The sequence below is a fragment of the Xanthomonas sp. WHRI 1810A genome, from assembly GCF_040202885.1.
Classification (GTDB): Bacteria; Pseudomonadota; Gammaproteobacteria; order Pseudomonadales; family Pseudomonadaceae; genus Aquipseudomonas.
Window position 1 is genome coordinate 113,066 of the sequence record NZ_JBEGED010000007.1, and the last position, 115,343, is coordinate 228,408.

General features: G+C 59.9%; 99 protein-coding genes and 1 tRNA gene (1 of these 100 cut by a window edge). 50 read left to right on the forward strand and 50 right to left on the reverse strand.

Annotated features, from left to right (window positions below; genetic code table 11):
• Window positions 1–30: 30 nt before the first annotated feature.
• Both metK and ABQX22_RS12450 read right to left on the reverse strand, forming a co-directional pair.
• The gene (gene metK, locus ABQX22_RS12445) at window positions 31–1,221 is read right to left on the reverse strand and encodes a methionine adenosyltransferase (protein ID WP_349799879.1); all 1,191 of its coding nucleotides are present in this window, start codon (window positions 1,219–1,221) and stop codon (window positions 31–33) included.
• On the reverse strand, window positions 1,218–2,237 hold the full coding sequence (locus ABQX22_RS12450; protein ID WP_349799881.1) for an ArsR/SmtB family transcription factor: 1,020 nt from the start codon (window positions 2,235–2,237) through the stop codon (window positions 1,218–1,220). The genes metK and ABQX22_RS12450 overlap by 4 nt, the downstream gene beginning before the upstream one ends.
• 259 nt (window positions 2,238–2,496) lie before the next feature.
• On the opposite strand from ABQX22_RS12450, the gene tkt reads away from it, so the two are divergent.
• From tkt to fba, 6 genes are all read left to right on the forward strand, one after another.
• The gene (tkt, locus tag ABQX22_RS12455) at window positions 2,497–4,494 is read left to right on the forward strand and encodes a transketolase (protein WP_349799883.1); all 1,998 of its coding nucleotides are present in this window, start codon (window positions 2,497–2,499) and stop codon (window positions 4,492–4,494) included.
• Between the two features lie 134 nt (window positions 4,495–4,628).
• On the forward strand, window positions 4,629–5,678 hold the full coding sequence (gene epd, locus ABQX22_RS12460) for an erythrose-4-phosphate dehydrogenase (protein ID WP_349799884.1): 1,050 nt from the start codon (window positions 4,629–4,631) through the stop codon (window positions 5,676–5,678).
• A 16-nt stretch (window positions 5,679–5,694) separates the two neighbouring features.
• The gene (locus tag ABQX22_RS12465; protein ID WP_349799886.1) at window positions 5,695–6,858 is read left to right on the forward strand and encodes a phosphoglycerate kinase; all 1,164 of its coding nucleotides are present in this window, start codon (window positions 5,695–5,697) and stop codon (window positions 6,856–6,858) included.
• A gap of 27 nt (window positions 6,859–6,885) precedes the next feature.
• Complete coding sequence (locus tag ABQX22_RS12470; protein ID WP_349799888.1) at window positions 6,886–7,113, forward strand: hypothetical protein; 228 nt, start codon at window positions 6,886–6,888, stop codon at window positions 7,111–7,113.
• Window positions 7,114–7,165: 52 nt separating this feature from the next.
• Complete coding sequence (locus tag ABQX22_RS12475; RefSeq protein WP_349799890.1) at window positions 7,166–7,489, forward strand: MliC family protein; 324 nt, start codon at window positions 7,166–7,168, stop codon at window positions 7,487–7,489.
• Between the two features lie 130 nt (window positions 7,490–7,619).
• Window positions 7,620–8,684, forward strand: a complete 1,065-nt coding sequence (fba, locus tag ABQX22_RS12480; RefSeq protein WP_349799892.1) for a class II fructose-bisphosphate aldolase — start codon at window positions 7,620–7,622, stop codon at window positions 8,682–8,684.
• Window positions 8,685–8,849: 165 nt separating this feature from the next.
• On the opposite strand, the gene ABQX22_RS12485 is transcribed toward fba, so the two are convergent.
• From ABQX22_RS12485 to ABQX22_RS12495, 3 genes are all read right to left on the reverse strand, one after another.
• Window positions 8,850–9,332: a thioesterase family protein gene (locus ABQX22_RS12485; RefSeq protein ID WP_349799894.1), complete on the reverse strand. Its 483-nt coding sequence runs from the start codon at window positions 9,330–9,332 to the stop codon at window positions 8,850–8,852.
• A gap of 129 nt (window positions 9,333–9,461) precedes the next feature.
• A complete protein-coding gene (locus ABQX22_RS12490) occupies window positions 9,462–10,427 on the reverse strand; it encodes an L-carnitine dehydrogenase (RefSeq protein WP_349799896.1) in 966 nt (321 codons plus the stop codon).
• Window positions 10,428–10,561: 134 nt separating this feature from the next.
• Window positions 10,562–11,449, reverse strand: a complete 888-nt coding sequence (locus ABQX22_RS12495; protein WP_349799898.1) for a 3-keto-5-aminohexanoate cleavage protein — start codon at window positions 11,447–11,449, stop codon at window positions 10,562–10,564.
• Window positions 11,450–11,764: 315 nt separating this feature from the next.
• Between ABQX22_RS12495 and ABQX22_RS12500 the strand changes: the two genes are divergently transcribed.
• Complete coding sequence (locus ABQX22_RS12500) at window positions 11,765–12,718, forward strand: GlxA family transcriptional regulator (RefSeq protein WP_349799900.1); 954 nt, start codon at window positions 11,765–11,767, stop codon at window positions 12,716–12,718.
• Between the two features lie 106 nt (window positions 12,719–12,824).
• Here ABQX22_RS12500 and ABQX22_RS12505 read toward each other — a convergent pair whose 3' ends face one another.
• Together ABQX22_RS12505 and ABQX22_RS12510 are read right to left on the reverse strand one after the other, a co-directional pair.
• Window positions 12,825–13,247, reverse strand: coding sequence for a DUF3010 family protein (locus tag ABQX22_RS12505; protein ID WP_349799902.1), 423 nt, complete (start codon window positions 13,245–13,247; stop codon window positions 12,825–12,827).
• A 48-nt stretch (window positions 13,248–13,295) separates the two neighbouring features.
• On the reverse strand, window positions 13,296–13,700 hold the full coding sequence (locus tag ABQX22_RS12510) for a lysozyme inhibitor LprI family protein (RefSeq protein WP_349799904.1): 405 nt from the start codon (window positions 13,698–13,700) through the stop codon (window positions 13,296–13,298).
• 228 nt (window positions 13,701–13,928) lie between these two features.
• Here ABQX22_RS12510 and ABQX22_RS12515 point away from each other — a divergent pair, with 228 nt between their 5' ends.
• From ABQX22_RS12515 to etfB, 6 genes are all read left to right on the forward strand, one after another.
• Window positions 13,929–14,906 (forward strand): dipeptidase, encoded by a 978-nt coding sequence (locus tag ABQX22_RS12515; protein WP_349799906.1) that lies wholly within the window; start codon window positions 13,929–13,931, stop codon window positions 14,904–14,906.
• A 78-nt stretch (window positions 14,907–14,984) separates the two neighbouring features.
• The gene (locus ABQX22_RS12520; RefSeq protein ID WP_349799908.1) at window positions 14,985–15,515 is read left to right on the forward strand and encodes a DUF5943 domain-containing protein; all 531 of its coding nucleotides are present in this window, start codon (window positions 14,985–14,987) and stop codon (window positions 15,513–15,515) included.
• A gap of 15 nt (window positions 15,516–15,530) precedes the next feature.
• Window positions 15,531–17,591 (forward strand): dimethylglycine demethylation protein DgcA, encoded by a 2,061-nt coding sequence (gene dgcA, locus ABQX22_RS12525; RefSeq protein ID WP_349799909.1) that lies wholly within the window; start codon window positions 15,531–15,533, stop codon window positions 17,589–17,591.
• Between the two features lie 147 nt (window positions 17,592–17,738).
• Window positions 17,739–19,700, forward strand: coding sequence for a dimethylglycine demethylation protein DgcB (dgcB, locus tag ABQX22_RS12530; RefSeq protein WP_349799911.1), 1,962 nt, complete (start codon window positions 17,739–17,741; stop codon window positions 19,698–19,700).
• A complete protein-coding gene (gene etfA / locus ABQX22_RS12535) occupies window positions 19,700–20,920 on the forward strand; it encodes an electron transfer flavoprotein subunit alpha (RefSeq protein ID WP_349799913.1) in 1,221 nt (406 codons plus the stop codon). The genes dgcB and etfA overlap by 1 nt, the downstream gene beginning before the upstream one ends.
• Before the next feature lie 13 nt (window positions 20,921–20,933).
• Entirely contained in the window at window positions 20,934–21,713 is a 780-nt protein-coding gene (etfB, locus tag ABQX22_RS12540; protein ID WP_349799915.1) for an electron transfer flavoprotein subunit beta, read from the forward strand.
• A 488-nt stretch (window positions 21,714–22,201) separates the two neighbouring features.
• Here etfB and ABQX22_RS12545 read toward each other — a convergent pair whose 3' ends face one another.
• From ABQX22_RS12545 to ABQX22_RS12555, 3 genes are read right to left on the reverse strand one after another with little or no spacing between them, the layout of a single operon-like run.
• Window positions 22,202–24,280, reverse strand: coding sequence for a peptidase domain-containing ABC transporter (locus tag ABQX22_RS12545; RefSeq protein ID WP_349799917.1), 2,079 nt, complete (start codon window positions 24,278–24,280; stop codon window positions 22,202–22,204).
• Between the two features lies 1 nt (window position 24,281).
• Window positions 24,282–25,448: a JmjC domain-containing protein gene (locus ABQX22_RS12550; protein ID WP_349799918.1), complete on the reverse strand. Its 1,167-nt coding sequence runs from the start codon at window positions 25,446–25,448 to the stop codon at window positions 24,282–24,284.
• A gap of 11 nt (window positions 25,449–25,459) precedes the next feature.
• Window positions 25,460–26,758, reverse strand: coding sequence for an HlyD family efflux transporter periplasmic adaptor subunit (locus tag ABQX22_RS12555; protein ID WP_349799919.1), 1,299 nt, complete (start codon window positions 26,756–26,758; stop codon window positions 25,460–25,462).
• 963 nt (window positions 26,759–27,721) lie between these two features.
• Here ABQX22_RS12555 and ABQX22_RS12560 point away from each other — a divergent pair.
• Window positions 27,722–28,051 carry a hypothetical protein gene (locus tag ABQX22_RS12560; RefSeq protein WP_349799920.1) on the forward strand — a complete coding sequence of 110 codons (330 nt, stop codon included), beginning with the start codon at window positions 27,722–27,724 and terminating at the stop codon, window positions 28,049–28,051.
• 88 nt (window positions 28,052–28,139) lie between these two features.
• Here the strand turns inward: ABQX22_RS12560 and ABQX22_RS12565 are convergent, their stop codons facing one another.
• On the reverse strand, window positions 28,140–28,691 hold the full coding sequence (locus tag ABQX22_RS12565) for a hypothetical protein (protein ID WP_349799921.1): 552 nt from the start codon (window positions 28,689–28,691) through the stop codon (window positions 28,140–28,142).
• A gap of 1,026 nt (window positions 28,692–29,717) precedes the next feature.
• On the reverse strand, window positions 29,718–31,016 hold the full coding sequence (gbcA, locus tag ABQX22_RS12570) for a glycine-betaine demethylase subunit GbcA (protein WP_349799922.1): 1,299 nt from the start codon (window positions 31,014–31,016) through the stop codon (window positions 29,718–29,720).
• A 330-nt stretch (window positions 31,017–31,346) separates the two neighbouring features.
• Between gbcA and gbcB the strand changes: the two genes are divergently transcribed.
• Window positions 31,347–32,447 carry a glycine-betaine demethylase subunit GbcB gene (gene gbcB, locus ABQX22_RS12575; protein ID WP_349799923.1) on the forward strand — a complete coding sequence of 367 codons (1,101 nt, stop codon included), beginning with the start codon at window positions 31,347–31,349 and terminating at the stop codon, window positions 32,445–32,447.
• Window positions 32,448–32,516: 69 nt separating this feature from the next.
• Here the strand turns inward: gbcB and serA are convergent, their stop codons facing one another.
• Complete coding sequence (serA, locus tag ABQX22_RS12580) at window positions 32,517–33,746, reverse strand: phosphoglycerate dehydrogenase (RefSeq protein WP_349799924.1); 1,230 nt, start codon at window positions 33,744–33,746, stop codon at window positions 32,517–32,519.
• Window positions 33,747–33,914: 168 nt separating this feature from the next.
• Between serA and ABQX22_RS12585 the strand changes: the two genes are divergently transcribed.
• The 4 genes from ABQX22_RS12585 (at window position 33,915) to ABQX22_RS12600 (ending at window position 38,020) form a co-directional block, all read left to right on the forward strand.
• Window positions 33,915–35,309: an FAD-binding oxidoreductase gene (locus ABQX22_RS12585; protein ID WP_349799925.1), complete on the forward strand. Its 1,395-nt coding sequence runs from the start codon at window positions 33,915–33,917 to the stop codon at window positions 35,307–35,309.
• 61 nt (window positions 35,310–35,370) lie between these two features.
• Complete coding sequence (locus ABQX22_RS12590) at window positions 35,371–36,036, forward strand: fumarylacetoacetate hydrolase family protein (RefSeq protein ID WP_349799927.1); 666 nt, start codon at window positions 35,371–35,373, stop codon at window positions 36,034–36,036.
• A 167-nt stretch (window positions 36,037–36,203) separates the two neighbouring features.
• Window positions 36,204–37,127 (forward strand): SdiA-regulated domain-containing protein, encoded by a 924-nt coding sequence (locus ABQX22_RS12595; protein ID WP_349799929.1) that lies wholly within the window; start codon window positions 36,204–36,206, stop codon window positions 37,125–37,127.
• Window positions 37,127–38,020 carry an SdiA-regulated domain-containing protein gene (locus ABQX22_RS12600; RefSeq protein WP_349799931.1) on the forward strand — a complete coding sequence of 298 codons (894 nt, stop codon included), beginning with the start codon at window positions 37,127–37,129 and terminating at the stop codon, window positions 38,018–38,020. Before ABQX22_RS12595 ends, ABQX22_RS12600 begins: the two co-directional genes overlap by 1 nt.
• A gap of 110 nt (window positions 38,021–38,130) precedes the next feature.
• On the opposite strand, the gene rpiA is transcribed toward ABQX22_RS12600, so the two are convergent.
• Entirely contained in the window at window positions 38,131–38,802 is a 672-nt protein-coding gene (gene rpiA / locus ABQX22_RS12605; protein WP_349799933.1) for a ribose-5-phosphate isomerase RpiA, read from the reverse strand.
• Window positions 38,803–39,053: 251 nt separating this feature from the next.
• On the opposite strand from rpiA, the gene ilvA reads away from it, so the two are divergent.
• Both ilvA and ABQX22_RS12615 read left to right on the forward strand, forming a co-directional pair.
• A complete protein-coding gene (gene ilvA / locus ABQX22_RS12610) occupies window positions 39,054–40,568 on the forward strand; it encodes a threonine ammonia-lyase, biosynthetic (protein WP_349799935.1) in 1,515 nt (504 codons plus the stop codon).
• Between the two features lie 115 nt (window positions 40,569–40,683).
• Complete coding sequence (locus tag ABQX22_RS12615; RefSeq protein ID WP_349799937.1) at window positions 40,684–41,112, forward strand: DUF2269 family protein; 429 nt, start codon at window positions 40,684–40,686, stop codon at window positions 41,110–41,112.
• 96 nt (window positions 41,113–41,208) lie between these two features.
• Here the strand turns inward: ABQX22_RS12615 and ABQX22_RS12620 are convergent, their stop codons facing one another.
• Complete coding sequence (locus ABQX22_RS12620) at window positions 41,209–41,865, reverse strand: HAD family hydrolase (protein ID WP_349799939.1); 657 nt, start codon at window positions 41,863–41,865, stop codon at window positions 41,209–41,211.
• Between the two features lie 165 nt (window positions 41,866–42,030).
• Between ABQX22_RS12620 and ABQX22_RS12625 the strand changes: the two genes are divergently transcribed.
• Both ABQX22_RS12625 and ptsP read left to right on the forward strand, forming a co-directional pair.
• The gene (locus ABQX22_RS12625; protein ID WP_268799145.1) at window positions 42,031–42,510 is read left to right on the forward strand and encodes an RNA pyrophosphohydrolase; all 480 of its coding nucleotides are present in this window, start codon (window positions 42,031–42,033) and stop codon (window positions 42,508–42,510) included.
• Between the two features lie 21 nt (window positions 42,511–42,531).
• Window positions 42,532–44,811 carry a phosphoenolpyruvate--protein phosphotransferase gene (ptsP, locus tag ABQX22_RS12630; RefSeq protein WP_349799941.1) on the forward strand — a complete coding sequence of 760 codons (2,280 nt, stop codon included), beginning with the start codon at window positions 42,532–42,534 and terminating at the stop codon, window positions 44,809–44,811.
• 139 nt (window positions 44,812–44,950) lie between these two features.
• Here ptsP and ABQX22_RS12635 read toward each other — a convergent pair whose 3' ends face one another.
• Window positions 44,951–45,697 (reverse strand): NRDE family protein, encoded by a 747-nt coding sequence (locus tag ABQX22_RS12635; protein WP_349799942.1) that lies wholly within the window; start codon window positions 45,695–45,697, stop codon window positions 44,951–44,953.
• Between the two features lie 223 nt (window positions 45,698–45,920).
• Here ABQX22_RS12635 and lgt point away from each other — a divergent pair, with 223 nt between their 5' ends.
• The 3 genes from lgt to ABQX22_RS12650 all read left to right on the forward strand — a co-directional run bounded on the left by lgt (window position 45,921) and on the right by ABQX22_RS12650 (window position 49,300).
• Window positions 45,921–46,733: a prolipoprotein diacylglyceryl transferase gene (gene lgt, locus ABQX22_RS12640; RefSeq protein WP_349799944.1), complete on the forward strand. Its 813-nt coding sequence runs from the start codon at window positions 45,921–45,923 to the stop codon at window positions 46,731–46,733.
• A 58-nt stretch (window positions 46,734–46,791) separates the two neighbouring features.
• Window positions 46,792–47,625, forward strand: coding sequence for a thymidylate synthase (locus ABQX22_RS12645; protein ID WP_349799946.1), 834 nt, complete (start codon window positions 46,792–46,794; stop codon window positions 47,623–47,625).
• A gap of 229 nt (window positions 47,626–47,854) precedes the next feature.
• Complete coding sequence (locus ABQX22_RS12650; RefSeq protein WP_349799948.1) at window positions 47,855–49,300, forward strand: catalase; 1,446 nt, start codon at window positions 47,855–47,857, stop codon at window positions 49,298–49,300.
• 62 nt (window positions 49,301–49,362) lie between these two features.
• On the opposite strand, the gene ABQX22_RS12655 is transcribed toward ABQX22_RS12650, so the two are convergent.
• On the reverse strand, window positions 49,363–50,244 hold the full coding sequence (locus ABQX22_RS12655; protein WP_349799950.1) for an acyltransferase: 882 nt from the start codon (window positions 50,242–50,244) through the stop codon (window positions 49,363–49,365).
• A gap of 192 nt (window positions 50,245–50,436) precedes the next feature.
• Between ABQX22_RS12655 and rloA2 the strand changes: the two genes are divergently transcribed.
• The gene (gene rloA2, locus ABQX22_RS12660) at window positions 50,437–50,937 is read left to right on the forward strand and encodes a retropepsin-like aspartic peptidase RloA2 (protein WP_349799952.1); all 501 of its coding nucleotides are present in this window, start codon (window positions 50,437–50,439) and stop codon (window positions 50,935–50,937) included.
• A 135-nt stretch (window positions 50,938–51,072) separates the two neighbouring features.
• Here rloA2 and ABQX22_RS12665 read toward each other — a convergent pair whose 3' ends face one another.
• The 5 genes from ABQX22_RS12665 to ABQX22_RS12685 form a co-directional block, all read right to left on the reverse strand.
• Window positions 51,073–52,386: an MFS transporter gene (locus ABQX22_RS12665; RefSeq protein ID WP_349799954.1), complete on the reverse strand. Its 1,314-nt coding sequence runs from the start codon at window positions 52,384–52,386 to the stop codon at window positions 51,073–51,075.
• Between the two features lie 257 nt (window positions 52,387–52,643).
• Window positions 52,644–52,823: a hypothetical protein gene (locus ABQX22_RS12670; protein ID WP_349799955.1), complete on the reverse strand. Its 180-nt coding sequence runs from the start codon at window positions 52,821–52,823 to the stop codon at window positions 52,644–52,646.
• Window positions 52,820–53,953 carry a PepSY-associated TM helix domain-containing protein gene (locus tag ABQX22_RS12675; RefSeq protein ID WP_349799957.1) on the reverse strand — a complete coding sequence of 378 codons (1,134 nt, stop codon included), beginning with the start codon at window positions 53,951–53,953 and terminating at the stop codon, window positions 52,820–52,822. Before ABQX22_RS12675 ends, ABQX22_RS12670 begins: the two co-directional genes overlap by 4 nt.
• Before the next feature lie 133 nt (window positions 53,954–54,086).
• Complete coding sequence (locus ABQX22_RS12680; protein ID WP_349799958.1) at window positions 54,087–54,806, reverse strand: 3'-5' exonuclease; 720 nt, start codon at window positions 54,804–54,806, stop codon at window positions 54,087–54,089.
• Between the two features lie 13 nt (window positions 54,807–54,819).
• Window positions 54,820–56,754 (reverse strand): putative nucleotidyltransferase substrate binding domain-containing protein, encoded by a 1,935-nt coding sequence (locus ABQX22_RS12685; protein ID WP_349799960.1) that lies wholly within the window; start codon window positions 56,752–56,754, stop codon window positions 54,820–54,822.
• Between the two features lie 222 nt (window positions 56,755–56,976).
• Between ABQX22_RS12685 and ABQX22_RS12690 the strand changes: the two genes are divergently transcribed.
• Window positions 56,977–57,423 carry a response regulator gene (locus ABQX22_RS12690; protein ID WP_349799962.1) on the forward strand — a complete coding sequence of 149 codons (447 nt, stop codon included), beginning with the start codon at window positions 56,977–56,979 and terminating at the stop codon, window positions 57,421–57,423.
• Window positions 57,424–57,604: 181 nt separating this feature from the next.
• Here the strand turns inward: ABQX22_RS12690 and ABQX22_RS12695 are convergent, their stop codons facing one another.
• Complete coding sequence (locus tag ABQX22_RS12695) at window positions 57,605–59,782, reverse strand: malate synthase G (RefSeq protein ID WP_349799963.1); 2,178 nt, start codon at window positions 59,780–59,782, stop codon at window positions 57,605–57,607.
• 197 nt (window positions 59,783–59,979) lie between these two features.
• On the opposite strand from ABQX22_RS12695, the gene ABQX22_RS12700 reads away from it, so the two are divergent.
• Window positions 59,980–60,498 carry a glycine cleavage system protein R gene (locus ABQX22_RS12700; RefSeq protein WP_349799965.1) on the forward strand — a complete coding sequence of 173 codons (519 nt, stop codon included), beginning with the start codon at window positions 59,980–59,982 and terminating at the stop codon, window positions 60,496–60,498.
• A 127-nt stretch (window positions 60,499–60,625) separates the two neighbouring features.
• Here the strand turns inward: ABQX22_RS12700 and rarD are convergent, their stop codons facing one another.
• The 5 genes from rarD to ABQX22_RS12725 form a co-directional block, all read right to left on the reverse strand.
• Window positions 60,626–61,513: an EamA family transporter RarD gene (rarD, locus tag ABQX22_RS12705; RefSeq protein WP_349799967.1), complete on the reverse strand. Its 888-nt coding sequence runs from the start codon at window positions 61,511–61,513 to the stop codon at window positions 60,626–60,628.
• A 222-nt stretch (window positions 61,514–61,735) separates the two neighbouring features.
• Window positions 61,736–62,710 (reverse strand): serine/threonine protein kinase, encoded by a 975-nt coding sequence (locus ABQX22_RS12710; RefSeq protein ID WP_349799969.1) that lies wholly within the window; start codon window positions 62,708–62,710, stop codon window positions 61,736–61,738.
• 227 nt (window positions 62,711–62,937) lie between these two features.
• A complete protein-coding gene (locus tag ABQX22_RS12715; protein ID WP_349799971.1) occupies window positions 62,938–64,848 on the reverse strand; it encodes a PhoX family protein in 1,911 nt (636 codons plus the stop codon).
• 104 nt (window positions 64,849–64,952) lie between these two features.
• The gene (locus tag ABQX22_RS12720) at window positions 64,953–65,717 is read right to left on the reverse strand and encodes a TOBE domain-containing protein (RefSeq protein ID WP_349799973.1); all 765 of its coding nucleotides are present in this window, start codon (window positions 65,715–65,717) and stop codon (window positions 64,953–64,955) included.
• Between the two features lie 101 nt (window positions 65,718–65,818).
• Window positions 65,819–66,559, reverse strand: coding sequence for a ComF family protein (locus ABQX22_RS12725; RefSeq protein ID WP_349799975.1), 741 nt, complete (start codon window positions 66,557–66,559; stop codon window positions 65,819–65,821).
• A gap of 121 nt (window positions 66,560–66,680) precedes the next feature.
• On the opposite strand from ABQX22_RS12725, the gene bioB reads away from it, so the two are divergent.
• The 5 genes from bioB to bioD all read left to right on the forward strand — a co-directional run bounded on the left by bioB (window position 66,681) and on the right by bioD (window position 71,420).
• Window positions 66,681–67,724 carry a biotin synthase BioB gene (bioB, locus tag ABQX22_RS12730; protein WP_349800148.1) on the forward strand — a complete coding sequence of 348 codons (1,044 nt, stop codon included), beginning with the start codon at window positions 66,681–66,683 and terminating at the stop codon, window positions 67,722–67,724.
• Window positions 67,725–67,909: 185 nt separating this feature from the next.
• Window positions 67,910–69,100, forward strand: coding sequence for an 8-amino-7-oxononanoate synthase (gene bioF / locus ABQX22_RS12735; RefSeq protein ID WP_349799976.1), 1,191 nt, complete (start codon window positions 67,910–67,912; stop codon window positions 69,098–69,100).
• Window positions 69,093–69,824 carry an alpha/beta fold hydrolase gene (locus tag ABQX22_RS12740; protein WP_349799978.1) on the forward strand — a complete coding sequence of 244 codons (732 nt, stop codon included), beginning with the start codon at window positions 69,093–69,095 and terminating at the stop codon, window positions 69,822–69,824. The genes bioF and ABQX22_RS12740 overlap by 8 nt, the downstream gene beginning before the upstream one ends.
• The gene (gene bioC, locus ABQX22_RS12745) at window positions 69,817–70,686 is read left to right on the forward strand and encodes a malonyl-ACP O-methyltransferase BioC (RefSeq protein ID WP_349799980.1); all 870 of its coding nucleotides are present in this window, start codon (window positions 69,817–69,819) and stop codon (window positions 70,684–70,686) included. Before ABQX22_RS12740 ends, bioC begins: the two co-directional genes overlap by 8 nt.
• Before the next feature lie 53 nt (window positions 70,687–70,739).
• Window positions 70,740–71,420 carry a dethiobiotin synthase gene (bioD, locus tag ABQX22_RS12750; RefSeq protein ID WP_349799982.1) on the forward strand — a complete coding sequence of 227 codons (681 nt, stop codon included), beginning with the start codon at window positions 70,740–70,742 and terminating at the stop codon, window positions 71,418–71,420.
• Window positions 71,421–71,508: 88 nt separating this feature from the next.
• Here the strand turns inward: bioD and ABQX22_RS12755 are convergent, their stop codons facing one another.
• From ABQX22_RS12755 to ABQX22_RS12780, 6 genes are all read right to left on the reverse strand, one after another.
• A complete protein-coding gene (locus ABQX22_RS12755; RefSeq protein WP_349799984.1) occupies window positions 71,509–72,981 on the reverse strand; it encodes an aldehyde dehydrogenase family protein in 1,473 nt (490 codons plus the stop codon).
• Window positions 72,974–73,792: an ABC transporter permease gene (locus ABQX22_RS12760; RefSeq protein WP_349799986.1), complete on the reverse strand. Its 819-nt coding sequence runs from the start codon at window positions 73,790–73,792 to the stop codon at window positions 72,974–72,976. Before ABQX22_RS12760 ends, ABQX22_RS12755 begins: the two co-directional genes overlap by 8 nt.
• Before the next feature lies 1 nt (window position 73,793).
• On the reverse strand, window positions 73,794–74,726 hold the full coding sequence (locus ABQX22_RS12765) for an ABC transporter permease (protein WP_349799988.1): 933 nt from the start codon (window positions 74,724–74,726) through the stop codon (window positions 73,794–73,796).
• Window positions 74,727–74,769: 43 nt separating this feature from the next.
• Window positions 74,770–75,918, reverse strand: coding sequence for an ABC transporter substrate-binding protein (locus ABQX22_RS12770; RefSeq protein WP_349799990.1), 1,149 nt, complete (start codon window positions 75,916–75,918; stop codon window positions 74,770–74,772).
• A 53-nt stretch (window positions 75,919–75,971) separates the two neighbouring features.
• A complete protein-coding gene (locus ABQX22_RS12775) occupies window positions 75,972–77,102 on the reverse strand; it encodes an ABC transporter ATP-binding protein (RefSeq protein ID WP_349799991.1) in 1,131 nt (376 codons plus the stop codon).
• Window positions 77,103–77,205: 103 nt separating this feature from the next.
• Entirely contained in the window at window positions 77,206–78,000 is a 795-nt protein-coding gene (locus ABQX22_RS12780; protein ID WP_349799993.1) for a helix-turn-helix transcriptional regulator, read from the reverse strand.
• 324 nt (window positions 78,001–78,324) lie between these two features.
• Between ABQX22_RS12780 and ABQX22_RS12785 the strand changes: the two genes are divergently transcribed.
• The 5 genes from ABQX22_RS12785 to ABQX22_RS12805 all read left to right on the forward strand — a co-directional run bounded on the left by ABQX22_RS12785 (window position 78,325) and on the right by ABQX22_RS12805 (window position 84,996).
• Window positions 78,325–78,621, forward strand: a complete 297-nt coding sequence (locus tag ABQX22_RS12785; RefSeq protein ID WP_349799995.1) for a pyrroloquinoline quinone biosynthesis protein PqqE — start codon at window positions 78,325–78,327, stop codon at window positions 78,619–78,621.
• 359 nt (window positions 78,622–78,980) lie between these two features.
• The gene (locus ABQX22_RS12790) at window positions 78,981–80,786 is read left to right on the forward strand and encodes a phenylacyl-CoA dehydrogenase (RefSeq protein ID WP_349799997.1); all 1,806 of its coding nucleotides are present in this window, start codon (window positions 78,981–78,983) and stop codon (window positions 80,784–80,786) included.
• 369 nt (window positions 80,787–81,155) lie between these two features.
• On the forward strand, window positions 81,156–82,451 hold the full coding sequence (locus tag ABQX22_RS12795; protein ID WP_349799999.1) for a GGDEF domain-containing protein: 1,296 nt from the start codon (window positions 81,156–81,158) through the stop codon (window positions 82,449–82,451).
• Window positions 82,452–82,677: 226 nt separating this feature from the next.
• Complete coding sequence (locus ABQX22_RS12800) at window positions 82,678–84,456, forward strand: acyl-CoA dehydrogenase C-terminal domain-containing protein (protein ID WP_349800001.1); 1,779 nt, start codon at window positions 82,678–82,680, stop codon at window positions 84,454–84,456.
• A gap of 378 nt (window positions 84,457–84,834) precedes the next feature.
• A complete protein-coding gene (locus tag ABQX22_RS12805) occupies window positions 84,835–84,996 on the forward strand; it encodes a YqaE/Pmp3 family membrane protein (protein ID WP_020290879.1) in 162 nt (53 codons plus the stop codon).
• 122 nt (window positions 84,997–85,118) lie between these two features.
• Here ABQX22_RS12805 and ABQX22_RS12810 read toward each other — a convergent pair whose 3' ends face one another.
• The 10 genes from ABQX22_RS12810 to ABQX22_RS12855 all read right to left on the reverse strand — a co-directional run bounded on the left by ABQX22_RS12810 (window position 85,119) and on the right by ABQX22_RS12855 (window position 96,435).
• Window positions 85,119–86,945, reverse strand: a complete 1,827-nt coding sequence (locus ABQX22_RS12810; RefSeq protein WP_349800003.1) for a S9 family peptidase — start codon at window positions 86,943–86,945, stop codon at window positions 85,119–85,121.
• Entirely contained in the window at window positions 86,911–88,113 is a 1,203-nt protein-coding gene (gene pqqE, locus ABQX22_RS12815; RefSeq protein ID WP_349800004.1) for a pyrroloquinoline quinone biosynthesis protein PqqE, read from the reverse strand. The genes ABQX22_RS12810 and pqqE overlap by 35 nt, the downstream gene beginning before the upstream one ends.
• The gene (pqqD, locus tag ABQX22_RS12820) at window positions 88,085–88,360 is read right to left on the reverse strand and encodes a pyrroloquinoline quinone biosynthesis peptide chaperone PqqD (protein WP_349800006.1); all 276 of its coding nucleotides are present in this window, start codon (window positions 88,358–88,360) and stop codon (window positions 88,085–88,087) included. Before pqqD ends, pqqE begins: the two co-directional genes overlap by 29 nt.
• Window positions 88,357–89,112 (reverse strand): pyrroloquinoline-quinone synthase PqqC, encoded by a 756-nt coding sequence (gene pqqC / locus ABQX22_RS12825; RefSeq protein ID WP_349800008.1) that lies wholly within the window; start codon window positions 89,110–89,112, stop codon window positions 88,357–88,359. Before pqqC ends, pqqD begins: the two co-directional genes overlap by 4 nt.
• Window positions 89,113–89,258: 146 nt before the next feature.
• Window positions 89,259–90,170: a pyrroloquinoline quinone biosynthesis protein PqqB gene (pqqB, locus tag ABQX22_RS12830; protein WP_349800010.1), complete on the reverse strand. Its 912-nt coding sequence runs from the start codon at window positions 90,168–90,170 to the stop codon at window positions 89,259–89,261.
• A 95-nt stretch (window positions 90,171–90,265) separates the two neighbouring features.
• Window positions 90,266–90,337, reverse strand: coding sequence for a pyrroloquinoline quinone precursor peptide PqqA (pqqA, locus tag ABQX22_RS12835; RefSeq protein WP_008365141.1), 72 nt, complete (start codon window positions 90,335–90,337; stop codon window positions 90,266–90,268).
• Between the two features lie 165 nt (window positions 90,338–90,502).
• Window positions 90,503–93,022, reverse strand: coding sequence for a pyrroloquinoline quinone biosynthesis protein PqqF (gene pqqF, locus ABQX22_RS12840; protein ID WP_349800012.1), 2,520 nt, complete (start codon window positions 93,020–93,022; stop codon window positions 90,503–90,505).
• A gap of 120 nt (window positions 93,023–93,142) precedes the next feature.
• Window positions 93,143–93,946: a carbon-nitrogen hydrolase family protein gene (locus ABQX22_RS12845; RefSeq protein ID WP_349800014.1), complete on the reverse strand. Its 804-nt coding sequence runs from the start codon at window positions 93,944–93,946 to the stop codon at window positions 93,143–93,145.
• A 29-nt stretch (window positions 93,947–93,975) separates the two neighbouring features.
• Window positions 93,976–95,670: a flavin monoamine oxidase family protein gene (locus tag ABQX22_RS12850; protein ID WP_349800016.1), complete on the reverse strand. Its 1,695-nt coding sequence runs from the start codon at window positions 95,668–95,670 to the stop codon at window positions 93,976–93,978.
• A gap of 303 nt (window positions 95,671–95,973) precedes the next feature.
• Window positions 95,974–96,435, reverse strand: coding sequence for an Lrp/AsnC family transcriptional regulator (locus tag ABQX22_RS12855; RefSeq protein WP_349800018.1), 462 nt, complete (start codon window positions 96,433–96,435; stop codon window positions 95,974–95,976).
• A 227-nt stretch (window positions 96,436–96,662) separates the two neighbouring features.
• On the opposite strand from ABQX22_RS12855, the gene ABQX22_RS12860 reads away from it, so the two are divergent.
• From ABQX22_RS12860 to ABQX22_RS12875, 4 genes are all read left to right on the forward strand, one after another.
• The gene (locus tag ABQX22_RS12860) at window positions 96,663–97,658 is read left to right on the forward strand and encodes a 2-keto-3-deoxygluconate permease (RefSeq protein WP_349800151.1); all 996 of its coding nucleotides are present in this window, start codon (window positions 96,663–96,665) and stop codon (window positions 97,656–97,658) included.
• Window positions 97,655–98,965: a four-carbon acid sugar kinase family protein gene (locus ABQX22_RS12865; protein ID WP_349800020.1), complete on the forward strand. Its 1,311-nt coding sequence runs from the start codon at window positions 97,655–97,657 to the stop codon at window positions 98,963–98,965. Before ABQX22_RS12860 ends, ABQX22_RS12865 begins: the two co-directional genes overlap by 4 nt.
• Entirely contained in the window at window positions 98,962–99,963 is a 1,002-nt protein-coding gene (gene pdxA / locus ABQX22_RS12870; protein WP_349800022.1) for a 4-hydroxythreonine-4-phosphate dehydrogenase PdxA, read from the forward strand. The genes ABQX22_RS12865 and pdxA overlap by 4 nt, the downstream gene beginning before the upstream one ends.
• 68 nt (window positions 99,964–100,031) lie before the next feature.
• A complete protein-coding gene (locus ABQX22_RS12875) occupies window positions 100,032–100,805 on the forward strand; it encodes a DeoR/GlpR family DNA-binding transcription regulator (protein ID WP_349800024.1) in 774 nt (257 codons plus the stop codon).
• 172 nt (window positions 100,806–100,977) lie between these two features.
• Here the strand turns inward: ABQX22_RS12875 and ABQX22_RS12880 are convergent, their stop codons facing one another.
• Entirely contained in the window at window positions 100,978–101,898 is a 921-nt protein-coding gene (locus ABQX22_RS12880; protein ID WP_349800026.1) for a proline iminopeptidase-family hydrolase, read from the reverse strand.
• Between the two features lie 93 nt (window positions 101,899–101,991).
• Window positions 101,992–102,756: a LuxR family transcriptional regulator gene (locus tag ABQX22_RS12885; protein WP_349800028.1), complete on the reverse strand. Its 765-nt coding sequence runs from the start codon at window positions 102,754–102,756 to the stop codon at window positions 101,992–101,994.
• 177 nt (window positions 102,757–102,933) lie between these two features.
• On the opposite strand from ABQX22_RS12885, the gene ABQX22_RS12890 reads away from it, so the two are divergent.
• The 7 genes from ABQX22_RS12890 (at window position 102,934) to ppk2 (ending at window position 110,326) form a co-directional block, all read left to right on the forward strand.
• Entirely contained in the window at window positions 102,934–103,824 is an 891-nt protein-coding gene (locus ABQX22_RS12890; protein ID WP_349800030.1) for a proline iminopeptidase-family hydrolase, read from the forward strand.
• Window positions 103,824–104,771, forward strand: a complete 948-nt coding sequence (locus ABQX22_RS12895) for an ABC transporter permease (protein WP_349800032.1) — start codon at window positions 103,824–103,826, stop codon at window positions 104,769–104,771. The genes ABQX22_RS12890 and ABQX22_RS12895 overlap by 1 nt, the downstream gene beginning before the upstream one ends.
• Window positions 104,768–105,631: an ABC transporter permease gene (locus tag ABQX22_RS12900; protein ID WP_349800034.1), complete on the forward strand. Its 864-nt coding sequence runs from the start codon at window positions 104,768–104,770 to the stop codon at window positions 105,629–105,631. The genes ABQX22_RS12895 and ABQX22_RS12900 overlap by 4 nt, the downstream gene beginning before the upstream one ends.
• Complete coding sequence (locus ABQX22_RS12905; protein WP_349800036.1) at window positions 105,628–106,632, forward strand: ABC transporter ATP-binding protein; 1,005 nt, start codon at window positions 105,628–105,630, stop codon at window positions 106,630–106,632. The genes ABQX22_RS12900 and ABQX22_RS12905 overlap by 4 nt, the downstream gene beginning before the upstream one ends.
• Entirely contained in the window at window positions 106,629–107,609 is a 981-nt protein-coding gene (locus tag ABQX22_RS12910) for an ABC transporter ATP-binding protein (protein WP_349800038.1), read from the forward strand. The genes ABQX22_RS12905 and ABQX22_RS12910 overlap by 4 nt, the downstream gene beginning before the upstream one ends.
• Window positions 107,610–107,663: 54 nt before the next feature.
• Window positions 107,664–109,178, forward strand: coding sequence for an ABC transporter substrate-binding protein (locus ABQX22_RS12915; RefSeq protein ID WP_349800040.1), 1,515 nt, complete (start codon window positions 107,664–107,666; stop codon window positions 109,176–109,178).
• Window positions 109,179–109,402: 224 nt separating this feature from the next.
• Window positions 109,403–110,326: a polyphosphate kinase 2 gene (ppk2, locus tag ABQX22_RS12920; protein ID WP_349800042.1), complete on the forward strand. Its 924-nt coding sequence runs from the start codon at window positions 109,403–109,405 to the stop codon at window positions 110,324–110,326.
• A 16-nt stretch (window positions 110,327–110,342) separates the two neighbouring features.
• Here ppk2 and ABQX22_RS12925 read toward each other — a convergent pair whose 3' ends face one another.
• The 4 genes from ABQX22_RS12925 to ABQX22_RS12940 all read right to left on the reverse strand — a co-directional run.
• Window positions 110,343–111,401: an FUSC family protein gene (locus tag ABQX22_RS12925; RefSeq protein WP_349800044.1), complete on the reverse strand. Its 1,059-nt coding sequence runs from the start codon at window positions 111,399–111,401 to the stop codon at window positions 110,343–110,345.
• Window positions 111,402–111,502: 101 nt separating this feature from the next.
• Complete coding sequence (locus tag ABQX22_RS12930) at window positions 111,503–112,078, reverse strand: YniB family protein (protein ID WP_349800046.1); 576 nt, start codon at window positions 112,076–112,078, stop codon at window positions 111,503–111,505.
• A gap of 122 nt (window positions 112,079–112,200) precedes the next feature.
• Window positions 112,201–112,277 (reverse strand) — tRNA-Ile (locus ABQX22_RS12935).
• Between the two features lie 15 nt (window positions 112,278–112,292).
• Window positions 112,293–115,343, reverse strand: partial view of a sensor domain-containing protein gene (locus ABQX22_RS12940; RefSeq protein WP_349800048.1) — the 3' portion only. It continues 12 nt past the right edge of the window; the window shows 3,051 of its 3,063 coding nt (coding positions 13–3,063); its start codon lies off the right edge, out of view — the gene reads right to left on this strand; the stop codon is at window positions 112,293–112,295.

Here is a 115,343-nt window from a genome sequence, read left to right on the forward strand (position 1 = left end):
GCTTTTTTTACGCCGTGGGGTTAGGGCGTATTACAAACCAGCCGCAGCGCGCAGGGCGTCGGCGCGGTCGGTTTTTTCCCAAGTGAACGTGGTGAAAGTGTCGTCGCCCACGGTCTTGGTTTCCGGCGTGCGACCGAAGTGGCCGTAGGCGGCGGTTTCCTGATACATCGGGTGCAGCAGGTCGAGCATGGTAGTGATCGCGTACGGGCGCAGGTCGAAGTGCTCGCGGACCAGCTGCACGATCTTGTCATCGCTGATCTTGCCGGTGCCGAAGGTGTTCAGCGAGATGGACGTAGGCTGTGCAACGCCAATGGCGTAGGACACCTGAATCTCGCAGCGCTCGGCAAGGCCCGCGGCGACGATATTCTTGGCAACGTAACGGCCGGCGTAGGCTGCCGAGCGGTCGACCTTCGATGGATCTTTACCGGAGAACGCGCCGCCGCCGTGACGGGCCATGCCGCCGTAGCTGTCGACGATGATCTTGCGACCGGTCAGGCCGCAGTCACCCACGGGGCCGCCGATGATGAACTGGCCAGTCGGGTTGATGTGGAACTGGGTGTCTTTGTGCAGCAGTTCGGCTGGCAGCACATGCTTGACGATCAGCTCCATCACGCCTTCGCGCAGATCTTTGTAGGATACTTCCGGGTTGTGCTGGGTCGACAGAACAACGGCGTCGATGCCCACCACGATGCCGTTTTCATAGCGGCAGGTAACCTGGGATTTTGCGTCCGGGCGCAACCATGGCAGCAGGCCGGATTTACGGGCTTCGGCCTGGCGGTGCACCAGCTGGTGCGAGAACGCGATCGGAGCAGGCATCAGCGCGGCGGTTTCGTTGCTGGCGTAGCCGAACATCAGGCCCTGGTCGCCGGCGCCCTGATCTTCAGGTTTTGCGCGGTCGACACCCTGATTGATGTCAGGGGACTGCTTGCCGATGATGTTCATCACGCTGCAGGTCGCACCGTCGAAACCGACGTTGGAGCTGGTGTAGCCGATCTCGCAGATCACGTCACGAACGATCTGCTCCAGGTCGACCCACGCGGTAGTGGTGACTTCGCCGGCAACAATGGCCACACCGGTCTTGACCAGGGTTTCCACGGCTACGCGAGCCTGCTTGTCCTGGGCAATGATGGCGTCCAGGACCGCATCGGAGATCTGGTCGGCGATTTTATCCGGATGCCCTTCGGACACGGACTCGGAGGTGAAAAGGGAGTATTCGCTCATCTCGACGGGTTTCCTGATTGATACCGATGTGGAGTGTCGCCAGCCGGTCGCTGAAAATGGCGGACCTGAATCTGGAAACCATTACGTAAGCCTACGTACAGACTTTCCCCGGGGACCAGCCCCGCAGCGATGGCCCAACGGGCCAGATCTTCCTGTTCGAAACCCAACCAGAGATCGCCACAGGCCTCCTTGGCCCAGCTCTGATCGTGGCTGCACAAATCCGTCACCAGCAGACTACCGCCCGGCTCTAACAGATTGGCCAATTGCTTAAGTGCATCGGCCGGTGCGGCGAAGTGGTGAAGCACCATATTGAGCACGACGCAGTCGGCGTGAAGCCGAACGTCGCCCAGCGCGTCGGCCAGCCTCAAATCGACGTTATCCAGCGCCTTGCGCTGGCACAGGTGCCGGGCCAGCTCCAGCATCGCCGGGCTGTTATCGAGCCCGGTGACGTGGCGAAAGCGCTGCGCCAGGTCCGGCAGAAAACCGCCGTCCCCCGGACCCACTTCCACCGCCGTCGCACCGGCGTCGAAGCTGAGCTTGTCCAGCAACGACAGCAGGCTGTCGCGGTACTGCGGCAGGCCTGCGATCAGGTCCTGCTGAGCGCGGAATTTCTCGGCGGTGCGCGCGAAGAAATCCTGACTGGCCGCCGCGCGCTGACGGTGCACTAGTTCGATTCGCGTCCGGACGTCCTCGGGCAAGGTCAGTCCGTCCGCTTCTTCGAGCAACGCCGCATGAAGCTTGCCGCCGGTCTGCTCGATGTGGGGCAGGGCGCGGCGATAAAAAATCGCATTGCCCTCGCGCCGTGTCGCCACCAGATCGGCCTGGGCCAGCACCTTCAAGTGATGACTCATGCCTGACTGTCCGATAGCGAATATCTGCGCCAGTTCCAGCACGCCGAATGAATCGTTGGACAGTGCCCGCAAGACATTGAGCCGCAACGGGTCGCCCCCGGCCTTGCACAAGGCAGCCAGGTCGTCGCAGGGATCGTGATTGATGACGGGCAGAGGCAGATTCATAGGGCTGGCAGTCTAGTTACCGGTCTGGCTGCCCGCAAGACCAATATCAAAAAGTTTTGATATTGGGCGATGGGTGGCGGCCGTCAGGCGCCGTGATTCTGCCGTCCGGGTGCGGTAGGGTAGTCAACTGAAATAAAAGGCGCCCAGACCTCGGGAAAATCCGGTTGCGGCGTTATCTGTCATTGCCCCCGGCCAAGGCCTGAGGGAAAATGGCCGCCTTTTTCAGATCCCATATTCTTTCTGCCCCAGGAGATCAGCGATGCCCAGCCGTCGTGAGCGTGCCAATGCCATTCGTGCCCTTAGCATGGATGCCGTGCAAAAGGCCAATAGCGGCCACCCAGGTGCCCCGATGGGCATGGCAGATATCGCTGAAGTCCTTTGGCGTGACTATTTGAAGCACAACCCGACCAACCCGGCCTTCGCCGACCGCGACCGTTTCATCATGTCCAACGGTCACGGTTCGATGCTGGTCTACTCGCTGCTGCACCTGACCGGTTACGACCTGTCCATCGACGACCTCAAGAACTTCCGCCAGCTGCACAGCCGCACCCCGGGCCACCCGGAATACGGCTACACCCCAGGCGTAGAAACCACCACCGGCCCGCTGGGTCAGGGTTTCGCCAATGCTGTGGGTTTTGCCATCGCCGAGAAAACCCTCGCCGCCCAGTTCAACCGCCCAAGCCACAACATCGTCGACCACCACACCTACGTGTTCATGGGTGATGGCTGCATGATGGAAGGCATCTCCCACGAAGTCGCGTCTCTGGCCGGCACGCTGCAACTGGGCAAGCTGATTGCGTTCTATGACGACAACGGCATCTCCATCGACGGCGAAGTCGAAGGCTGGTTCACCGATGACACGCCAAAGCGCTTCGAAGCGTACGGCTGGCAGGTCATCCGCAATGTCGACGGCCATGACGCCGAAGAAATCAAAACCGCCATCGACACCGCGCGCAAAAGCGATCAGCCGACGCTCATCTGCTGCAAGACCACCATCGGTTTCGGCTCGCCGAACAAGCAAGGCAAGGAAGAGTGCCACGGTGCGCCGCTGGGTAACGACGAAATCGCCCTGACCCGTGCTGCGCTGAAGTGGACCCACGGCCCGTTCGAAATCCCGGCTGACATCTACGCCGAGTGGAACGCCAAGGAAAAAGGCCTCGCCGCTGAAGCCGAATGGGATCAGCGTTTCGCTGCCTATTCCGCCGCGCATCCGGAACTGGCCAACGAACTGATCCGTCGCATGAGCGGCGAGCTGCCAGCGGACTTCGCCGAGAAATCCGCTGCGTACGTCGCTGAAGTCAACGCCAAGGGCGAGACCATCGCCAGCCGTAAAGCCAGCCAGAATGCCCTGAGCGCTTTCGGCCCGCTGCTGCCTGAATTCCTCGGCGGTTCGGCGGACCTGGCCGGTTCCAATCTGACCATCTGGAAAGGCTGCAAGAGCATCACCGGCGAAGACCCTGGCGGCAACTACCTGCATTACGGCGTCCGCGAGTTCGGCATGGGCGCCATCATGAACGGTATCGTCCTGCACGGCGGTTTCGTGCCGTACGGCGCGACCTTCCTGATCTTCATGGAATACGCCCGTAACGCGGTGCGGATGTCGTCGCTGATGAAGAAGCGCGTCATTTATGTGTTCACCCACGACTCCATCGGTCTGGGCGAAGACGGCCCGACGCACCAGCCGATCGAGCAACTGACCAGCCTGCGCACCACGCCGAACCTGGACACCTGGCGTCCAGCCGATGCCGTGGAATCGGCAGCGGCGTGGAAATACGCCATCGAGCGTAATGACGGTCCGTCGGCGATGATCTTCTCCCGTCAGAACCTGACCCATCAGGCGCGCGATGCCGAGCAGCTGGAAAACATCACCCGTGGCGGTTACGTGTTGCGCGACTGCGTGGGCGAGCCGGAGCTGATCCTGATCTCCACCGGTTCGGAAGTGGGCCTGGCGGTGTTGGCTTACGAGCAACTGAGTGCTGCCGGTCGCAACGTGCGTGTGGTGTCAATGCCGTGCACCAGTGTGTTCGAAGCGCAGGACGCGTCTTACAAGCAATCGGTTCTGCCGTTGCAGGTCAGCGCGCGTATCGCCATCGAAGCGGCCCACGCCGACTATTGGTACAAATACGTGGGCCTTGAAGGCCGCGTGATCGGCATGACCACCTTCGGCGAGTCGGCGCCAGCGCCTGCGCTGTTCGAAGAGTTCGGCTTTACGCTGGAGAACGTCATTTCCACGGCGGAAGAGTTGCTGGAAGACTAAAGAAACACGCGTTCCCTGTAGGAGCGTGGCTTGCCCGCGATTGCGGTCTGTCAGTGACATCTTTGTTAACTGTCAGAATGCATTCGCGGGCAAGCGCGCTCCTACGGGTTTAATGATTACCCTGCGAGAACCCCATGCCCCAGTCCCGCCCCTACAGAGTTGCCCTCAACGGTTACGGCCGAATAGGTCGCTGCGTCTTGCGTGCGCTGTGCGAGCGAGGTGCCAAGGCCGGGTTCGAAGTGGTGGCAATCAACGATCTGGCCGACATGGCCAGTCTCGAATACCTCACGCGCTTTGACTCCACACACGGCCGGTTTCCCGGTGAAGTGCGGGTCGAAGGCGATTTTCTGCACATCAATGATCACGTCATCAAAGTGTTCCGCAGTGCGACGCCCGAAGGCATCGACTGGGGTGCGCTGGAGATTGACCTGGTGCTCGAATGCTCCGGCGTCTACAACACCCGCGCCGACGGCGAGCGTTTTCTCGCCGCCCGTGCGCCCCGGGTGCTGTTCTCGCAGCCGATGGCCAGCGAAGCCGACGTCGACGCCACCATCGTCTACGGCATCAATCAGGAAACGCTGACCGGCCAGGAACTGCTGGTGTCCGCCGCGTCCTGCACCACCAACTGCAGCGTGCCGTTGCTGCAACTGCTGGATCAGGCGGTGGGTCTTGACCACATCATGATCACCACCATCCACTCGGCGATGAACGATCAGCCGGTGATCGACGCCTATCACCACGAGGATCTGCGCCGGACCCGGTCGGCTTTCCAGTCGATCATTCCGGTGTCCACTGGTCTGGCACGCGGCATTGAACGGCTGTTGCCGGAACTTGCCGGCCGAATACAGGCCAAAGCTGTTCGTGTGCCGACGGTCAACGTCTCGTGTCTGGACATCACGCTGCAAACTGCGCGTGATACCCATACGCTGGAGATCAACGGCATCTTGCGTGAGGCCGCCACCCGCGGCCCGCTCAAGGGCCTGTTGGCGTATACCGAGTTACCGCACGCCAGTTGTGATTTCAATCATGACCCTCATTCGGCCATCGTCGATGCCAGTCAAACCCGGGTTTCGGGCCCGCGGCTGGTCAATCTGCTGGCCTGGTTTGACAACGAATGGGGCTTTGCCAATCGAATGCTGGACGTCGCCGACCACTTCCTGCGCGTCTCGCGAAAACAACACTAAAAACAGGGAACACCCCATGACTGTGCTGAAGATGACCGACCTGGACCTGCAAGGTAAGCGTGTACTGATCCGCGAAGACCTCAACGTCCCGGTCAAAGACGGTGTCGTCACCAGCGATGCACGTATTCTTGCTTCGCTGCCGACCATCAAGCTGGCGCTGGAAAAAGGTGCGGCCGTCATGGTCTGTTCCCACCTGGGTCGCCCGACTGAAGGTGAATTCTCCGCTGAAAACAGCCTCAAGCCCGTTGCCGAGTACCTGAGCAAAGCCTTGGGCCGTGACGTGCCACTGGTGGCCGATTATCTCGATGGCGTTGAGGTCAAGGCCGGCGACGTCGTCCTGTTCGAAAACGTGCGCTTCAACAAGGGCGAGAAAAAGAACGCCGATGAGCTGGCGCACAAGTACGCCGCCCTGTGCGACGTGTTCGTGATGGACGCTTTCGGCACCGCCCACCGCGCCGAAGGCTCGACCCACGGCGTGGCCAAGTTCGCCAAGGTCGCTGCGGCAGGCCCGCTGCTGGCCAATGAGCTGGAGGCGCTGGGCAAAGCCCTCGGTGCACCGGCCAAGCCGATGGCCGCGATCGTTGCCGGCTCTAAGGTGTCCACCAAGCTGGACGTGCTCAACAGCCTGAGTACTATTTGCGATCAACTGATCGTGGGCGGCGGCATTGCCAACACGTTCCTCGCAGCGGCAGGCCACAAGGTCGGTAAGTCGCTGTACGAACCCGACCTGCTGGACACCGCACGGGCCATCGCGGCCAAGGTCAGCGTGCCGTTGCCGGTGGACGTCGTCGTGGCCAAGGCGTTTGCCGAAGACGCCGAGGCCACCGTCAAGCTGATCGCCGATGTGTCCGATGACGACATGATCCTCGACATCGGCCCGCAGACCGCCAAACAGTTCGCCGAATTGTTGAAATCGTCAAAGACTATTCTGTGGAACGGGCCGGTCGGGGTGTTCGAATTCGATCAGTTCGGTGAAGGCACCAAGACGCTGGCCAAGGCCATTGCCGAGAGCTCGGCGTTCTCCATCGCGGGCGGCGGCGACACGCTGGCAGCAATCGATAAATATGGCATTGCCGATCAAATCTCCTACATTTCTACTGGCGGTGGCGCCTTCCTTGAGTTCGTCGAAGGCAAGGTCCTGCCCGCCGTGGAAATCCTGGAACAACGCGCCAAGGCCTGATCAGGGGCGTTGGAGAAGGGGATTCACATGCTCAAGCCGTTAACTTTGTTAGTGATAGCAGGATTGCTGGGCGGTTGCGCCAGCGAGCCGGAAGCCGCGACAGCGCCAGCCTCAGCGCCTGAGTTGCTTCAGGTCAGCTGCTATCAGGCGGGCTGGCAGGCTGAAACCGTGCCGGTCGTCTACAAACGAGGCGGCCCGGAGTTCTGGGAAAAGTATGACTTCATGCCCGCGGTAGGCCCTGTAGCCTGTCGATAGGCGCGGTTATTGCGTGTAAATAACGACGTATCACGGTAACCCGGGAGTGGTAATGAAAGGCTTGATTGCCCTTGCGATACTTGCAGTGCTGGGCGGTTGCGCCAGCATGACGGCCTCTAAACCGGCCGATCCATGGACTCATTGGGTGTGTGACAGCAAGGCTGAAATCTTTTGGCGTTACGTCGACCCGACTCAAAAATCGGTCGATGTGCGTTTGAATCAAAGCGAGCAGGTGTTCCGTCTTCAAGCGGAACCCGGCGCATCCGGCGCGCTGTACAGCAACGGCGTGCTGGCGTTCGACAACAAGGGTAGCGAAGGCCTGGTTTACTGGGACGCGACCAACGATTTGATCGGTCGAGGCTGCAAGGCGCAGTAAAAGCGCTTTGTTTCTTGAGTGATGCAGCACCGGGCCGAGCGACAGACACGGCCCTTATAATTTGAACAGCAGCCGCCAACACGGCAGGCATGCACGACGATAAACGACCCTACCGGGAGATATAAAGACAATGGCACTTATCAGCATGCGCCAGATGTTGGACCACGCAGCCGAATTCGGTTATGGCGTTCCTGCATTCAACGTGAACAACCTGGAACAGATGCGCGCCATTATGGAAGCGGCTGACAAGACTGATTCCCCGGTTATCGTTCAGGCTTCGGCCGGTGCGCGAAAATACGCAGGCGCCCCGTTCCTGCGTCACCTGATCCTCGCGGCAATTGAAGAATTCCCGCACATCCCGGTGGTCATGCACCAAGATCACGGCACCAGCCCGGATATCTGCCAGCGTTCGATCCAACTGGGCTTCAGCTCGGTCATGATGGACGGCTCGCTGCGCGAAGACGGCAAAAGCCCGGCCGATTACGATTACAACATCGACGTTACTCAACGCGTTGTGGCCATGGCCCACGCCTGTGGCGTGTCGGTAGAGGGTGAACTGGGTGTGCTCGGTTCGCTGGAAACCGGTATGGCCGGCGAAGAAGACGGTGTCGGCGCCGAAGGCATGCTGGATCACAGCCAGATGCTGACGGATCCGGAAGAAGCTGCTGATTTCGTCAAGCGCACCAACGTTGATGCCTTGGCCATCGCCATCGGCACCAGCCACGGCGCTTACAAGTTCACCAAGCCGCCTACCGGCGACATCCTGGCGATCGAGCGGATCAAAGAAATCCACAAGCGCATTCCGAACACTCACCTGGTGATGCACGGTTCGTCTTCCGTGCCGCAGGAATGGCTGAAAATCATCAACGAATACGGCGGCGACATCAAAGAAACCTACGGTGTGCCGGTCGAAGAAATCGTTGAAGGCATCAAGCACGGCGTGCGCAAGGTCAACATCGACACCGACCTACGTCTGGCGTCTACCGGTGCCATTCGCGAATTCATGGCCAAGAATCCGGGCGAGTTCGACCCGCGTAAATACCTGGCCAAAACCGTATCGGCCATGCGCGATGTCTGCATTGCTCGTTACGAAGCGTTCGGTACTGCGGGCAATGCGTCCAAGATCAAAGTGATCTCCCTAGAAGGCATGTTCGAGCGTTACGCCAGAGGCGAGCTGAACGCAAAGGTCAATTGATCTGAGCGTCAGCTAACAAGAAGCCCGCAGCGATGCGGGCTTTTTTGTGGGCGACAGATCATGGGCGTTGATGTTCAGGGTGTGGGAGGGAGCTTGCTCGCGATAAATCCATATGAAGATGTATCGGATGTACCGCCCTCTCGCGAGCAAGCTCCCTCCACGGATCTAGATCCGTGCAGGCGGCAGGCCGATCACGTGTCCGATATAGGCGGGCGTTGGCTGGTCGGCGTGCATGGCCAGCAGCTCAGCCAGTTTCCAAAGCGATTGCTCACTGAACGGCGCCGATTTCGGTCCGTCAGCCAACGCCACATGCAGAAGCATTTGCTCACTGGCCGCCAAGGCTTCATCCGAGCCCTCCCGGTGAAGGCTGTGATAGACGTGCACCCGCTTCTTGTCGTGAGCAACGATCTGCGTGCGCACTTCCACCTGTTCGTCCAGCTTCACCTCATGCAGGTAATTGATGTGCGCTTCCAGGGTGAACAGCGAATGGCCGCTGGCGTTGCGGTTATTACTGTCCAGGCCAATCAGGTCCATGAACGCGTCCGTGGCGTAGCTGAAGATCAGCAGGTAGAACGCATCGCGAAGATGGCCGTTGTAGTCGACCCAATCGGCGAGGATGGGGGTTTTGTAGGTGGTGAGGGTTGGCATATCTGTCCCATGTCTTGATGGCTCCCACGCTCCGCGTGGTAGCACGCCGCTGACGCTCTGCGTCAACCGTTGGACGCAGAGCGTCCAGAAAGGCATTCCCACGCAGAGCGTGGGAACGATCACTGCAGATCAATCGGCAAACGCCATCCCATGCTTCTCCTTGGTCTTCTTCACTGCTTCGAGCACCGCCAGCAGGCAATCGTCACGGTAGCGCTCAAGCGCCGCGATGCTGTGGGTGCCGAGCTGATCGGTGGTGCCATCGACCACATCGTCGATCAGTTTCTCGGTCAGTTCCGGCGCGGGCAGATAGGTCCAGGGCAGTTTCAACGCCGGCCCGAACTGCGCCATGAAATGCCGCATGCCGGCGTCACCGCCCGCCAGGGTGTAGGTCATGAACGTGCCCATGAACGACCAGCGCAGACCGGCGCCAAAGCGAATCGCATCATCGATCTCACCCGTCGTCGCCACCCCGTCGTTGACCAGATGCAGTGCTTCGCGCCACAGCGCTTCAAGCAGACGGTCGGCGATAAAGCCTGGGACTTCCTTGCGCACGTGCAGCGGGCGCATGCCGAGGGACTCATAAACACGCATCGCGGCTTGAACCGCCTCTGGCGCGGTGTGTTTGCCGCCCACCACTTCCACCAGCGGCAGCAGGTATACCGGGTTGAACGGGTGGCCGACCACGCAGCGCTCGGGATGGGTCGCGCTTTCGTAGAACTCGGACGGCAGCAGGCCGGAGGTGCTGGAGCCGATCAGCGCATCGGGCTTGGCGGCGGCGCTGATCTTGCTGTGGAGGTCGAGCTTGAGGTCGAGCCGTTCCGGAGCGCTTTCCTGAATGAAGTCGGCGTCGCGCACGCACTCTTCAATGGTGGTCACGAAGCGCAGACGGTGCTGTGAGGCACCCGGCGCCAGCCCTTTTTGCTCCAGCGCAGGCCAGGCATTGGCGACGCGTTTGCGCAGCGCCGCTTCGGCGCCGGGTGCCGGGTCCCAGGCAACGACGTCAAGGCCGTGGGCCAGCGCCCGAGACACCCAACCGCTGCCAATCACGCCACTGCCCAGCGCGGCGAAGGTTTTGATGGTGGTGATGAAGGTCATGGTTAGTTCCTGAGGCAATGAGATTACCTGTAGGAGCGCGCTTGCCCGCGATGGCGCTGTATCAGCGATAAAGAGGTGACTGACAGAATGCAATCGCGGGCAAGCGCGCTCCTACAGGGCGCAGTGATATGAGATTAGAAACGCTTTTTCAGGCCCATCTTCACGCGGCCTTCCGCCGGGGTCATGACGCGGGCGCCCATTCGGCTGAGGATTTCGCTGGCGCGTTCCACCAGTGCGCCATTACTGGCGAGTACGCCTTTATCGAGCCAGATGTTGTCTTCCAGGCCCACCCGCACGTTGCCGCCCAGCAGGACCGACTGCGCCGCCATCGGCATTTGCATGCGGCCGATGCCAAAACCGGCCCAGACCACATCGGCCGGCAGGTTGTCGACCATCGCCTTCATCGTGGTAGTGTCCGCCGGCGCGCCCCAGGGAATACCCAGGCACAGCTGGAACAGCGGGTTGTCCAGCAGGCCCTCTTTCATCATTTGCTTGGCGAACCACAGGTGGCCGGTGTCGAAGATTTCCAGCTCGGCCTTCACACCCAGCTCCTGAATCCGCTTGGCGCCGGCACGCAATTGCGCGGGTGTTGAGACGTATATGGTGTCGCCGTCACCGAAGTTGAGGGTGCCGCAATCCAGGGTGCAGATGTCAGGCAGCAGCGCCTCGATGTGCGCAAGGCGGGTCAGCGGGCCGACCAGATCTGTGTTGGGGCCGAAGTCGGTAGGGCGCTCGCCCGGGCCGATTTCCAGGTCGCCGCCCATGCCGGCAGTCAGGTTCACGATGATATCGATGTCCGCATCCCGGATGCGCTCCATCACCTCCCGGTAGAGCTCGACGTCGCGGCTGAACTTGCCGGTTTCCGGGTCGCGGACGTGGCAATGCACCACCGTCGCGCCTGCTTGTGCGGCCTCGACAGCAGCGTCGGCAATCTGTTTCGGGGTGATCGGGACCAGATGGCTCCGCCCGGTCGTGTCGCCAGCACCGGTCAGTGCGCAGGTGATGATGACCTCATTGTTCATTCGTGGATTCCTTGCAGGCCAGGGTTCGTTCGATACGGCAGGCTTTTGCATGCCTGCTTTTGAGGTGCAAAGCTACGCAGCCCGAGGCGTGTGAAAACGCACAGCGGCGACCAGCTCTTGCACAGCAGCGACCTGTACCCTTGCCGAGGTTATGGAGTGGGTGTATCAGGTGGTCAGTTCGTGCCCGGTTGCCTGTAGGAACGCGCTTGCCCGCGATTGCGGTCAGTCTGAAATCCATAGGCTGACTGACACACCTTAATCGCGGGCAAGCGCGCTCCTACAGGGTCAGCGGCGCTCTTCAGGAATTTCTCGACGATGTCCCAGGATTTTTACTTTCTGCTCATGCCCGGCTTTTCGATGATGGGCTTTGTCTCGGCCGTCGAACCGCTGCGCGTCGCCAATCGCTTCGGCGGTGAGATGTATCGCTGGCATGTCCTGAGCCTGGACGGTGGCGCCGTGGTCGCCAGCAACGGCATGTCGGTCAACGCCGATGCTGCGCTGGAGCCGTTGAAGAAGGGCGCAACGTTGTGGGTCATGGGCAGCGTCGATCCGCTCAAATACTGCACGCCTGCGCTGCAGCATTGGCTGCGCCGGCTGGATCATGAAGGCGTGACCCTGGGCGCCATCGACACCGGCAGTTTCGTGCTCGCAGAAGCGGGCTTGCTTGACGGCTATCGGCTGACCCTGCACTGGGAAGCGCTGGACGCGTTCAAGGAGTCCTATCCCACGCTGCAGGCGACGCAGGAGCTGTTCGAGATCGACCGGCGGCGCATCACCTCGGCAGGCGGTACCGCCTCCATCGACATGATGCTTGACCTGATCGGCCAGGCGCATGGACCGGAGTTGTCCATCAAAGTGTCAGAGCAGTTCGTGTTGGGGCGCATACGTCCGCGCAAGGACCACCAGCGCATGCAGATTGCCAGCCGCTACGGCATCAACAACAAAAAGCTGGTGCACGTGATCGGTGTCATGGAGCAACACACCGAGCCGCCGTTGAGCACGGTGGCGCTGGCAGAGGGCATTCAGGTCACCCGACGCCAGCTGGAACGCCTGTTCCGACTGCACCTGAATGACACGCCGAGCAATTTCTACCTCGGGCTGCGCCTGGAAAAGGCCCGACAGCTGCTGCGTCAGAGCGACATGAGCGTGCTGGAAGTGAGCATCGCCTGTGGCTTTGAATCACCGTCGTATTTCACCCGCAGCTATCGAGCGCGGTTTGCCCGGTGTCCGAGGGAAGATCGCCGGGACAAGAAAATTGCATCAGCCTGATGCACCTGTAGGAGCTGACGACCAGCGGGAGGCTGCGATTGCGATCTGTCTGACACAACGCGATCGCAGCCTCGCGCTGCTCGACAGCTCCTACAGGGGATAGTGGTTACTTCCCGCCCTTCATCAACGCCGAACACGCCGCTTTATACGCCTCATGCTGATACTTGTTCAGCGCCGCAGGCAGTTCGAAGTTGTGCTTCTTGAACTGGGCATTGATCGTTTGCGGCGACAGCAGCGTCACTTCGCATCCTTCCAGCAGCTGAAAGATCGTTTCGATCTTGAAGGTGGTCGGGCCGCCGGCGAATTCGCCTTTCTTGCTGCGTTTCTTGATGGCGATCCGGGTGATGCCGTTATCACGCACGAACTGGCTGATCAACGCAGCGAAGGCTTTGACGTTGGCCGACTCGTCGTCGTCTTCCAGTGCGATTTTCTTGGTTGGCAGCGGCACGTGCGCGAGGGCGCCGGACGCGTGGGAGGCGACAGCGAAAATGGCTTCGCTGCCTTTGATTTCTACACCACAGATGGTCATGAGGATGCCTTGGGCTCGTGAAGGGCGTCAGGGTATCTCATTTGTCGATCAATCCGACTGAGCGATGGTTTCCAGGTACTCGGAGCGCTCGTCGCTGGTGCGGGCCAGGCAATCGTTCTGGTTGATGGTGTAATCCTTGGTGCCGGGCTTGTCGGGGAAGACCTCCACCGCACAATCGGCGTCACGCAGCTTTTTCCAGGCTTCCTGGGCCACTTTCAGTTTGCCGGTGAACTCGTCGGCCTGGGCCTTGTTGGCGCCGAACTGGGTCTGCACCCGCTCCATCAAGTTCTGAAAGTTCTCTTCCAGCAGCTTCACCGCAGTGTCGCGGCTGTAGACCGAGCACTCCAGCGTTTGTTTGTCCTCGTCGACACCGTCGCACGGCGTGGCGTCAGGGTCTTGGGCGGCGTGCGCGCCTGTCGCGAATAAAGCCAGAGCCAGCAAAATCGTTTTCATTGCGTCGTCCCGATTCAGTGATGCGTCGGATTCTCGCCCAAGCGCGAGCCAAAGAACAGTTATCAAACGCAGGCAGCGCAGGCCCGCCGTCGCCCTTTGTCGTTTATTGACGCTTTCGGCAAACCCCTTGTCGTTTTTGCACCCGGCTTACCCGACCCTCAGGCATATGCTGGCCCCAAAGCGCCGGCAGACGATTCGGCGCATGATGAACCTAAAGGGGACAGCCTGATGAGCCCAGCCGAATTGCACGCCGACAGTATCGTTATTGACGGGCTGATCATCGCCAAGTGGAACCGTGAGCTGTTCGAAGACATGCGCAAAGGCGGTCTGACCATGGCCAACTGCACGGTGTCGGTATGGGAAGGTTTTCAGCAGACCGTCAACAGCATTGCCTCGAGCCAGAAACTGATTCGTGAAAACAGCGACCTGGTGATTCAGGTACGCAACACCGCCGACATCCGCAAGGCCAAGGAATTGGGCAAGACCGGCATCCTGTTCGGCTTCCAGAATGCCCACGCCTACGAAGACCAGATCGGCTACGTCGAGATCTTCAAGCAGCTGGGCGTTGGCATTGTGCAGATGTGCTACAACACCCAGAACCTCGTAGGCACCGGTTGCTACGAGCGTGATGGCGGGTTGTCGGGGTTCGGGCGCGAGATCGTCGCCGAAATGAACCGCGTCGGTGTCATGTGCGACCTGTCCCACGTCGGTTCCAAGACCAGCGAAGAAGTCATCCTCGAATCCAGGAAGCCAGTGACCTATTCGCACTGCCTGCCTTCTGGCCTGAAAGAACACCCCCGCAACAAATCCGACGCCGAACTCAAGTTCATCGCTGACCACGGCGGTTTTGTCGGCGTGACTATGTTCGCGCCGTTCCTGGCCAAGGGCATTGATTCGACCATCGACGACTACGCCGAGGCCATCGAATACGTGATGAACCTCGTTGGCGAAGACGCCATCGGCATCGGCACCGACTTCACCCAAGGGCACGGCCAGGACTTCTTCGAATACCTGACCCATGACAAAGGCTATGCGCGCCGCCTGACCAGCTTCGGCAAGATCATCAACCCGCTGGGCATCCGCACCGTCGGTGAATTCCCGAACCTGACTGAAACCCTCCTCAAGCGCGGCCATTCCGAGCGCGTCGTGCGCAAGATCATGGGCGAGAACTGGATGCGCATCCTGGGCGACGTCTGGGGCGAATAACGCTCCCCGACACTGAATCTGTTTCCCTCTCCCGTTCGTGGAGAGGGCATGACCTGAATTTTCCGGAGTTAAGTTTCCATGGCTAAAATCGCCCCGCAATTGCCCATCGAAGTCGACAGCGAAACCGGTGTCTGGACCTCCGACGCCCTGCCAATGCTCTACGTGCCGCGTCATTTCTTCGTCAACAACCACATGGGCATTGAAGAAGTCCTGGGCGCCGACGCCTACGCCGAGATTCTGTACAAGGCCGGCTATAAGTCCGCCTGGCACTGGTGCGAAAAAGAAGCCGAATGCCACGGCATCGAAGGCGTCGCGGTGTTCGAGCACTACATGAATCGCCTGTCGCAGCGCGGCTGGGGCCTGTTCAAAATCCAGGACATCGATCTGGAAAAAGGCACCGCCAGCGTCAAGCTCGAGCATTCCTGCTTCGTTTACGTGTACGGCAAGGTCGGCCGCAAAGTGGATTACATGTTCACGGGCTGGTTTGCCGGCGCCATGGACCAGATTCTGCAAGCCAGCGGCAGCCAGGTTCGCACCGTAGCCGAGCAGGTGTACAGCGGTTCGGAAGAAGGCCACGACGACGGCCTGTTCATCGTCAAGCCGTTGTAAGTCGAGGTTCCTGTCATGGCTTTCGAAGCAATGTTCCAGCCGATTCAGATCGGCAAGCTCACCATCCGCAACCGCGTTCTCAGTACCGCGCACGCCGAGGTCTACGCCACCGACGGCGGCATGACCACTGACCGTTACGTGAAGTACTACGAAGAGAAAGCCAAGGGCGGCATTGGCCTGGCGATTTGCGGCGGGTCGTCCAGCGTGGCCATCGACAGTCCTCAAGGCTGGTGGAAGTCGGTCAACCTGGCGACCGACAAAATCATCCCGCACTTTCAGAACCTCGCGGACGCCATGCACAAGCACGGCGCCAAGATCATGATTCAGATTACCCACATGGGCCGTCGCTCCCGTTGGGACGGCGATCATTGGCCGACCCTGCTGTCGCCGTCGGGCATCCGTGAACCGGTACACCGCGCGACCTGCAAAACCATCGAGCCGGAAGAAATCTGGCGCGTGATCGGCAATTACGCCAGCGCTGCGGCCCGCGCCAAGGCTGGCGGTCTGGACGGCGTAGAGCTGTCCGCGGTGCACCAGCACATGATCGACCAGTTCTGGAGCCCGCGGGTCAACAAGCGCACCGATGAATGGGGCGGTAGCTTCGAGAACCGCATGCGTTTCGGCCTGGAGGTGATCAAGGCCGTGCGCAAGGAAGTCGGTCCGGATTTCTGCGTGGGGCTGCGGATCTGCGGCGACGAATTCCATCCGGATGGCTTGAGCCACGAAGACATGAAGGAGATTGCCAAGTACTACGACCAGACCGGCATGATCGACTTCATCGGGGTCGTGGGATCGGGTTGCGACACCCACAACACGCTGGCCAACGTCATCCCGAACATGAGTTATCCACCGGAGCCGTTTTTGCACCTGGCTGCCGGGATCAAGGAAGTGGTCAAGGCGCCGGTGCTGCATGCGCAGAACATCAAGGACCCGAATCAGGCCACACGCATTCTGGAAGGCGGCTACGTCGACATGGTCGGCATGACCCGCGCCCACATCGCCGATCCGCACCTGATCGCCAAGATCAAGGCCGGCCAGGTGGACCAGATCAAGCAATGCGTCGGCGCCAACTACTGCATCGACCGCCAGTATCAAGGGCTGGACGTGCTGTGCATCCAGAACGCCGCGACCTCCCGTGAGTACATGGGCGTGCCGCACATCATCGAGAAGACCACCGGCGTGAAGCGCAAAGTGGTGATCGTCGGTGCCGGGCCTGCCGGGATGGAAGCGGCGCGTGTGTCAGCCGAGCGCGGACACGACGTGACGCTGTTCGAGAAAAAAGACGCCATCGGCGGCCAGATCACCACCGCGTCCAAAGCGCCGCAGCGTGATCAGATTGCCGGCATCACCCGCTGGTTCCAGCTGGAGCTGGCGCGCCTGAAAGTCGATGTGCGCCTGGGCACGGCGGCGGACATTTCCGCGATTCGCGATCTGCGCCCGGACGTGATCGTGCTGGCGGTGGGCGGGCACCCGTTCATCGAGCAGAACGAGCACTGGGGCGCGGCAGAAGGGTTGGTGGTCAGCAGCTGGGACATCCTCGACGGCAAGGTGGCGCCGGGCAAGAACGTGCTGGTCTACGACACCATTTGCGAGTTCACCGGGATGTCGACGGCAGACTTTCTGGCGGACAAGGGCAGCCAGGTCGAGATCGTCACCGACGACATCAAACCGGGCGTGGCCATCGGCGGGACGTCGTTCCCCACCTACTACCGCAGCATGTATCCGAAAGAAGTGATCATGACCGGCGACATGATGCTGGAGAAGGTCTACCGCGAAGGCGACAAGCTGGTGGCGGTGCTGGAAAACGAATACACCGGCGCCAAGGAAGAGCGCGTGGTCGATCAGGTGGTGGTGGAGAACGGCGTGCGGCCTGACGAAGCGCTCTACTACGGGCTTAAAGAGGACTCGCGCAACAGGGGCCAGATCGACATCGAAGCCCTGTTCGCCATCCAGCCACAGCCCTCGTTGAGCCAGCCGGGTGACGGGTATCTGCTGTTCCGCATCGGCGACTGCGTGGCGCAGCGTAATACCCATGCTGCGATCTATGACGCGTTGCGGCTGTGCAAGGATTTCTAACACTAGATGATCGTTCCCACGCTCCGCTTGGGAATGCCTCAATGAACGCTCTGCGTTCGCTCTTGATGTGACGCGGAGCGTCACGGGCTGCATTCCCACGCGGAGCGCGGGAACGATCATAGACCCCGAGGTCTTTGGGAGCTCCACATGTTAAACACCCTTCTCCCCCTTCTGCTGTTCGCCGCGCTGGCCTTGGCCGTGCTGGGCGCCTGGCGGCGGGCCGCGCTGTGGCGCAACGGTCGTGCGTCCAGGGTCGATCTGCTGGGCGGCCTGCTGGCGATGCCCAAGCGCTACATGGTCGATCTGCACCACGTCGTCGCGCGGGACAAATACATCGCCAACACCCACGTTGCCACGGCCGGCGGTGCGGTGGCGTCCATCGTCCTGGCGATTCTGGTCCATGGCTTCGGGCTGCATAACCGCTTTCTGGGTTACGCCCTGCTGCTGATGTCCGCCGTGATGTTCGTCGGTGCGGTCTTCATGTTCCTGCGTCGCCTCAATCCACCGGCCCGTCTGTCGAAAGGCCCGTGGATGCGCCTGCCGAAAAGCCTGCTGGCATTTTCTGCATCGTTCTTTCTGGTGACATTGCCGGTCGCGGGCATCCTGCCGGAAGACTTCGGGGGCTGGCTGCTGGCTGTCATCCTTGGGATTGGCGTGCTGTGGGGCGTTTCTGAATTGTTCCTCGGCATGACTTGGGGTGGGCCGATGAAGCACGCCTTCGCCGGCGCGTTGCACCTGGCCTGGCACCGCCGTGCCGAACGCTTTGGTGGCGGTCGCTCCACCGGTTTGAAGCCGCTGGACCTGTCTGATCGGACCGTGCCGCTGGGCGTCGAGAAACCCGAGGACTTCACCTGGAACCAGTTGCTGGGCTTCGACGCCTGCGTGCAGTGCGGCAAATGCGAAGCCGCCTGCCCGGCCTACGCCGCCGGCCAGCCGCTGAACCCTAAAAAGCTGATTCAGGACATGGTGGTCGGATTGGCGGGTGGCACCGATGCCAACTTCGCGGGCAGTCCCTATCCATCCCTTGATGGCAGTGGCAAGCCAATCGGCGAGCACGGCGGCAGCCCCCATCAGCCCATCGTCAACGGCCTGGTGGACGCCGAGACGTTGTGGTCGTGCACCACCTGCCGCGCCTGCGTGGAGGAGTGCCCGATGATGATTGAGCACGTGGACGCCATCGTTGACATGCGCCGCCACCTGACGCTGGAAAAGGGCGCGACCCCGAATAAAGGCGCCGAAGTTCTGGAAAACCTGATCGCCACCGACAACCCTGGCGGGTTTGCACCGGGTGGGCGGATGAACTGGGCGGCGGATCTGAACCTCAACCTGCTCAGCGACAAGCAAACCACCGACGTGCTGTTCTGGGTGGGCGATGGGGCGTTTGATATGCGCAACCAGCGCACCCTGCGTGCGTTCGTCAAAGTGCTGAAGGCCGCCAACGTCGACTTCGCCGTGCTCGGTCTTGAAGAGCGCGACAGCGGCGACGTGGCCCGACGTCTGGGTGATGAAGCCACTTTCCAGATGCTCGCCAATCGCAACATCCAGACGCTGGGCAAATACAGCTTCAAGCGCATCGTCACGTGCGACCCCCACAGTTTCCACGTGCTTAAAAACGAATACGGCGCGTTCGGCGGCGATTACCTCGTGCAACACCACAGCACCTACATGGCCGAGCTGATTGGCGCTAACGCCTTGAACCTGGGCCAGCACAAAGGCGCCAGCGTGACCTACCACGACCCTTGTTATCTCGGCCGCTACAACGGCGAGTACGAAGCGCCGCGTGAAGTGCTGCGCGCGCTGGGTATCGAGGTCAAGGAAATGGCCCGTTCCGGTTTCCGCTCACGCTGCTGCGGCGGTGGCGGCGGGGCGCCGATTACCGACATCCCCGGCAAGCAGCGGATCCCCGACATGCGCATGGAAGACATCCGCGAAACCGGTGCCGAGCTGGTGGCCGTGGGCTGCCCGCAATGCACCGCGATGCTCGAAGGCGTGGTCGAACCGCGTCCGCTGATCAAGGACATCGCCGAACTGGTGGCCGAGGCGTTGCTCGACGATGCTGCGCCTGCCAGGCCAGCGCCCGCCAAACGTGAACCCGCGGAGGTGAATTGATGAGTGACATTTTCCGCCGCGACCCTCGCGCCGAGTGGATCGCCCGCAACCGCTTGCACCCGCTGCACGCCGCGATGCAGCCGGCGCAGACCAGTTGGATAGGGCCTAATGGCCTGGTCCGCAAAAACGTCCACGGCATCGGTTTCATTGGGCCCAGCGGCATCAAGCGCATCGACCGCAGCGGCGCGCAACAGGGCGGGGCGGTCAAGCGCTCGGCGGCCGTTGATGTGCAATTGCCGCTGCATCAGTTGGCAGCGCCCGCGTTCTACATCGCCGTTGTGCCGGACATGGTCGGCGGCCGCTTGAGCAGTCACGATCGCGACCTGCTGGGGCTGGCGCACAGCCTGGCCGGCAAGGATGGCGCGGTATTGGCCGTCGTGTTTGGCGAGCACAAGGAAAACGCCTTCCAGACAGCAGGTGTCGATCGCCTGTTGGTGCTGGAAGGCAGCGTATTCGACGGCTATTCGCCGGAACAACGGGTACAAGGGCTGCGTGCTGTGGATAACCAGTTCGACCCGCGCCACTGGTTGCTGCCGGACAGCCGCACTGGGGGCGGGGAACTGGGTCGTCGTTTCGCCGCCAGTATCGGCGAGCGACCTGCGACGCGGGTGTGGCAGATCAAAGATGAAGTGGCCATTGGGCGAGCGGGTGCAGGGCGCGAAGACCTTTCGCGACCGGTGTCGCGCTTGATTCTGGCGGGCGCCGAATGCGCAGAGCCGGTCAGTGAAACCCGACACGAAGCGCTACCCGTGGAGTTATCCACAACCGTTGCGCGCAGCTTGCCGCGTATCGAGGATTTGGGCGCTGTGGCAGTTGATCCGGCACTTATCCCCATGGCCGAGGCAGAATTCATTTTCTCCGGTGGCAATGGCGTCAAGGACTGGGACTTGTTCCATCGCACGGCGGTGGCGCTCGGTGCGACTGAAGGCGCCTCCCGTGTGGCGGTGGACGATGGCTACATGGCGCGTGATCGACAGGTCGGCGCGTCCGGCACCTGGGTCACCGCGCGGGTTTATGTGGCGGTGGGTATCTCGGGTGCGATCCAGCATTTGCAGGGGATCGGTGCGTGCGACAAGGTCGTGGCCATCAACCTCGACCCGACCTGCGACATGGTCAAGCGGGCCGATCTGTCAGTCATCGGCGAAAGCGCCGCCATCCTCGACGCGCTCATCGAAGCGGTTGCGGACTATCGAAATGGGGCAAAGCGCGATGCAGCCTGATCGGAATATCCCTGTGGATAAAGGTGCTGTGCACGTCATCACGCTGGTCTCCGTCGGCGCTCACCCGACCTCCGGCCGCCCCCGCCGCGCCGAGCAGGACGCCCGCGCCGTCGAACTCGGTCTGCAACTGGCTGGGGATAACTTGCATGTGCTGCATGCTGGCAGCGCTGATGAGCCAGCCTTGCGCGCCTATCTGGGCATGGGCCTGGACGAGTTGCACGTTCTGGAGCAGCCAGCGGGTGGCGATGCATTGCCTGGCCTGGCGGACTACATCCGCGAATCCGGCGTGCAGATGGTATTGACCGGTAGCCAGGCTGAAACCGGCGAAGGCTCCGGCATGCTCCCTTACCTGCTGGCCGAGAAACTGGGTTGGCCGCTGGTGGTAGGAATCGCCGAGGTGGAATCCATGAGCAACGGCACCGCCCAGGTGTTGCAAGCGTTGCCACGGGGTCAGCGTCGTCGGCTGAAAGTTCGCCTGCCATTTTTGGCGACTGTGGATAACGCAGCCCCCAAACCCCGGCAGAGCGCCTACGGCCCGGCACAACGCGGTCTGCTGGGAGTAGAAGACGTAGAAGTCACGATTGACGAGTTACTCACAGGCAACTCACTGCAACCGGCCAAGCCGCGGCCCAAACGCCTGAAAGTGATCAAAGCCAAAAGCGGTGCTGATCGCATGAAAGCGGCGACAGCCAAGGCCAGCGGTGGCGGTGGGCAGGTGTTGAAGGGAGTGAGTGCGCAGGATGGGGCTGCGGCGATTCTTAAGCTATTAGTTGAGGAGGGGGTGGTTCGGTAGCTTGTTTTGCGGATGACGACACTATAAGAATCGCTGCCGCTGCGAATTGCCGCTCATGCTATTGGCGGCTATAGTAACGTCTAAATTATCCGCAGCAAGTTAGGTTATTTTTATTAGCGCTGTTCACGTGAGTGATTAGAGAATGAATAACATTAACAAAAAGGTATGGGCTTTGTTGAGGGTTTGGTTTCTTCACAGCTACAAAATTATTAGAGGTGCGGGAAATAAACGAATAACGGCGATGGTCACGATTGCCGAACAAGAGGCTGTAGCTGCGAACAGACAAGTCGCATCGCCCGCGATTACAGCGCCGGCTAAATCTGATCACATTTTTGCCCTTAGCTTGCAGCATATACGGGACAGCTTAGGGCGGCTACCGTTGCTACCGAACTGACGGGACACTATTTTAAGGTTGTGGATCTTGAGTTCTTGCATTATACCTCATACATATTCTAAAAATTTAGGGATACAAACTCGGGAATTGGTTTTTATTTGATTTTTTTATTTTCGCTTTCTTGAATTATCTCGCCTTTCTCTAGTGTGATTATTCGAGATGCCATCTCTAACGTCTCTTTGCGATGTGCGATGGTGATTAAAGTACATGTGATTTTTTTCAGTTCCATGATTATGTGTTTTTCGCTGTGTAGGTCTAAATTGTTTGTGGCTTCGTCTAGTACTAATAGTTTAGGGTCTTTGTACAGTGCTCTCGCTAAGAAAAGTCGCTGCTTTTGCCCAGAAGAAAGAGTCGAGCACCCTTCACTAATAGTAGTCTGGTAGCCCATTGGAAGCTTATTGATTACGTTTTGTAGATTTGCTAATTTCGCTGCTTTGTAAACTTTTTCAGTGCACGGGTCTACGACAAATCCAGAAATATTGTCAAAAACTGAGCCAGCCAAAGTCTGGTCTTCTTGCAATACCGTTCCAGAGATCGAACGTAAATGTGCGGGACCAAACTCACTTAATTTAAACCCGTTGATCAGTACTCGACCCTGACTCGGCTCAAGTAAACCCAAAACTATCTTAGCTAGAGTAGATTTCCCGCTGCCAGATCTCCCAATGATAGCGAGTGATTCGGCGGGAAGAATTTTTAGATTGATATTTTTTAGAATCCAAGGCGATTGCGGACTGTGCCTAAATGAGACATTTATTAACTCAATTTCCAGCGGAGAGTCACCGCTTCGAGTTTTTGATTCTGTTATCTCTTTTTGCTGTAGAGCAATATCAGCTACTCTGTCGCAGTAAACCGACTGCATAAACCACTGCGTAATAACGTCTGTAACCTTTGAGAAACGATTTGTGAAATTTCCTTTAAAACCCATAAAGGCAATCAGCATCCCAATACTCATTTTAGAATCAATGATTGCATCTCCTGCGGCGTACAAGAAGCACATTCCTTCAATGCCGAAAATTAGCGTGTTAGCTCCCACCACCATTATTTGAATTTTTTGAGTTGCAGTGTCCCTGTTTTGTAGATCTACAATCATGTTGTTCCATTGGCCAGACCGGGAAGCCATATTGCCGAGCATTTTTAACGTCAACACAGACTTTATACTTTCCAAGAAAAAGGCGTGCTCTTTTGATGAAAGTACTAATCTTTCAGCTGTGGCATTTCTGAGAAGTGGATAAAAAACCGTTTGAGTAGCGGCATAGCACAAGCACGCCGTGATGACTATGCAAAGCAACGTTAAGTTGTACATGCCCATGAAAATCCCAGCGCACACTAAAATGATTACATCATTTACAGAACCTATGGTTATGGTCAGTAAAAACTCCTTAATCGGCTTAATAGCGGCGAAGCGGCTACTTATTTCTCCCAGTTGCCGGCCTTGAAAATAGCTAAAAGGCAATCTGATTAAGTGCGAAAATAAGTTGGTCGACCATTTTAGGCCTATGCGTTGACTTAACTGGAGTTTAGCGATGTCTGCCAACACACTCAGTGTGAATTGACATAAGACTAGTAAAACGCCTCCGACTGCAGCGACTAACAGAAAATCTTTGTCATGTGAAGTAATGGCGTTATCTATGACTCCTTGGGAAATTAAAGGCATCAAGAGGGTTACCACCTCTAGCAAACCAACCATCAGCAGTATGTATGAAAGTGCAGCACGTTCGTTTTTCAATCCTCTAAACAGATGAACTAGAGATATTGAGGGCGTGACTTTTTTAGGGGCAAACGCCTCAGAGGGCACCAGCTCCACTGCAACTCCCGTGAAAGACTCAGAGAGCTCCCTATCAGAAATGGTTTTTCTGCCGCAAGCTGGATCCACCACGACTTTCTTACCGCCGGTGGCGGACTCCAGTACCACAAAGTGATTCATCTTCCAATGCAATATGCATGGGATTTGTAATTCACCCAATTCATCTGGCTCAAGTCTGAGCACCCGACTATTTATATTAATTTCGTCGGCAAGTTGAACAATGTCTTGGGCTGTCATTGCGCTTGCCTGTGTATTGAAACGGCCCGCTAGATGACGCACGGTGACACTAAGCCCGTGATGTCTAGCAATCATTGCGATGCATGCAAGTCCACAGTCATTTACGCTTTCCTGAAATATTGGGTTTATCATGTCAGATTTTTTTTTGAGTGGGAATATGAATTGATAATACGTCTTGCTTGATCATTTCATTCAAGAACAATCTTACGTCCTGCGTCGGAGCATGGGAGAAATTAGTCAATATCATATTGAGAGTTACTGCTCCTCTTTCTCCAATGAATCTCACGACATCTTTGCTTAAGCCCGTTAGATTGAGTCTTATACCATTAGCTATAAACTGGTCTCCTCGCCAAGCGCGACAATCAGTCGCATTTACCCGAATCAAGCTATTGTCTGGAATTGATACAGCGTTGGCGTTGCCGAAATATTCTACAGCGTAAGGTGAATCGATCCTTTGTTGTGCACTAAACCACTGCAAAAATTCCTCTTGATTGTTCCTTGCTTTTAACGCCTCTTTTAAAATGGAACCTGCCTGCTCCAATTGCTTTGTGCCGAGCAATTCTTCATCTAGAGGGAGCCTAAAAACATCTGATTTAGACGAGATGCTTTCAAGAAGCCAAGTTAAATAGTCAGTTACATATGGGGGATAAGTACCTATTGCCAGATGAAATGTTTCTTCTCCAGATGCGGTAACCTCATGCCACCAACCACGGGGCAGATAAAAAATATCGCCAGCTTCCAAGCATATATCGAGAGTAGGTGAACTGCTACATTCATGCTCTTTTCCAACGCTAGAGTTTTTATACAGAGGATTGCTGTCAGTCGGTGCATAAATTGTCCAGCGCTTTCTACCGATCAGTTGAACTGCAAAAACGTCATGTGTGTCCCAGTGATTACCAAAAGATGGCTCACTGCCAAACGCCACGTATCCGCTTACGATTGTTTGTCTGCCCGTGAAGTAAGCAACCTGTGTTCTGATCTGATCAGTTTGGGTGCAGTTTTCTATTTTGTTGAGCGCAAGGCTAGCCCCTTCGCTCATTAGTTTGTATAGCTTAGATTTAATTGTTCGGTATTTAGTGGTAAATACTTCCTGATATTGCTCCAAGTAGTCATACTTTAAAATTAAACCGTTCTTAAGTATTTTAAAATTGCTGGAGGCGTGGTCGTGCCTTCCGATGAGTTGATTAACTAGATGCCAATCCACTCCATGGTTGCTTATAGCACTTTTGAATAAGTGTGGTCTTTTCCCTTGAATATGTTTTTCGAAGTGTTCCCGCGATATGCCAAAATCTATAGACATGATTTTCATCCTTACATATGTTTTTTTGTGAATGAGTAAAGAGGCTCCAACAGCCACTCATATATTTTTCGCTTCTCAAGAATTAGGTCCGCTTCTACTACCATCCCTGCCTTTAGAGCTTGTTGCTTTCCGTTCCCTCTGATTATTTCATCTTCAAGCTCTACGACGGTTTTGTAGTAGTTTCTATTTGGGTCAATAATTTCTGCGAGCTGTATAGGCATCTCGCTGCTCTGATAAGGTGTATCAGAAATACTTATGATTGTTCCTTTCACCATTCCGTATTTCTGAAACGGAAATGCAGAGATTCGAATCTGGGCTCGCTGTGAATTTTCGATGAACCCTCTTCCCTCTGGTGGAGTATAGAGGTTGGCTTGTAGCTTGCTGCTATTTGGATAAGTAGTCGCTAGTGTATTACCAGGCAGTACTGCGCTACCAATATTGGTATTGATGGCTGTTATTGTGCCGGCAATTGGCGACACGATGAATACTGCTTCTGAATTCGCATTTTCCAGAAGTTCTTTACTTAGCATCAGTAACTCATTGTTCATCGTTGAGTCGGCAAGCGCGGCTGCTGTACCAATCACTTGTTGTTTCAAAGGAATATTTTCAATATCCGCAATCGTGTCCTGCAATATTTGTCTAGATTTTTGTAATTCTATGGATGCTAGCAATAAATCTTTTTTTGCATCTTCTTGAGTGACCACTGAAATAGCGCCGCCAGGCATCAGCATGTTATACTTATTTACTATGCGCTTCTTGATCTCTACAATCTGGGCTAAAAGTAAGATCTCGTTTTCAAATATCTTAATTCTAGTATTAAGCTGATTGGCCAGTTTGGTGAGCTCTAGGACATCTTGTTTGTACTTCAGCTTAGTCAGATTTTTTCTAGTCTCAACCAGCCTTATCTGACCTTCAATTCTCTGTGCTGTAAGTGCATATGTTGAACCTCTGGATGTGTTGCTTTCCTTGGATAGTTTTAATATTCGCTGTCCAACAGTTACTAGTTCCCCTTCCTTAACATAAATTTCATCAACTATCGCGTATGTGGGAGAGATCGAATGCGACGTCCCTAACTGTGGCGCGAGTACACCTTTGACTGTGACCTTCCGCGTATAAGCTCCGAAATATCCGAAGGAAAGTATTGCTAAGACTATTAGTGTCGCTATCGAAGCCGCTGGCTTTACTGCTATAGAACGTCGGTGTCGTGCGGTCCGTCCTGACGTGTTCGGATATCTTCCATTAAGACACTCATCCCGGAACAAAAAACTGACCGAATCTTCGGTCTTAGTGCGTTCACCACTTATTGGCATCTGTTCATCGTCCTTGCTTTGATCCCATCTTTTTCGCCAACGTATTATCTTCCTCTTATAAATTTTCCTCGTAAATCTTGAAGCGTTGGGTCAATGGGCTGAGCTGCGCTGCTAAGCCCAGTCCCTGTTTAGTATCCACCTCCACAGTAGGTCAGTCCTGTGGGGTCAGGAAGTATGTCGCTGATGGCCTGTTGAATAGGCGTATTGGCGTTTATCCACTGGCCGGCCGCCCACCCGCCCGCAGCTGCAACGCCTAACCCAGCGCCCGCAGCTGCCGCGATACCTGCCATTCCCGCGACCGCTGTACCTGATGCACCCATTCCCGCAGCGTATGAGACGCCCGCGGCCCCACCAAGGGCCCCTCCAATCGCAGCCGCGTCAGCCACAGATCCACCTGATACCAGCTTAAGTTCTGAAACTGTAATTTCCCGCATGTCAATTTCTCCTGTTATTTTGGATATTTTGTTAGTAATATTATTTTTACTGTTTTCATATTTGGATCTGCTAAAAACATCGTTAGATATCTTTGGTTTGTGTAAAAAAAACACTCGATTGCTAGTGTTCCTAAGACACATGCAATCAGTCCGATCACCCAACTTTCCCAGGTATGAACTTCCGTGCTCATAAGGTTTGAGATGACAACAGCTATATAGATTGCATGAAAAACCACTCGATGTATTGCGTTCATGTATAACTCTCTACTAAGTGGTATTACGCTTGGTTAAGATATTACGAAACGAATAGTGAATACCTCTCGCGTTTTGCACAATCCGTCATATGTAGGGCATTCAAATGGATAGATGCCGTCTGTATGCTGCATGCTAAAGCGACCTACAGTTCACTCTATTAAATTTGCAATAACTGGATACATCTTTTGACGTGTGATTTTTTGGTTTTTAAGGGTATGGCTGCTATCTGGTAGCCTTATTTATGACGTGCGACTGATGCTCAGAACGACCCACGTTGATTCATCACAACGGCGCGGCTCAGGTGTTGCAAGCGTTGCCCCGCGGCCAGCGTCGTCGGCTGAAAGTTCGCCTGCCATTCCTGGCGACTGTGGATAACGCAGCCCCCAAACCCCGGCAAAGCGCCTACGGCCCGGCACAGCGCGGTCTGCTGGGGGTAGAAGACGTAGAAGTCACGATTGACGAGTTACTCACAGGCAACTCACTCCAACCGGCCAAGCCGCGGCCCAAACGCCTGAAAGTGATCAAAGCCAAAAGCGGTGCTGATCGCATGAAAGCGGCGACGGCCAAGGCCAGTGGTGGCGGTGGGCAGGTGCTGAAGGGATGAGTGCGCAGGAAGGGGCTGCGGCGATTTTGAAATTGTTGGTGGAGGAGGGTGTGGTTCGGTAGGTCAAGCTCTCGGACTTGGCAGGCCCCTAGGTGGTGTCTTTTTCGGGCGCCGCTGGCTGCTGGGGCAACGCGGCTTCCGCCGTGGTTTCAGTGGCTGGCCTATCAACAATGGCAACGCCGAAAACCTGTTCGATAACCTGTCGCGGACCCTGTTTTAGGCTCCAGGTAAAAAATACCAGGCACCCGAGCAGCAGAATAAAGCACGCTGACCCTACGACGCTTTGTGACACTCCCACCCAGAACCTGGGTCTGAAAGAGCGAATCTCGTTGTCTGCCTTGGCCGAGTAGAGCTCTTCCAGCTCCTTCGCTTCATTGGCGAGGGATGTTTCCAGAAAACTTAATGCCAACTGTTCGGCTTGATTCCTGTAGCCATCAAGCTGCGAAGCGTTGTTGCTGACGTCATGGAAGGCCATCAGATCAGCGTCTGTCGGATCGTTGCCATGCTTCTCTTTGAATGTCTGGATGTATTCGATTTTCTGTCGCTTATAAAGCGAGTAAGCGAGCTTGCCTAAAATATCGCTTTCGTCCGCAACCAGCTCTTTATAGATGTAGTTGTAATCCGCTCTCGCCACGGTCATTCAGTCCGGTGCAGTTTTGCGTAAGCGAAAGCGAATGCGTTTCTGATTTCTTCGAGCGTTTTAGGTCTGTAGCGGACGATCCCTAATAGCTCACGCGGAAGACTTGTTGGGCGGCCTCGCTGCTGAATGAGCTGAGCATTGGCTTGAAAGACGACCTGCCGAGAAAAGAACGCTCCTGATTTCATGATTGAGTTCCTGCAATGAATTGGATTGCCGCGAGTTTATAGATCGACGCAGAAACTGAATGTCAGACGCATCTGATTTTCTGACCATGCGTCTTCTACCCACATACCCACAATCGCTGTTGATCCGCCTGTGGATAACCTGTTCGGTGATTGCTCGAGGCCTTGTACAGCAGGGGCTGGAGGGTGTTGTTCAAAATATGATCAACCTATGTACCGGTTTTCTAAGGAGTTTTCTCCACAGTGTCAGGGGTGTGACTCGGACATTTGCCCACAATCTCTGTTAGCGCTTGTGTGGATAACATGTTCGTTACCGTCCGCAGGCCTTATGCCACGTGGGTTGTGGTGTATTGATCAAAAAGTAGTCGATTCCCTGAATGTTGGATGTTTTCCGCTCGCCTTACTCACAAATTTGCGATTAATTCCGGTTTTCCACAGCCCGAAGCATCTTGGACCGACTTGATCACAATCTCTGTTGGTGCTTCTGTGGATAACGTGTTCGCTGTCGGCTGAAGCCCTTGCCCCCCGTGGCTTGTGCGGTATTGATTAAAAATTATTCAGCGGAATTTCGCCAACACATCTTGGAATAAGTCACGGTTTATTGAGGTTTTTTACAGGGCGGGCCTGCCACTTCCCCACAATTGCTGTGGGTGGGTCTGTGGATAAGTTGTTTGTGGATCGCGTGCACGGGCTGCAGCATTGATGTTTAGCGAGTTGGTCAAAATGTAATCAATGGATATCCGTTAGAGAAGCATCGCGAGCAAGCTCACTCCTACAGGGGAATGCGTTTCTACCTGTAAGAGCGAGTTTGCTTGCGATAGCGTCCTGTCAGGCGCTGCATTCCTTACTCGTGATTAACCGCCACACCCTGCAAATACGCTGCAGGCTCGGCGCCCATGTTTTCCAGCAGGCGTGCGCTGTACCAGTCGATGAAATTCACGACGCCGAACTCGTAGGTCTTCGAGTAGGGGCCAGGCTGGTAAGCGATGGAGTTGATGCCGCGCTGGTTTTCTTCAGCCAGGCGACGGTCCTGATCATTGGTGGCGTCCCAGACTTCGCGCAGGCGGGCGACGTCGTAGTCCACGCCTTCAACCGCGTCCTTGTGCACCAGCCACTTGGTGCTGACCATGGTTTCCTGCGCGCTGATCGGCCACACGGTGAACACGATGACGTGGTCGCCCATGCAGTGGTTCCAGGCGTGGGGCAGGTGCAGGATGCGCATCGAGCCCAGATCCGGGTTCTTGATGCGGCCCATGAGCTTTTTGCTGCCCTGCTTGCCGTCCATGGTCATCGACACGGTGCCTTTGAGCAGCGGCATGCGCACGATGCGGTTACGCAGGCCGAAGCTGGCGTGGGCGAACGGAATCTTCTCCGCTTCCCAGGCCGCTGCGGACGCTGCCACGTGATCCTTGAACGCCTGGTCGGCGCGCGGATCCGTGACGTCGTCCCACTCCAGCAGGGTGTTCAACAGCTCTGGGTGGGAACCGTTGCAGTGATAGCACTCGCGGTTGTTCTCCAGCACCAGTTTCCAGTTGGCTTTTTCGATCAAGGTGGTCTGGACCGCCACCTTGGTGTTCTCCATGTCGTACGGTTCCATGTAGTGGTTCAGGGTCTGCAGGAACGCGTCGATGGCCGGCGGGTTTTGCGACAGGCTGATGAAGATGTAACCGCCTGAGGTCTTGCAGTTGATCGGCTTGAGGCCGAACTGCTTCATGTCGAAATCGGCGCCCATCTCGGAGCCGGCGTACAGCAGACGCCCGTCCAGCTCATAGGTCCACTGGTGATAAGGGCACACCAGCTTGGCGACCTTGCCCTTCTCCTTGGTGCACAGCCGCGAACCCCGGTGGCGACAGACGTTGAAGAACGCGTTGACCGCACCGTCCGCACCGCGCACGACAACGACGGGGTTTTTGCCAACCTGCAAGGTGAGAAAGTTGCCTTTGGCCGGGATCTCGCAGGTCATGCCCGCGATCAGCCACTCTTTTTGAAAGATTTCCTGCATGTCGATTTCAAACAGTCGCTCATCACTGTAGAAAGGCTGCGGCAGCGAGTACGTGCGCTCGCGAGTCTGCAGCATCTCGGCAGTGGCCTTGCGTGCAGGTTCCAGCGGATCGCCCAAGCTCAACGTTGCGGTGACGTCCATCTTTCAAGTCCTCATGACCGCATCTAATCGGTCGGCGAATGTGGCTGATACGGTTGTGTTTGGTCGTTGGCACGCTCGGCGACGGTGGATTCTGTCGCTCGGGGTCCGCCGTAAAAAATGCGTAACCCATTAACGGCGAGTGTGGAGCCCGGCGAGGACCGATCCTTATCCATGGGCGACATGGCCGAATCCGTTTCCGACGGCGTAACCCCGCTGGCATGGGGCTGGTCGCCATAAGTATGTGAATGTCGCTGATAGGTAAATAGGCGATCGATCCGTTACGCAGAATCCGCACCATGAGAGGCCGACTGTCGGCCGTGGAGATTGAGCATGTCCCAGAGTTTCCTCAGCCCGGTCAACACCCAGACCTGGGCCAATGGCCGCCACCTTGTACGGGTTGTAAAGGTTATCCAGGAAACCTGGGACGTTCGCACCTTTTGCTTCATGGCCGACCAGCCGATCCTGTTCTTCTTCAAGCCAGGGCAGTTCGTCACCCTGGAGCTGGAAATCGAGGGCGTGCCGATCATGCGCTCCTACACCATCTCCAGCGCGCCATCGGTGCCGTACAGCTTTTCGGTCACCATCAAGCGCGTGCCGGGGGGCAAGGTCTCCAACTGGCTGCACGACACGCTGCATGAAGGCCAGGAGCTGGCCGTGCACGGGCCGGTGGGTCTGTTCAACGCCATCGACTTCCCCAATCCGAAGATTCTCTACCTCAGCGGCGGCGTCGGCATCACGCCGGTCATGTCCATGGCGCGCTGGTTCTACGACACCAACGCCAACGTCGACATGGTCTTCGTCCACAGCGCCCGCTCGCCCAAGGACATCATTTACCACCGCGAGCTGGAACAGATGGCCTCGCGCATCAACAACTTCAGCCTGCACATCGTGTGCGAGAAGCACGGCCTGGGCGAACCGTGGGCCGGTTATCGCGGCTACGTGAACCAGAAAATGCTGGAGCTGATGGCGCCGGACTTCATGGAGCGCGAAGTGTTCTGCTGCGGCCCGACGCCGTACATGAACGCCATCAAGCGGCTGCTGGAAGCCAACGGCTTCAACATGGAGCAGTACCACGAAGAATCCTTCGGTGCGACGCCGCCCGAAGCCCGTGCTGATGCCGTCGAGCACGCCGAACAAGCGGCCGACGCGCCGGAGATCGCCTTCGCCGATCTGCACCAGGTGGAATTCACTGACACCGGCAAGAGCATCCGCGTGGGGCCGGGCGAAACGGTTCACGCCGCCGCCGCCAAGCTCGGTTTGATGATCCCGAAAGCCTGCGGCATGGGCATCTGCGGCACGTGCAAGGTGATGAAGCTGAGCGGGGAAGTGGAGATGGAGCACAACGGCGGCATCACGGATGACGATGTGGAAGAGGGTTACATCCTCTCGTGCTGCAGCGTGCCCAAGGGTGATGTGCGCATCGAGTATTAACGTCAGCTCGAGCGCAGAGAAGGCACAAAAAAGGAGACCCGAGGGTCTCCTTTTTTATGCAGGTGCGATTTAGAACAGAACGCGACTGCGGATGGTGCCTTTGATGTGCTGCAGCTTTTCTTGCGCCAGGTCCGAGTAATCGGCATCGACGTCGATGACCACGTAGCCGACTTTCTCGTTGGTCTGCAGGAACTGACCGGAGATGTTGATGCCGTTTTCGGCGAACACCTTGTTGATCTCGCTCATCACGCCCGGGATGTTCTGGTGGATGTGCAGCAGACGGTGCTTGCCAGGGTGAGCCGGCAGCGCCACTTCCGGGAAGTTGACCGAAGACACGGAGGTACCGTTGTCGCTGTACTTGACCAGCTTTTCCGCCACTTCCAGACCGATGTTGGCCTGCGCTTCAGCGGTTGAGCCGCCGATGTGCGGGGTCAGGATCACGTTGTCCAGTCCACGCAGCGGGCTTTCGAAGATGTCGTCGTTGGAGCGCGGCTCGACCGGGAACACGTCGATGGCGGCGCCGATCAGGTGTTTGTCCTTGATGGCGTCAGCCAGAGCGTCCAGATCCACCACGGTGCCACGTGCGGCGTTGATCAGGATCGCGCCCTTCTTCATGGCGCGGATTTCTTTCTCGCCCATCATCATCTGCGTGGATGGCAGCTCAGGGACGTGCAGGGAGACGATGTCGGCCATGCCCAACAGTTCGTTCAAGGTCGGAACCTGGGTCGCGTTGCCCAGTGGCAGCTTGGTCAGCGGATCGAAGAAAAACACCTGCATGCCCAGGCCTTCAGCCAGCACCGACAACTGCGTGCCGATGGAGCCGTAGCCGATGATGCCGAGTTTCTTGCCACGGATTTCGAACGAGTTGGCCGCGCTCTTGATCCAGCCGCCACGGTGGCAGGAAGCGTTCTTCTCGGGGATGCCGCGCAACAGCAGAATCGCTTCGGCCAGGACCAGTTCGGCCACCGAGCGCGTGTTGGAGTAGGGGGCGTTGAACACGGCAATACCGCGTTCACGGGCCGCGCCGAGGTCGACCTGGTTGGTGCCGATGCAGAAGCAACCCACGGCAACCAGCTTTTTGGCGCTGTCGAACAGCTCTTCTGTCAGTTGTGTGCGGGAGCGGATGCCGATGAAGTGGGCGTCGGCAATCTTTTCCTTGAGCTCGGCTTCCGGCAGTGACTTGGTGTGGTAGTCGATGCTGGTGTAACCGGCGGCCTTGAGGACATCGACCGCGGATTGATGGACGCCTTCGAGAAGAAGGAACTTGATCTTGCTCTTGTCGAGGGAAGTCTTGCTCATCTGCGTAAACCTGTGTCCCGAAGAAAAATGGCAGGAAAGTGAAGCGCTTGCATATCGGGCTTAGCCTCGATCGGCAGGGGGCGTATGCTAGCATACGCCCCGCGAAACACCCCATTCCTGGACGTGAGCCGTTCTCAGGATGACCATGAATTGTTCGAGAGTTCTGTGATGAATCTTCCTGCCCTGATTGATGCGCTGAAGACCCTGGTTGAGCCTGGCAAAGTGCTCACTGACGCCGACTCCCTTGAGGCTTACGGCAAGGACTGGACCAAGCAATACGCCCCTGCGCCGACCGCCATCGTATTCCCCAAGACCATCGAGCAAGTTCAGGCCATCGTGCTGTGGGCCAATGAGCACAAGGTGGCGCTGGTGCCGTCCGGCGGGCGAACCGGCTTGTCCGCCGCTGCAGTCGCGGCCAACGGTGAAGTGGTTGTTTCGTTCGATTACATGAATCAGGTGCTGGAACTGAACGTCACCGAGCGCACCGTTCGCGTGCAGCCGGGCGTGATCACCCAGCAGCTGCAAAATCTGGCCGAAGAAAACGGCCTGTATTACCCGGTTGACTTCGCGTCGTCAGGTTCCAGCCAGATTGGCGGCAACATCGGCACCAATGCCGGCGGAATCAAGGTTATTCGCTACGGCATGACCCGTAATTGGGTCGCAGGTCTGAAAGTGGTCACCGGCAAGGGTGACATCCTTGAGCTGAACAAAGACCTGATCAAAAACGCCACCGGCTACGACCTGCGTCAGCTGTTCATCGGCGGCGAAGGCACGCTGGGCTTTGTGGTCGAGGGCACCATGCGCCTGGACCGTGCGCCGAAGAACCTCACCGTCATGGTGCTGGGAACCACCGATTTCGATTCGATCATGCCGGTGCTGCATGCCTTCCACGGCAAACTTGACCTGACGGCGTTCGAGTTCTTCTCCGACAAGGCCTTCGCCCGCGTCATGAGCCGGGGCGACGTGCCTTCGCCGTTCGAGACGCCGTGCCCGTTCTACGTCCTGCTGGAATTCGAAGCGACTACCGAAGACGTATCCAACGAGGGGCTGGCGACATTCGAGCACTGCGTCGAAAACGGCTGGGTGCTCGATGGCGTCATGAGCCAGAGTGAGCAGCAGCTGCAGAACCTGTGGAAGTTGCGCGAATACATTTCGGAGACCATCTCCCACTTCACGCCGTACAAGAACGACATTTCGGTGACCGTTTCCAAGGTGCCGGCGTTCCTGAGTGAAATCGACGCCATCGTCGCCGAGCACTACCCGGACTTCGAAGTCCTCTGGTACGGGCATATCGGTGACGGCAACCTGCACCTGAACATCCTCAAGCCTGAAGCGCTCGACAAGAACGAGTTCTTCGTCAAGTGCGCCAAGGTCAACAAGTGGGTGTTCGAGACGGTACAGAAGTACAACGGCTCTATTTCCGCCGAGCATGGCGTGGGCATGACCAAGCGCGATTACCTGACGTACAGCCGTTCACCCGTGGAAATCGAGTACATGAAAGCCGTGAAGGCCGTGTTCGACCCCAACGGCATCATGAACCCGGGCAAGATCTTCGCGGTATGAAGCACGCTGGATCGATCAAAAAACAATCAGTGCCAAGATAACCCGCAGCCAAGGAGCGCCCATGAGCTACCAGCACAAGTATGTCGATGGAACGGGGATTCATTTTCCACTGGGGAAAGTGGTCTGCATCGGACGCAACTACGCCGAGCACGCCAAAGAGCTGGACAACCCGGTGCCCACCGAGCCGATCCTGTTCATCAAGCCCGGCAGCTGCGTGGTGCCGCTGGAAGGCGGTTTCACCATTCCGACCGACCGTGGTTCGGTGCATTACGAAGCTGAAATCGTGGTGCTGATCGGCAAGCCGCTGAGCAAAAACCCGGATCGCGCAGAAGTGCTGGACGCCATTTCCGGCTTTGCACCGGGCCTGGACCTGACATTGCGGGACCTGCAATCGAAGCTCAAGGAAAAGGGCCTGCCGTGGGAGCTGTGCAAATCCTTCGACGGCGCGGCCGTGATTGCGCCGTTTGTGTCGCCGGACAGTTTCCCGGATCTGACGGACATCCCGATCCGTCTGACCATCAACGGCGAAGTGCGTCAGGACGGCAATAGCAGCCTGATGCTCAACGCTATCGTGCCGATGATTCAGCACATGGCCTCGCACTTCTCCCTGCAGGCCGGGGATTTGATCATGACCGGCACGCCGGCAGGTGTCGGGCCTTTCAGTGTGGGTGATGAGATTGTGCTGGAGTTGCCGGGGCACAGCCGCTTCGAGAGCGACGTTCGCTGATTGAGCTGATGCGCCAACAAGGCCGCCTGCGATGAATACGCAGGCGGCTTTTTTATGTCTGCACAGCTGGATAGCCTGTTGCCACTTTTTTCACAGTCGATCTGGATAATCCGCGCCGACTGCTGGTTCATGGCCCTGCGCCAATGACTCATTTCGGGAACGCTTCGATGGCCACTGATGTTGATCCACTGAGTAAATCCAAACGCCGATTGCCGCGCGTGCGCTGGTACGGGTGGCTGATCCTGCTTGTCGTTATCGGCTATGGCCTGGCCTATGCCTTCCACTGGGATGACCGTGGCCGGTTGTGGTTGCGCGAACAAAACGTCACGCCCACCGAACATGCTGCGAGTATCTGGCTGCCGGATTACACCGTCGATATCGATGCCAAGCCGCTGGCAGGGATGGAAAAGGACGAAGCGTCTGACCTGTCCTACAACCCAGTGACCAAGACGCTGTTTTCGGTGATGGGTAAAAATGCCTTTCTGTCCGAGCTCACGCTCAACGGCGATGTGATTCGCAAGATCCCGCTGGTGGGCTGGAGTAACCCGGAAGCGCTGGCTGTGCTGGAAAACGGCTTGATCGCGATCGTTGATGAGCGTCAGCACCTGATGACCATCGTGACCGTGACGCCGGACACGAAGACGCTGAACATTGCCGACTTCCCCCAGTACGACCTCGGCCCGTCCAAGGATCAGAACAAGGCGTTCGAAGGCGTGGCCTGGGACCCGAAAAACCAGAAAATCTGGCTCGGCGAAGAGCGCCCGCCGGCGTTGTTCACCTGGGACAGCGATGGCCACAGCCCTTTGAAGGGCGACAAGAAGAAGCTGATCAATACCAACCTCGACCTGCGCAATCTGTCGGCGCTGCACGCGGATCAGCGCACCGGGCACCTGCTGGTGCTGTCGGCTGAATCGCACATGCTGCTGGAACTGGACGAGAAGGGTGAGCAGGTCAGCTTCATGACCCTGCTGCACGGCTTTAACGGTCTGGCCGCCACGATCCCCCGGGCCGAAGGCGTGACCATGGATGAAAACGGCACCCTGTACATCGTCAGCGAGCCGAACCTGTTTTATACCTTCAAGAAGAAATGATGACCAAGCTCCCGCTGTTCCTCGTTGTAGTGGTACTGGTCGTCGCCTCGTATTTTGTCGGACGCGAATACCGAGTGGTGGAACGCCTGTGGTTCAACTGGCATGTCTTCTGGCAATCAGCCGATGCCGACAGCCTTGGGCTCAGTGACTATCAGGTCGTGATTGAGGGCAAGCCGATCAAGGGGCTCGACGACAACGTCTCCGCGCTCAGCTACGACCCGGACCGTAAAACCCTGTTCACGGTCACCAACAAGAACAGCGAACTGGCTGAATTGAACCTGGACGGCGAGGTGATCCGGCGTATTCCGCTGACCGGTTTTGGCGATGCGGAGGCGGTGGAGTACATCAGCCCCGGCATTTATGTGATCAGCGATGAGCACAGCCAGAGCCTGTTCAGGGTTCACGTGGACGCGGATACGTTGTTTCTGGATGCGCATGATTCCGAGCAGTTGACGCTGGGGATCGACGCGGGCGGCAACAACGGGTTCGAAGGGCTGGCCTATGACACGCAGGGCCAGCGGCTGTTTGTGGCCAAAGAGCGCAGGCCGGTGCAGATCATCGAGATTCGCGGGTTTCCCCGGGCCGGCAAGGACACGCCGAACGTGCTGGAAGTTACCACCGACAAAGCCCGCAACGCCGGATTGTTCGTGCGCGACCTGTCCAGTCTGCAATTCGATGAGCGCAGCGGGCATTTGTTGGCGCTGTCGGACGAATCGCGGCAGATCCTCGAGCTGGACACCACGGGCAGGGCGGTGGCCAATGTGTCGCTGAGCAAGGGGAGTATGGGCCTGGACAAGAACGTGCCGCAGGCCGAAGGCATCGCGATGGGGGATGACGGCACGTTGTACCTGGTCAGCGAGCCGAATCTGTTTTACGTGTTCAAGAAGCGGTGAAGCGAGTGATCGTTGTTGGAGCGAGGCTTGCCCGCGAAGCTGATTACACGATGCATCTGACACACCGCGTCGTTAGCTTCGCGGGCAAGCCTCGCTCCAACAGGTAATGATCAGCGCTTCAGGGTTTTCACGCCTTCGTCAGTGCCCAGTAACAACACGTCCGCCGAACGCGCGGCGAACAGGCCATTGGTGACCACGCCAACGATGTTGTTGATCTGCCCCTCCAGCGTCGCCGGGTCAGTGATGTTCAGGTTGTGCACGTCGAGAATGATGTTGCCGTTATCGGTCAGCACCCCATCGCGATACACCGGGTCGCCGCCCAGCTTCACCAATTGACGCGCGACGTGGCTGCGGGCCATGGGGATTACCTCGACCGGCAACGGGAAGCCGCCCAACACTGGAACGAGCTTGCTGCCATCAGCGATGCAAATGAAGGTCCTGGCCACTGCCGCGACGATCTTCTCCCGGGTCAGGGCCGCGCCGCCGCCTTTGATCAGGTTCAGGTGCCCGTCGGTTTCATCGGCGCCGTCGATGTAGAACTCCAGATCGCCGACCGTGTTGAGCTCGTACACCGGAATCCCATGGCCCTTCAAGCGTGCGGCCGTCGCCTCGGAGCTGGCGACTGCACCGTCGAACGCGCCCTTGTGCAGGGCTAGCGCGTCGATGAAGCAGTTGGCAGTGGAACCGGTGCCGACGCCGACGACGCTTTTGTCGTCCAGCTTTGGAAGGATGAAGTCGACAGCGGCCTGGGCAACGGCCTGTTTGAGTTGATCCTGGGTCATGCGGGTGGGCTCCGGTTATTAATGTCCCTTGTAGGAGCGCGCTTGCCCGCGATGGCGGTATGTCAGAAACATAAGGGTCGTTTGACACAACGCCATCGCGGGCAAGCGCGCTCCTACAGGGAGTAGCAATGCGCTGAGGGCCGGGATTATAGCGACATGGAAGCGGTTAAACCCGACCATTCGTGTGGTCGTGCGTCTGGGTGAGGGGTAGACTTCTCGGCCTTGCCCCTTTGCCCAGTGATGCTTTCCCGATGCTCGAACAGTACGTCAAGAAAATCCTCACCTCCCGCGTCTACGACGTCGCCGTGGAAACCCCGCTGCACGGCGCGCGGCAGCTGTCGGAGCGGTTGGGCAATCAGGTCCTGCTCAAGCGCGAAGACCTGCAGCCGGTGTTTTCCTTCAAGATCCGCGGCGCGTACAACAAGCTGGCGCAGCTGAGCCCGGAAGACCTGGCGCGGGGCGTGGTCACCGCCTCGGCAGGCAATCACGCGCAAGGGCTGGCGCTGGCGGCAAAAACCCTGGGCGTCAAAGCCACCATCGTCATGCCCAAGACTACCCCCGAAATCAAGGTCGAAGGCGTGCGTTCCCGGGGTGGCATCGTCGTGCTGCACGGCGACTCTTTCCCTGAGGCGCTGGCGTTTTCCCTGAAGCTGGTCGAGGAAAAAGGCTACGTCTACGTTCATCCCTACGACGACCCTGACACCATCGCCGGGCAAGGCACGGTGGCCATGGAAATCCTGCGTCAGCATCCGGGGCCGCTGGACGCGATCTTTGTGCCGGTGGGCGGCGGCGGCCTGATTGCGGGCATCGCGGCCTACGTTAAATACCTGCGCCCGGAGATCAAGGTGATCGGCGTCGAGCCGGACGACTCCAACTGCCTGCAACAGGCCATGGCCTACGGCGAGCGGGTCGTGCTGCAACAGGTCGGGCTGTTCGCCGACGGCGTGGCGGTGGCGCAGATCGGCAAGCACACCTTCGACATCTGCCAGCACTACGTCGACGAAGTGATCACGGTCAGCACCGACGAAATCTGCGCGGCGATCAAGGACATCTACGACGACACCCGCTCCATCACCGAACCCGCCGGCGCGCTGGGTGTGGCGGGGATCAAGAAATACACCGAGCAATACGAAGTGACCGGGCAGACCTTCGTCGCCATCGATTCGGGGGCCAACGTCAACTTTGACCGCTTGCGCCACGTGGCCGAGCGCGCCGAACTGGGCGAAGGCCGCGAAGCCATCATCGCGGTCACCATCCCCGAGCAGCCGGGCAGTTTCAAGGCCTTCTGCGAGGCCATCGGCAAACGCCAGATCACCGAATTCAACTACCGTTACCACACCGACCGCGAGGCGCACATCTTCGTCGGCGTGCAGACCCACCCGGACACCGACCCGCGCAAGGCGCTGATAACGAGCCTGACCGAACAGGGTTTCCCGGTGTTGGACCTGACCGACAACGAACTGGCCAAGCTGCACCTGCGGCACATGGTGGGCGGGCATTCGGAGCGGGTCAGTGACGAGATGGTATTCCGCTTCGAGTTCCCGGAACGGCCGGGGGCGTTGTTCAATTTCCTGAACAAGCTGGGTGGGCAATGGAATATCTCGATGTTCCACTACCGCAACCACGGCGCGGCGGACGGTCGGGTGGTGGCAGGATTGGTGGTGCCCGAAGACGAACGGCACCTGGTGCCGGCGGCGCTGGCGGAGATCGGGTATCCGTATTGGGACGAGACCAACAACCCGGCCTACAAACTGTTTCTCGGCTAGCGAAAACCTGTAGGAGCCAACGTGTTGGCGAAGCCGTTTGTGCGGCGTTCAGGTCGGACGTTTCGCGAACAAGTTCGCTCCTACAGAGGAACGAAACACCAACAGGAAAACGAACATGGAACACTTCGCAGCACTGAAAATCCTGCACATGGTCACCACCGTGCTGCTCTTTATCTGCGCGCTGGCGCTGACCTTCAGGGTGATCAAAGGCCGGTGCGCGGGGGATGTGACGGTGCAGAACCGCACGATGCAACGCCCTTGGGTGTTCGTCTGGGTCTTGATGGGGTTGTGTCTGCTGACGTTGCCCGTCAGCGGCTGGTGGTTGGTGCATTACGCGGGCTGGCCGCTGGGGCAGACCTGGCTGTTGGCCGCGAGCGTGCTGTACACCCTGGGTGCGGCGAGCTGGGCTTGGCTGGCGGTGCGGGTCAACCGGCTGCGGCGGCCGGTGCTGGTGGGTAACCCGAAGTTTACGCTCGCGCTGGCGGTCTTCAGTGCTGTGTGTTTTGTGGCGATTGCCGGGTTGATGGGGGCCAAGCCGGTATAAGCAAGTTGCTTGATCAATCGCATTCGCGGGCGAGCGCGCTCCTACAGTTTATTCGCGTTCCTTTGTAGGAGCGCGCTTGCCCGCGATAGCCTCACCTCAATCGCGCAACGAAATCACCGGCCACCCACGACGCGTAGCTTCAGCCAGCAGCTTTTCATCAGGGTCCACCGCCACCGGGTGGGTCACCTGCTCCAGCAGCGGCAGGTCATTCATCGAGTCGCTGTAGAAATAGCTGTCGTCCAGATTGAAGTTGTTTTCTGCCAGCCAACGGTTCAGGCGCGTCACTTTGCCTTCGCGAAAGCACGGCACGTCAACGGTCTTGCCGGTGTAGCGGCCTTCGATGACTTCACACTCTGTTGCCAGCAGCGTGTCGATGCCCATCCGCGCAACAATCGGTGCAGTCACAAAGCGGTTGGTCGCGGTGATCACCAGCAGTTTGTCGCCAGCGTCTCGGTGTTGGGCGATCAGCGCCATCGCCTTGGGCAAAATCATCGGTTCGACGCGTTCGCGCATGAACTCGCGGTGCCATTCGTCGAGTTGCGCTGTTTCCGTGCGGCCAAGAATCTCCAGGCTGAAATTCAGGTAGTCGGTCAGGTTCAGCGTGCCCGCCAGGTAGTCCTGATAAAAGGCATCGTTTTGTGCTTTATAAGCAGCACCGTCAAGGATGCCGCGCTCGCACAGGTAATCGCCCCAGGCATGGTCACTGTCGCCACCAAGCAGGGTATTGTCGAGGTCGAATAAAGCCAGGCGCATGCGGTTACTCGCTGAATTAACTAAAAAAAGAGCCCAAGAATACGAGGTTTATCCGCGACGCTGCATCTATTAATGCAGTTGTGCCAATAAGCTGCCCAAGGCGCGTTGCTGCCTTCACGATCTTTGTGGAACAATGCGCCGACATGCGTTTGCGAGGTTGTAGCCGTGATCGACCCCGATGGTTTCCGCCCTAATGTCGGGATAATTCTGACGAATGATGTTGGCCAGGTCCTATGGGCTCGGCGTATCAACCAAGATGCCTGGCAGTTTCCACAGGGGGGGATCAACCCTCAGGAGACGCCGGAAGACGCGCTCTACCGTGAATTGAATGAAGAAGTCGGGCTGGAACGGCACGATGTTGAAATTCTTGCCTGCACCCGCGGTTGGTTGCGCTATCGTCTGCCGCAACGTCTGGTCCGCACCCACAGCCAACCGCTGTGCATCGGTCAGAAACAGAAATGGTTTCTCCTGCGCCTGATCTCCAACGAGCAGCGGGTGCGGATGGATTTGACCGGTAAACCGGAGTTCGATGGCTGGCGCTGGGTCAGTTATTGGTACCCGTTGGGCCAGGTGGTGACATTCAAGCGCGAAGTGTATCGACGCGCACTTAAAGAGCTTGCCCCGCGCCTGTTGGCGCGCGACTGACACGGAGTTCGACCCCGAGCCATGCTCAATACGCTGCGCAAGATCGTCCAGGAAGTTAACTCCGCCAAGGATCTCAAGGCGGCGTTGGGGATTATTGTGTTACGCGTCAAAGAGGCCATGAGCAGTCAGGTGTGCTCGGTCTATTTGCTCGACCCCGAATCCAATCGTTTCGTGCTGATGGCCACCGAGGGCTTGAACAAGCGCTCCATCGGCAAAGTCAGCATGGCGCCCAATGAAGGCCTGGTCGGTCTGGTCGGCACTCGCGAAGAACCGCTTAACCTCGAAAACGCCGCTGATCACCCGCGTTACCGCTACTTCGCTGAAACCGGCGAGGAACGCTACGCCTCCTTTCTAGGCGCCCCCATCATTCACCACCGTCGCGTGGTCGGGGTGTTGGTCATCCAGCAAAAGGAGCGCCGTCAGTTCGACGAAGGGGAGGAGGCCTTCCTCGTGACCATGAGCGCCCAGCTCGCCGGCGTTATCGCTCACGCTGAAGCCACCGGCTCGATCCGGGGGCTTGGGCGTCAGGGCAAGGGCATTCAGGAAGCCCGATTCGTCGGTGTACCCGGCTCGCCAGGCGCTGCGGTGGGGATGGCCGTTGTCATGCTGCCGCCGGCCGACCTGGAAGTCGTCCCCGACAAGACCGTTACCGACATTCAAGCCGAACTCAAGCTGTTCAACACCGCGCTGGAAGGCGTGCGCAGCGACATGCGTACCCTTTCGGCGAAGTTGGCCACGCAATTGCGCCCGGAAGAGCGCGCGCTGTTCGATGTTTACCTGATGATGCTCGACGATGCCTCCCTGGGCAGCGAAGTGACCAATGTCATCAAGACCGGCCAATGGGCACAGGGCGCATTGCGCTCGGTGGTCAACGAGCACGTCAAACGCTTCGAGCTGATGGACGACGCCTACCTGCGGGAGCGCGCCTCGGACGTCAAGGACCTCGGCCGCCGTTTGCTGGCGTACCTTCAGGAAGCGCGCCAGCAAACGCTGGTGTACCCCGAAAACACGATTCTGGTGAGCGAAGAACTGACGCCAGCGATGCTCGGCGAGGTGCCGGAAGGCAAGCTGGTCGGTCTGATTTCGGTTCTTGGTTCGGGCAACTCCCACGTCGCGATCCTGGCCCGGGCGATGGGTATTCCGACGGTCATGGGCGTGGTGGACCTGCCGTACTCCAAGGTTGATGGCATTCAGCTGATCGTCGACGGCTATCACGGCGAAGTGTTCACCAACCCCAGCGAGATCCTGCGCAAGCAGTACTCGGTGGTGGTCGAGGAAGAGCGTCAGCTGTCCCAAGGCCTTGAATCGCTGCGGGAGTTGCCGTGCGTGACGCTGGACGGCCACCGCATGCCGTTGTGGGTCAACACCGGTTTGCTGGCCGATGTGGCGCGCGCTCAACAGCGCGGCGCCGAAGGTGTGGGCCTGTACCGCACCGAAGTCCCGTTCATGATCAACCAGCGCTTCCCCAGCGAAAAAGAGCAGCTGGCGATCTACCGTGAGCAGCTTGCTGCGTTCCATCCGCTGCCCGTGACCATGCGCACGCTGGACATCGGCGGTGACAAGGCGCTGTCGTACTTCCCGATCAAGGAAGATAACCCGTTTCTCGGCTGGCGCGGCATTCGCGTCACCCTTGATCACCCGGAAATCTTCCTGGTGCAGACCCGCGCGATGCTCAAGGCCAGCGAAGGCCTGAACAACCTGCGGATCCTGCTGCCGATGATTTCGGGCACGCATGAGACCGAAGAGGCATTGCACCTGATTCACCGGGCCTGGGGCGAGGTGCGCGATGAAGGCACCGACGTGCCGATGCCGCCTGTGGGCGTGATGATCGAAGTGCCCGCGGCGGTGTATCAAACCCGTGAGCTGGCGCGGCAGGTGGACTTCCTGTCCGTCGGTTCAAACGACCTGACCCAGTACCTGTTGGCGGTGGATCGCAACAACCCGCGTGTGGCTGATCTCTACGACTACCTGCACCCGGCGGTGTTGCAAGCGCTGCAGAACGTGGTGCGCGACGCCCACGCCGAAGGCAAGCCGGTGAGCATTTGCGGCGAGATGGCGGGTGATCCGGCCGCTGCCGTGCTGCTGATGGCCATGGGATTCGACAGCTTGTCGATGAACGCCACCAACCTGCCGAAAGTGAAGTGGATGCTGCGCCAGATCCACCTGAGCAAGGCCAAGGAGCTGCTGGCGCAGTTGATGACCAACGATAATCCGCAGGTGATCAACAGCTCGCTGCAACTGGCGCTGCGTAATCTCGGGTTGTCGCGGATGATCAATCCGGGGTCCGTTAAGGGCCACTGATTCCCGCTTATCTTAAGACAGTCGCCGTCACCTGTAGGCGTGAGCTTGCTCGCGATGGCGTCATGTCAGCCACATTCCTGACATCTGGCACACCGCAATCGCGAGCAAGATCACTCCTACAGAGGCCCCTCCGCGCAGGTCAGATACCCAGCTCAACTTCTCCCAACCGCCCTCCATACGGCCCGAAGCTGTGTTCGATCAGCTGTCGACGGCCGTCTGCATTGACGATCAACACCGTGCTGGCGCGGGTCCCGTACGTGGGGCTGGCGATGAAAACGCTCGACAGCAACGTTTCAGTCGCCAGGCCAACCCCGGTCTCGGGCAAATCGGCAACCGGCGCTACGTCAGCGTCCGCCAGGAAATCAAACAGCCTCGCCGGCTGCGGGTCATTCAACTGCGCGCTTAACGCCGCCTTAGCCTTGACCAGCTTGGGCCACGGCGTGTCGAGGCCGGCGTTGGACACGCCATACACGCCTTCACTCAACGGGCGCGGTACCGGATCGATGGCGCTGAGGAAATACAGCTCTTCTCGGTTGCCCACCAACAGATTAAAGCCGCCGTATTCTCCGGCTCGGTCAGCCACCGCCAGCAAGTACTCATCCATCGACAGGTCGTTGGTCAGAAACTGAGCAACCAGTTCGCCCCGTGAACGTCTGCCCAGCGGTTGATCCGGATTCCGGATATTGGTCAGCGCGGCAAATCGCCCGTCAGCGTTGATGCCAAGCCAGGTGCCGCCGGCTTCCAGGTCACGCCCGGCGTACACCTGCGGCGCATCCTTCCACTGTGCCAGGGGCTGTGTCGGGCGTGCATAAAACTCGTCGCGGTTGGCGGCCAGCACCAGGGGTTGCGGGTGGGACGGACGCCAGGCGAATACGATCAGGCACATGCAGGACTCCTTTTTCGCCACTGTACCCAGTCATCGGGCGGACATCCATCGCACGCCGCTAGAGCACAGCGTCGTGCTTCCGGTAACATGCCGGACTGTTTTGAAGAGCGCCCGTGATCAGGCAACGCCCGTTCGCATTGATGCCGGTGGTCGCGGGCAGGCGTTTTCTGATTTGATCCCGTTTTGTCTTGTCGCTCGCAGAGCGTTTCACTAAGGAGTCGCAATGCTGCCTTACCCGCAGATTGACCCGGTAGCGGTTGCCATCGGCCCACTGCAAATCCACTGGTACGGCCTGATGTACCTGGTCGGTATCGGGAGCGCCTGGTTTCTTGCGTCCCGTCGTCTGGATCGTTTTGATCCGACCTGGACCAAGGAAAAGCTCTCGGACATGATCTTCTGGGTCGCCATGGGGGTCATCGTCGGCGGGCGATTGGGCTACGTGCTGTTTTACGACCTGCCCAACTACATCGCCAACCCGCTGCTGATCTTTGAAGTCTGGAAAGGCGGAATGGCGTTCCACGGCGGCTTCATCGGCGTGATGATCGCGACCTACTGGTTCGGCAAGCGCAACGGCAAGTCCTTCTTCCAGCTCATGGACTTCATTGCGCCGATGGTGCCGATCGGTCTGGGCGCCGGGCGCATCGGCAACTTCATCAACGCCGAGTTGTGGGGCAAACCGACTGACCTGCCGTGGGCCATGATCTTTCCGCCGTTCAGCGACCCGGCCCAGCTGCCGCGTCACCCGTCGCAGCTGTATCAGTTTGCGCTGGAAGGCGTTGCCCTGTTCCTGATCCTGTATTTCTACTCGCGTAAACCGCGCCCGACCATGGCCGTGTCCGGCATGTTCGCGCTGTTCTATGGCATCTTCCGTTTTGTGGTCGAGTTCGTCCGCGTGCCGGATGCGCAACTGGGCTATCTGGCCTGGGGCTGGCTCACGATGGGCCAGGTGCTCAGCCTGCCGATGATCGTCGCCGGGCTGATCTTGATCTGGTTGGCGTACCACCGCGACCCCGCAGCCCGCAACGCGACCGTTTAATACTGAGCCGCCGGACGTGACTGTCCGGCGCTTCATCGATACAGAGAGGCCCCAGGGCATGAAGCAATACCTTGAACTGCTGCAGGACGTCGTTGATAACGGCACGCGCAAGGGCGACCGCACCGGCACCGGCACCACCGCTGTGTTCGGTCGCCAGTTTCGCCACAACCTGGCCGATGGCTTCCCGCTGCTGACCACCAAGAAGCTGCACTTCAAGAGCATCGCCAACGAGCTGATCTGGATGCTCAGTGGCAACACCAATACCAAATGGCTCAACGAAAACGGCGTGACCATCTGGGATGAGTGGGCCACCGAAGAGGGCGATCTTGGCCCGGTCTACGGCGCGCAGTGGACCGGCTGGCCGACCAGGGATGGCGGCAAGATCAACCAGATCGACTACATGGTCGATTGCCTGAAGAACAACCCCAACAGCCGGCGGATTCTGTTCCACGGCTGGAACACCGAATACCTGCCGGACGAAAAACTCTCGCCGCAGGAGAACGTCAAGGCCGGGCGTCAGGCGTTGGCTGTCTGCCATTTGCTGTATCAGGCGTATGTGGCCGACGGCAAACTGTCGATGCAGTTGTATATCCGCAGCTCCGATGTGTTCCTCGGTCTGCCGTACAACACGGCGGCATTGGCGTTGCTGACCCACATGCTGGCGCAGCAATGCGACCTGATCCCCCACGAGATCATCGTCAGCCTGGGCGACACCCATGCCTACGCCAACCATGCCGAGCAGATCGCGACCCAGCTGACCCGTACGCCGAAGAAGCTGCCGACGCTGAAGATAAATCGTCGTCCCGACAGCATCTACGACTACCGCTTCGAGGATTTCGAAATCGTCGGTTACGACGCTGACCCGAGCATCAAGGCGCCTGTCGCGGTTTGATCGGCATGTGAGCTGCGTCAGGAATAAAGAGGCGGGCCTTAGGGCTCGCCTTTTTATTTGCCTGGACTATCACCTACACGCTGGCTCATTGAGTACGCCTATCTCTCTGGTATGCAGTGCCAATGAGCTATGTGCCACCTTTTTGCATATCGTTGCCGCCATCGACAAGACAACGGGCTGGTTGAGATGGCCTTCCCGGATGAATGTTTTACCTGTGGAGACAACGCGCATGAACAACAAATTGACGACCGCTTCCGGCGCCCCGGTGGCCGATAACCAGAATATCCAGACAGCCGGCCCGCGTGGCCCAGCGCTGCTGCAAGATGTCTGGTTCCTGGAAAAACTGGCGCATTTTGACCGCGAAGTGATCCCTGAGCGCCGCATGCACGCCAAAGGTTCCGGCGCGTTCGGCACCTTCACAGTGACCCACGACATCACCCGATTCACCCGTGCCAAAATTTTCTCCGGCATCGGCAAGCAGACCGAAATGTTCGCGCGCTTTTCAACCGTCGCCGGTGAGCGCGGTGCGGCAGACGCCGAGCGTGATATTCGCGGCTTCTCCTTCAAGTTCTACACCGAGGAAGGCAACTGGGACATGGTGGGCAACAACACACCGGTGTTCTTCCTGCGCGACCCGCTGAAGTTTCCCGACCTCAACCACGCCGTCAAACGCGACCCCCGCACCGGCATGCGCAGCGCTGAAAACAACTGGGACTTCTGGACCCAGCTGCCGGAGGCCTTGCACCAGGTGACCGTGGTCATGAGTGATCGGGGTATCCCGCGCAGCTACCGCGAGATGCACGGTTTTGGCAGCCACACCTACAGCTTCCTCAATGCCCAGCACGAGCGTTTCTGGGTCAAGTTCCACTTCGTGTCGCAGCAAGGCATCGCCAACCTGACCGACGCCGAAGCCCAGGAACTGGTCGGCCGTGATCGCGAATCGCACCACCGCGATCTGTATGAAAGCATCGAGAGCGGCAACTTCCCGCGCTGGAAGCTGTTCGTGCAGATCATGCCGGAGAAGGATGCGGGCTCGTATCACCTGAACCCGTTCGATCTGACCAAGGTCTGGCCGAAAGCGGACTACCCGTTGATCGAAGTGGGCGTGGTCGAGCTGAACCGCAACCCTGAAAACAACTTCGCTGACGTAGAGCAGTCCGCGTTCGCGCCGTCCAACGTCGTGCCGGGCATCAGCTTCTCGCCGGACAAGATGTTGCAGGGGCGTCTGTTCTCCTACGGGGATGCGCAGCGCTACCGTTTGACCGTCAACCACCACCAGATCCCGGTGAACTCGCCGCGGGCCGCGCTGCACGTCAACAGCTATCACCGCGACGGCGTGATGCGGGTCGACGGCAACCGTGGCGGCATGACCTCGTACGAGCCGAACACCAAAGGCGCGTTCCAGGAGCAACCGGACTTCAGGGAGCCACCGCTGTCCATCGAAGGCGCGGCGGACCACTGGAATCACCGGGTGGATGATGACTACTACTCGCAGCCCGGCGATCTGTTCCGCCTGATGGCGCCCGCGCAGCAACTGGCGTTGTTCGAAAACACCGCCCGTTCACTGCAAGGTGTGTCGGCGCCGATCATCCAGCTGCACATCGATCACTGCAGCCTGGCCGACCCCGCCTACGGCGAAGGTGTCGCGGCGGCGGTGGAGCGGATTCACCCCTGACCCGCGCTGAAACGAAGCAGCCCCCGGTCCACAAGACCGGGGGCTTTTTTATGGGCGAGGGGCTATTCGTTGCGCAGCCGGGCGATGCGTGCGCACTTCTCTTGCCACAGCGTGTTCACCCAGTCCTGCACCTGTTCGCGAAACGCCGGGTCGTTTTCGTAATCGCCTTGCCACAGGGCCGGGTCAAGTTCGCGGGTCTGGATGTCGATGATCACGCGCGGCACCTGCCCGCATAACAGGTCCCAAAACCCAGGTATCCGCTCCTGTGGATAAACCACGGTCACGTCGAGAATCGCGTCCAGCTGTTCGCCCATGGCGGCCAGGACAAAAGCCACGCCGCCCGCCTTGGGCTTGAGCAAATGCGTGTAGGGCGAGTTCTGCTCGGCCTGTTTGGCCGGGGTGAAACGCGTGCCTTCCAGATAATTCACCACCGTGACCGGCTGGCGCTTGTACAGCTCGCAGGCCGCCTTGGTGATCTCCAGGTCCTGGCCTTTGAGCTCCGGGTGCCTGGCCAGAAATGCCTTGGTGTAGCGCTTCATGAACGGGTAATCCAGCGCCCACCACGCCAGGCCCAGGAACGGCACCCAGATGAGTTCTTTCTTCAGGAAGAATTTGAAAAACGGCGTGCGTCGGTTGAGGGTTTCGATCAGCGCGGGGATGTCGACCCAGGACTGATGGTTGCTGATGACGAGATACGAAGTGTCGTCACGCAAGCCATCGTTGCCGCGGATATCCCACTGGGTCGGGATGCACAGCTTGAAAATCAGCTTGTCGATCTCGGCCCAGGTCTCGGCGATCCACATCACCGCCCACGAGCATCGATCACGCATTTCGCCCTGGAACACCAGCTTGAGCAGCGCGAACACCATCAACGGCCCGAAGAACACGAGGGTGTTGAGCAGGAGCAGCAGGGTGACGAACAGACCGGTTAACAGGCGACGCATAGAACGACTCGAAAGGCATGAGGGCGCGCAATGATAGTCAGCAATGCCCGCGACGCCAAATCCACCAGTCGATCACGCACCTTTCACGCCGTTGCAGGTACAGTCGGCTTCTTTTTCGCGAGCGAACGAAGTGCGGGCTTGCGGTCTAAATCGGGCTCATGCCCGGCTCATCTCTTTCGAGGAACCTGTTACGTGAAATCTCTTCTGGCGCTCCTTTCCCTGCTGGCCTTGCCTGTCATGGCCGCCGAACCCACGCTGTATGGCCGCTACGAATATATTCAGGTGTCTGAATTCGGTGAAACCTTCAAGGCCAAGATGGACACCGGCGCCCTCACGGCATCGCTGTCGGCCAAGGACATCGAACTGTTCAAGCGCGATGGCGATGACTGGGTACGCTTCCGTCTGGCCACCAAAGATGCCAGCAGCAAAGTGTACGAGCACAAGGTGTCGCGCATCAGCCGCATCAAGGGCCGTGCCGACGGTGACGATGACGACGAGCTGGTCGATCCGACCAAACGCCCGGTGGTGGATCTGGAGTTATGCCTGGGGGACGTGAAACGCACGGTCGAGGTCAACCTGGTCGACCGCAGCCACTTCAACTACCCGCTGCTGATCGGCGCCAAGGCGTTGCGTGAGTTCGGCGCCGCGGTGAACCCGGCCCGGCGTTACATCGCGGACAAGCCTGATTGTTGATTGCCGGATTGTGAGCGACACAAACCTGTAGGAGCTGCCGAGGCACGAAGGCTGCGATGGGGTACATCTGACACACCGCAATCGCAGCCTCGCACGGGCTCGTCAGCTCCTACAGGTTGTTGGCAAATCGCTCCGTCAGGTCGTCGGCAAACCGTCCGCCTGATGCGCCGAAGGGCCCGTGGCATTGGCGGTGTCCAGGGGTGTGATCAACGGCTTGGTCACGAACCAGATGATGATCGCCGCGACGATGTCGAAGGCAGCCAGCGCTACGAACAGCGGGCTGTAGCCGACTTTGGTGACCATGATCCCGAGCACCAGCGTGAACAGCGCCGCGCCGATGAATCCGCACATCCCGCCCAGTCCCGTCGCAGTGCCGACTTCGTTTTTCCCGAAGGAGTCCGACGTGATCGAGTACAGCGCGCCCGACAGCGTCTGGTGCGCAAACCCGCCCGCGCACAGCAGCGCGATGGCCATGTACGGACTGTCCACCAGGCCGATGCAGCCCGGGCCGATCATGCACAGCGATCCCAACACCATCACCATCTTGCGCGAGGTCAGCAGCGAGACCTTGAAGTGCTTGTAGAAGAACGGGCTGAGGTAGCCGCCCAGGACGCAGCCGATGTCCGCCGCGAGGAACGGCAGCCAGGCGAACATGGCGATTTCCTTGATGTTCATGTGGCGTTCGGTCATCAGGTACAGCGGAATCCACGCGTTGAAGGTCTGCCACGCCGGCTCTGAGAGCATGCGCGCCGAGGCGATGGCGTAGAAGTTGCGGGTGCCGACGATTTTTTTCCAGCTGGCGCGCTGAGTCGGGGCGTCCTTGAGGTGGTTTTCCTGGCCGGCGAGGATGTAGTCGCGTTCTTCGTCCCCCAGTAGGCGTTGATTGGTGGGGTGCTTGTACAGCAGCAACCACATGGCGCTCCAGACCAAACCCAGCACGCCGACGAGGATGAATGCCACTGGCCAGCCGCTGTGCAGGATCGCCCAGACCACCAGCGGCGGCGCGAGCAGCGCGCCGACGGACGAGCCAATGTTGAACCAGCCAATGGCGACCGAGCGCTCCTTGGCCGGAAACCATTCGGTGGTGGCCTTGATCGCCGCCGGGAAACCCGCCGCTTCAGTGATGCCCAGCAGACCGCGCAGAAACGCCAGGCTTTGCCATCCGGTCGCCATCGCCGCGCCGGCGCAAACGACCGACCAGGACACGGCGAAGATCGCAAAACCGATCTTGGTGCCGATGGCATCAATCACGTACCCCGCCACCGGCTGCATGAAGGCGTAGCCCATCTGCCAGGCGATGACCACGTGCGAATACTGTTCGGTGGAAATATCGAGCTCGGCCATCATCGTTGGCGCGGCAACGGAAAGGGTGTTGCGAGCGAGGTAGTTGACGATCAGACCGCCCATAATCAGCGCGACCATCCACCAGCGGATGCCTTTGATTTTCATCGAGACCACTCATTTGAATTGTTGTTATAGGCGGCGATCGTTATACGTCGTCGTATGACTGGATTTAGTCAAACTCACGTTTTGTTGTCAATTGAAATAGCTTTAATTGGGGGATGTATTTCAATATGTAACTGGCGTGTAACGAGGGGTGGAATCATCTTCAAACTGAAGGAGCGAACTTGTTCGCGAAGCGATCTGGCTGACACACCGCGTAACGCGCTTCGCCAGCGCGTCGGCTCCTACAGGGTTGTATGAACCTAAGCGCTGCGACGCACCATCAAGCCCTTCGCGCTGAGCACCGCCGGAATCGTCATCCCCAGCCACGCCAGCGAATCCCACCAGCCATCCCCCAGCAATGCGGCGAACAGGCCTGCGCCTGTCAGTACGGCAATCCAGGTGGGATGGGCGAACACTTTCCAGAACGTCGAGCGTTTCAACGGGCGACCTCGGCGTGCGGGAGTCTGGCCGGTGCAGCGGCCCGACGTCTGACCCACCACAGGTACACGCCGCTGCCCAGCACGATGATGGTCAACACATCCAGCAACCCCCACAGAATTTTCATCGGCATGCCGCCGTAATCGCCGAAGTGCAGCGGCTGCGACAGGCTCATGGCGTCCATGTACCAAGGCCGCGCCACCACAGCGGTGACGCTCAGGTCCTTGGCGTCGATCAACACCGGGGTCAGCAAATGCGAGGTCAGGTGGGTATTGCCCTTCATGAACACGGTGTAGTGGTGCTCGCTGGAAAACCGGGTGCCGGGGAAGGCAATGAAGTCAGCCTCCGAGCCCGGCACCGCGCGCTCGGCAATCTCCAGCAGGTGAGTGGCAGGTGCCCGTTGCACCAGCGCAGGAGCGTCTTTGTACGGAGCGATCAACGCCGTCATGCTCTCGGCGCGCCACGCCGAGATCAGCAGGTCGGCGCAGGCGCTGATGACACCGGTCACCCCCACCACCAACGCCCAGGTCAGGGTCACGACCCCGATCAGGTTGTGCAGATCCAGCCATCGCACGCGGCGGGATTTATTCGGCCGCACGGTGGCAAATTCAAGCCGGCGCATGAACGGCGCGTACAGCACCACGCCCGAGACAATCGCCAGAACAAACAGAAAGCCCATGAACGCCAGGAACAGTTTGCCGGGCAGCCCTGCGTACATGTCCACGTGCAGCCGCAGCATGACCATCATGAAACCGCCGTTGGCCGACGGCGTCTCGAAGGCTTCGCCGGTGCGCGCATCGAGCATGAAGGTGTGGGACTCATTGGGATCGCCGCCGGCCGTCGCGCCCATGATCGCGAACACAGAATTCGGATCATCGTCGTCGCTGCCGTAGTACTGCATCACATCGCCCGGCCGATGGGCTTCGGCGGCGGCCACCAACTGCTGCAGATCCAGCCGCGGGGTGTCGGCGGGCATGGATTTGAGTTCAGGCGCGTCGCCCAGCAGGTGTTCGATCTCGTGATGAAAGACCAACGGCAAACCCGTCACCGCCAGCAAGAGCAGAAAGACCGTGCAGATCAGGCTGGTCCACGTATGAATAAAAGACCAGCGGCGAATGGTTTGGCTTTTCATGACGTTCAGGTATCCGAGTGAGCGCAAAGCAAAAGGGCCCCTGCTTGGCAGTGGCCCTTGTTTCGGCTTCGCGATTCTAAGCGATTCCTATTTGTAATTCACACCGGTGAGCGATGCGTCAGCGCAGCTTTCGTTAGAACGAATGGGATTTCTGCCGCCTGCGCCATTGGCTCAGTTGCTGATCCAGCCGCGCGGGGCTGTCGATGTCCTGGCGGCGCGCGTGGCTGAACAGAATCAACGCCAGTTCTGCCGTGACCATCGCATCGGCGCTGGCGTGATGACGCTCCTCGGCGTGCAGGCCGAAAAACCCTGTCCAGTCATCTAGGCCGGCCTGGCGAAAGGTGGCCTGCGGGCACAGCATCGGTGCCATTTCAGCGACATCGAAGAAGTGATGCTGCAGGCGATAGCCCAGGCTCTCCTTGAGCGCCCGCCCGATCATGTGCTGATCGAACGGCGCATGAAACGCCAGCACCGGGCTGTCGCCCAGAAATTCCATGAAATCCAGCAGCGCCTCCACCGGTTCCGTACCCGCGGCAATCGCGCTTGGCCCCAGACCATGAATCAGCACGCTGGGGTTGAGCTTGTGGTCGGTGCGCAACAAGGTGCGCTCGAACTGCTGGGCGAAATCGATCGCGCCGTCTTCAATGACCAGCGCGCCAATGGACAGCACCTCGTCGCGGCTCATGTTCAAGCCGCTGGTTTCCAGGTCCAGCACCACCCAGCGCTGATCACGCAGCGGCTGTTCGCTGAGGGGTTTGCTGCGGGGCAATTGCGTCAGCCGCACCAGTTGGCGCGGCGTCAGCGCCTGGGGTTGGGGGCGTTTGGGTGGCCGGAGCCATTCGAACAACTTCATCGGGATCGGGGATTCACAGTTGATAACGCAGGGTCAGGCTGCTTTGCAGGCGCTGCGCCTGGCGGAAGGATTCACGCAGGATTCGCCGATCCAGATGATTAAGCACGTCCGGATCGATGCGATTGGAGTACGGCAGGTGTTGGCGGCTCTGCTGCTGGTGCTGCTGCATGCGGGTTTGCTGAATGAAGTGATAGGCCTCTTCATAAGCAGCTCCGTCCAACGGGTCAATCACCTGTTTGGCCACCAGTTGCCGCAAGCGCTCCAGGGTGTTGTTGGCGGCGATGCCGTTGGCCAGGGCCAGCAGCCGCGCGCCGTCCACGAAGGGGGTCAAGCCTTGGGTCTTGAGGTCCAGCGTGTCTTTTTCGCTGCCTTTGCGCGCCACCACGAAGTCTTTGAAACGCCCAACCGGCGGGCGCTGGCGCAGGGCGTTACCGGCCATCATTCGTTGGAACAGCTGGTTGTCGGCCACTTGATCCAGAAGGCTGCGCCGTAATTGCTCGCCCGCGCTGTCATCGCCCCACACCACGCGCAGGTCGAAATAGATGCTCGAGGACAGCAGATTCTCCGGCGTGGCTTCGCGAATGAACGCGCCGAAGCGTCGCGCCCATTCAACCCGCGACAGGCACAGCTCCGGATTGCTGGCCATGATCCGGCCCTTGCACAGCGCAAAGCCGCACAACGCCAGGCTTTGATTGATGCGTTCGGCGATGGACAGCAGACGACCACGAATATGCGCAGCCTCGGCCGCGTCCCCGGCCTCGAACAGAATGCCGTTGTCCTGATCGGTGTACAGCGTCTGTTCGCGACGGCCTTCGCTGCCGAAGCACAGCCAACTGAATGGGATGCCGGGGTCGCCGGTTTCTTCCAGCGTCAGTTCGATGACCCGGCAGACCATGTGATCGTTGAGCAGCGTGATGATTTGGGTGATCTGCGTCGAGGACGCGCCGTGGGCCAGCATGCGGTCCACCAACTGCACGATGTCGCCGCGCATGTTGCTCAAGGCGTCGATGCGCGGTGCGGTACGAATGGTTCGCGCCAGATGCACCAGGTCCACGCGCTGCAGGGAAAACAGGTCGCGCTCGGACACCACGCCGCACAAGCGCTGATCCTTGACCAGGCACACATGCGCGATGTGCCGCTCGGTCATCGCAATGGCGGCGTCGAAGGCGCTGGCGTCCGGGCTCAGGTAAAACGGCGCCTGAATCATGCTGCGTTCGATGGGCTGGCCGAAATCCGCGTTGACGTCGGCCACCACCTGACGCAGATCACGTAGGGTGAAAATCCCCAGCGGCGCCTTCGCCTCATCGACGATGACGATGCTGCCCACCTGCTGCTCATCCATCAGCTTGACCGCGTCACGCAGCGGCATTTCCGGCCCGCAGGTTACGGGGTGACGCATGGCCAGTTCGCCCAGGCGGGTGTTCAGCGAGTACTGGGTGCCGAGGGTCTCCACCGCCTTCTGCTTGACCTCCCGGTTGACCTGATCGAGCAGGCTGCTGACCCCGCGCAGGGCGAAATCCCGGAACGGGCTGGAGAGGGCGAAGAGCTTGATGAACGCCTGCTTGTTGAGCTGCAGGCAGAACGTGTCCTCGGCGGCCAGGTGCTCGGTGCGGGTCGCGCGTTCACCGAGCAATGCAGCCAGCGGAAAGCATTCGCCGGTGGTGATTTCAAAGGTGGTTTCGGTGCCGCCCTTGGCCGAATGCGGACGCTCGCCGACGACTCGACCTTGTTTTACGATATAGAAATGCTCTACTGGCCCATCGCCAGTCTTGATGATGCTCTCATCCGTAGCGTAGAAACGCAGCTGGCATTGTTCCACCAGGTACGCCAGGTGAGCGTTTTCCATCTGGTTGAACGGCGGGAATTTCTGCAGAAATTGCATCGTGCCGTGGATGTTCTGCAACACGGCTGTTTTGCCTGCCTGGGTGAAAGCGTCCGCTTTGCTCATGACTCACACCGCTTGTTGTTATGAGCACCATGGTCGACCGCTTGCCCGGCAGTGCCCATTGGACGTAAGTCTTAGGCGATGAAAAGGCTAGGTGGCCCTCGATGGGTGATGTAAAACCGGTGACGGACATAAGCCGGGAAGGTGACGCGAGGCAGGACGCCGTGGGTATGCAGCAGAGTCGTATCCGCTGTCAGAATTTAGTCGACGGGAAGTGAGACGGATATGTTGGATCATGACATTTTGAGCGATGAAGAGCGCGAAGCCCTCAACGAGGTGATGTTCGCGCCACCGTCGCAGTCGCCACAACGGGTGCTGATCGTTGATGACGATAAGGATGCCCGGGAGTTGCTCGCTGAAATTCTCAGTCTCAGCGACATCAGTTGCATCACCGCCGCAGGCGGCAACAGCGCGATGCACTTGCTGGAAACACTGCCTTCCATTGGCCTGCTGATCACCGACCTGCGCATGGCGCCGTGTGACGGCCTGGACCTGATCCGCAAGGTGCGCGACTCCGACCGCGCCGCGTTGCCGATCATCATCGTCTCGGGCGATGCCCACGTGCGGGATGCCATCGATGCCATGCACCTGAGCGTCGTGGATTTTCTGCTCAAACCGATCAATACCAAGCAGCTGCTCAAGCTGGTGCGGCGGGAGTTGGGGGCGGCGTGATGCTACGCCTTTGAAATCGGCAACTGTAGGAGCGCGCTTGCCCGCGATTGCGGTGTGTCAATCGCTAAGAGTGTGTCTGACCCGGCGCAATCGCGGGCAAGCGCGCTCCTACAGTGGAGAGTGTTGTAATTAAAAAGGCGGCGTGTCGTGAGACGCGCCGCCTTTTTGTTTGCCGGGTCGGTTACGACCCGTTCCTGGCCTTGAACTCCCGACGGCGGCGGTGCAACACCGGCTCGGTGTAGCCGTTAGGCTGTTTGGTGCCTTCGATCACCAGTTCCACCGCAGCCTGAAACGCGATGTTGCTGTCGAAGTCAGGCGCCAGCGGACGATACAGCGCGTCGCCGTCGTTCTGACGATCCACCACCGGCGCCATGCGCTTGAGGCTGTCCATCACCTGTTGCTCGTTGACCACGCCATGGCGCAGCCAGTTGGCAATGTGCTGGCTGGAAATACGCAGCGTCGCGCGGTCTTCCATCAGCCCGACATCATTGATGTCCGGCACCTTCGAGCACCCCACGCCCTGATCGATCCAGCGCACCACGTACCCGAGGATGCCCTGGGCGTTGTTGTCCAGTTCGTTCTGGATGTCTTCCGGCGTCCAGTTCGTGTCCGGCGCCAACGGGATGGTCAGAATGTCATCGACCGACGCCGCCGGGCGCTGGGCCAGTTCAGCCTGACGCTTGAAGACATCGACCTTGTGGTAGTGCAACGCGTGCAGCGCCGCAGCGGTAGGCGAGGGCACCCATGCCGTGTTGGCGCCGGCCAGTGGATGAGCGATTTTCTGTTCCAGCATCGCCGCCATCAGGTCCGGCATCGCCCACATGCCTTTACCGATCTGCGCGCGCCCTTGCAGGCCGCACTTCAGGCCGATATCGACGTTGGAGTTTTCGTAGGCGCCGATCCACTTCTCGGCCTTCATCTGCGCTTTGCGCACCACCGGACCGGCTTCCATGGACGTGTGGATTTCATCACCGGTGCGGTCGAGGAATCCGGTGTTGATGAACACCACCCGCTCGCTGGCGGCCTGGATACAGGCCTTGAGGTTGACCGTAGTGCGGCGTTCCTCGTCCATGATCCCGACTTTCAGCGTGTTACGCGGCAGGCGCAGGACTTCTTCGATGCGCCCGAACAGCGTGTTGGTGAACGCTGCCTCTTCCGGGCCGTGCATCTTCGGTTTGACGATGTACACCGAGCCGGTGCGGCTGTTGCTGCGGGTGCTGCTGCCATTAAGGTTGTGGATCGCGGCGAGGCTGGTCATCAGGCCGTCGAGAATGCCTTCCGGCACCTCGTTGCCCTGGTTGTCGAGAATCGCATCGATGGTCATCAGGTGGCCGACGTTGCGCACGAACAGCAGCGACCGGCCATGCAGTGTCACCGGTTCGCCAGTGGGCGAGGTGTACACACGGTCGGCGTTCATGATGCGCGTGAAGGTGGTCCCGCCCTTGGCCACGTCTTCGGCCAGATCGCCCTTCATCAGGCCCAGCCAGTTGCGGTAGACCAGCACTTTGTCATCGGCGTCGACGGCGGCGATGGAGTCTTCGCAGTCCATGATGGTGGTCAGCGCAGCTTCCATCACCACGTCTTTCACGCCAGCGGCATCCGTCCGGCCGACGGGGCTGGACGCGTCGATCTGGATCTCGAAATGCAGGCCGTTGTGCTTGAGCAGTACCGAGGTGGGCGCCGAGGCGTCGCCCTGGAAGCCGATCAGTTGCGCGTCATCGGCGAGGCCGGAATTGCTGCCGCCCTTGAGGGTGACCACCAGTTTGCCGTCGACCAGTTTGTAGGCGGTGGAATCGACGTGGGAACCGGCGAACAGCGGCGCGGCCTCGTCGAGGAAGCTGCGGGCAAAGGCGATGACTTTGTCGCCCCGGACCTTGTTGTAGCCTTGGCCTTTCTCGGCACCGTCGGCCTCGCTGATGGCGTCGGTGCCGTACAGCGCGTCGTACAACGAGCCCCAGCGGGCGTTCGAGGCGTTGAGCGCAAAGCGCGCATTCATCACCGGGACCACCAACTGCGGGCCGGCCATGCGGGCGATTTCTTCGTCGACGTTTTGCGTGGTGATCTGAAAGTCCGCCGCCTCGGGCAGCAGATAGCCGATCTGTTGAAGGAAGGTTTTGTAGGCCGGGGCGTCGTGGGGCTTGCCGGCGTTGGACTGATGCCAGGCATCGATCTGGGCCTGGAGCTCATCACGTTTGGCAAGCAGAGCCTTGTTCTTCGGCGCCAGCTCGTGAATGAGCGTGTCAGCACCAGCCCAGAACCCAGCGGCATCGAGGCCGGTTCCGGGGAGGGCTTCGTTGTTCACGAAGTCCAGCAAAACTTTGGCGACCTGAAGGCCACCGACTTGAACGTGCTCGGTCATTGCTTGCCTCACTCTGCTTGGCTATCGGCGCTTCAATTGGGCGCACTTTTTTATTCAGGGTTGGTAGTGGATGCGGCGCAATCCTACCTCATGAGTTGTAGCGTGAAAATGAGACACAAGGCGTTGCCTATACTTTCGCGACAGCAGCGGCGCCGGTTGTGCCAGACTGCCGAAACGCAATAAGTGAGGAAATGACTGTGGATCATCTCGTTGTCACCGTTTTTGCCCCCGACAAACCCGGCCAGGTCGAGCAAATTGCCGGCTGCATCGCCCGCCACGGCGGCAATTGGCTGGAAAGTCGCATGACCCACATGGCCGGGCACTTTGCCGGCATCCTGAGGCTGAGCGTCCCCGCCGAGTCCCGCGAAGAACTCATCAACGCGCTTGAAGCGTTGTCCAGAGACGGCATCCGTACTCAGTTTGCCGAGAGCGGTAGCGATAATGCCGGCACCTACACGCCCATCAGCATGGAACTGGTCGGCAATGACCGGCCGGGCATTGTGCGGGACATCACCAAATTGCTGACCGGGCAGGGCGTCAACGTCGAACGCCTGACCACCGACGTGTCCCCCGCGCCCATGAGCAGCGAGACGCTGTTCCACGCCAATGCGTTGCTGGGCGTGCCGACCACGCTGTCGCTGGAAGTCCTGCAAAAGCACCTCGAAACCCTGGCCGATGATTTGATGGTGGAGTTGGTGCTCAAGTCGCAAGACTGAGGCTTATGCTGGAATCGCTATGCCCTGTAGGCGTTGACGACCCTGGAGGAGGCTGCGATTGCGATGTGTCAGATGTACCGCATCGCAGACTCCCTCAGGGTCGTCAGCTCCTACAAAAAGCGGGCTGTCATGTCCGCCTACGCAAACTTATCCACGCATCAACGCTGTAAATCACCAGTCCGGTCCAGATGAAGGCAAACGTCACGATGGTGCTGGGCGCCATGTGTTCGCCGTACACCAGCACGGCCAGGCTCAGCACCAGAGTGGGCGCGATGTACTGCAGAAAGCCCAGCGTCGCGTAGGGCAAATGCCTGGCCGCTGCGTTAAAAGACACCAGGGGCACCAGCGTTATCGGCCCGGCCGCTGCCAGCCAGATCGCTTCTCGCGTGGTCCAGAATTCGCTTTGAGCGCTGTGGGCCATGGGGTTAAGCAGCAACCAGCCAATGGCAAACGGCACCAGAATCCAGGTTTCCACCACCAGCCCCGGCAACGCGGCGACCGGCGCCTGTTTGCGAATGATCCCGTAGAAGCCGAACGTGAACGCCAGCGCCAGGGAGATCCACGGCAGGCTGCCCACTTGCCAGACCTGCTGCGCCACCCCGACCAGCGCGAACATCACGGCGACCCATTGCAGCCGCCGCAAGCGTTCGCGCAGCAGCACCATGCCCAGCATCACGTTGATCAACGGATTGATGAAGTAGCCGAGGCTGGCCTCCACCATGTGGTTGTTGTTCACGGCCCACACGTAGATCAGCCAGTTGGCCGCGACCAGCGAACCGCTGAGGGCCAGCACCGCGAACCGCTTGGGGTTGTCGCACAGTTCCTGCCACCAGCCGGGGTGTTTCCAGACCAGCAGCAACGCCAGGCCAAACACCGCCGACCAGATCGCCCGGTTTACGATGATTTCGATCGCCGGAACGCTGGAAAGGAGTTTGAAATAGAGTGGGAACAATCCCCAGGTGATGTAGGCGCTGAGCCCAAGAATGTACCCGCGACGCGGGTTGGCGGCTTGCATGTAAAGTCCTGTGGCAGGTTTTTGTTTTTGGTGACGATGTGGTCTGCTTCGGCCCGGAGGGCGTGGGAGCTTGGCTTGCCAGCGATCTGGCGCGTAGCGGCAGTAAATCCAGTTGACGGGTCCTGCCTGACACACCGCGGTTGCAGCATTTACGACCGGTTCCCGGCCGATCGCTGGCAAGCCAAGCTCCCACGCCCTCCGGGCAGAATCCTTCTCAAACATTCAAAACAGCTTCAACGGCTCCTCGTTGAGTGCCGACAATTGCTCGCGCAGCGCCAGCACCTGATCGCCCCAATAGCGTTCTGTGCCGAACCACGAAAAGCTGTGAGGAAACGCCGGATCGTCCCAGCGGCGGGCCAGCCAGGCGCTGTAGTTCATCAGGCGCAGGGCGCGCAGCGGTTCGATCAGCGCCAGTTCGCGGGGATTGAAGTCGTGGAACTCATTGTAGCCGTCCATCAATTCCGACAGCTGACTCAGGCACTCATGGCGATCACCGGCGAGCATCATCCAGATGTCCTGCACCGCAGGCGCCATGCGGCTGTCGTCCAGGTCAACGATGTGGAAGATGTCGTCGCGGGTCATCATGTTGCCAGGGTGGCAGTCGCCATGGACGCGGATGTTCTGGTGCGGCGTGGCAGCGTAGACGTCTTCCACCCGCTTGAGCAGATCCCGCGCCACGGATTCATACGCCGGCAGCAGGCTGCGGGGGATGCAGTTGTTTTCCAGCAAATAGGCCAGCGAATCATGACCGAAGTTTTGCACCCCGAGGGCTTCGCGGTGCTCGAAGGGCTTGATGGCCCCGACAGCGTGGATGCGTCCGAGCAATTGGCCCAGGCGATATAACTGATCGAGATTGCCTGGCTCAGGCGCCCGCCCGCCGCGACGGGGGAAGAGGGTGAAGCGAAAGCCTGCGTGTTCGAACAGGGTCGCACCGTTGTGCGTCATCGGCGCGACCACCGGAATGTCCACGCCGGCCAGCTCAGCGGTGAAGCTGTGTTCTTCGAGGATGGCCTCGGTAGTCCAGCGCTGGGGGCGATAAAACTTGGCGATCAGCGGCTGATCGTCTTCGATTCCCACCTGATAGACGCGGTTCTCGTAGCTGTTGAGCGCAAGGATACGGGCGTCGCTGACAAAACCGATGCTTTCGACGGCATCCAGCACAAGGTCAGGCGTGAGTGTTGCAAACGGGTGGGCCATGCTTACTCCTGCGCGCAGCAGGCTGCCGCGTCGGGCCCGTCATGGTAACTCAGGCGGGTAACCCTGACACAATGCGTTACGCCTATCGCGAGCAAGCTCCCTCCCACATGACATGCGTGAGCCTGTAGGAGCGCGCTTGCCCGCGATTGCGCCAGATCAGACGCTGTGTTCATTGCCTGGCACACCGCAATCGCGGGCCAGCGCGCGCCTCCAGAGGCACTGAGCTATCAAGCCCCGACAATCCCGCCATCGTCCCGCGTGATCACCATCACCGACGACCTCGGCTTGCCGTTGGGCAGGTGCTCGGGGAAGGTCGAGCCGCCATTTTCGCCGGGGTGCTGAATACCCACGAACAGCGCTTTCTGGTCCGGCGCAAAGCTGATGCCGGTCACCTCGCAGCCCACCGGACCGACCATGAAACGCCGGATCTCACCGCTCGCCGGGTCGGCACACAGCATCTGGTTGTTGCCCATGCCGGCGAAATCCCCGAGGTTGGTCGAGTCACCGTCCGTCAGGATCCACAGCCGGCCGCCCTTGTCGAAACCCAGGCCGTCCGGGCTGTTGAACATGTTCTGCGGGCTGATATTGCCCGAGCCGCCCTGCGGTGTGCCGCTGTGAACACCCGGATTGCCCGCCACCACGAACAGATCCCACGTGAACGTCATGGCTGACGCGTTATCGGCGTCTTCACGCCAGCGCAGAATCTGACCGTACTGATTCTTCGCCCGCGGATTGGGCCCGCCCACCGGCTGACCGTCGTCACCGCGCTTGATGTTGTTGGTCAGCGTGCAATACACCTGGCCGTCCTTGGGGCTGACGACGATCCATTCCGGCCGGTCCATGCGCGTGGCCTTCACCACGCTGGCTGCCATCCGTGCATGAATCAACACCTCGGCCTGGCTGGCAAACCCGCTGCTGGCGTCGATGCCGTTCTTGCCGAAGGTCAACTCAACCCACTTGCCGTGGCCCTTGGGGTGATCGGCGTGGCTGTCGCCGTCATCGAACTGCGCCACGTACAACGTGCCGTGGTCGAGGATGTCGCGATTGGCCTTGGGGTTGCGGTGGTCGATCTTGTCGCGGCTGATGAACTTGTAGATGAACTCGCCGCGCTCGTCGTCGCCCATGTACACCACTGCGCGGCCGCCCTTGGTCTCGGCCAGTGCGGCGTTTTCATGCTTGAAACGGCCCAGCGCGGTGCGTTTGACCGGCGTGGATTTGGGATCGAACGGGTCGATTTCCACCACCCAGCCATGGCGGTTGTACTCGTTGGGGTTCTTCGTGAGGTCGAAGCGCGGATCGTGGGGGTGCCAGTTGACCTCTCTGCTGGCCGGAAGCACGCCGTAGCGTTTGGCGGCGGCGTCCAGCGCGGCAGGGTCGGTGCTGCCGAAGCAGTCAGTGAAGTTCTCTTCGCACGTCAGATAGGTGCCCCACGGCGTCTTGCCGTTGGCGCAGTTCTGGAAGGTGCCGAGCACGTTGCGCCCGGTGGTGTCGGCGGCGGTTTTCAACAGCTCGTTGCCCGCCGCCGGCCCGCTCAGGTGGATCAGGCTGTTGCCGTGGATGCGGCGGTTGTATTTGGAGCCCTGCACAAACGCCCACTGGCTGCCTTCGCGCTTGACCTCGATCACCGACACGCCTTCGGACGCCAGCGCCTTGCGCACGTCTTCGGCCGATTGCGGGTTCTGCCCGTGATCGAACAGGTAGCGGTAGTTGGTGTACTCGTTATTGATTGCCATCAGGGCGCGGCTGGCGGTGTCGGGGCTGTCGCCGGGGAAGGTGAACAGGCTCATGCCGTCGTTGTTGTCGCCGAACTGCAGGGCTTGATCGTCGGCGCTGCCTTTGCCGCTCGGGTCGAACGCGGGGCCGTCGGTGTGCAACGGTTGTCCCCAACTGATCAGCACCGACGATGTGTAGCCAGGCGGCAGACTGATGCTGTCGGCGGTGGCGGCGGGAATACTGCCGAAACCCAATAACGTGCTATTGGCGGCCTGAACACTGGCGGCCAGCACGCTGCGGCTGAGCAGGTCGCCGCCCAGGAACATCGCTGCGCCGCATAACGCGCCGGCGCTGATGAAACTGCGGCGGGTCAGGCCGACCATGTTTTCGAGGTCTGTGGGCTGATTGTCTTTTAGGCGTTTCATCACGGGCTCCCTGCGGTTTTGGCAGAAACCTTATTCACGCCTGATGACGATAGTGTGTCCGAATGATGACCGCGTATCGGACGAGCGACGATGCCACGACCCGGTCATAGCGGCGTGCCGATCAATACATTCCCCGGCGAGAACTGAACCTTCACCGGGCTGTTGGCGCTGATGCCCAACGTCTTGAGCCGTTCCGGCTCGGCCAGCGCGCACAACGTCTGACCGCTGGGAAGGATCATTCTGACTTCGCTGGGGCCGTCTTCGGCATCGAGAATCCCCTCGACCGTGCCGGTCAGGCAATTGTGTCCAGGTGTTGCATCAGCGTCGGAAGCCAGTAATTCCAGCCATCCGGCTTTGATCAGGGCGAAGACATCGGTCCCGGTCTCCAGGTCCAGACGCTCACTGCTGTCATGGGTGATCTGCGCCTGAATCGACAAGCCGCCGGCCAGTTGCAGATCGATCAGGTCGTTGCGCCCGTGGCGGGTCAGGCGCTCCACGCGGCCATGCAGCTGATTGCGCGCACTGGTGCGCAACATCAGCCGGCTGAGCAGGGCCAGATCGCTGGATTCCTCGGCGCTGTCGAGCAGCTCGGCTTGCAGCGCTTGCAGGCGTTGATAAAGACGCAAGACCCGCTCGCCTTCGGCCGACAGGGTTGCACCGCCGCCGCCCCGTCCGCCGACGCTGCGCTCGACCAGCGGCTTTTGCGCCAGATTGTTCAGCTCATCGATGGCGTCCCACGCCGCTTTGTAACTCAAGCCCGCACTCTTGGCCGCCCGGGTGATCGACCCCTGCTCGGCGATGTGCTGCAGCAGCGCCATGCGTTGCGGGCGGCGAACCATGTGTTGGGTGAGGGAGGGTGGTAGGGACATGGTGGACACCAGTTGGAGGTAGGAGCGCGCTTGCCCGCGAAGTGGTGTGTCAATTTACAGCATTATTGCCGGATCGGACGCTTTCGCGGGCAAGCGCGCTCCTACAAAGGACCGCTTGGCTTCGCCGTCCGCGCCAGACAATACACATCCACCTGCCGCGCCCCTGCCTTTCTCAACAGCCTGGCAATCACATCCGCCGTGGACCCCGTCGTCAGCACGTCGTCGACCACGGCGATGTGCTTGCCGATGACGGTGTACGGGGTCAGCAATTCGAACGCATCGAGCAGATTACGTCGACGCGCCTTGGCGTCCAGCCCTTGCTGCGCGGGGGTTTCTTTGACCCGCTTGAGCAGTCGTGGCTCCACGGGTAGGGTTAACGACGCGCCTAACCAGTCCGCCAACATGGATGCCTGGTTGTAGCCGCGTTGGCGCAAGCGCTTGCTGGCCATGGGCACGGGCAGCAAAAAATCCGGGCGCGTCAGGCCTTCATTGAACCGATAGCGCAGAAACTCGCCGAACAACTCAGCCAGCAGCCGCCCCAAGGGCCATTTGCCTTGATGTTTGAAGCGTGTGACCAAACTGTCGACGGGGAAGTCGTAATGCCATGCCGCGACCACCTCTTCAAAGGCCGGCGGGCTGATCGTGCATTGGCTGCAGGTCAGGTTTGACAAAGGCATCGGCAGTGCACAACGCTCACAGTAGTCGGTGAGCCAAGGCAGATCGGCTTCGCATCCTTCGCAGATCGTTTTCGCCGATGCCGTGGCGCCGTCGCACAGCAGGCAGGATTGATCGTTATTTAACCAGATGTAAACCGGGTAGTTGTTGTGCAGTTGACAGGGCATGCTGCTTCCTTAAATATGCCGAACATCCGTGTGGCGCCTGTGGACTTTCGGTTTCAGCCAACCTGCTGAACCGTCCAGGCTCTCGCCAAAAAACACCAAGGAGCCGCCCATGAGCGCCAGCATTTCCGCCACTTTGCGTCACGACTGGACTTTATCCGAGGTCAAGGCGCTGTTCACACAGCCCTTCAATGACCTGCTGTTTCAGGCGCAAACCGTGCACCGCGCTCATTTCGACGCCAACCGCGTGCAAGTCTCCACCCTGCTCTCGATCAAAACCGGCGCTTGCCCGGAAGACTGCAAGTACTGCCCGCAATCGGGTCACTACAACACCGGTCTTGAAAAAGAAAAGCTGATGCAGGTCCAGCAAGTGCTGGAAGAGGCCGCGCGTGCCAAGTCCATCGGATCGACCCGCTTCTGCATGGGCGCCGCCTGGAAACACCCGTCGGCCAAAGACATGCCGTACGTGCTCGAAATGGTCAAGGGCGTGAAGGCTCTGGGCCTGGAAACCTGCATGACCCTGGGCCGGTTGGACATGGATCAGACTCAGGCGCTGGCCGACGCCGGGCTTGATTACTACAACCACAACCTCGACACCTCCCCGGACTTCTACACCAGCATCATCACCACCCGGACCTACAGCGAGCGCCTGCAAACCCTGGCGTACGTGCGTGATTCGGGCATGAAGATCTGCTCCGGCGGCATCCTGGGCATGGGCGAGTCGCTGGACGACCGCGCCAATCTGCTGATCCAGCTGGCCAACCTGCCCGAGCATCCGGAGTCGGTGCCGATCAACATGCTAGTGAAAGTGGCCGGTACGCCGCTGGAAAATGCCGAAGACATCGACCCGTTCGACTTCATCCGCATGCTGGCCGTGGCCCGGATCCTCATGCCACAGTCTCACGTGCGCCTGTCGGCAGGTCGTGAAGCGATGAACGATCAAATGCAGGCCCTGGCGTTCTTCGCTGGTGCCAATTCGATCTTCTACGGCGACAAACTGCTGACCACCGCCAACCCGCAGTCCGACAAGGACATGCTGCTGTTCTCGCGCCTGGGCATCCAACCGGAAGCGCGGGAAGAGCATTCCGATGAAGTGCATCAGGCGGCGATCGAACAGGCGCTGGTTGAACAGAAGAGCAGCGCGTTGTTTTACGACGCGACGGTCTGACGTTTGCGCGATAGGTCGGGGTTTCCATATGCCGCATTGACGTGCGGCGAGCAGAGTTCATGTAGGAGCGCGCTTGCCCGCGATTGCGGTGGGTCATTCGATGAAGATGTTGTTTGATACATCGCTTCGCGGGCAAGCGCGCTCCTACAGGGGTTGCATGACTCTCAATATATATCGAGGCCTGCATGTCTTTTGATCTGAGCGCACGTCTGGCTGCACGTCGCGCCGAACACCTCTACCGTGATCGCCCATTGCTTGAGTCCCCGCAAGGCCCGGAAGTGGTGGTCGACGGTCAGCTGTTGCTGGCGTTCTGCAACAACGACTACATGGGCCTGGCCAATCATCCCGACGTCATCGCTGCCTGGAAAGCCGGCGCCGAGCGCTGGGGCGTGGGCGGCGGTGCCTCGCATCTGGTCATCGGCCACAGCACGCCGCATCACGCACTGGAAGAAGCCCTGGCCGACCTCACCGGCCGTCCTCGCGCGCTGTTGTTCTCCAACGGTTACATGGCCAACCTCGGCACGGTCACTGCGCTGGTGGGCCAGGGCGACACGGTGCTGGAAGATCGCCTGAACCACGCCTCGCTGCTCGATGCCGGGCTGCTCAGCGGCGCGCGCTTTTCGCGCTATCTGCACAACGACGCCGACAGCCTTGGCGCGCGACTGGAGAAAGCGGTCGGCGACACGTTAGTGGTCACTGATGGCGTGTTCAGCATGGACGGCGACGTGGCCGATCTGCCCGCCCTGGCAAAGGTGGCGAAGGCCAAAAACGCCTGGCTGATGGTCGACGATGCCCATGGCTTCGGCCCGCTGGGCGCCCATGGCGCGGGCATCGTCGAGCACTTCGGTCTGAGCATGGAGGACGTGCCGGTGCTGGTGGGCACGCTGGGCAAGTCATTTGGCACGGCTGGCGCGTTTGTGGCCGGCAGCGAAGAGCTGATCGAAACCCTGATCCAGTTCGCCCGGCCTTACATTTACACCACCAGCCAGCCACCCGCGCTGGCGTGCGCCACGCTCAAAAGCCTCGAACTGCTGCGCACCGAACACTGGCGCCGCGAGCACCTGACGGCGCTGATCAAACAGTTCCGCCACGGCGCCCACGCCCTTGGCCTGCAACTGATGGACAGCTTCACGCCGATCCAGCCGATCCTGATCGGCGACAGCGGTCGCGCGCTGAAGCTTTCACACCTGCTGCGCGAGCGTGGCCTGATGGTCACTGCGATCAGGCCGCCGACCGTGCCGGCCGGGGGCGCCCGTTTGCGGGTAACCCTGTCCGCGGCGCACACCGCGACGCAGGTTCAGCGCTTGCTGGACGCACTGGAGCAATGTTACCCGCTGCTGCAAACCCTGGACCCCATGGAGCCCGATCATGCGTGATCGTCTGATTCTGTTGCCCGGCTGGGGGCTCGGCATTTCCCCGCTGGAGCCGCTGGCAGCGGCGTTGCGCGGGCTGGACGAACACCTGCGCGTCGAGATCGAACCGCTGCCGGAACTGGCAACGGACGATCTGAACGAGTGGCTCGACGAGCTGGATTCGACGTTGCCCGACAACGTCTGGCTCGGCGGCTGGTCGCTGGGCGGAATGCTCGCTGCTGAACTGGCGGCGCGGCGGGGCGATCGCTGCTGTGGCCTGGCGACCCTGGCCAGCAATGTGTGCTTCGTGGCGCGCGATGAGTGGCCATCGGCAATGGCAAAAGCCGATTTCGATGCGTTTCTGGCCGGTTGCCAGGCCGATGCGCAAGGCACGCTCAAGCGCTTCAGCCTGCTGTGCCTGCAGGGCGCCGACGATGCCCGGGCACTGGCTCGGCAACTGAAATCCGGCGCACCCCATGGCGCGCCGCAAGCCTTGGTCGCAAGCCTCAAACTGCTTGAACGACTGGACACGCGTGCTGCGTTGCAGGCGTACCGCGGCCCGCAATTGCACCTGTTCGGCGGTCTTGACGCATTGGTTCCGGCCGAGGCGTCCATGGATCTGCTGAATCTGTTACCCGATATCGAAGTCGGCCTGATCGAGCAGGCCAGCCACGCGTTCCTCCTGGAAAACCCCCACGGTGTGGCGGCGGCGATCCAGGCTTTTTTGCATGAGTCCGGCGATGACTGATCTTTCTCACTGCTCAGTCCTGAAGGCTGTTCAGCAACAAGCGGCGCAGCGCGACAATCTGCCCGACAAACGCCGGGTGGCGGCGTCCTTTTCCAAAGCCGCGGCCAGCTATGACAGCGTGGCTGAGCTGCAGCGGGCCGTGGGCAGCGAGTTGCTCTCGCGGTTGCCGCAAAACGATGTCGATCCTTCGCGTTGGCTGGACCTGGGCAGCGGCACGGGCTACTTCAGCCGTCAGCTCGCCCAGCGCTTGCCTGCCAGCGAAGGCATCGCGCTGGATATCGCCGAGGGCATGCTGTGCCACGCCCGGCCTTCCGGGGGTGCTGCGTATTTTGTCGCGGGTGACGCCGAGCGCATGCCATTGCGCGATGAGAGCGTCGGGCTGATTTTTTCCAGCCTCGCCGTGCAGTGGTGTGCGGATTTCGGCGCGGTACTGAGCGAAGCCCGGCGTGTGTTGCAGCCCGGCGGCGTGTTCGCGTTTGCCAGCCTGTGTGTCGGCACCTTGTATGAGCTGCGCGACAGTTGGCAGGCGGTGGACGGCATGGTCCACGTCAATCGCTTCCGGGCGCTGGAAGACTATCAACGCCTTTGCGCGCAGAGTGGCTTGAACGTACGCAGCCTGAATGTGTTACCCCATGTGTTGCATTACCCCGATGTGCGCAGCCTGACCCACGAACTCAAGGCGCTGGGGGCGCACAACATCAACCCTGGCCGGCCCGGTGGTTTGACAGGCCGCGCGCGCATCCAGGCCTTGATCGCCGCGTATGAGACATTCCGTGAGCAAGCCGGCCTGCCCGCGACTTATCAGGTGGTGTACGCGGTGCTGGAAAAGCCATTGGCCGCCTCTGAGCGGCCGGACTATTGAGCGCTATAGTGAATGAGCAACAGGTTGCAACACTTGAACGGACGGCCGCACAGATGAGCCATGCGTATTTCATCGCCGGAACCGATACCGATGTGGGCAAAACCACGATCGCCACCGGGCTGCTCTATGCCGCGCGGCAATCGGGGCTGAGCACGGCGGCGGGTAAACCCGTGGCGTCGGGCTGTGACGTCAAGCCCAAAGGGCTGCGTAATTCGGACGCCGTGGCGTTGCGCGCTGAGTCTTCCATCGCGCTGACCTACAACGAAGTCAATCCGGTGGCGTTCGAGCCCGCCATCGCCCCGCATCTCGCGGCCCGCGAAGCCGGCGTGGCATTGACTGTGCAATCGTTGCTCGGCCCCATGCGCCACATTCTGGACAAGGGCGCCGATTTCACGCTGATCGAGGGCGCTGGCGGCTGGCGTGTGCCACTGGCCGATCAGGCCAATTTGTCTGACCTGGCCATCGCCCTCGGTCTGCCCGTGATTCTGGTGGTGGGCGTGCGGCTTGGCTGCATCAGCCATGCGCTACTCAGCGCCGAAGCCATCGAAGCCGATGGTCTGCAACTGGCGGGTTGGGTGGCCAATATCATCGACCCCAAGACCTCACGGCTCGAAGAAAACCTGGCCACTCTGGCCGAGCGCCTGCCCGCACCGTGTCTGGGGCGTGTGCCGTTCATGAAAAAGTCCACGCCGGAGCTGGTCGCCGAGCATCTGCATCTGGAGTTGCTGGATTAGCCATGCATGCACGTCAGCGACTTCTGTAGGCGCGAATTTATTCGCGAACACGGTCGCTCCGACAGGCAGTCCCATATCCGGCGTTAAGCTATTTGATATACCACCCCCATGGATGATCCCCGACGTACTCCGTCACCTGCTTGACCTCCAGATAATTGTCCAGCCCCCATTGGCCCAGCTCGCGGCCGATGCCGCTGTGTTTCATGCCGCCCCAAGGGGCTTCGACGAAGGTGGGCTGTGAGCAATTGACCCAGACGATCCCCGCCCGCAGCTGATTGGCCACGCGTGTGGCGCGCTGCGGATCGGCGCTCATCACCGCTGCCGCCAGCCCAAACCGGCTAGCGTTGGCCATCTCCAGCGCTTGTGCCTCGGTCTTGAAGCGTTTGACGCACAGCACCGGGCCGAAGATTTCCTCGCGCCAGACGATGCTGTTAAGCGCGGGCTCATCGAAAATCGCCGGCTCCATGAAATAACCCTGGTCCAGATGGGCTGGACGCTGGCCCCCGGTCAGCAAGCGTGCGCCGCTAGCCTTGCCCTGATCGACGAAGCCCAACACTTTTTCGTACTGTCCGCGACTGACCAGCGGCCCCAGCAGCACACCGGTCTCCAGGCCCTGGCCGATGGTGATCTTGCGGGTCTCTTCCACCAGTCGCTCAAGCAGCCGCGAGGCGATGTGTTCCTGCACCAGCAAGCGCGAGGTGGCGCTGCACACCTGGCCCTGATTCCAGAAAATCCCGAACAGAATCCATTCCACCGCAGCGTCCACATCGGCGTCGTCGAACACGATAAAGGCAGACTTACCGCCCAGCTCCAGGCTGATGTTTTTGATATCGCTGGCCGCCGCGGACATGATTTTTGAGCCCGTTGGCACGCTGCCGGTGAAGGCCAGTTTATCCACACCAGGATGCAGGGTCAGCGGGCTACCCGCCTCGGCGCCGAACCCGGTGACAACATTGAGCACACCTGCCGGCAGGCCAATGCGGTCGCCTGCACCAGCGAGTTCCAGCGCCGTTAATGGCGTGAGTTCCGAAGGCTTGAGCACAACTGTCGCGCCTGCCGCCAGTGCCGGCGCGACCTTCCACGCTGCCATCAGCAGCGGGTAGTTCCAGGGAATGATCTGCCCGGCCACGCCAATCGGCTCGCGTCGTACGCGACAACGAAAACGCTCGTCGGGCAAGGCCAGCGGTTGGTCCTGGCGCGCATCCAGTTCACGCGCCAGCCCGGCGTAGTACCTGAAGCAGGCCACGGCATCGCCAATGTCCCACTGCGCTTCGGGCAACGGCTTGCCGTTATCGTGCACTTCCAGTTGTGCCAGTTCCTCCTGCACGCTGTGCAGTTCATCGGCCAGCGTGTCCAGCCAGACTGCGCGCTCAGCACCGGTGGTCTGGCTCCAGCCGCCATCGAAGGCACGTCGGGCCGCTCGCACGGCGTGGTCAATATCCTCTTCAGTGCCCGCTGCGACCTTTTGCAGCGTCTGTTCAGTTGCTGGATCGATGACGTCCAGATAGCCGCCCAGGTCCGGGCTGACCCACTCGCCGTTGATGTACAGCTGATCACGCATGTGAGGCTCCTGTCCGGCGATTCTGCAGATAGCGGGAGGTGAACAGCAGCGCCAGAGAGACGCAAATGATCACTGTGGACACCGCATTGATTTCTGGCGTCACGCCGCGGCGGATCGAAGAAAAGATGTAAATCGGCAACGTGGTTTCCGGCCCGGCGACGAAGAACGCGATGATGAAGTCGTCGAAGCTGAACGTGAATGCCAGCAGAAATCCGGCCATGATCGCGGGCGTTATTTGCGGCAGTGTCACGCGCCAGAAGGTTTCCAGCGGTGGCGCATACAGGTCGGCGGAGGCTTCCTGCAATGCCTTGTCCAGGGAATCGACGCGGCTGCGCACGATGATCATCACCAGCGCCATGGTGAACAGCGAGTGCGCCGCAACCACGGTGAAGAAGCCCATGTTCAGCCGTGGGATGCCCGGTATCAGCTGCGCCAGCAGTGGATTGAGCAGGTCGAACACACTGATGAACGCAATCAGGGTCGAAATGCCGATGACGATGCCGGGAATGATGATTGCGCAATAGGTCAGCGCGTCGAACATCAACCGCACCCTACGGCCGGCCCGTTGCAGTCCGAACACCGCCAGCGTGCCGAACAGCGTCGCCAGCACCGCTGAACAGGCGGCAATCAACGCGCTGTTGCCCAGCGCTTCCATGATGAAGGGGTTGCCGAACGCGCGACCGAACCACTGCACCGAGCAGCATTCGAAGGCCAGGCCGCTGCGTCCGGCATTGAAGCTGAACAGCATGATCAGTGCGATGGGCAGGTACAGGAACATATAAACCGAGGTGGAATAGGTGCGCAGCCACATATCAGAGCGCTCCTTCGCCAGGCTTGCCGCCGTAGCGGGCCACCAGTTTCAGATAGATGCCAATGATCACCAGCATGATCGCCACCAAGGTCATCGCCAGCGCGCTGCCGAACGGCCAGTTGCGCGATTGCAGGAACAGATCCACCAGCGCGTTGCCGACGAAAAACACCTTGCCGCCACCCAGCACGGCCGGGATCAGGAATTCGCCCATCAGCAGGATGAACACCAGCATCACGCCGGTGATGATCCCCGGCGCGGACAGTGGCAAGGTGATTCGACGCAGACTCTCGAACCCGCTGGCGCCCAGGTCGGCTGAAGCCTCCAGCAGGCGCTTGTCGAGTTTTTCCAGACTGACGTAAATCGGAAACACCATCAGCGGCAGATAGCCGTAGACGATGCCGATCAGCACCGCGTAGGGCGTGTTGATCAGCCGCACATCTTCAAGCCCGACACTGGCCAGCAGCGCCGGGATGCCTTTGCCGCTGAGGATGAAAATCCATGCGTAGGTGCGGATCAGAAAGCTGGTCCAGAAGGGCACGATGACCAGTGTCAGCAACAGCGACCGATTCCTGCCGGCCCTGACCGCCAGAAAGTAGGCCAGCGGATACGCCGCCAGCAGGCACACCAATGTGCCCAGCGGTGCCAGGATCAGCGTGTTGCTGAACGCCGCCGCCCGCGAGCCGAGGTTGAGGTAGTTGGCAAGCGTAAGCCCTCCGGCGTAACCCCCGACTGCGCTGCGCTCGCCGAAGCTGAAGACCAGAATGATCACCAGCGGCATCACCAACAGCAGCAGAAACCACAGTGTTGACGGCAGCAGCATCAACAGCGTGATGCGCCGCGTCAGGCTGCGCCGTTTTCGCTGCGAACGTTCAAGGTCCGCAGCCTCGGCGCTGGCTTCGGGGTGAAGGGCGTCAGTGGCGACGACGGCATTCATGGAGGGCTCCTTGCTGCTCATGGCGGGTTCTGACGACAGTCGATCAGGCGGATTTGAAGCGCGCCATGAGTTCGGCGCGCAATGGGCTGGTCAACGTCGCCGCTGCGCCAAATTCAAGCGGGCTCAGGTGCTCGGCGGCCGGGTACATGATCGGGTCGTCGAGCATGGCGGGTGGCAGCAAGGCATCGACGCGTTTGTCGCCGCTCGGATAGCCGTGGGCGAGCACTTCAAGCTTGTTGTGCTGCGGATCGAGCAGGTAATTGATGAACGCGTAAGCGGCGTCGCGATGCTCGGCGCCTTTTGGTATCGCGAAGAAGTCACTCCACAGTTCGCCGCCTTCCTTGCCCAGTGCGTACACCATGGACGGGGTGTCGCGATGCAACTGTGAGGCATCGCCGGTCCACGACATGGCAAGGATCGCATCGCCGCTGCGCATCGATGGCTGAATGTCAGAGTTGATCGCGAACAGGTGCGGTTTGACGTCGATCAGCAGTTTCTCGGCGTCGGCCAGTTCTTTGGGGTCCAGCGAATTGAAGCTGTAGCCGAAGGATTTCAGGGCGTTGCCAATGGCGGTCAGTTGGTAGTCATGGACCATGGTTCTGCCGCTGCCCTGTTCCTTGGCGATCGCCCAGAATTCCTTCCACGATGTCGGGCTGGCTTTGAGTTTGGCGCTGTCGTAGACCATGCCGGTGGTGCCCCAGTTTTTCGGCACGGCATAGACCTTGCCGTCGACAGTGCCTTGGGCCATGAACTTCTCTTGAAACGCCGAAGGGTCGAAGTTCGGGATGCGGGCCAGGTCCAGCGGCTCGATCAGCCCGAGTTTTACGTAGGTGCTGATGGTGTAGTTGGTCGGCACCAGCACGTCCCAGCCACTGCCGCCGGCTTGCAACTTGGCGAGCATTTCTTCATTAGAGCCGAACACGCTCATCGCCACTCGCGCGCCCGTGGTCTTGGCGAAGTTATCGAGGTTTTCCTGGCTGTGGTAATTGGGCCAGGTGGCAAGACCCAGACGATCTCCAATAGAAGCTTGCTCAGCCGCAAACGCGCTGGCGCTGCCGGTCAGCAAGCCAGGCATGTTGGTCGCCACCACCGCAGCCGCGACGCCCAGCCCCGTGCGACCGAGAAATTCGCGGCGCGTGAGCGAGCCGTTCTGCCAGCTACGCATCGTTTTGATAAAGGTCTTCTGGTCCATGGCGTGCTCCCCGTCTGCTAAGTGATCGATCGTTTTGATTGGCTTTTTTGCAGCTAGAGCCCCATCGCCAGGCCGCTGGCGTTGTTCCAGCCCACCTGGACTGCCGCGCCGTGTTCGAAACCCGTGGCGTCGAAACCACTTTGAGCGCCGTGCAGACGGGGAACACGCACGCAGACGATGCCGAACGGCTGGGTGCGCACGCGGTATTCGGTGATGTTGCCCAGGTAGATCCGGTCTTCGACGCAGCCTTCCAGGGTGACATCGCGTCCGGGTAAATGACCTCGGGCGGCGATGTCGATCAGCTCCGGTCGCACCGCGATGCAGCCTTCGGCGTCTGCGCTCAGCGTTGCGCCGTTGGGCGTCAGCGGACTGTTCAGCTCAATGCCCTGCGCAGTGCGCAGGACGGCTGAGTTGCCCTGAACGTGGCGCACGGTGCCGTTGAACAGATTAGATTCGCCAATGAAGTCTGCGACGTAGCGGCTGGCTGGTGCTTCGTACAGTTGTTCAGGGGAGGCGGTCTGGATGATTGATCCGCTGTGCATGACGCTAATGCTGTCGCTCATCGACAGCGCTTCTTCCTGATCGTGAGTGACCAGCACGAACGTGATGCCGACTTCGCGTTGTAGCCGCAGCAGTTCCGATTGCATTTCCTTGCGCAGCTTGCGGTCGAGTGCGGCCAGAGGTTCGTCCAGCAGCAACACAGTCGGCTTGTTCACCAGCGCCCGCGCCAGGGCCACGCGTTGTTGCTGACCGCCGGACAGCTCACTGGGTTTGCGATGCCCAAGGCCGGACAGACGCACCATTTCCAGTGCTTCATCGGCACGCCGGCGTTGTTCTGTCTTGTCCAGACGCGGTGTGAGGTAGCGCAAGCCATAGGCGATGTTTTCCGAAACACTCATGTGCGGGAACAGCGCGTAGTGCTGGAACACCATGTTCACCGGGCGTTGATACGCTGGCACGCCCGCAACGTTCCTGCCGGCGAGCATGACGTCGCCGGAGGTCGGTTGATCGAAGCCTGCGATCATGCGCAGGGTCGTGGTCTTGCCACAGCCCGAGCCGCCGAGAAAGGAATGGAACGTGCCGCGTTTCACCTGGAAGCTCAGGTTGTTGACGGCCTTGAGGTTGCCGTAGAGCTTCTCTACGTTGCAGAACTCAATATCGTTTACGTGGCTGCTGTCGGTCATGTGGCTCTCGCATCCCCTGCATCGTTCGCTGCAATGGAGGCCAAACTAACAACCGCTGTTTTGCGCTGTATATATCCCTTGGGGGATAGGCGTCGTTTTCAGATCACCCGGTCGAGGAGAGTTCCGGCCCGGCCAATTCGCGGATGAACAGCCCCAGCAACTCGGACTGACTGCCAATCCCGAGCTTGGCGTACATATTCTTGCGATGGATTTTCACGGTGCCGGGGCTGATCGACAATTGCTCCGCAACCGAAGCGCTTGAGTGGCCACGCAAGAGCAGACGAACGATTTCCTGCTCTCGGCCGGTCAGAATGTGCGCACCGAAATGATCGAACGCGGCGTGGATCTTGAAGTCCAGGTCTTGCTCCGGCCGCGGCTGTTCAGCGCGGCATTGAATCCACGCCTCGTTGACGATTTGCTCGACCACGGGCTGGGCGCATTCCATCAGCTGAAGTTCGTCACGGCTGAAAGCGCAGCTGGTGGTCGCGCGCATCAACGACAGCACCGCCATGGCATCGCCGCCCAGATCGATGAAAAACGCCACTTCTTCAGCCAGACCGGTTTGCTGGTAATACGCCAGATAGTATTCGCTGAGGTAGAAGTGATCTGGCGCAAATTGACGCAGACGCCAAAGCCCCGGCGGCTGTTTGCGCGTACAGGCTAGATAGAATGGGTCCAACAGGTAGGGCCCGCATTGGTAATCGTCGACGTAAATTTTGCGTTTATCGGGCGCGAAGGTATCGAACAGCGCCAGGGGCCGATGATTGCCTTCGTAAATGAACAGCACAAAGTGATCCACCGGACAGACCTGCTTCAACCATTGGCTCAAACCGGCAAGGCGCGCGGCTCCGCCCGGCACGCCAAGCAGGTGCGCGATGCCGGTAGTCCAGTGTTTCAATTCCTTTGGGCGCATAAGTTCGAAGGGCGGTCCGACGAGAGGAGTGAGGACAGATGCAGGATGTGCGCCACCGCACACATTTGAGGGCAGCCACTACAGGGATTGATCGTAGTGCGTATCGTACGAATCGTCGCACGCAAATCGCACCATTTTCAGGCAGCGAACGGTAGCGAGTGTCACTCCACACCACTGCGACGGTAACGTTTTGCGTGAAAGTGACTCGCTCTATGAGCGGGCGTTGTGCCATTAGTGTTTTTGACGGGTGTTTATCGTCGGGGTCTGGTTCAATGGCCACTGTTCGTTTCATGAACAAAGGAGTTTCCCATGCAGATTTCCATGAACAACTCGCAGTACCCAGGCCTGAGCGTCATCCAGGTCGGGCAGTCGCGCGTCGATCAGGCCGCCACGCAATTGGCCAGCCCCGCGACCGAAGTGTCCGGCCGTAGCCAGTCCTCGGATTTTCAGCTGGAAAACCTGCGTGCGGTTGATCGCAGTCAGCGCTCGGACATGGCCACCAACGTGGTCGAGTTGAGCCAGGGCCTCAACCAGGTGCAGATTGGCGTCAAGGTCGAGAAGGCCAGCGACGAAGCGCTTGGCACGCTGATCGACACCTACGCCTGACCCTTTGCATCCCCTCGTTCCCGTGCGCCTGGCGCACGCCGTCGTTTCGTATCACCCTGAATAACCCTACATAAGCAGCCCATATCCGGGCCTCGCCGTTTCCGTATCCTTCTGTTCGCTCCACTGCGCTTGCTGTCATTGCCCTGCCTTCCTCATCGTTGTCAGTTCCGGCTGCCCGGGGTTTGGAGCGGCGACGATGAATGGTGGGTGGCGCACGCTTGACAAGGTATAGGCGTAAACGTATGTTTCAAACACCTGTTTGACCGCTAGGTTTCCACGATTGTCCGGTGGTTGGCGCGGTTCCCACAGCGACCAGTCGGTCATCCACTTCCAGGATTCATCAGCAGAGGTTTATCGCTATGCCTGACTACAAGGCCCCCTTGCGTGATATTCGCTTCGTACGTGACGAACTGCTCGGCTACGAGGCGCACTATCAGAGCCTGCCAGCGTGCCACGACGCTACGCCGGACATGGTCGACGCCATCCTTGAAGAAGGCGCCAAGTTTTGTGAGCAGGTACTGGCCCCGTTGAACCGCGTTGGCGACACCGAAGGCTGCACTTGGAGCGAAACGGGCGTCACCACGCCAACCGGCTTCAAACAGGCTTACAAGCAATTCGTCGAAGGCGGCTGGCCCAGCCTGGCCCATGATGTCGCTCACGGCGGTCAGGGTTTGCCGGAGTCGCTGGGCCTGGCGGTCAGCGAAATGGTCGGCGAAGCCAACTGGTCGTGGGGCATGTACCCGGGCCTGTCCCATGGCGCGATGAACACGATCTCCGAGCACGGTACGCCCGAGCAGCAGGACGCCTACCTCACCAAGCTGGTCTCCGGCGAATGGACCGGCACCATGTGCCTGACCGAATCTCACTGCGGCACCGACCTGGGGATGCTGCGGACCAAGGCCGAGCCACAGGCTGACGGTTCGTACAAAGTCACCGGTACCAAGATCTTCATTTCTGCGGGCGAACACGACATGGCCGATAACATCGTCCATATCGTACTGGCGCGCCTGCCCGACGCACCGGCGGGCACCAAAGGCATTTCGCTGTTCATCGTGCCGAAATTCGTGCCGGACGCTGCTGGCAATATCGGCGACCGCAATGCCGTTAACTGTGGCTCCCTTGAACACAAGATGGGCATTCACGGCAACGCCACCTGCGTGATGAACTTCGACGGCGCTACGGGTTTTCTGATCGGTCCGCCGAACAAAGGCCTGAACTGCATGTTCACCTTCATGAACACGGCGCGTCTGGGCACTGCACTGCAGGGCCTGGCCCACGCTGAAATCGGTTTCCAGGGCGGTCTGAAATACGCCCGTGATCGTCTGCAAATGCGCTCTCTGACCGGCCCGAAAGCCCCGGAAAAAGCCGCTGACCCGATCATCGTTCACCCTGACGTGCGTCGCATGCTGCTGACCATGAAAGCCTTCGCCGAGGGAACTCGCGCGATGGTGTACTTCACCGCCAAGCAGGTCGACATCGCCAAGTACAGCGACGACGCCGACGCCAAAAAGCAAGCTGATGGCTTGCTGGCCTTCATGACCCCGATCGCCAAGGCGTTCATGACCGAAGTCGGTTTCGAGTCCGCCAATCACGGCGTTCAGGTCTACGGCGGCCATGGCTTCATCGCCGAGTGGGGCATGGAGCAGAACGTTCGCGACGCCCGTATTGCCATGCTGTACGAAGGCACAACAGGTATTCAGGCGCTCGACTTGCTGGGCCGTAAAGTGCTGATGACCCAGGGCGAGGCACTCAAGGGCTTCACCAAGATCGTCCACAAGTTCTGCCAGAGCCAGGAAGGCAACGACGCAGTGACCGAGTTCGTCACGCCGCTGGCTGCGTTGAACAAGGAGTGGGGCGAACTGACCATGAAGATCGGCATGGCCGCCATGAAGGACCGCGAAGAAGTGGGCGCCGCGTCGGTGGATTACCTGATGTATTCCGGCTATGTGTGCCTGGCGTACTTCTGGGCTGACATGGCGCGTGTTGCCGCTGAAAAACTCGCGGCGGGCACCGACGAGGAAGCCTTCTACACCGCCAAGTTGCAGACGGCGCGCTTCTACTTCCAGCGCCTGCTGCCGCGCACCCGCACTTACGTCGCGACCATGCTGTCGGGCGCGGGCAACCTGATGGACATGCACGAAGAGCACTTCGGCCTGGCGTACTGAGTACTGCTACGCTGTAAAACAAGCCGCTTCTCTTTCGGGGGAAGCGGTTTTTTTTGGTTCCAAATTTGTAGGCGGTCTCTCATCGCCCAGACGCCGGCCATCGTGTAGCAAACCAGAGCCAGTGGGAGGGAGCTTGCTCGCGATGCGACATTCGACGCCCGGAAGATGCGCCGGATGTGCTGGCCTCAGCGCGAGTAAGCTCCCTCTCAGAGTGATTAAGTGGTTACGGGATTGGTGGCCCGACTAACGTTTGATGAGCGGGAAATAATCCGCGCTTCTTTTCCCCTCATCAAATGCGTATCACCGCCGATACAGGCACAATGCCACTTTTTTCTGTCCATTCGTACGTCGGGTAGGAGTTAAACCGTTTTGCGCCGTCCGTCCGCTGCACGTATCAGCCATTTTCTTCCCTCGCTGGCGTTATTGATCGCCGGGCTGGCAGCGGCGTACGTGAAGGACCTCAACGTATTCTTCACGTCACTGTTCAACGTGCTGCCCACGCTGGTGTTGCTGCTCGGCGGTGCCTACTGCGGTGTCTACAAACGTCAGCGTGAACTGTTCCTGATGATCACGGTGTACATCGCTTATTTCCTGCTGGATACACAGACCGATTATTACCGCGACAACGGCGTCGTCCGGGCAGATGCAGCGGTGGTGTTTCATCTGTGCTGCTTGCTGTTGCCGAGCCTCTTCGGCCTCTATGCCGCCTGGGAGGAACGCACGCACCTGTTTCAGGACATGGTCGCCAGGCTCGCCGTGCTGGTGGCGGTCGGCAGTGTTGCGCTGGGCTTGGAGCAAAGTTTCCCCCAAGGCGTGCTGGCGTGGCTGGCCGATATTCGCTGGCCCGCGTTGCACGGCGAATGGATGAGCCTGATCCAGCTGTCCTACGTTGCGTTCCTGATTGCATTCGGCGTGCTGATCGCCCAGTACGTGCGCCGGCCCAGGCCGCTGCACGCTGCACAAGTGGTGGGTTTGCTGGGTTTGTTCTGGGCGTTGCCGAAGACCTTCATCCTGCCGTTCACGCTGAATATCATGTGCAGCCAGGTGATGCTGATGATCGCGGCGGCGGTGGCGCATGAGGCGTACCAAATGGCCTTCCGCGACGAACTCACCGGCCTGCCGGGCCGTCGCGCGTTGAATGAACGCCTGCAGCGGCTGGGGCGCAATTATGTGCTGGCCATGGGCGACGTGGATCACTTCAAGAAATTCAACGACACCTACGGCCACGATGTCGGCGACCAGGTGTTGCGCCTGGTGGCCAGCAAACTGTCGAAGATCACCAGCGGGGGCGGTCGGGCTTATCGCTACGGTGGTGAGGAATTCGCCATCGTCTTCGCGGGAAAAACCGCCGAGGAGTGCATGCCCCATCTGGAAGCCGTGCGTGAAGTCATCGCCAATTACCAGATCAAGCTGCGTGATTCCGAAGTGCGTCCGCATGACGACCAGCAAGGCCGTCAACGGCGGGCCGGCGGCAAGGCGTCTGCGGTGACGGTAACCTTGAGTATCGGCGTGGCCGAGCGTCAGCCCGAGCATCGCGGCCCTGAAGACGTGCTCAAGTCTGCCGACCAGGCGCTGTATGCCGCCAAAGCCGCGGGCCGCAATTGTGTGATTTCCCACACTCAAGCCAACAAGCGCGGTGCCGTGAAAATGGCCGCTGCCGGCTGACATCCCTTTCTTTTTTGTCTGTAATCAAACGGCTATGACCTGCGTGTGATGCATCGCCTGCGCCTGCCAACAGTGTGTGACCGAAAGGTTGTTTATGGTCACGAGTTGACCCTATGTGTCGCAAATGGTGTTCGGTTACACTCGCGATCATCGACACGTTGGCGCCGCTAAAACGACTGCGGCGCTACTTTCTTCGGGTTTACTGCTGCTGACTGCGAGGTTTGCCATGGCTGACTACAAAGCGCCTTTGCGCGATATGCGCTTCGTTCTGAACGAAGTCTTCGAGGTCTCCACGCTCTGGGCGCAATTGCCTGAGCTGGCCGAAGCGGTGGATGCCGAAACGGTCGAAGCGATTCTCGAAGAAGCCGGCAAGGTCATCAGCAGAGCGATCGCACCGCTGAGCCGTGCCGCGGACGAAGAAGGGTGTCACTGGAACGACACCGTTGTGACCACGCCCGCAGGGTTCGTCCCGGCCTACAAAACCTACGCCGAAGGCGGCTGGGTGGGCGTTGGCGGCAATCTGGAGTTCGGTGGCATGGGCATGCCAAAAGCGGTGTCGGCGCAGGTCGAAGAGATGGTCAATTCCGCCAGCCTGGCCTTCGGCCTCTACCCCATGCTGACCTCCGGCGCCTGCGTTTCGATCAACGCCCACGCCAGCGAAGCGTTGAAATCCAAGTACCTGCCGAACATGTACGCCGGGCTGTGGAGCGGCTCCATGTGTTTGACCGAGGCCCATGCCGGCACCGACCTGGGGATGATTCGGACCAAGGCCGAACCGCAGACCGACGGGTCCTACAAAATCACGGGCACCAAGATATTTATCACAGGCGGTGAACACGACCTGACGGAGAACATCATCCATCTGGTGCTCGCCAAATTGCCGGACGCGCCTGCCGGGCCCAAGGGGATTTCGCTGTTTCTGGTGCCCAAGTTCATGGTCAATGAAAACGGCAGCCTCGGGCCGCGCAATACGGTGTCGTGTGGCTCGATCGAGCACAAGATGGGGATTCAGGCTTCTGCGACGTGTGTCATCAACTTCGACGCAGCCGACGGTTATCTGGTCGGCGAGGCCAACAAGGGATTGGCGGCGATGTTCACCATGATGAACTACGAACGCCTGGGGGTCGGCATTCAGGGCCTGGCATCTGGCGAGCGCTCCTACCAGAACGCCATCGACTACGCCCGTGATCGCCTGCAAAGTCGCGCCCCGACGGGGGCTCAATTCAAGGAAAAGCCCGCTGACCCGATCATTGTCCACCCGGACGTGCGGCGCATGCTGCTGACCATGAAAGCGCTGAACGAAGGCGGTCGTGCATTCTCTACTTACGTCGCGCTGCAACTCGACACCGCCAAGTACAGCGAAGATGCCGTCGTCAGCCAGCGCGCCGATGCAATGGTGGCGTTGCTGACCCCCATCGCCAAAGCATTCCTCACCGACATGGGCCTGGACACCACGGTTCACGGCCAGCAGGTGTTTGGCGGTCACGGTTACATTCGCGAGTGGGGCCAGGAGCAACTGGTGCGCGACGTGCGCATTACCCAGATCTACGAAGGCACCAACGGCATTCAGGCCCTGGACCTCATGGGCCGCAAGGTCGTTGCCAATGGCGGGGCGTACTACAAGATATTTTCCGAAGAAGTGCGCCAGTTCATCGCCGGTTCCGACGGCTCGCTGGGCGAATTCACCAAACCCTTAAGCGCTGCGCTGACCACACTGGATGAATTGACCGACTGGGTAATGGACCGCGCCCGCAGCAATCCCAACGAAATCGGCGCCGCGTCGGTCGAGTACCTGCATGTGTTCGGCTACACGGCCTACGCCTACATGTGGGCGAAGATGGCCAAGGCTGCGCTCGGCAAGGAAGCGGAGGAGGATTTTTACGCCAGCAAGCTGGGCACTGCCCGGTTCTATTTCGCGCGTCTGCTGCCTCGGATCCACTCCCTGGCCGCGTCGGTCAAGGCGGGCAGCGAATCGTTGTATTTATTACAGGCGTCGCAATTCTGACCCCGCTGGATCAATGTAAGCATTTGCTTACATTACGTGCTGCTGTTTGGCCATATCGCTGAAGTGGATCCAAAGTTAATCTACTTCACATGGACGTAGCGCAGGACGCGCAAATAAATAACACGGACACGTAGGATGCCTGCCAGGATGGTGGGGCGAAAGGGAAGTCAAAGGGAAACAGTCTGTAAAACCCCGCTTCGGCGGGGTTTTCTTTGTCTGGGTTTTTTTGTAGCCGGACGCCTACATACTGTCCCGACGTATCAGGCTGTGCAGATTGAATACTGGCGCGTTGCCGCACCTGTTGAACCCCTGCAAGCGGCCAGGGTCGATTAGCTGTGTGGCCCAGAAGGGGCCCGTCTTTCGACCAGGAGCTTCACCATGGACATCATTCGCATCATCTTCGCCATTCTGCTGCCACCTGTGGGCGTGTTCATGCAAGTCGGCTTCGCCGGCGCGTTCTGGCTGAACATCCTGCTGACCTTGCTGGGCTACTTCCCAGGCATCATCCATGCGGTTTACATCATCGCCAGCCGTAAGTAATTCCTTTCAGCTTCAAGCACGCTGGTAGAGGTATCTGTAGGAGCCAAAGTGTTGGCGAAGCATTTTCGGCCTATTCATCCGGCCGCCTCGCGAACACGTATGCTCCTACAGGAACATCGTTGCTACATCCCGCCGTCAATCACCTTCCGGTAAAACGCCCATTCCTTTTCCAGCGCATCGATCTGGTTCGCCGCTTTGCGGAAGCCATGGCGTTCGTCCGGGTAGAAATGCCCTTCAGCCGGGATGCCCTTGTCCTGCAAGGCCTGAAGCATGGCCCGGGTCTGTTCCGGGACCACCACGGCATCCAGCTCACCCTGAAAGAAAATCACCGGCACGCTGACTTGGTCGGCATGCAATAGCGGCGTGCGCGCCAGGTAGCGAGCCATGTCGACGTCCGGGTCGCCGATCAGCCAGTCGAGGTAGTCGGCTTCAAACTTGTGAGTGGCTTTGGCCAACGCGATAGGGTCGCTGACGCCGTACAGACTTGCGCCTGCGCGGAAGACTTTCTGAAAGGCCAGCGCGCACAGTGTCGTATAGCCACCGGCACTGCCGCCGCGGATAAACGCCTGATCCCGATTGATCAACCCTCGTCCGGCCAAGTAGTCAACCACCGCGCAGGCATCCTCGACATCGACCACGCCCCACTCAAGGAACAGCGCTTGCCGATACGCGCGGCCATAACCGGTACTGCCGCGGTAGTTGAGGTCGGCAACGGCGAAACCGCGCTGCGTCCAGTATTGAATGCGCGGGTCGAGCACCGGAGCGCACGCGGAGGTCGGTCCGCCGTGGATAAACACTACCAGCGGCGGTTTTTCGGCGCCGTCCATCGCGGGGTAGAAATAGCCATGCGCTTGAGTGCCCCCGCTTGGGTAACGCAGGGTTTGCGGGCGGCTGATCCGCTCGGCTGGCAACGGTGCAACGCCGCCGGCCAGGACCTGGACGCTGTGATCGGCGCGACCTATTGCCAGCACTGCAGGCGGGCTGACCGCAGACGCAGCGATGCAATAGATGAAGTGGTCGTCGATGGCCAGGCTGCGAAAACGGCTGTAGCCGTTGCTGAAATCTTCCACGGTGCCGTCAGCTGAACGCAGCCCTAGCACCCCGAAGCCGTCTTCCGACCATGTGGCGAGATAGCCGCCTTCTTCCAAAGGTAGCCAGCTGCTGCCACCCAATTCCCAGGGGGCAGAGGCGTGATCGGCCTCGGCGGCCGGCAACGTCTCAAGACCCTCTGCTGTCTCGATCCATGGCTGCCAGAAACCCCCGCGGTCGGTCAGGCAATGCAGCCGGCCCTGTCGGTCGAAGCGAGGTTGCTGCAAGGATTCAGGTTCAAAGCCTGCAAGACATTCAGCCGGCGACCAGGCGCCGTCAGCTTGCAACGTCGCCTGCATCAGGCGCGTCATGGTCCACGGCTGATGCGGACGCCACCATTCGATCCACGCCAGGCGCTTGCCGTCGGGGCTCAGGTTTGGCGCAGCATAAAAGTCAGCGCCCTGGGCCAGCACATGGCGGGTGCCGTCGGCGAGGTCGAGGGCGACCAGGCGATGGGTGTCGCCGTCTTCCTCGACAGCCAGAATTTGCCCTCGGGCAAACCGGACGTCGCCGTAGCGTTTGTCGCCTTGAGTCAGCGGGGTAGGGGCGCCGTCGAACGGCTGCAGGTAAATCTGTTGATCACTGCCGTTGACGAAGGCCACGGCCTCGTCGGTCAGGCAAAAAGAGCCGCCGCCGTATTCATACACGCGGCTTTGCACGCTGAATGCTGCCGGAGTCAGGCAGTGTGCGGCGCCGTTCTGCCAGCGCCACACGCGGGAAGCGGCTTCTTCGGGACGGTATTCGTTCCAGAACAGCCCGGCAGGACTGACACACAGTTCGGAAAAATTGGTCCCTGCCGCCACAGCCTGGGCGGCAGAGAACAGATCAGGATTTGGCGATGAGGCGAGAGTTTCGTTCATTGCGGAAGGCCAGCTGCTCAATAGTCTGGCTAGCATACTCGGCTTCTTCGCGGGCTTGGGTGATCAAGCCATGGTGATAGGACTTGCTGCACACCGGATCGGCGTTGCTCGCGTCGCCCGTCAACATGAACGCCTGGCAACGGCAGCCGCCGAAGTCCTTTTCCTTTTCATCGCAGGAACGGCACGGCTCGGGCATCCAGTCGTAGCCACGAAAACGATTGAAGCCGAACGAGTCATACCAGATGTGCTGCATGGTGTGATCGCGCACGTTGGGGAACTGGATCGGCATCTGCCGCGCCCCGTGACACGGGAGCGCTGTGCCGTCGGGCGTGACGGTCAGGAAAATATTGCCCCAGCCGTTCATGCAGGCCTTCGGGCGCTCTTCGTAATAATCCGGGGTCACGAAAATCAGCTTCACCGGGTTGTCGTCGATGGCGAGCTTTGCGCGGTACTCATTGGTGACCCGCTCGGCGCGTACCAACTGCTTTTTGGTCGGCAACAGGCCCTCGCGGTTCAAGTGCGCCCAGCCGTAGAACTGGCAGGTGGCGAGTTCGACGAAGTCAGCTTCCAGCGCCAGGCACAGCTCGATGATGCGGTCGATCTTGTCAATGTTGTGCCGATGCGTGACGAAGTTCAGCACCATCGGGTAGCCATGCTTCTTCACCGCTCGTGCCATTTCCAGCTTCTGCGCGAAGGCTTTTTTCGAGCCGGCCAGCATGTTGTTCACTTGCTCGTCGCTGGCCTGGAAACTGATCTGGATGTGGTCCAGACCGGCTTTCTTGAAATCGATGATTTTCTGTTCGGTCAGGCCGATGCCGGAGGTGATCAGGTTGGTGTAATACCCCAGCCGCCGCGCCTCGGCGATCAGCTCGGCCAGGTCCTGACGCACCAAAGGCTCGCCGCCGGAAAAGCCAATCTGCGCCGCGCCCATTTGCCGGGCTTCGGCCATGACTTTGAACCACTGCTCGGTGGTCAGCTCCTGGCCCTGCTTGGCGAAATCCAGCGGGTTGGAGCAATACGGACACTGCAGCGGGCAGCGGTAGGTCAGCTCGGCAAGCAGCCACAACGGCAGGCCGACCGCGGGTTTGGGCGGGATGTGCAACCCTGGGTCAGTGACGACTGCTGTCCCTTCGGCCGAATCAGGCGAGTTCAATCCAATGCTCTGCACGAGCGACCTCCATGAATTGCTCGACGTCCAGGCCGAGCTCGGGAACGCCGGGGAATTTTTCATCCAGCACGGCAATGATGGCGGCGACGTTGCGCTCGCCATCGATCAGGCCACCGATGGCACTCGCGCTTTCATTGAGCTTGATCATGCCTTCCGGGTAGAGCAGCACATGGCCGTTCTGCGCGGGCTCGAACTGAAAGCGATAGCCCTGACGCCAGCGCGGAGTGAGTTGTCGATCGAAGCTCATAGGGCGATGCCTTTATGCCAGACGCGTTGGTCGGTGACGCTGTGGTAGGGCGGTCGGTTCAGTTCGTAAGCCATGCTCATGGCATCGAGCATGCTCCACAAAATGTCCAGTTTGAACTGCAGAATTTCCAGCATGCGCTGCTGGCCTTCGTAGGTCGTGTAATGCTGCAGCGTGATCGCCAGACCGTGCTCGACATCGCGGCGCGCCTGGCCCAGACGGGTGCGGAAGTATTCGTAACCGGTCGGGTCGATCCACGGGTAATGCGCGGGCCAGCTGTCCAGACGCGACTGGTGGATCTGCGGCGCGAACAGTTCAGTCAGCGAGCTGCTGGCGGCTTCCTGCCAGTTGGCGCGACGAGCAAAGTTCACGTAGGCGTCCACGGCGAATCTGACGCCGGGCAGTACCAATTCCTGCGAGCGCAACTGGTCCGGGTCCAGGCCTACAGCCTGGCCTAGGCGCAGCCAGGCTTCAATGCCGCCGTCTTCACCCGGTGCACCGTCGTGATCCAGCAGGCGCTGAATCCACTCACGACGGATTTCCCGGTCCGGGCAGTTGGCCAGGATCGCCGCATCTTTCAGCGGGATGTTCACTTGGTAATAGAAGCGGTTGGCGACCCAGCCCTGAATCTGCTCACGGGTCGCGCGGCCTTCGTACATGGCCACATGAAACGGGTGGTAGATGTGATAATAGGCGCCCTTGGCGCGCAGGGCGGCTTCGAATTCAGCGGGGGACAACGCAGCGTGTTCGCTCATTTTGCCAATCTTCCTTCTGCTTTACGCGTCATGGTTGGAGCGAGGCTTGCCCGCGAAGACGACCGACGTGACGCAAATAATCCGTTGGTCTTGCCTGCCTCTTCGCGGGCAAGCCTCGCTCCAACTAATCCGAGTGCGCCAAACATTTAAAGCTCGATACTCATACCGTCGTAAGCCACTTCCACATCACGGCGAACCAGCTCGGCGCGCTCGGCGGAATCTTCGTCGAGGATCGGGTTGGTATTGTTGATGTGGATAAGCACTTTGCGTTGCTTGGGCAGGCGCTCCAGCACTTCCAGCATCCCGCCGGGCCCGCTCTGCGCCAGATGACCCATCTCGGTCCCGGTGCGCGTGCCGACCCCACGACGTTTCATTTCATCGTCGTCCCACATCGTGCCGTCTACCAGCAGGCAATCGGCCGCGCTCATCTTTTCCATCAGCGCGTCATCGACTTTGCCCAGCCCCGGCGCGTAGAACAGCTTGCCGCCGGTTTTCAGGTCCTCGACCATCAGCCCGATGTTGTCGCCGGGGTGTGGGTCGAATCGGTGAGGCGAGTAGGGCGGGGCAGCGCTGCGCAACGGAAACGGCGTAAACCGCAGGTTGGGACAGGCAGGAATGACAAAGCCGCCTGTCAGATCAATGCGGTTCCACTGAAGGCCGCCGTTCCAGTGCTTGAGCATCTCAAACAGCGGGAAACCGGTGCTCAGGTCCTCGTGGACCATGTCGGTGCACCAGACCTGATGCGGGCACCCTTCGCGCAAGCTCAGCAAGCCGGTGGTGTGGTCGATCTGGCTGTCCATCAAGACGATGGCGCTGATGCCGGTATCACGCAGCGCGCGATTGGGCTGCATTGGCGCAAACCCCTGCAGTTGGGCACGAATGTCCGGGGAGGCGTTGCACAGGACCCAGTTCACGCCATCGTCGGACAGGGCAATGGAGGATTGGGTGCGCGCCTTGGCGTTCAGGCTACCGTCGCGAAAACCCGCGCAGTTCACGCAGTTGCAGTTCCACTGCGGGAAACCGCCGCCAGCGGCGGAACCGAGAATCTGGATGTGCATTGTTGCTCCGTGCCGATCGGCCCGATTGGCTGGGCCTGAAAACGTTTCTTCACAAAAAAAGCCCCGGCGAACCGAGGCTTTTCAGTGCGCAACAATCAACGGCTTGCGAAGTACATGGTGACTTCAAAGCCGATACGCAGATCAGTGTAAGCAGGTTTAGTCCACATAATTGACTCCTTCTGGGTGAATGCAGCGGTGGGTGGATACATTCTTAGTACACCCTCCTCGGGAGACGTTCAAATGCTTAGGCAGCTATGTTACTAAATTCGACAGGGCATGGATGCCGGCTTATCGGAGAAAGGTCGTTACACGTTTGGCAACGATCACGGGCATCAACGCCATGATTTGCCGGGGCTAGAGCGATTGGAGAGGTAAAGCCGGGCGTTGTCCGGGCGCGTTAAATCGGCGAAAGCCGCCTGCAAATCTGCTTCGTGAAAATTTGATAAATAGTGTTTCATGACCTCAAGCGCCCTATCACCGAAGCCGGCCAAGTGGGCATGCCACCACCATTGCGCCGCGTTGGCCGTTTCCATGGCGGCTGGATCGAACTGAGAAACCACCGCGAGTCTTTCAGCCGCGACGTCACTCGAGGCGATCAGCGCGGGCATCCCTTCGATGAACTGCTCGATGTGCTGCGCCAGTTCTTCTGCCGTGGCGGACGGGGATTGCACCCCGAACAGTATTCCTGACTGCCCCTCGATCTGTCGGAAACCGCTGAACACCGCGTAGCCCAACTGCAATTCAACCCGCAGGCGTTGGTAGAAGGGCATCTGCACGATGTGTGCGAGTAATCGCCAACGTGCCTGATCTTGCAATGAATGGCTGGGCGCGGGGCAGAAAACCAGTACAGCATTTTCAGAAGACTCCGACAGCTCGGCGTGCCAGCGACGGCCGGCAGGCAGCGATGGCAGCTGCAGAATCTGCTTTTCGGGAGTACCGGGCGTCTTGCTCATGGCGTGAAGCAAGGCGTTGCGTTGATAGAGCGAGAAACCCAAGGCCAGCCCGCTCCATGACGCGTTGTCCCAGACCGATTGCAGCGATTGCTCGGTGTCAGGCTTTTTCGCCGACGGCCTGTTCATCAGATGATCAGGCAAGGTCTTGATCAACTGGCGGATGGGTATCAGCCTGGGTTCAGTCGAGGGCTGCCCATCAAGCGCCAGCGTCGCGGGGTCGGGCTGGGCAAGCCGCTTGAGCACTGCCTCGATGACCGCCGGCATGGGATCGGTCAAGCCGTCGACCTTCAGCTGCCAGTGATTGCCGTACGCCGTAAACGCCACAGAGACGCCGGCTTGCTGCGCATCATCGAACAGGCTTTTGAGGCTGTCAGCGAGCATTTGCCACAGCGCGGGCGCAGGGCTTTTCAGCGTCCAGCGCAGGTAAACCGCGCCATCACCAGTTGAATCGGGCAAGGCATCGCTGAAGGTGAGCGACGTGATGGGCGGACAGGTGGCTGCCGGCAGCGGGGCGCTGTGCAGGAAGGCGTTGGGTGGTGGCAAGCGCCATTCGGCGTCGGCCTCTTCTGCCGGGTTCAGCGGCGGGGAAAAGGTGTCCGCACGCAGTTGATCGATCAACGCCTCCAAGGCGCGGGCGCCTTGGTCCGATAGCCCTGGTACAACCTGCCGTGAGGGGTTTTCGCTGTAGTGCCGAGCCAGCATCAGCGCGCCGCGGACATCCAGGCGTCTTTGCTGCAGCAGGGCGTATTCGGTGCGCAGGGCGGGGTAGTGGGTTTTAAAAAATGTTAGCCAGTCAAAAAACAGCGCGGTGACCTGATCGTGCACTGTTGGCTGAGCTGGCTTTATCGCGAGCAAGCTCCCTCCCACAGAGTCCTGCGGCTGATCTGTAGGAGCGCGCTTGCCCGCGAAGACGGCCGGAAGGGCAACCTCGATGTTGATCAGCGCCTGCCCCTCAAATTGATACATCACCTTTGCCGTTAAAGTCTCCGCCCAGCCCCGCGCCTTCAACGCTGCGATCAACCCGCCAGCCTGCGCATTCGCCAACCAAAAACAGAGAAACCCTACCGCCTCATCAGCGCTGTCAGGTAAATCCTCACACGCAAACATCAGATGCGTCCGACGCGAATCACGGGTGGCGTGACCGTTGAATGAGCCATCCATCAGCGGTACCGGCGCGCGCTGTTCAACCCTTTGCCCTGTGGCAAACAGCCCGCCAAAGCGCTCGGCCAGCCTCGTCAGTTCTGCCAGCGCCTGCGGCCCGGCGATGCTCAGGGTCATTTGACCGGCCTGATAAAACCGCTGGTAAAAGTCCTTCAGCGCCTGCTGAAAACTCGCACGAGGCACCAGCAAGCTGTAGCGATTGCCGGCATGAAACCAACGCAATGGATGGTCCATGGAAATCGGGGCCAGCCGCTTCATCTGGTCGCGGGCCGCTTCATCCCGGGACCAGGCGATGAACTCCGCATGCAGCACTTCGCGCTCCCGCAGTTGATCGTCCACCGCCATGCGCGGGTGAGCCAGCATCTCGCACAACCGCTCAAGGCCATCGGCGAAAACAGGCGGCGGCAGCTCGAAGAAGAAGTCAGTGGTGCGCTCGCGGGTGCTGGCGTTGACCTGCCCGCCATGACGCTGGACGAAGGCCATCAGGTTTTGCGCGGCGGGGAATCGCTCGGTGCCAAGGAAGAACAAATGCTCCAGAAAGTGCGCCAGCCCCGGCCACGCCTGAGGCACGTCATGACTGCCGGCCGCCACCCGCAATGCTGCGGCACACCGCTTCAAGCGCGGCGCATGGCACAGCACGACCTGCAGACCGTTGGGCAGGATCAGGGTGTAGGTGGTGAGTGAGGCAGGGGCAGGCATGACGGTTTTCCGGATGGGCTCGGGAAAGTGAGGGGTCATGCTAGCGGATTACACTGTGGTTGGCGCGCCCCCCCTGTAGGAGCCAACTTGTTGGCGAAAAGGTCCTGTTGGTCGAAGCGGATTTGCGAGCGGGGTGCCGCTTCGCGAATAAATTCGCTCCTACAGATGTTTGCTCAGCTCCGCATAAAACCCCGGCCGCCGGTCATTGAAATACGTGTTAATCGCCCGGGAATCGTCCATCACCTGTCGATCCAGCGTCGCCACCGCCAGCGCCTCCTCATGGCCTGCCAGGGCAATCTGTTTGCCATCAGGCGCGCAAAGGCTGCTCAGCCCGCAGTATTGAATCTCGCCCTCACTGCCGCAGTAATTGACGTACGCCAGGTAGCACTGATTTTCAAAGGCACGGGCCCGGACGGTGATTTCAGCCACGAACTCATACGGCGTCATGTTGGCAGTGGGGACCAGAATCAGCTCCGCCCCCGCCAGCGCCAGTCTTCGGGTGTTCTCGGGAAACTCCACGTCGTAGCAAATCAGAAAACCCAGTTTCCAGCCCATGAACTCGACGATGGGGAAGTCGTCATCGGCCACGGCGAACATCGACTTGTCCAGATCGCCAAACAGATGCGTCTTACGGTAATTGCACAGGCGTCTGCCGTGAGCATCAATCAGTTGCACAGCATTGTAGATCTGCGCCTCGAGACTGCGTTCGGGGTAGCCGTAAAGGATAGCGACCCCAGACGCCTGGGCAATCGCGGCAATCTCTATGGCTGCCGGGCCGTCGCTCATCTGCGCGAGTGACTGCACGGCCTGCGCGCCAATGTTGTAGCCGGTCAGGAACATCTCCGGGCAGACCAGCAGGTCGCAGCCCCGAGCAGCGGCTTCCAGCGCCTGTGCCTTCAGGCGCTGGAGGTTGCCGGTGACATCCAGCGGCAAGGGCGGGCACTGGTACATAGCAACGCGCATCGTGGGATTCCTCAGCAATTTCTGTCGTTTCATTCCGGCAGTGCGATGGGCCCGATCTCGTCGAACACATCACCCGGGCCCGGGTTCTCGGCGTGGGTCTTGCCGCCGAAGTGGGTCATGATGCCCCAGACCGCATTCAGCGACGTTTGCACCGCGCCTTCGACCCAGGCCGGCGTCCATGATACGTCGTCCCCGGCGATGAAAATGCCGCGCTGGTCGTCAGGCATATCCTTTTGCATGAAGTGCGCGTACATCCGTTGGTTGTAGCGATAGTGGCCGGGCAACGCGCCTTTGAAGGCACCGAGAAAGTGAGGGTCGGCTTCCCATGAAACGGTGATCGGGTCGCCAATGATCCGCGCCGCGATGTCGACTTTCGGGTAAATCTTCTTCAGCGCATCCAGTGCCAGCTTCACGCGCTTTTCGATGGGTTGCGGCAGCATTTTCAGGGCGTCGCTCATCCACGAATACGACAGGCAAATCACGCCTGGCTTCTCGTCGCCGTTGGAATACGTGCCGTTGTCGAACAGGTACGTGCCACGGGTCAGGCGGTCGGTGAGGGTCATGCTCATCAGGTCGCGACCGGTGTCCGGGTCTTTGTCTTTCCAGAATGGCCGGTCGACCATGACGAAGGTCTTTGATGACTGCATATAGCGCGTGCGGTCCAGCGCCATCCACATTTTCTGCGAGAACAGCGTTTCTTCGCACTCGATCTGCGTGGTCAGCAGCCAGCTCTGGCACGTGGTCAGGACCGCTGCGTAGTGCCGCGTGTCACCCCAATTATCAGTGACGGCGAAGCTGCCGTCGGCGGCGCGGGCAATGCGTTTTACGCCGGTGCGCGGGGCGCCGTGGTGTAGCGAAGACAGCGTGGTGCCTTCCGGCCAGTGAGCACACCGTTCAGGGGCATGACGCCAGATGCCCAGCGGCACCTGCTCGACGCCGCCCACGATCAGGTGTTGGTGATCGTCGCAGTTGGTCATGACCACGCGGAAAATTTCGAGCATTGAATTGGGGAAGTCGGAGTCCCAGCCACCGGTGCCGAAGCCCACTTGGCCGAACACTTCGCGGTGATAGAACGAGAGCTTGGCGAACGCCTCGGACGTGGCGACAAAGTCATAAAACGTGCGGTCGTCCCACAACGGCACCAGGGTATTCCACAGCTGCTTGAGGCGTGGGACATCACGGTCGCGGATGGCTTGTTGGATCTCCGCGAACTGCGAGCCCGCTTCCAGCGCATCGGCCCAGGCGTCAGCCACTTCCTGAAACAGCGCGGGCAAATCCGACAGCTTTTGTGCGTAGTGGGTGGTGCCTTCCAGGTCGATGACCGTGCTGCCGGACGCGGCGGTCAGCGGGTTGGGGAAGGGCTTGGATTCCAGGCCGAGCTTGTCGACGTAGTGATAGAACGCGGTGGAGGACACCGGAAAGCGCATGCCGCCCAGCTCGGCGATGATGCCTTCGGCCCCTTCGAACTGTTGCGAGCGCAGACGACCGCCCATTTTCGAGGCTTCGTAGACGACGGGTTTGAGACCCAGCTTCATCAGTTCGTACGCGGCAACCAGGCCCGCGATTCCCGCCCCGACAATGGCCACTTCCGCGCCGTGGTTCTCAGCAGGAATGCTGCCCAGGCCGGCCGGGTGTTCGATCCAGTCATCGAAGGCGAAGGGGAAGTCCGGCCCGAAGATGGTGACCGGTTTTTTTCCGTCGGCGGGATGGCGATTGTTCTTCATGACTGACCTTGTTCGACTGAATGCGCGAAGCAGACAAGTCTAGATAACAGTTGAGACGTTAATAAGACGCAGAGTGTCGTCGTTTTGTAGAGATATTGGGCGATATGACGATTTCAGGCATCACATTCGTTGTAGGAGCGCGCCTGCCCGCGATGGCGTCCAGTCCTTCTTGAAAACATTGCCTGACACACTTCAATCGCGAGCAAGCTCCCTCCCACGGTTTTGCCGATGACGAAGTATGTCCTTGCGCCGATTCGGGTGGGAGGCAGCTTGCTCGCGATGTGAACAATGGGGTTCGAAGCGTTAAACCGGCTGCCCCCGATCAATCTTGCTGCTCAGGATGATCGAGGTGGTGGTCTTTTCTACCCCGTCCACGCTGCCGATCAAATCCAGCAACTGATCCAGTTGCTCGGGCGAATCGGTGCGCAGCCATGCCACGTAATCGAACTCGCCGCTGACCGCGCACAGCTGCTGAACCTGGTGCAGCAGCCCTAGTCGACGCAGCACCTCCTTGCCGGATCGCGGTTGCACGGTGATGCCGACATAGGCCTGCAACCCGCCGTCCACCATACGCTGGCTCAAGCGCACGCCGTACCCCGTGATGATTTTGGCTTTTTCCAGACGTGCCAGCCGGGAAGTCACCGTAGTGCGCGCGATGCCCAGTTGCCGGGCGAGCATTGCCACGGGTTCCCGCGCATTGGTCTGCAGGGCAGAGATCAGTTGGCGGTCGATGTCATCGAGTGCAGGACGGCGGGTGTCGGACAAGGGCAAATCTCCTTCGGCTGGGTGCCGATGTTATCTCAGGGGAGCCGGATGCAGACCTGTCCCTGCGAATCTGCGCGAATCGATCAAATAAATGATTGGTTTGCGCGTTTTAAAGGATTGGCATAAGCTGCTTTGACCAAAACGATCATAACCGTGATCACTTCGCTCAAGCCTGATAACGAGCAGCGACACCGACACATAAAAATAAGGAGACTCGCGTGGCCCAAATCCCTATCAAGCGCAGTATCGAACGCGTACCGGGCGGCATGATGATCGTGCCCCTGCTTATCGGTTCGCTGGTCGCAACCTTCCTGCCCGACATGCCCAAATTCTTCGGCTCGTTTACCAACGCGCTGTTTACCGGGTCGCTCCCGATCCTTGCGGTGTTCTACGTCTGCATGGGCGCGAGCATCGACGTCAAGGCCACGCCTTACCTGCTCAAGAAAGGCGGCGTGCTGTTTGCCACCAAAATCGGCACTGCTATTTTGATCGGCGTGGTCATGGGCCATTACCTGGGAGAGCAGCCCATCAGCTCGGGCATCTTTGCCGGGATCTCGACCCTGGCCGTGGTCGCTGCCATGAACGACACCAACGGTGGCTTGTACATGGCGCTGATGGGGCAATATGGGCGCTCGGAAGACGTCGGCGCGTACTCGGTGATGTCGCTGGAATCAGGTCCGTTTCTGACCATGGTCACGCTGGGTGTGGCGGGACTGGCGGCATTCCCGTGGCCGACGCTGGTGGGCGCGATCCTGCCGCTGCTGTTGGGCATGCTGCTGGGTAACCTGGACCGGGAAATGCGCGACTTCCTCGCCAAGGCCGTGCCGGTGATGATTCCGTTCTTCGCCCTGGCGCTGGGCGCGAGCCTTGACCTGAACAAGGTCTGGCAGGCGGGTCTCTTGGGCATCGGCCTGGGCGTCGCCGTGGTGGTGATCACCGGTATTCCGTTGTATTTCGCGGATCGTCTCTCCGGCGGAACCGGGGTGGCGGGCGTCGCTGCGGCCAACACGGCAGGGAACGCGGCGGCGGTGCCGGCGCTGGTTGCCGCGGCCAATCCGATTTATGCGGAGGCGGCGAGCACCGCGACGCTGCTGGTGGCCGCGTGTGTCGTCGTCACCGCCGTGCTGTCGCCGATTCTTACGTCGATGGTCGCCAAGCGCTACAAAGAGCGTCATGGCGCAAGCGAACCGACGGTCGTCGCCGAGAGGGAGGTGGTCAGATGACATTGCTGATTCTTGCTGACGACCTGTCCGGTGCGGCCGACTGCGCGATTGCGTTCGCCAGCGCGGGACTGCGCACCGTGGTCACGCTTGATCCGGCTCACGAGACAGGTGACGCGCAGGTGGTTGCCCTCGACACCGACACCCGACGCCTGTCGCCCGGCGATGCTGCCGAACGCACGGTCATCGCGTATCAGACGCTGTTGCAACCAGGGCAGCGGCTGTACAAGAAAATCGACTCCACCCTGCGCGGCAATTGGGCGTCTGAAGTCGCCGGACTGCACGCGGTCGCCGGGCTGGCGATTGTCGCCCCGGCGTTCCCCGCGACCGGCCGGACAACGCTTCACGGACGCGTGCTGGTCAATGGCCTGCCACTGGAAAGCACCGATACCTGGAAGCTGGAAAACGCCGATCAGTGCGCAGACCTGGACGTGATGTTAGAGACGGCCGGCCTGCGCACCGCCAAATTGCCGCTGACCACGCTGCGCGGCGATGCCTCTGCGTTGGCGGAGCACATTGCCGAGATCGCAAAGAGCAAGACACAGGCGCTGATCGTCGATGCTGAAACCCGCGAAGACCTGCGCACGCTGGCGCAGGTCACGCTGCAGATCAGCGAGCCGCTGTTCTGGGTCGGTTCCGGGGGATTGGCCCGTGAAATCGCCGCGCTGCCCAATGCTGTCGAAAACGTCGTGCAGGACATAGCCGTCAAACGCGAGTCCTTCAGCCATCAGAAAAGCGGTCCGATCCTGGTGCTGGTGGGCAGTCTGTCCGGGGTTTCCGAGCGCCAGTGCACGATGCTCAAGGAGCGTGCCGGGATTCACGAATTGACCGTGGCGCCGGCGGTTCTGCGGGACGGTGCGAAGCATGCCGAATGGACAAGCTGGGAAGCGCGCATAGGCGAACACCTGCAGCGTGGAGAGGATCTGCTGTTGCGCATCGGCCGCGACGCAGGCTTCGATCCGTCCGAAGGCGCCGTGTTGTCCACTGCGCTGGCCGCGTTGGTCCGCCCGAGCTTCGACAACGTCGGCGGTCTGGTGGCCACCGGTGGAGAAACCGCCAGGGCCATGCTCTCGGCCGTGGGCATCGGCAGCCTCAAATTACAGCGTGAAATCGAAGCCGGTGTGGCCTTCGGCCGGCCGGTCGCTACACGCGAAGGTCACCGCCCCGGAGTCATCACCAAGGCGGGTGCATTCGGCACCGATCACGCGCTTTACGCGTCATGGCTCCATTTGAGCGATGTCGCCGAGCCTGCGGTGTTTACCGCCGGCTCCACACCTCCATTTCCTGCGCAACAAGGTAAAAAATCATGAGCGAGTATCTCCCGATTATCGGTATCACCATGGGCGACGCCGCTGGCGTGGGTCCGGAAGTCATCGTCAAAAGCCTCACCCACGACATTGTTTACCAGCAGTGCCGGCCACTGGTGGTGGGCGATGCGCGTCGTCTGGAGCAGGCGAATGCCATCGTCAAAGGCACCGCGAAAATCCGCCGCATCAAGGAGGCGTCCGAAGCGTTGTACGAGCCAGGCACCATCGACTGCATCGATCTGGATTTGATCCCGGACGATCTCCCGTTCGGTCAGCTGTCACCGGTTGCCGGGAACGCCGCTTATCAATACATCGCCCGCGCCGTGCAACTGGCCGAAGCCAAGCAGATCGATGCGATCTGCACCGCCCCGCTGAATAAGGAAGCGCTGCACGCCGGGGGCCATAAGTATCCTGGCCACACCGAAATGCTCGCGCACCTCACCCACGTCGAAGAAGTCTCGATGATGCTGGTGGCGCCGCAACTGCGGGTGATCCACGTCACCACGCACATGGGCCTGATCGAGGCGATCCGCAAGATCGAGCCGGGCCTGGTACAGCGCACCATCGAGCGCGGCAACGCGACCTTGATCAAGGCCGGGATCGCCAGGCCGCGTATCGGCGTGTGCGGCATCAACCCCCATGCGGGCGAAAACGGTCTGTTCGGTTATGGCGAAGAAGAAGAGAAGATCATCCCGGCGGTGAAAATCCTTCAGGCGCAGGGTCTGGACATCACCGGACCGTTGCCGGCGGACACGCTGTTTTTCCGTGCCGGGCGCGGTGATTTCGATCTGGTGGTCGCGATGTACCACGACCAGGGCCACGGTCCGGTGAAAGTCCTGGGCCTGGAAGCGGGCGTCAACGTCACGGTCGGGCTGGAAGTGATTCGCACCTCGGTGGATCACGGCACCGCGTTCGACATCGCCGGCAAAGGCATCGCCGACGAGCGCAGCCTGATGGAGGCCCTGCGCCAAGGCGCCGAACTGGCGACGCGTCGGGGTTGAGGCGACAGGGCTGAGTGACTGGCTTGCGGTCGTGTAAGATCGCAGGCCTTCCCCCGATGAGGCCCCCCATGAAAGCGATCGACCGCCACCGCGCCATTCTCGAACTGGTTCGCGCCCGCGATACCAACGTCGAACAGCTCAGCGCTGCCCTCGGCGTGTCGGAAGCCACGGTGCGTCGCGACCTGACCATGCTCGCCAAACAGCGGCATCTGGTGCGGACCCATGGCGGCGCCACGGCGCTGGTGGGGATGCATGAGCCCGAAGCCTCGCTGGAAGAACGCAAAGCGGCGCAACGTGACCAGAAGGACGCCATCGCCAAAGCCGCGGCCTTTCATGTGCGCGATGGCGACACGGTGCTGCTGGACGGCGGCACCACCTGCGCGGCGCTGGCGCTGCACCTGTGTTCACGGCAGGACGTGCACGTCGTGACCAATAATCTGCTGGCGGTAATGACACTGGCCAACGCACCGGGCATTCGTCTGACGATCATCGGTGGCGATTTGCGCGGGTCGAGCATGAGCACGCTGGGCCCGCTGGCCGAATTGACGCTCAGCCGCTTGAGCGTCGACAAGGCGTTTCTCGGGGCAGACGGCGTCGTGGCGGAGTTCGGGCTGTGCGAGGCCAGCGATCAGCAGGCCTATCTGAAGGAATGCATCATCAAGCGCGCAGCGCAGGTTTTCGTCCTGGCCGATTCCGACAAGCTCGGCCGCGCGCGGCAGCAGCACTGGACGCCCATCGAACGGGAGTGGACGCTGATTACGTCGTCGCACTCGGATGAGCCGTTGTTGGCGCCGTTTCGGGCGATTGAGCAGATTGCGGTTGAGATAGCAGCGACCGATTGATTTGCAGCCGCTCACGAGGGGGCGGACTCCTCCGCGAAAAAGGTGGTGAAGGCCGCCCATCTTCGCCGCCTGAAAACTCTTTCGCGGGCAAGCGCGCTCCTACAAGAACGAGCGCGGTTTATCCAATCCGACTGACTCGACTGTAGGAGCGCGCTTGCCCGCGATGGCGTTATTACAGGCGATGAGTGCTAAGTCCCACCACCTCCTCCAGAAACCCACCCACCACTTCCATGCACAACGCCCGTTCCTCAACGTGGGGCATGTGGCTGGACGCTTCAAAAAGGGTCCACCGAATCCCCGGCACATTGTCCACATACGGCTTGACCACCAACGGCGTGGCCTCGTCGTGGCGTCCGGAAATCAACAACGTCGGTGCTTGAATCAAGGAAAGACGATCGACGATGGTCCAGTCCTTCATCGTTCCGATCACATGGAATTCAGTCGGGCCGTTCATGGCGTGATAGACCGTCGGATCGGCGTCGATCTGCTCGAAGGTGCGCGCCACTTCGGCGGGCCAGGGCGTGAGGCGGCAAACGTGCCGGTCGTAGAACTGACGGGAGGCCGCCAGGTATTCCGGGTCTTTCAGGGTGCCTGCCTGCTCGTGGCGCAGCAATGTCGCTTGCACGTCGTCAGGCAGCAGCTCCCGCAACCGATTGGCTTCGCTGACCCACGTGTGCATGTCGGCCGGGGAGTTGGCAATCACCAGCGCCTTCAATCCGGCTGGCCGACGCACCGCGTGTTCTGCCGCCAGCATGCCGCCCCAGGATTGCCCGAGCAGTGCGTAATCGTGGGTGATGTCCAAATGGGCCAGCAAGTTGTCCAGTTCGGCGCGAAACAGATCCACCGTCCAGAATTCCGCGCGCCACTGCGGCAAGTGGGTGGAGCGGCCGTTACCCAGTTGGTCGTAATGAATGACTGCGCGTCCGCTGTCCGCGATGTCCTTGAAGGCGTCGACGTAATCGTGGGTGCATCCGGGGCCGCCGTGCAAAACCAGCAACGGCGTCAAACCGTTATGCAGGTCGCCCGTGATCCGGTACCAGGTCCGATGCTGGCCGAAGGGCGCGTAACCTTCTTCAATCGCTGTGTCTGCCATCTCGCCGGTCCCTGTTGAAGTGTTCGGGACACCTTAGCCTGACGTGCTCACGCCCATAACTAGGCGAATTGATAGGTTTTGGCAGTGTGACGATCAGCTGTCGAGCAGGCGGTAATGCACGGCACGCACGACGGCCTGAACACGATTCTTCGCCCCGAGCTTTTGCATCGCCGAGTTCAGGTGCAGGGTCACGGTGGCAATGGACCGACAGAGCTGATCGGCAATTTCCCTTGCCGTCAGCCCTTCCGCCGCCCAGCTCAGGCATTCGCGCTCACGGCGAGTGAGCTTGATCGACGGGCATGAACGCATGTCCTTGTCGAACAGCGGGTAAGCCACTTCCTGCAGTGCGTGTGCGATCAGTCCGAAATCGGCAAGGGTTTCACGGGCGTCCTCCAGTGCGGCATCGGCGCTGCCCGAGCGCAGGCCGGTCAAGGTGGCGAAGTCGCCCTTGGGCATGTGGATCGGCACCGTCACGCCGCACGTCATGTGCGAATCGTGCAGATAACGCACCACCGGCGTGTGGCAATCCTTGATCACGGTTTGCAGCACGGTGTCGGCTTTGGGCTGATAGGACCAGACGAAGGGCGACACGCTGGCCACAGCCAGATGCTGAACCGGGTCGATCTGGTAATAGCCTTTTCTGCACCACAGTGCGTGCCAGTCTTCGGGCGTATTGCGCAACTTGAGCAGTGAAGGGGTGATCAACGCACCATCATGGGACACCGGCACCGGGCTGTAGTCGTAGACCACTGCGTCGAAACCCAGGTCCGCCGCGAGCATCAGCGTGCAGTCCATTTGCTGGTCCAGCGTGGTTGCACACTGCAAACGCGCGCTGAAGTCCGACAACCTGACGTGCATCCCATGACCTCCCCAGACCTGCGGACCGATAGTAGGCCTGAATCTAGCAAGGAGGATGCCACGGCCTGCAGCGTTGCTCAGGGCGGTCTGCGCAAAACCTATAAGAATTGCTAGCTGTGCGCACCGCGCCCGCCCGATAGGGTTGAACGGTGGGCAACGGCCATCAGGAGAGATGCGATGTGGCGTGAGATCGAGCCGGATGAGCGTCATGTGATCAAGGTCGACGGCCATGACGTAGTGGCCTACGGTTTCGGCGCGGGCGATGAGGTGCTGCTTTGCCTCAATGGCGGCCCGGGTTTGCCGTGCGATTACTTGCGCGACGCCCACGCATGGCTCAAGGACAAGGGACTGCGCGTCATCGCGTTCGACCAACTCGGCACCGGCGCCTCTGCGCGGCCCACAGACCCTGCACTGTGGGACATCAGCCGCTATGTGCGTGAAGTTGAAACGGTGCGTCAGACGCTGAAGCTGGGACGTGTTCACTTGCTCGGGCATTCATGGGGCGGCTGGCTCGGTATCGAATACGCTATCTATCACCCTCACTCGATCAAAACCCTGATCCTGGAAAACACGGTGGGCGACATGCCGCACCTGATCCAGGAGCTTGATCGCCTGCGCGCCGCGTTGGGCAGCGAAACCGTGGCGATGATGCAGCGTCATGAAGCGCGCGGCAGTCTCGATCACCCGTCGTATCAAGCCGCAATCACACTGCTCAACTACCGCCACGTCTGCCGGTTGGACGAATGGCCGGCGCCGGTCCAGCGCTCGCTCAATGACTGGAACATCGCGCCCTATATGGCCATGCAGGGGCCGAACGAGTTTCTGTACACAGGCAACTTGAAGGACTGGAATCGGCTGGCGGAAATGGGCGACTTCGACATGCCGGTCCTGATCACCACCGGACAGCATGATGAGCTGACGCCGGCCTGTGCGCTGCGCATGAAAAACGCGCTGAAGGCCGCTGAGCTGCACGTCTTTCCCAACAGCAGCCACATGCCGTTCTACGAAGAACCGGACGCTTACTTTCCGTTGCTGCTGGATTTCCTCGACCGGCATCGGGACGCGTGATGAACCTGAACCGCTACCGTTTCATTCTCCAGCGTCCGCTGCAGCTGTTGCCGGTGTTGTTTGGCATCAGCCTGGTGACCTTCGTGCTGGTGCGCTCGATTCCGGGCGACCCGGCGCGCCTGCTGCTCGGCGCTCGCAGCACCCCCGATGCGCTGGCCAATATCCGCGCGCAGTACGGCCTCGATCAGCCGTTGTGGATGCAATATTTCTATTTCATGAAAAACCTGGTGCAAGGCGATATGGGCAAGTCGCTGCTGTACAAGATCGACGTGTTGAAGCTGATCGCCACGCGCATCGAGCCGACGTTGTTTCTGGTGGTGGGCAGCGTGGTGCTGGCGTTGCTGATTGCGATACCACTGGCCACCGTCGCGGCGCGCCGCAAGGGCAGTTGGGCGGATAACCTGATCCGGTTGTTCACTACCACAGGGCTGGGGATGCCGGCGTTCTGGCTGGGGATCATGCTCATTCTGTTGTTCAGCGTGCAGCTGGGCTGGTTTCCAGTGTCGGGATACGGCAACGACTGGCTGGATAAAATCCACCACATGGTGCTGCCGTGCCTGACCATCGCACTGGCGTTGTCGGCGGTATTGGTGCGCAACCTGCGGGCCAGCATGCTGATGGAACTGCACGCCGATCACGTGACGGCCGCCCGCGCCCGAGGCCTGTCCGAAGGCGCGCTGTTTCGCCGTCACGTACTGCCCAATTCACTGGTGCCGTCGGTCAATCTGCTGGCGGTGAACATCGGCTGGCTCATCAGCGGCACCGTCGTCATCGAAAGCCTGTTTGCGATTCCTGGTATCGGCCAATTATTGGTGCGAGGGATTTTCAGCCGCGATTACATGGTGGTGCAGGGCGTGGCCATGGTGCTGGCCTGCGCGACGGTGGTGGTGAATTTTCTGGCCGACGTGGCGACGGTCGCCATTGATCCACGGGTGAAAATCCAGTGAGCGCCGTGCATCCGGCGGTGGTGACGCCTTGGCGCTCGAAGCTGCGTTTGCGTCTGCGCAACGGTCGGATGGCGATGCTGCTGGGGGTTCTGATTCTCGGCGCCTGGCTGGTGCTGGCGGTGTTCGCGCCGTGGCTGGCGCCGTACGACCCGATCTTTCAAGACACCGACCTGCGTCTGATGGGGCCGCATCTCGCTCATCCGTTCGGCACCGACCATGTAGGCCGCGACATCCTGTCCCGTGTGATCTGGGGCGCGCGGGTCGATTTGCAGATCTGTGTGCTTGGGGTGATCTTCCCGTTCTTCATCGGCACCAGCATCGGTGCGTTGTCAGGCTACATCGGCGGCCGTTTCGACAACCTGTGCATGCGTGTGATCGACATCGTGCTGGCGTTCCCGTTTCTGGTGTTGATGCTGGCGATCATTGCGATTCTTGGCCCGGGGCTGACCAGTTTTTATATCGCCATGGCCCTGGTGGGCTGGGTGTCTTACGCGCGGCTGATTCGCTCGCAAATCCTCGTGCTCAAGGAAAGCGATTTCGCGCTCGCGGCCAGGAGTCTGGGCTTTGGCCATTGGCGCATTCTGTTTCGGCATTTGCTGCCTAATGCGTTGTTCGGTTCGGTGGTGTTTTCGATGTCCGACGCCGTGCTGGTGCTGCTGAGTGGGGCGGCGGTGAGTTATCTGGGGCTGGGCGTGCAGCCGCCGCTGGCGGAGTGGGGGACCATGGTCGCCGAGGGCCAGGCGTTTCTGACGACTGCGTGGTGGATCTGCACCTTTCCGGGCCTGGCCATCGTCACCCTGGCCATGGGTTTCAGCCTGCTGGCCGATGGCGTCGCCGAAACCATGGGGGCGCGGCGATGAGCGCGAAGGTGCTGCAAGTCAACGCGCTCAGTGTGGTAGCGGATGCGGGGGGCCGCGAAGTGACGCTGGTCGATGGCTTGTCCTTCGATCTGCATCAGGGCGAGATCCTGGGGCTGGTGGGCGAAAGCGGATCGGGCAAGACCATGGCCTGTCGCGCACTGATGCGCTTGATGCCGTCCCCTGATCTGCACGTGCGCGGCGGCTCGGTGCTGCTCAATGATGTTGATCTGCTCAAGCTCGACGCTGCCGGTATGCGTGCCATGCGGGGTCGCAGGATCGGCATGATTTTCCAGAACCCGAGCAGTCACCTTGACCCGCTGATGCGCATCGGCGATCAGATCGCCGAAGGCTTTCGCTTGCATCAGGGCTCGTCGAAAAAAGAAGCGCGGGCGCAGGCGATTGACGTGTTGCGCCAGGTCGGGATTCCCGATCCGGCGTCCCGCGTCGACAACTATCCCCACGAGTTTTCCGGTGGCATGCGCCAGCGCGCGATGATCGCCGTCGCGCTGGGCTGCGGCCCGCAGGTACTGATTGCCGACGAGCCCACCACGGCGCTGGACGTTACGGTGCAGGCGCAGATTCTTCGGTTGCTGCTGGAGTTGCGTGACCGTCATGGCCTGTCGCTGATCATGATCACCCACGATCTCGGCGTGGTGGCGCAGACCTGTGACGCCATCGCAGTCATGTATGCGGGACGCCTGTGTGAGCATGGCAGCAAGCGCGATGTACTGGCTCGGGCGCGCCATCCCTACACCCACGGCTTGATCGAATGTCAGCCTGCCAGCAGCGCGGGGGGCGGCAAGCTGCGCACCATCGCCGGACAGCCGCCATTGCTTGACGCAGTGCCCAAGGGCTGTCGTTTTCATGCGCGCTGCGATCAGGCCGGTGAAGGCTGCGCCGACGTGCTGCCGCTCATGCGGCCCATGGGCCCTGCTCACGCGGCGGCCTGTCATTACCCGCTGGCGCCGACAGCGCTTGAGCGCCTGGAGGTTCAGCCATGAGCGGGAAGACACTGCTCAACGTGAATGACCTGGTGGTGCGTTTCCCGGCGCCCGGCTCGGGGTTTCTGGGGTTGCACAAACAGTGGGTGCAGGCCGTCAACGGGGTGTCGCTGAGTCTTTCGGCGGGGGAAACCTTGGGGCTGGTCGGCGAATCTGGCAGCGGGAAAAGCACGCTGGGTCGGGCGATCCTGCGCTTGAACGACACCACGTCCGGGCAGATCGTGTTCGACGGCATCGATGTGGCGCAGGGCAGCGGGATTCATATCGATTGTCTGCGCCGCGAGACGGCCATGGTGTTCCAGGACCCGTTCTCGTCGCTCAATCCGCGCATGACGGTCGGCGCGACGCTGGCCGAAGTGCTGCGGGTGCAACGCAAGGTTTCGCCGGAAAACATCCCGGCGCGGGTGATCGAGTTGCTGGACATGGTCGGCCTGCGGCCTGAATTCGCCGAACGCAAACCCGGCGCCTTGAGTGGCGGCCAGTGCCAGCGTGTCGGCATTGCCCGGGCGCTGGCGGTCGAACCGCGACTGATCATCGCCGACGAGTGCGTGGCCGCGCTGGATGTGTCGATTCAGGGGCAGATCATCAATTTGCTGCTGGAGCTTCGCGAGCGCATGAATCTGGCGATTCTGTTCATCGCTCACGACCTCGCTATCGTGCGCCGCCTGTGTGATCGAGTGGCCGTGATGTACTTGGGCAGGATCGTCGAAGAAGGTCCGGTGGAATCCATCTTTCAAGCGCCCAGACATCCTTACACCGCCGCCCTGATCCAGGCGATTCCCGAGATCGATCCGGATCGCCCTCTGCCCCGCGACCCCTTGCCCGGCGAGCCGCCAAGCCCACTGCATTTGCCCGACGGTTGCGCGTTTCACCCGCGCTGCCAGTTCGCGCGGCCCACCTGCCGTACCGACGCGCCGCCGACGCGGCATCTCAACGGCCAGCGTTACGACTGCGTTCTGGAAGCGCCCGTTTTCTGATTCGACCGTAAGACACCATCCATCCGCCGCTACACCGGCAAGGAGTTCCTGAACATGAAAACCGGACACAAGAAGTTGCTGACCGTCGCCATGCTGGCGGCTTGTTCATTGGCCGCGGGTGTGGCGGAGGCGGCCGGCGTGCTGACCATTGGCCGGCGTGAAGACGGCACCACCTTCGACCCGATCAAGACTGCGCAGAACGTCGACAACTGGGTGTTCTCGAACGTCTACGATGTGCTGGTCCGGGTGGATGACAAGGGCACCAAACTGATGCCCGGCCTGTCGGAAAGCTGGGTCATCTCCCCTGATGGCCTGACCTATACGTTCAAGATGCGTCCGGCAAAGTTCTCGGACGGTTCCGACCTGACGGCCAGCGACGCGGTGTTCAGTTTGCTCCGCATCCGCGACGACAAAGGCTCGCTGTGGAGTGATTCCTACAAGATCATCGACAAGGCCGTGGCCAGCGATCCGCACACGCTGGTGATCACGCTAAAGACCCCATCGGCGCCGTTTCTCTCGCAGCTGGCGCTGCCGAACGTGTCGATCCTGTCCGAGAAAGCCATGAAAAGCCTGGGTGACGAAGCCTACGGCGAGAAGCCGGTCGGTTCCGGCGCGTTCAGCGTGAAGGAGTGGCGACGCGGCGACCGAGTGATTCTGGAAAAGAACCCGTACTTCTGGGAAGCGCCCAAGGTCAGCCTGGATGGCGTGGAATGGATCTCGATTCCTGACGACAATACCCGCATGTTGAAGGTCCAGGCGGGCGAGCTGGATTCGGCGATCTTCGTGCCGTTTTCTCGCGTTGAGACCCTGAAAAAAGACAGCAACCTCGTCGTCCATATGGACCCGTCCACCCGGGAAGACCATATCGTGCTCAATCATTCCCACGGCGCGCTGGCCAAGCCGGAAGTGCGTCAGGCGCTGGACATGGCCATCGACAAGAAATCCATCGTCGACACCGCCACCTTCGGACTGGGCACGATTGCTAATTCCTACATCCCCAAGGGCGCGCTCTACCATTACGCCGACAACCTGCAGCGCCCTTACGACCCGGTCAAAGCCAAGAAGATGCTCGCCGACGCAGGCGCATCCGACCTGAAACTCAACTACGTGGTTAACGCGGGTAACGAGGTGGACGAGCAGATTGCGGTCATGCTCCAACAGCAGCTGTCCAAAGTCGGCGTCACCACGACGCTGCAGAAAGTTGACCCGAGCCAGAGCTGGCAGATGTTGATCGACGGTGACTACGACATCTCAGTGATGTACTGGACCAACGACATTCTCGATCCGGACCAGAAAACGACGTTCGTGTTGGGCCACGACACCAACATGAACTACATGACCCGCTATAAGAACGACAAGGTCAAGGACCTGGTCGCTGCCGCCCGGGTCGAAATGGACCCGAAAAAGCGCGAGCAGATGTACGTCGACCTACAGAAAATGGCGAAAGCGGACGTTAACTGGATCGACCTCTACTACAGCCCGTACATCAACGTTTCACGCAAGAACATCTCCAACTTCAGCCAGAACCCGCTGGGTCGCTTTACGCTGGAGGAGACGGTGAAGCAGTAACTTAACGCCTCTGTAGGCGCGAATTGATTCGCGAAGCGGTGAGTCAGACGACAGAGATCGTCACCCTCATCCGTCTCTCGTGAATGAATTCACTCCTACAGGATGGCGCTGTGTTCATTCGTTCTGTAGGACTTTTCCGCGCTGTAACCCCTCTGTCATCTTGCTGTCACTCCCGGCATGTCTAAATCCGCGTTCAGCCCCTTGAATCGTCCCGGAGCCCAGCCATGACCGATAGCCAGCATCTGGATTTATCCGAAACCGCCCGCTACATGCACGCCGATATCCTCGACAGCTTCGACGAAGAGCTGGAGATGGAATACGACGATGCGCGCCTGGATGCGCTGCTGTCCGACATGGGGGAAGAGGTGCCGAAGGGCATTGACCGCCGCGTCTATTTCCGTGAACTGCTGCGGCTACAGGGTGAGCTGGTCAAGTTGCAGGACTGGGTTGTCAGCCAGAAGCTCAAGGTTGTCGTGCTGTTTGAAGGGCGCGACGCAGCGGGGAAGGGCGGTGCGATCAAGCGCATCACCCAACGGCTCAATCCACGTGTCGTTCGGGTGGCTGCACTGACGGCGCCCAGCGAGCGTGAACGCACCCAGTGGTATTTCCAGCGGTACGTGTCACATCTCCCAGCGGCTGGCGAGATGGTGCTGTTCGACCGCAGCTGGTACAACCGCGCGGGGGTCGAGCGAGTGATGGGCTTCTGCAATAACGAGGAGTACGAAGAGTTCTTCCGCACGGTGCCCGAGTTCGAAAAAATGCTCGTGCGCTCGGGCATCATCCTCATCAAGTACTGGTTCTCCATTACTGACGACGAACAGTATCGCCGCTTCCTGATGCGCATCCACGACCCGCTCAAGCAGTGGAAGCTGTCACCCATGGATCTTGAGTCTCGCCGTCGCTGGGAAGACTACACACGCGCCAAAGAGGAAATGCTGACGCGCTCCCACACCGACGTCGCACCGTGGTGGATCGTGGAAGCTGACGACAAAAAGCGCGCCCGCCTCAATTGCATTCACCACCTGCTGGAACAGATCCCCCGCGGCGAAACCGAGTCAGTGCAAATCGATTTGCCCGCCCGCGAGTACAACTCCGATTACCTCCGGGCGCCGGTGCCCCGCGAGATGGTGGTGCCGTCGATCTATTGATCGGCGGCGAGCGCGTTCAGATTTTCCAGCGGCGGGAAGTCTTGGCCAGACGCTGCTGCATGCTGTCCAGGGTTTTCCCCAGCTGCAGCGTCAGCAAACGATAGCCGATCAGGTCGCCAGGGATGGCGATCTCCGTGTCCGGCCCGTTTTCCAGCGGCTCGGTTTTGCGTTCAAGCCTGTCCGTCGCGCCGTTCTGCAGGGCGCGCGCCATGCCGATCAACTGACGACGAATGCGGCGCTGCTCAACGGTCAGCAACGCCTGGCTCATGTCGGCGGGGCGGATGTTGGACAAGATCTCCAATGTGCTCAGGCACATCCGGAAATGGCCTTGGATCGCCTCCAGCTCAACGATAGGCACCTTGATTTCCTTGGACACCGACGGCAGCAACGAGCGCAGTTGCAGCATCGTCCCGTTGAGCTTTGCCATCAGCTTGACGTGCTCGTCCGCGGTGATCGATTGGCCGCTGTTGATGCGGTCGTAGACCTTCGCGCACCCGCGCAGACCGCTCGCCAGGTTGTACCGCCACGAATAAACCGCATACAACGGCAGCGCGAATGAAAAGGCCAGGGCCAGCGCGATCCCGATCAGAATATCCACCGTACGCCACAGCCCGTCAGTCACCGGGTTGTCGCCGTGGCCCGCAACGATGAACAGCGTGATTGCCGACAACAGCGCCGTGTAACCGCCCTTGCCGATTGCGTGATAGGCGAAGAACCCGCATATCAGCGACATCAACAGATAGGTCAACAACGGCATGCCCAGGTACGTCTGCTGCGTCACCACCGCCAGCCCCAAGGCCGCGCCGATCAGCGTCCCGTATGCCCGCTCAACCGACTTCTTGCCGATGTTGCCGTGGTGCTGCAACCCGCCGATCACGATCAGCATCGTGACCGACGCCCACTCGCCGTGGGGCAAGTGAATCCCCGACGTCAACAGAATCGTCGCCAACAACCCCACCACAATCCGCCCCGCATGAATGTAGCGCGCATGCTGATAGCGGCGATAAGGATCGAGCAACGGGCGCAGCAGCCGGCGCAGCCAGGGATAGAGCGGAATAGTGCGGGAGGTTTTCATGGGGTAAGAGACCATCAAAGAAAGAAATAAATCTTCATGGACCAATAAATGATGCATTTCGCGTTGATTGTCCCGCTACACCGAACACCGAGGTGCAGGAATTATGTCAGCCCTGCGAGTCTGGTGAGGAGCGCGCCAAGGTAGGTTATCGCCAAACCCATCAACAACAGACCGATAGGGCGCTCCCACCAGCTTTTTACTTCGCCGGGAGGCATCTGCAACGTCAGCACTGTCACACTCGCCGGCTGATTTATGACCGTAGTGGCTTCATCCGATGGCAGCATTGAGCGCAACCATAGCTCGTCCCTTGCCCTTTTCCTGATCGCGGCTACATCGTTCGAAAGCTGAATGCCACACCCGCGGATGTATAAGCCGGTCGCAATGACCACGAAGACTCCGAGCAGCATCAAAGAATCGACAGTGAATGGGTGGTAAATGTCTATGCGTGGTGTAACGGCCCATAGCGGCTTCAAGAAAGCAGTGTTTTCATATGCGATCAGACAAAGGTATTGAAGCTTGCCCCCCAGCATCGCGAGACCGCTTGCCGCCAGCTGTCCGCCCATGTCGTACAGGAACAGTACGCCGAACATTGCCAATTGAATGAGTCCGAGCAGTGCTATTGCCAAGCCCGACCATTTCATTTTTTTTGCTTTTTTTATCGCTTCCAGAACTGTCATCGTCCTTGCTTCCTTTTTTTAAATATCCTGATGTTTTCAACACCGCGGCAACGAGCCCGCCTGACGCGACTTCTTGTCTACCCCAAAAAACGCAAAAGCCGCGCAATGCGCGGCTTTGAAGATGGTGGGCCCACACGGACTCGAACCGTGGACCAAGGGATTATGAGTCCCCTGCTCTAACCAACTGAGCTATAGGCCCTCAGTAGGCGGCGGATTATAACGACGGTTTGCGTGCTGTGCTATCCGAAAAGTCTGAAACCGTCAGGCGAAGAAACGTCGCGCAGAATTCTTCCGGTTGCAGGGGAAGGCTGACGAGGTAGCCCTGTATCTGTTCACAGCCTTCGTCGGCCAGGAATTGCTGTTGCTCAAGGCTCTCCACACCTTCGGCGATGACGGTGAGTTGCATGCTGCGGCCCAGGGCGATGATGGCGCGGACGATGGCGGCGTCGTGTGGATCGTCGGGCAGGCCGCGTACGAAGGACTGGTCGATCTTGAGGATGTCCAGCGGCAGCTTCTTCAGGTAGCTGAGGGACGAATAGCCGGTCCCGAAGTCATCGATCGCCAGCTGAACGCCCAGCTTTTTCAGCTTGTGCAGTACGGTCAGCGCCTCTTCGGTCTGGCTCATGATGAAGTTTTCAGTGATCTCCAGTTGCAGGCAGCCCGGTTGCAACCGGTACTCGGTCAACAGCTGTTCGATGCGGTTGACCAGATTGGGTTGTCGCAGTTGGGCGCCCGCCAGGTTTACCGACAGAGACCCGAAGACGTCATAGTTCAGATTCCATTCGGACAGCTGCCGACAGGCGTTTTCCAGGACCCATTCGCCGATCTGCAGGATCATCCCGTTTTCTTCAGCCAGGGTAATGAAGCGCTCCGGCGGCACGTCGCCAAAGGTGGGGTGATGCCAGCGGATAAGGGCCTCGGCGCCGACCAGTCGCTGCGTCAACAGGCTGAGTTTGGGCTGGTAGGACAGGGAGAACTCGTTGCGCTCGATGGCCCTGCGTAATTCGTGCTCCAGCGCAATTCGTTCGCTCGCCTGGGCCGTCAGGTCGCGCGTATAGCTCTCGACCCGATTGCGGCCCTTGGCTTTTGAGCGGTACATGGCGGCGTCGGCGTTTTTGATCACCGTCGCCACATCGAGGCCATCGGTGGGGAACAGCGCGGTGCCAATGCTGGAACTGATAAAAAACTCGTGCTCCCCCGCCTGGAACGGTGCGCTGAAGCTGTTGAGCAGTTTGGTCGCGATGGCTTCGGCGTCCCCCGCGTTTTGCAGGCCCGGCAGCAGGATGATGAACTCGTCGCCCCCCAGCCGCGCAACGGTGTCGATGTCCCGCAGGTTTTCCTTCAGTCGGTGAGCAATGCCTTTGAGCAGCAAGTCGCCCACGGGATGGCCGAGGCTGTCGTTGATGTGCTTGAAGCGGTCCAGGTCCAGAAACAGCACGGCGCCGAGGCTGTCGCCATGCTGGCTGTGTAGAAGGGCGGCTTGCAGGCGGGTTTCGAACAGCGTGCGGTTGGGCAGGCCGGTCAGTGGGTCGTGGTGGGCCTGATAGTCGAGGCGCGCCTGGGCCTGCTTGAGACTGGAGATGTCCGCAAACACCGCGACGAAGTGGGTGATGAATTTGTCGCGGTTTCGCACTGCGCTGATGGTCAGCCAACTTGGATAGACTTCGCCGTTTTTGCGACGGTTGCTGATCTCACCCTGCCAGTGGCCTTCGGCGGTCAGTTGGTACCACATGGCCGCGTAAAATGCGCTGTCGTGCTGTCCAGACGCCAGAAGGCGCGGGGTTTCGCCGATGGCTTCGTGCTCGCTGTAGCCGGTGATTTCGCTGAATGCGCGGTTCACGGCGTTGATGCGCTGGCGAGTGTCGGTGATCAATACACCTTCGGCCGTGCTCTCGAACACTGTCGCGGCCAGCTGCAGTTTCTCCTGCATCTGATGGCGTTCGGTGATGTCCCGGGCGATGGTCAGCATGCAGTCCTCACCGCCAATGGGCAGCGGTCGCGACGAAATTTCGCACAACCGGATTTGCCCATCCCTACGCCGGATATGACTTGTGAAATCACGCACGAAGCCATCGCGGTTCAGTTGCTCCAGCAGAAGCAGGCGTTCATTGAGATCAACCCAGATGCCTAGGTCCAGCGTGGTGTGATCCAGTGACATGGAGCTTTGGTAGCCGGTGATGCGGCTAAAACCGTCGTTGACCTCTACCAGCATGCCGTCGCTTTGTCGCGAGATCATCAGGCCATCTGGGGATGAGTGGAAGGCCTTGGCAAACTTCTCTTCCGAAAGCTGGAGTTGCTGCTGGGCTTCCTTGAGTGGCGTGATGTCACGCACGACGACCACCACGGCGGGTGTGGAATCCAGATCAAACGGTTCGGCAGACAGCAGGCCGGTGAACAGACGCCCGTCTTGACGCCGGAACGGCATCTCGAGGTTACGGATGCTGCCTTTTTGCAGGCGCTGAAGCAGGCTGGGGCCAATGTCCGGAATGCCCCAGATATTGAGATCCGAAGGCGTTTTGCCGAGGACCTCCGCTGAACTCAGGCCAATCTGCTCGACGAACGCGCGGTTGGCTTCCAGGAAGCAGCCGTCGGATAACCGGGCGATCACCAGAATGTCGGGGCACTGGGCGAATACCGAAGCGAATTTGCCCTCAGAGAGCCGAAGAGCTTCTTCAATCTGCTTGGTCTCGCTGATGTCGATCATCAGGCCGCGCATGATCGGTTCGCGGCCGTAGCCGATCAAGCTGACGATGTCTCGTACCCACAACACTCTGCCGTCCGCGCTGATGACTCGGTAATCGAGGCTATGGTCGTGGCCGAGAGCAGACTCCTGATAGCAGAAGGCTTGAGCCCTTTCCAAATCAGCGGGGTGAACAATGCTGTGCCAGAAACCGGTCTGGAGCCATTGTTCAAGCGGATACCCCAGCAGGTTTTCGGCGTGCGGGGAGACATAGTTGTAGGAGTAGTCGTCGACGTTCGCTTCCCATGCAATGGCCGACAGGCTCTCGATCATGCCGCGGTAGTGGTATTCGCTGCTGCGCAGTTGCCGTTCCAGCGCGATCCGCCGGGAAATTTCCGAGCTCAGGCGCCGGTTGATGCGCACTACCACAATCAGCACCGTGCAGATCAGCAGCAGCCCCGGCAGCCCGTACACCATGAAATTGCGCCAGAACCTGGCGTTATTCAGCGACTGATAGGTTTGCCAGCGTTCTTGTTCGGTCGGCTCTGCCACGTACGGGGCGCGGGCTTGCTGCTCGGGGCGGTC

Coding starts and splice junctions, on each gene's coding strand:
- ABQX22_RS12910 (WP_349800038.1), top strand. CDS start 106,629: ATGAGCGGGAAGACACTGCTCAACGTGAATGACCTGGTGGTGCGTTTC.
- ABQX22_RS12685 (WP_349799960.1), bottom strand. CDS start 56,754: ATGAGCAAAGCGGACGCTTTCACCCAGGCAGGCAAAACAGCCGTGTTG.
- ABQX22_RS12695 (WP_349799963.1), bottom strand. CDS start 59,782: ATGACCGAGCACGTTCAAGTCGGTGGCCTTCAGGTCGCCAAAGTTTTG.
- ABQX22_RS12510 (WP_349799904.1), bottom strand. CDS start 13,700: ATGAAAACGATTTTGCTGGCTCTGGCTTTATTCGCGACAGGCGCGCAC.
- ABQX22_RS12875 (WP_349800024.1), top strand. CDS start 100,032: ATGAAAGCGATCGACCGCCACCGCGCCATTCTCGAACTGGTTCGCGCC.
- ABQX22_RS12465 (WP_349799886.1), top strand. CDS start 5,695: ATGACTGTGCTGAAGATGACCGACCTGGACCTGCAAGGTAAGCGTGTA.
- ABQX22_RS12645 (WP_349799946.1), top strand. CDS start 46,792: ATGAAGCAATACCTTGAACTGCTGCAGGACGTCGTTGATAACGGCACG.
- ABQX22_RS12845 (WP_349800014.1), bottom strand. CDS start 93,946: ATGCGCGTTGCTATGTACCAGTGCCCGCCCTTGCCGCTGGATGTCACC.
- ABQX22_RS12555 (WP_349799919.1), bottom strand. CDS start 26,758: ATGCCAATAAGTGGTGAACGCACTAAGACCGAAGATTCGGTCAGTTTT.
- ABQX22_RS12765 (WP_349799988.1), bottom strand. CDS start 74,726: ATGAATGCCGTCGTCGCCACTGACGCCCTTCACCCCGAAGCCAGCGCC.
- pdxA (WP_349800022.1), top strand. CDS start 98,962: ATGAGCGAGTATCTCCCGATTATCGGTATCACCATGGGCGACGCCGCT.
- ppk2 (WP_349800042.1), top strand. CDS start 109,403: ATGACCGATAGCCAGCATCTGGATTTATCCGAAACCGCCCGCTACATG.
- ilvA (WP_349799935.1), top strand. CDS start 39,054: ATGCTCGAACAGTACGTCAAGAAAATCCTCACCTCCCGCGTCTACGAC.
- ABQX22_RS12785 (WP_349799995.1), top strand. CDS start 78,325: ATGCAGATTTCCATGAACAACTCGCAGTACCCAGGCCTGAGCGTCATC.
- gbcB (WP_349799923.1), top strand. CDS start 31,347: ATGTCCCAGAGTTTCCTCAGCCCGGTCAACACCCAGACCTGGGCCAAT.
- ABQX22_RS12740 (WP_349799978.1), top strand. CDS start 69,093: ATGCGTGATCGTCTGATTCTGTTGCCCGGCTGGGGGCTCGGCATTTCC.
- ABQX22_RS12495 (WP_349799898.1), bottom strand. CDS start 11,449: ATGAACAATGAGGTCATCATCACCTGCGCACTGACCGGTGCTGGCGAC.
- ABQX22_RS12490 (WP_349799896.1), bottom strand. CDS start 10,427: ATGACCTTCATCACCACCATCAAAACCTTCGCCGCGCTGGGCAGTGGC.
- ABQX22_RS12485 (WP_349799894.1), bottom strand. CDS start 9,332: ATGCCAACCCTCACCACCTACAAAACCCCCATCCTCGCCGATTGGGTC.
- etfA (WP_349799913.1), top strand. CDS start 19,700: ATGAGTGACATTTTCCGCCGCGACCCTCGCGCCGAGTGGATCGCCCGC.
- ptsP (WP_349799941.1), top strand. CDS start 42,532: ATGCTCAATACGCTGCGCAAGATCGTCCAGGAAGTTAACTCCGCCAAG.
- ABQX22_RS12500 (WP_349799900.1), top strand. CDS start 11,765: ATGTCCCAGGATTTTTACTTTCTGCTCATGCCCGGCTTTTCGATGATG.
- metK (WP_349799879.1), bottom strand. CDS start 1,221: ATGAGCGAATACTCCCTTTTCACCTCCGAGTCCGTGTCCGAAGGGCAT.
- ABQX22_RS12715 (WP_349799971.1), bottom strand. CDS start 64,848: ATGAAACGCCTAAAAGACAATCAGCCCACAGACCTCGAAAACATGGTC.
- ABQX22_RS12650 (WP_349799948.1), top strand. CDS start 47,855: ATGAACAACAAATTGACGACCGCTTCCGGCGCCCCGGTGGCCGATAAC.
- ABQX22_RS12790 (WP_349799997.1), top strand. CDS start 78,981: ATGCCTGACTACAAGGCCCCCTTGCGTGATATTCGCTTCGTACGTGAC.
- bioD (WP_349799982.1), top strand. CDS start 70,740: ATGAGCCATGCGTATTTCATCGCCGGAACCGATACCGATGTGGGCAAA.
- ABQX22_RS12810 (WP_349800003.1), bottom strand. CDS start 86,945: ATGAACGAAACTCTCGCCTCATCGCCAAATCCTGATCTGTTCTCTGCC.
- tkt (WP_349799883.1), top strand. CDS start 2,497: ATGCCCAGCCGTCGTGAGCGTGCCAATGCCATTCGTGCCCTTAGCATG.
- ABQX22_RS12545 (WP_349799917.1), bottom strand. CDS start 24,280: ATGATAAACCCAATATTTCAGGAAAGCGTAAATGACTGTGGACTTGCA.
- bioF (WP_349799976.1), top strand. CDS start 67,910: ATGTCTTTTGATCTGAGCGCACGTCTGGCTGCACGTCGCGCCGAACAC.
- pqqD (WP_349800006.1), bottom strand. CDS start 88,360: ATGAGCTTCGATCGACAACTCACTCCGCGCTGGCGTCAGGGCTATCGC.
- ABQX22_RS12725 (WP_349799975.1), bottom strand. CDS start 66,559: ATGCCCTGTCAACTGCACAACAACTACCCGGTTTACATCTGGTTAAAT.
- ABQX22_RS12895 (WP_349800032.1), top strand. CDS start 103,824: ATGAACCTGAACCGCTACCGTTTCATTCTCCAGCGTCCGCTGCAGCTG.
- ABQX22_RS12600 (WP_349799931.1), top strand. CDS start 37,127: ATGACCAAGCTCCCGCTGTTCCTCGTTGTAGTGGTACTGGTCGTCGCC.
- ABQX22_RS12930 (WP_349800046.1), bottom strand. CDS start 112,078: ATGACAGTTCTGGAAGCGATAAAAAAAGCAAAAAAAATGAAATGGTCG.
- ABQX22_RS12475 (WP_349799890.1), top strand. CDS start 7,166: ATGAAAGGCTTGATTGCCCTTGCGATACTTGCAGTGCTGGGCGGTTGC.
- ABQX22_RS12665 (WP_349799954.1), bottom strand. CDS start 52,386: ATGAAAATCAAAGGCATCCGCTGGTGGATGGTCGCGCTGATTATGGGC.
- ABQX22_RS12675 (WP_349799957.1), bottom strand. CDS start 53,953: ATGAAAAGCCAAACCATTCGCCGCTGGTCTTTTATTCATACGTGGACC.
- ABQX22_RS12450 (WP_349799881.1), bottom strand. CDS start 2,237: ATGAATCTGCCTCTGCCCGTCATCAATCACGATCCCTGCGACGACCTG.
- ABQX22_RS12905 (WP_349800036.1), top strand. CDS start 105,628: ATGAGCGCGAAGGTGCTGCAAGTCAACGCGCTCAGTGTGGTAGCGGAT.
- ABQX22_RS12925 (WP_349800044.1), bottom strand. CDS start 111,401: ATGAAAACCTCCCGCACTATTCCGCTCTATCCCTGGCTGCGCCGGCTG.
- ABQX22_RS12655 (WP_349799950.1), bottom strand. CDS start 50,244: ATGCGTCGCCTGTTAACCGGTCTGTTCGTCACCCTGCTGCTCCTGCTC.
- ABQX22_RS12550 (WP_349799918.1), bottom strand. CDS start 25,448: ATGTCTATAGATTTTGGCATATCGCGGGAACACTTCGAAAAACATATT.
- ABQX22_RS12720 (WP_349799973.1), bottom strand. CDS start 65,717: ATGTCCCTACCACCCTCCCTCACCCAACACATGGTTCGCCGCCCGCAA.
- ABQX22_RS12770 (WP_349799990.1), bottom strand. CDS start 75,918: ATGGACCAGAAGACCTTTATCAAAACGATGCGTAGCTGGCAGAACGGC.
- pqqF (WP_349800012.1), bottom strand. CDS start 93,022: ATGACCCCTCACTTTCCCGAGCCCATCCGGAAAACCGTCATGCCTGCC.
- rpiA (WP_349799933.1), bottom strand. CDS start 38,802: ATGACCCAGGATCAACTCAAACAGGCCGTTGCCCAGGCCGCTGTCGAC.
- lgt (WP_349799944.1), top strand. CDS start 45,921: ATGCTGCCTTACCCGCAGATTGACCCGGTAGCGGTTGCCATCGGCCCA.
- ABQX22_RS12585 (WP_349799925.1), top strand. CDS start 33,915: ATGAATCTTCCTGCCCTGATTGATGCGCTGAAGACCCTGGTTGAGCCT.
- gbcA (WP_349799922.1), bottom strand. CDS start 31,016: ATGGACGTCACCGCAACGTTGAGCTTGGGCGATCCGCTGGAACCTGCA.
- epd (WP_349799884.1), top strand. CDS start 4,629: ATGCCCCAGTCCCGCCCCTACAGAGTTGCCCTCAACGGTTACGGCCGA.
- serA (WP_349799924.1), bottom strand. CDS start 33,746: ATGAGCAAGACTTCCCTCGACAAGAGCAAGATCAAGTTCCTTCTTCTC.
- ABQX22_RS12470 (WP_349799888.1), top strand. CDS start 6,886: ATGCTCAAGCCGTTAACTTTGTTAGTGATAGCAGGATTGCTGGGCGGT.
- ABQX22_RS12890 (WP_349800030.1), top strand. CDS start 102,934: ATGTGGCGTGAGATCGAGCCGGATGAGCGTCATGTGATCAAGGTCGAC.
- ABQX22_RS12515 (WP_349799906.1), top strand. CDS start 13,929: ATGAGCCCAGCCGAATTGCACGCCGACAGTATCGTTATTGACGGGCTG.
- ABQX22_RS12885 (WP_349800028.1), bottom strand. CDS start 102,756: ATGCACGTCAGGTTGTCGGACTTCAGCGCGCGTTTGCAGTGTGCAACC.
- ABQX22_RS12775 (WP_349799991.1), bottom strand. CDS start 77,102: ATGACCGACAGCAGCCACGTAAACGATATTGAGTTCTGCAACGTAGAG.
- ABQX22_RS12620 (WP_349799939.1), bottom strand. CDS start 41,865: ATGCGCCTGGCTTTATTCGACCTCGACAATACCCTGCTTGGTGGCGAC.
- ABQX22_RS12800 (WP_349800001.1), top strand. CDS start 82,678: ATGGCTGACTACAAAGCGCCTTTGCGCGATATGCGCTTCGTTCTGAAC.
- dgcA (WP_349799909.1), top strand. CDS start 15,531: ATGGCTTTCGAAGCAATGTTCCAGCCGATTCAGATCGGCAAGCTCACC.
- ABQX22_RS12850 (WP_349800016.1), bottom strand. CDS start 95,670: ATGAAGAACAATCGCCATCCCGCCGACGGAAAAAAACCGGTCACCATC.
- ABQX22_RS12865 (WP_349800020.1), top strand. CDS start 97,655: ATGACATTGCTGATTCTTGCTGACGACCTGTCCGGTGCGGCCGACTGC.
- ABQX22_RS12755 (WP_349799984.1), bottom strand. CDS start 72,981: ATGCGTGATCAGCTGTACATCAACGGCGAGTGGGTCAGCCCGGACCTG.
- ABQX22_RS12565 (WP_349799921.1), bottom strand. CDS start 28,691: ATGACCGTGGCGAGAGCGGATTACAACTACATCTATAAAGAGCTGGTT.
- ABQX22_RS12805 (WP_020290879.1), top strand. CDS start 84,835: ATGGACATCATTCGCATCATCTTCGCCATTCTGCTGCCACCTGTGGGC.
- ABQX22_RS12915 (WP_349800040.1), top strand. CDS start 107,664: ATGAAAACCGGACACAAGAAGTTGCTGACCGTCGCCATGCTGGCGGCT.
- ABQX22_RS12635 (WP_349799942.1), bottom strand. CDS start 45,697: ATGTGCCTGATCGTATTCGCCTGGCGTCCGTCCCACCCGCAACCCCTG.
- bioC (WP_349799980.1), top strand. CDS start 69,817: ATGACTGATCTTTCTCACTGCTCAGTCCTGAAGGCTGTTCAGCAACAA.
- ABQX22_RS12680 (WP_349799958.1), bottom strand. CDS start 54,806: ATGAAGTTGTTCGAATGGCTCCGGCCACCCAAACGCCCCCAACCCCAG.
- ABQX22_RS12595 (WP_349799929.1), top strand. CDS start 36,204: ATGGCCACTGATGTTGATCCACTGAGTAAATCCAAACGCCGATTGCCG.
- ABQX22_RS12505 (WP_349799902.1), bottom strand. CDS start 13,247: ATGACCATCTGTGGTGTAGAAATCAAAGGCAGCGAAGCCATTTTCGCT.
- ABQX22_RS12760 (WP_349799986.1), bottom strand. CDS start 73,792: ATGTGGCTGCGCACCTATTCCACCTCGGTTTATATGTTCCTGTACCTG.
- ABQX22_RS12520 (WP_349799908.1), top strand. CDS start 14,985: ATGGCTAAAATCGCCCCGCAATTGCCCATCGAAGTCGACAGCGAAACC.
- rarD (WP_349799967.1), bottom strand. CDS start 61,513: ATGCAAGCCGCCAACCCGCGTCGCGGGTACATTCTTGGGCTCAGCGCC.
- ABQX22_RS12710 (WP_349799969.1), bottom strand. CDS start 62,710: ATGGCCCACCCGTTTGCAACACTCACGCCTGACCTTGTGCTGGATGCC.
- fba (WP_349799892.1), top strand. CDS start 7,620: ATGGCACTTATCAGCATGCGCCAGATGTTGGACCACGCAGCCGAATTC.
- ABQX22_RS12615 (WP_349799937.1), top strand. CDS start 40,684: ATGGAACACTTCGCAGCACTGAAAATCCTGCACATGGTCACCACCGTG.
- ABQX22_RS12690 (WP_349799962.1), top strand. CDS start 56,977: ATGTTGGATCATGACATTTTGAGCGATGAAGAGCGCGAAGCCCTCAAC.
- dgcB (WP_349799911.1), top strand. CDS start 17,739: ATGTTAAACACCCTTCTCCCCCTTCTGCTGTTCGCCGCGCTGGCCTTG.
- ABQX22_RS12590 (WP_349799927.1), top strand. CDS start 35,371: ATGAGCTACCAGCACAAGTATGTCGATGGAACGGGGATTCATTTTCCA.
- ABQX22_RS12880 (WP_349800026.1), bottom strand. CDS start 101,898: ATGGCAGACACAGCGATTGAAGAAGGTTACGCGCCCTTCGGCCAGCAT.
- pqqC (WP_349800008.1), bottom strand. CDS start 89,112: ATGAGCGAACACGCTGCGTTGTCCCCCGCTGAATTCGAAGCCGCCCTG.
- pqqB (WP_349800010.1), bottom strand. CDS start 90,170: ATGCACATCCAGATTCTCGGTTCCGCCGCTGGCGGCGGTTTCCCGCAG.